The sequence below is a fragment of the Sphingomonas radiodurans genome, from assembly GCF_020866845.1.
Classification (GTDB): domain Bacteria; phylum Pseudomonadota; class Alphaproteobacteria; order Sphingomonadales; family Sphingomonadaceae; genus Sphingomonas; species Sphingomonas radiodurans.
The window spans coordinates 1699719-1813021 of the sequence record NZ_CP086594.1; the positions used below are offsets into that span (position 1 = coordinate 1699719).

112 protein-coding genes (2 of these 112 cut by a window edge) are annotated in these 113303 nt (G+C 66.9%); 60 read left to right on the plus strand and 52 right to left on the minus strand.

All coding sequences use genetic code 11. The features are described 5' to 3' along the window. The 4 genes in view from LLW23_RS08185 to LLW23_RS08200 are tightly spaced (at most 44 nt apart) and all read right to left on the minus strand, a layout consistent with a single transcriptional unit that may run on beyond the window. Positions 1 to 42, minus strand: the 5' portion of a protein-coding gene (locus LLW23_RS08185) for a tetratricopeptide repeat protein (protein ID WP_228948297.1). The gene continues 675 nt to the left of window position 1, outside the view; 42 of the gene's 717 nt are visible here — the first part of the coding sequence; its start codon is at positions 40 to 42; its stop codon lies off the left edge, out of view. After that, entirely contained in the window at positions 39 to 752 is a 714-nt protein-coding gene (locus LLW23_RS08190; RefSeq protein WP_228948298.1) for an alpha/beta fold hydrolase, read from the minus strand. Before LLW23_RS08190 ends, LLW23_RS08185 begins: the two co-directional genes overlap by 4 nt. A gap of 44 nt (positions 753 to 796) precedes the next feature. After that, positions 797 to 1051 carry a DUF6356 family protein gene (locus LLW23_RS08195; RefSeq protein WP_228948299.1) on the minus strand — a complete coding sequence of 85 codons (255 nt, stop codon included), beginning with the start codon at positions 1049 to 1051 and terminating at the stop codon, positions 797 to 799. Positions 1052 to 1064: 13 nt separating this feature from the next. Then, on the minus strand, positions 1065 to 2480 hold the full coding sequence (locus LLW23_RS08200) for a glutamate ligase domain-containing protein (protein WP_228948300.1): 1416 nt from the start codon (positions 2478 to 2480) through the stop codon (positions 1065 to 1067). 54 nt (positions 2481 to 2534) lie between these two features. Between LLW23_RS08200 and LLW23_RS08205 the strand changes: the two genes are divergently transcribed. Further along, positions 2535 to 3356 (plus strand): LD-carboxypeptidase, encoded by an 822-nt coding sequence (locus LLW23_RS08205; RefSeq protein WP_228948301.1) that lies wholly within the window; start codon positions 2535 to 2537, stop codon positions 3354 to 3356. 14 nt (positions 3357 to 3370) lie between these two features. Here the strand turns inward: LLW23_RS08205 and ygfZ are convergent, their stop codons facing one another. Then, positions 3371 to 4069 (minus strand): CAF17-like 4Fe-4S cluster assembly/insertion protein YgfZ, encoded by a 699-nt coding sequence (gene ygfZ, locus LLW23_RS08210; RefSeq protein ID WP_228948302.1) that lies wholly within the window; start codon positions 4067 to 4069, stop codon positions 3371 to 3373. Positions 4070 to 4116: 47 nt separating this feature from the next. Between ygfZ and pyrC the strand changes: the two genes are divergently transcribed. The 4 genes from pyrC to LLW23_RS08230 all read left to right on the plus strand — a co-directional run bounded on the left by pyrC (position 4117) and on the right by LLW23_RS08230 (position 9654). Then, positions 4117 to 5154, plus strand: a complete 1038-nt coding sequence (pyrC, locus tag LLW23_RS08215; RefSeq protein ID WP_228948303.1) for a dihydroorotase — start codon at positions 4117 to 4119, stop codon at positions 5152 to 5154. Between the two features lie 325 nt (positions 5155 to 5479). After that, complete coding sequence (locus LLW23_RS08220; protein ID WP_228948304.1) at positions 5480 to 7588, plus strand: TonB-dependent siderophore receptor; 2109 nt, start codon at positions 5480 to 5482, stop codon at positions 7586 to 7588. Positions 7589 to 7609: 21 nt separating this feature from the next. Continuing rightward, positions 7610 to 8149, plus strand: a complete 540-nt coding sequence (locus LLW23_RS08225; RefSeq protein ID WP_228948305.1) for a hypothetical protein — start codon at positions 7610 to 7612, stop codon at positions 8147 to 8149. Next, positions 8146 to 9654, plus strand: coding sequence for a PepSY-associated TM helix domain-containing protein (locus tag LLW23_RS08230; RefSeq protein ID WP_228948306.1), 1509 nt, complete (start codon positions 8146 to 8148; stop codon positions 9652 to 9654). Before LLW23_RS08225 ends, LLW23_RS08230 begins: the two co-directional genes overlap by 4 nt. On the opposite strand, the gene LLW23_RS08235 is transcribed toward LLW23_RS08230, so the two are convergent. Then, on the minus strand, positions 9624 to 9923 hold the full coding sequence (locus tag LLW23_RS08235) for a putative quinol monooxygenase (protein ID WP_228948307.1): 300 nt from the start codon (positions 9921 to 9923) through the stop codon (positions 9624 to 9626). The genes LLW23_RS08230 and LLW23_RS08235 overlap by 31 nt on opposite strands. A 114-nt stretch (positions 9924 to 10037) precedes the next feature. Here LLW23_RS08235 and LLW23_RS08240 point away from each other — a divergent pair, with 114 nt between their 5' ends. Beyond that, positions 10038 to 10499 carry a hypothetical protein gene (locus LLW23_RS08240; RefSeq protein WP_228948308.1) on the plus strand — a complete coding sequence of 154 codons (462 nt, stop codon included), beginning with the start codon at positions 10038 to 10040 and terminating at the stop codon, positions 10497 to 10499. 3 nt (positions 10500 to 10502) lie between these two features. Here LLW23_RS08240 and LLW23_RS08245 read toward each other — a convergent pair whose 3' ends face one another. From LLW23_RS08245 to LLW23_RS08265, 5 genes are all read right to left on the minus strand, one after another. Beyond that, positions 10503 to 10862, minus strand: a complete 360-nt coding sequence (locus LLW23_RS08245) for an OmpA family protein (RefSeq protein ID WP_228948309.1) — start codon at positions 10860 to 10862, stop codon at positions 10503 to 10505. An 86-nt stretch (positions 10863 to 10948) separates the two neighbouring features. Further along, positions 10949 to 11581, minus strand: coding sequence for a hypothetical protein (locus LLW23_RS08250; protein ID WP_228948310.1), 633 nt, complete (start codon positions 11579 to 11581; stop codon positions 10949 to 10951). A 104-nt stretch (positions 11582 to 11685) separates the two neighbouring features. Then, positions 11686 to 13131 (minus strand): M48 family metalloprotease, encoded by a 1446-nt coding sequence (locus tag LLW23_RS08255; RefSeq protein WP_228948311.1) that lies wholly within the window; start codon positions 13129 to 13131, stop codon positions 11686 to 11688. Between the two features lie 187 nt (positions 13132 to 13318). Further along, positions 13319 to 15961 (minus strand): ATP-binding protein, encoded by a 2643-nt coding sequence (locus LLW23_RS08260; RefSeq protein WP_228948312.1) that lies wholly within the window; start codon positions 15959 to 15961, stop codon positions 13319 to 13321. A gap of 84 nt (positions 15962 to 16045) precedes the next feature. Then, entirely contained in the window at positions 16046 to 18181 is a 2136-nt protein-coding gene (locus LLW23_RS08265; protein ID WP_228948313.1) for a putative bifunctional diguanylate cyclase/phosphodiesterase, read from the minus strand. Between the two features lie 490 nt (positions 18182 to 18671). Between LLW23_RS08265 and LLW23_RS08270 the strand changes: the two genes are divergently transcribed. Together LLW23_RS08270 and LLW23_RS08275 are read left to right on the plus strand one after the other, a co-directional pair. Next, positions 18672 to 19757, plus strand: a complete 1086-nt coding sequence (locus LLW23_RS08270; protein WP_228948314.1) for a fatty acid desaturase — start codon at positions 18672 to 18674, stop codon at positions 19755 to 19757. A 70-nt stretch (positions 19758 to 19827) separates the two neighbouring features. Then, on the plus strand, positions 19828 to 20943 hold the full coding sequence (locus LLW23_RS08275) for a glycosyltransferase family 4 protein (RefSeq protein WP_228948315.1): 1116 nt from the start codon (positions 19828 to 19830) through the stop codon (positions 20941 to 20943). Here LLW23_RS08275 and LLW23_RS08280 read toward each other — a convergent pair. Together LLW23_RS08280 and LLW23_RS08285 are read right to left on the minus strand one after the other, a co-directional pair. Beyond that, the gene (locus LLW23_RS08280) at positions 20918 to 22153 is read right to left on the minus strand and encodes a glycosyltransferase family 4 protein (protein ID WP_228948316.1); all 1236 of its coding nucleotides are present in this window, start codon (positions 22151 to 22153) and stop codon (positions 20918 to 20920) included. The two genes, LLW23_RS08275 and LLW23_RS08280, sit on opposite strands and share 26 nt — an antisense overlap. Next, positions 22146 to 23267 (minus strand): glycosyltransferase, encoded by a 1122-nt coding sequence (locus LLW23_RS08285; RefSeq protein ID WP_228948317.1) that lies wholly within the window; start codon positions 23265 to 23267, stop codon positions 22146 to 22148. The genes LLW23_RS08280 and LLW23_RS08285 overlap by 8 nt, the downstream gene beginning before the upstream one ends. 102 nt (positions 23268 to 23369) lie before the next feature. Between LLW23_RS08285 and LLW23_RS08290 the strand changes: the two genes are divergently transcribed. Both LLW23_RS08290 and LLW23_RS08295 read left to right on the plus strand, forming a co-directional pair. After that, positions 23370 to 24608, plus strand: a complete 1239-nt coding sequence (locus tag LLW23_RS08290; RefSeq protein WP_228948318.1) for an acyltransferase family protein — start codon at positions 23370 to 23372, stop codon at positions 24606 to 24608. After that, entirely contained in the window at positions 24520 to 25218 is a 699-nt protein-coding gene (locus LLW23_RS08295) for a hypothetical protein (protein WP_228948319.1), read from the plus strand. The genes LLW23_RS08290 and LLW23_RS08295 overlap by 89 nt, the downstream gene beginning before the upstream one ends. On the opposite strand, the gene LLW23_RS08300 is transcribed toward LLW23_RS08295, so the two are convergent. After that, complete coding sequence (locus tag LLW23_RS08300; RefSeq protein ID WP_228948320.1) at positions 25205 to 26638, minus strand: oligosaccharide flippase family protein; 1434 nt, start codon at positions 26636 to 26638, stop codon at positions 25205 to 25207. The two genes, LLW23_RS08295 and LLW23_RS08300, sit on opposite strands and share 14 nt — an antisense overlap. Before the next feature lie 104 nt (positions 26639 to 26742). Here LLW23_RS08300 and LLW23_RS08305 point away from each other — a divergent pair, with 104 nt between their 5' ends. From LLW23_RS08305 to LLW23_RS08320, 4 genes are read left to right on the plus strand one after another with little or no spacing between them, the layout of a single operon-like run. Next, a complete protein-coding gene (locus tag LLW23_RS08305; protein WP_228948321.1) occupies positions 26743 to 28215 on the plus strand; it encodes a DUF6418 domain-containing protein in 1473 nt (490 codons plus the stop codon). Further along, on the plus strand, positions 28212 to 29210 hold the full coding sequence (locus LLW23_RS08310; RefSeq protein WP_228948322.1) for an endo-1,3-alpha-glucanase family glycosylhydrolase: 999 nt from the start codon (positions 28212 to 28214) through the stop codon (positions 29208 to 29210). Before LLW23_RS08305 ends, LLW23_RS08310 begins: the two co-directional genes overlap by 4 nt. 4 nt (positions 29211 to 29214) lie before the next feature. After that, positions 29215 to 30414 carry a glycosyltransferase family 4 protein gene (locus LLW23_RS08315; protein ID WP_228948323.1) on the plus strand — a complete coding sequence of 400 codons (1200 nt, stop codon included), beginning with the start codon at positions 29215 to 29217 and terminating at the stop codon, positions 30412 to 30414. Then, the gene (locus LLW23_RS08320; RefSeq protein ID WP_228948324.1) at positions 30411 to 31616 is read left to right on the plus strand and encodes a glycosyltransferase family 4 protein; all 1206 of its coding nucleotides are present in this window, start codon (positions 30411 to 30413) and stop codon (positions 31614 to 31616) included. Before LLW23_RS08315 ends, LLW23_RS08320 begins: the two co-directional genes overlap by 4 nt. Here LLW23_RS08320 and LLW23_RS08325 read toward each other — a convergent pair. Next, the gene (locus tag LLW23_RS08325) at positions 31610 to 32257 is read right to left on the minus strand and encodes a sugar transferase (RefSeq protein WP_228948325.1); all 648 of its coding nucleotides are present in this window, start codon (positions 32255 to 32257) and stop codon (positions 31610 to 31612) included. The two genes, LLW23_RS08320 and LLW23_RS08325, sit on opposite strands and share 7 nt — an antisense overlap. Positions 32258 to 32569: 312 nt before the next feature. Here LLW23_RS08325 and LLW23_RS08330 point away from each other — a divergent pair, with 312 nt between their 5' ends. From LLW23_RS08330 to LLW23_RS08345, 4 genes are read left to right on the plus strand one after another with little or no spacing between them, the layout of a single operon-like run. Continuing rightward, complete coding sequence (locus LLW23_RS08330) at positions 32570 to 33187, plus strand: polysaccharide biosynthesis/export family protein (protein ID WP_228948326.1); 618 nt, start codon at positions 32570 to 32572, stop codon at positions 33185 to 33187. Next, on the plus strand, positions 33184 to 34509 hold the full coding sequence (locus tag LLW23_RS08335; RefSeq protein ID WP_228948327.1) for an outer membrane beta-barrel protein: 1326 nt from the start codon (positions 33184 to 33186) through the stop codon (positions 34507 to 34509). The genes LLW23_RS08330 and LLW23_RS08335 overlap by 4 nt, the downstream gene beginning before the upstream one ends. A 14-nt stretch (positions 34510 to 34523) precedes the next feature. Next, positions 34524 to 36737, plus strand: coding sequence for a GumC family protein (locus LLW23_RS08340; protein ID WP_228948328.1), 2214 nt, complete (start codon positions 34524 to 34526; stop codon positions 36735 to 36737). Positions 36738 to 36781: 44 nt separating this feature from the next. Continuing rightward, positions 36782 to 37507, plus strand: a complete 726-nt coding sequence (locus LLW23_RS08345) for a Crp/Fnr family transcriptional regulator (protein ID WP_228948329.1) — start codon at positions 36782 to 36784, stop codon at positions 37505 to 37507. A gap of 4 nt (positions 37508 to 37511) precedes the next feature. On the opposite strand, the gene LLW23_RS08350 is transcribed toward LLW23_RS08345, so the two are convergent. After that, positions 37512 to 38483, minus strand: a complete 972-nt coding sequence (locus LLW23_RS08350; RefSeq protein ID WP_228948330.1) for a ferritin-like domain-containing protein — start codon at positions 38481 to 38483, stop codon at positions 37512 to 37514. A gap of 94 nt (positions 38484 to 38577) precedes the next feature. On the opposite strand from LLW23_RS08350, the gene LLW23_RS08355 reads away from it, so the two are divergent. Then, positions 38578 to 39705, plus strand: a complete 1128-nt coding sequence (locus LLW23_RS08355) for a hypothetical protein (RefSeq protein WP_228948331.1) — start codon at positions 38578 to 38580, stop codon at positions 39703 to 39705. 10 nt (positions 39706 to 39715) lie between these two features. Here the strand turns inward: LLW23_RS08355 and LLW23_RS08360 are convergent, their stop codons facing one another. The 6 genes from LLW23_RS08360 to LLW23_RS08385 all read right to left on the minus strand — a co-directional run bounded on the left by LLW23_RS08360 (position 39716) and on the right by LLW23_RS08385 (position 43626). Then, the gene (locus tag LLW23_RS08360; protein WP_228948332.1) at positions 39716 to 39916 is read right to left on the minus strand and encodes a hypothetical protein; all 201 of its coding nucleotides are present in this window, start codon (positions 39914 to 39916) and stop codon (positions 39716 to 39718) included. Positions 39917 to 40011: 95 nt separating this feature from the next. Beyond that, entirely contained in the window at positions 40012 to 40446 is a 435-nt protein-coding gene (locus tag LLW23_RS08365; protein WP_228948333.1) for a hypothetical protein, read from the minus strand. A gap of 63 nt (positions 40447 to 40509) precedes the next feature. Next, positions 40510 to 41442: a ribonuclease gene (locus LLW23_RS08370; RefSeq protein ID WP_228948334.1), complete on the minus strand. Its 933-nt coding sequence runs from the start codon at positions 41440 to 41442 to the stop codon at positions 40510 to 40512. After that, entirely contained in the window at positions 41435 to 42007 is a 573-nt protein-coding gene (locus LLW23_RS08375; RefSeq protein WP_228948335.1) for a Maf family protein, read from the minus strand. Before LLW23_RS08375 ends, LLW23_RS08370 begins: the two co-directional genes overlap by 8 nt. A 14-nt stretch (positions 42008 to 42021) precedes the next feature. Continuing rightward, positions 42022 to 42267: a translation initiation factor IF-1 gene (gene infA / locus LLW23_RS08380; protein ID WP_026325702.1), complete on the minus strand. Its 246-nt coding sequence runs from the start codon at positions 42265 to 42267 to the stop codon at positions 42022 to 42024. 144 nt (positions 42268 to 42411) lie between these two features. Then, the gene (locus LLW23_RS08385) at positions 42412 to 43626 is read right to left on the minus strand and encodes an FAD-dependent monooxygenase (RefSeq protein ID WP_228948513.1); all 1215 of its coding nucleotides are present in this window, start codon (positions 43624 to 43626) and stop codon (positions 42412 to 42414) included. A 165-nt stretch (positions 43627 to 43791) separates the two neighbouring features. Between LLW23_RS08385 and LLW23_RS08390 the strand changes: the two genes are divergently transcribed. Next, positions 43792 to 46110 carry an FtsK/SpoIIIE family DNA translocase gene (locus LLW23_RS08390; protein ID WP_228948336.1) on the plus strand — a complete coding sequence of 773 codons (2319 nt, stop codon included), beginning with the start codon at positions 43792 to 43794 and terminating at the stop codon, positions 46108 to 46110. A gap of 110 nt (positions 46111 to 46220) precedes the next feature. Here LLW23_RS08390 and LLW23_RS08395 read toward each other — a convergent pair whose 3' ends face one another. Continuing rightward, positions 46221 to 47174, minus strand: a complete 954-nt coding sequence (locus LLW23_RS08395) for a helix-turn-helix transcriptional regulator (RefSeq protein ID WP_228948337.1) — start codon at positions 47172 to 47174, stop codon at positions 46221 to 46223. 74 nt (positions 47175 to 47248) lie between these two features. Here LLW23_RS08395 and cysD point away from each other — a divergent pair, with 74 nt between their 5' ends. Genes cysD through LLW23_RS08410 form a run of 3 tightly spaced genes read left to right on the plus strand, consistent with a single transcriptional unit; the run spans position 47249 to position 50918 of the window. Then, positions 47249 to 48166, plus strand: a complete 918-nt coding sequence (gene cysD / locus LLW23_RS08400) for a sulfate adenylyltransferase subunit CysD (RefSeq protein WP_408642030.1) — start codon at positions 47249 to 47251, stop codon at positions 48164 to 48166. Beyond that, positions 48166 to 50172, plus strand: a complete 2007-nt coding sequence (cysN, locus tag LLW23_RS08405) for a sulfate adenylyltransferase subunit CysN (RefSeq protein WP_228948338.1) — start codon at positions 48166 to 48168, stop codon at positions 50170 to 50172. The genes cysD and cysN overlap by 1 nt, the downstream gene beginning before the upstream one ends. Then, the gene (locus LLW23_RS08410; protein WP_228948339.1) at positions 50169 to 50918 is read left to right on the plus strand and encodes a 3'(2'),5'-bisphosphate nucleotidase CysQ; all 750 of its coding nucleotides are present in this window, start codon (positions 50169 to 50171) and stop codon (positions 50916 to 50918) included. Before cysN ends, LLW23_RS08410 begins: the two co-directional genes overlap by 4 nt. Positions 50919 to 51027: 109 nt before the next feature. On the opposite strand, the gene LLW23_RS08415 is transcribed toward LLW23_RS08410, so the two are convergent. After that, on the minus strand, positions 51028 to 51729 hold the full coding sequence (locus tag LLW23_RS08415; protein WP_228948340.1) for a dienelactone hydrolase family protein: 702 nt from the start codon (positions 51727 to 51729) through the stop codon (positions 51028 to 51030). A 118-nt stretch (positions 51730 to 51847) separates the two neighbouring features. Here LLW23_RS08415 and LLW23_RS08420 point away from each other — a divergent pair, with 118 nt between their 5' ends. Genes LLW23_RS08420 through LLW23_RS08445 form a run of 6 tightly spaced genes read left to right on the plus strand, consistent with a single transcriptional unit; the run spans position 51848 to position 57371 of the window. After that, positions 51848 to 52081: a DUF6489 family protein gene (locus tag LLW23_RS08420; protein WP_228948341.1), complete on the plus strand. Its 234-nt coding sequence runs from the start codon at positions 51848 to 51850 to the stop codon at positions 52079 to 52081. Next, positions 52081 to 53358, plus strand: coding sequence for a tRNA uridine-5-carboxymethylaminomethyl(34) synthesis GTPase MnmE (mnmE, locus tag LLW23_RS08425; RefSeq protein ID WP_228948342.1), 1278 nt, complete (start codon positions 52081 to 52083; stop codon positions 53356 to 53358). Before LLW23_RS08420 ends, mnmE begins: the two co-directional genes overlap by 1 nt. Continuing rightward, positions 53358 to 55079 (plus strand): tRNA uridine-5-carboxymethylaminomethyl(34) synthesis enzyme MnmG, encoded by a 1722-nt coding sequence (gene mnmG / locus LLW23_RS08430; protein ID WP_228948343.1) that lies wholly within the window; start codon positions 53358 to 53360, stop codon positions 55077 to 55079. The genes mnmE and mnmG overlap by 1 nt, the downstream gene beginning before the upstream one ends. Beyond that, entirely contained in the window at positions 55076 to 55696 is a 621-nt protein-coding gene (locus LLW23_RS08435) for a 16S rRNA (guanine(527)-N(7))-methyltransferase RsmG (protein ID WP_228948344.1), read from the plus strand. Before mnmG ends, LLW23_RS08435 begins: the two co-directional genes overlap by 4 nt. Next, on the plus strand, positions 55693 to 56475 hold the full coding sequence (locus LLW23_RS08440; RefSeq protein WP_228948345.1) for a ParA family protein: 783 nt from the start codon (positions 55693 to 55695) through the stop codon (positions 56473 to 56475). Before LLW23_RS08435 ends, LLW23_RS08440 begins: the two co-directional genes overlap by 4 nt. After that, complete coding sequence (locus LLW23_RS08445; protein WP_228948346.1) at positions 56472 to 57371, plus strand: ParB/RepB/Spo0J family partition protein; 900 nt, start codon at positions 56472 to 56474, stop codon at positions 57369 to 57371. Before LLW23_RS08440 ends, LLW23_RS08445 begins: the two co-directional genes overlap by 4 nt. Before the next feature lie 26 nt (positions 57372 to 57397). Here the strand turns inward: LLW23_RS08445 and holA are convergent, their stop codons facing one another. From holA to LLW23_RS08465, 4 genes are read right to left on the minus strand one after another with little or no spacing between them, the layout of a single operon-like run. Then, positions 57398 to 58417, minus strand: coding sequence for a DNA polymerase III subunit delta (gene holA, locus LLW23_RS08450; RefSeq protein ID WP_228948347.1), 1020 nt, complete (start codon positions 58415 to 58417; stop codon positions 57398 to 57400). Between the two features lie 10 nt (positions 58418 to 58427). After that, positions 58428 to 58937 (minus strand): LPS assembly lipoprotein LptE, encoded by a 510-nt coding sequence (gene lptE, locus LLW23_RS08455; protein ID WP_228948348.1) that lies wholly within the window; start codon positions 58935 to 58937, stop codon positions 58428 to 58430. After that, complete coding sequence (leuS, locus tag LLW23_RS08460) at positions 58934 to 61528, minus strand: leucine--tRNA ligase (protein ID WP_228948349.1); 2595 nt, start codon at positions 61526 to 61528, stop codon at positions 58934 to 58936. Before leuS ends, lptE begins: the two co-directional genes overlap by 4 nt. A gap of 7 nt (positions 61529 to 61535) precedes the next feature. Next, entirely contained in the window at positions 61536 to 61973 is a 438-nt protein-coding gene (locus LLW23_RS08465; protein WP_228948350.1) for a DUF3576 domain-containing protein, read from the minus strand. A gap of 219 nt (positions 61974 to 62192) precedes the next feature. Between LLW23_RS08465 and LLW23_RS08470 the strand changes: the two genes are divergently transcribed. Next, entirely contained in the window at positions 62193 to 62900 is a 708-nt protein-coding gene (locus LLW23_RS08470; protein ID WP_228948351.1) for a porin, read from the plus strand. A 15-nt stretch (positions 62901 to 62915) separates the two neighbouring features. Here the strand turns inward: LLW23_RS08470 and LLW23_RS08475 are convergent, their stop codons facing one another. Next, a complete protein-coding gene (locus tag LLW23_RS08475) occupies positions 62916 to 63389 on the minus strand; it encodes a thiamine phosphate synthase (RefSeq protein ID WP_228948352.1) in 474 nt (157 codons plus the stop codon). 58 nt (positions 63390 to 63447) lie between these two features. On the opposite strand from LLW23_RS08475, the gene LLW23_RS08480 reads away from it, so the two are divergent. Both LLW23_RS08480 and LLW23_RS08485 read left to right on the plus strand, forming a co-directional pair. Further along, on the plus strand, positions 63448 to 64107 hold the full coding sequence (locus LLW23_RS08480) for a YggS family pyridoxal phosphate-dependent enzyme (protein WP_228948353.1): 660 nt from the start codon (positions 63448 to 63450) through the stop codon (positions 64105 to 64107). Beyond that, complete coding sequence (locus LLW23_RS08485) at positions 64104 to 64769, plus strand: HAD family hydrolase (RefSeq protein ID WP_228948354.1); 666 nt, start codon at positions 64104 to 64106, stop codon at positions 64767 to 64769. The genes LLW23_RS08480 and LLW23_RS08485 overlap by 4 nt, the downstream gene beginning before the upstream one ends. Before the next feature lie 106 nt (positions 64770 to 64875). Here the strand turns inward: LLW23_RS08485 and ribA are convergent, their stop codons facing one another. The 7 genes from ribA to hemE all read right to left on the minus strand — a co-directional run bounded on the left by ribA (position 64876) and on the right by hemE (position 71777). Next, entirely contained in the window at positions 64876 to 65925 is a 1050-nt protein-coding gene (ribA, locus tag LLW23_RS08490) for a GTP cyclohydrolase II (RefSeq protein ID WP_228948355.1), read from the minus strand. Next, on the minus strand, positions 65922 to 66704 hold the full coding sequence (locus LLW23_RS08495) for an exodeoxyribonuclease III (RefSeq protein ID WP_228948356.1): 783 nt from the start codon (positions 66702 to 66704) through the stop codon (positions 65922 to 65924). Before LLW23_RS08495 ends, ribA begins: the two co-directional genes overlap by 4 nt. Positions 66705 to 67082: 378 nt before the next feature. Continuing rightward, positions 67083 to 67682, minus strand: a complete 600-nt coding sequence (locus tag LLW23_RS08500; protein WP_228948357.1) for a LolA family protein — start codon at positions 67680 to 67682, stop codon at positions 67083 to 67085. An 87-nt stretch (positions 67683 to 67769) separates the two neighbouring features. Beyond that, positions 67770 to 68486, minus strand: coding sequence for a TerC family protein (locus LLW23_RS08505; RefSeq protein ID WP_228948515.1), 717 nt, complete (start codon positions 68484 to 68486; stop codon positions 67770 to 67772). A gap of 262 nt (positions 68487 to 68748) precedes the next feature. Further along, the gene (gene rho / locus LLW23_RS08510; protein ID WP_228948358.1) at positions 68749 to 70005 is read right to left on the minus strand and encodes a transcription termination factor Rho; all 1257 of its coding nucleotides are present in this window, start codon (positions 70003 to 70005) and stop codon (positions 68749 to 68751) included. A gap of 273 nt (positions 70006 to 70278) precedes the next feature. Beyond that, positions 70279 to 70734 (minus strand): CopD family protein, encoded by a 456-nt coding sequence (locus LLW23_RS08515; RefSeq protein ID WP_228948359.1) that lies wholly within the window; start codon positions 70732 to 70734, stop codon positions 70279 to 70281. Next, complete coding sequence (gene hemE / locus LLW23_RS08520; RefSeq protein WP_228948360.1) at positions 70734 to 71777, minus strand: uroporphyrinogen decarboxylase; 1044 nt, start codon at positions 71775 to 71777, stop codon at positions 70734 to 70736. Before hemE ends, LLW23_RS08515 begins: the two co-directional genes overlap by 1 nt. A gap of 293 nt (positions 71778 to 72070) precedes the next feature. On the opposite strand from hemE, the gene LLW23_RS08525 reads away from it, so the two are divergent. The 11 genes from LLW23_RS08525 to LLW23_RS08575 all read left to right on the plus strand — a co-directional run bounded on the left by LLW23_RS08525 (position 72071) and on the right by LLW23_RS08575 (position 78938). Further along, entirely contained in the window at positions 72071 to 72898 is an 828-nt protein-coding gene (locus LLW23_RS08525; RefSeq protein ID WP_228948361.1) for a pyruvate, water dikinase regulatory protein, read from the plus strand. Between the two features lie 10 nt (positions 72899 to 72908). Next, the gene (locus LLW23_RS08530; RefSeq protein ID WP_228948362.1) at positions 72909 to 73499 is read left to right on the plus strand and encodes a Maf family protein; all 591 of its coding nucleotides are present in this window, start codon (positions 72909 to 72911) and stop codon (positions 73497 to 73499) included. 113 nt (positions 73500 to 73612) lie between these two features. Beyond that, entirely contained in the window at positions 73613 to 74368 is a 756-nt protein-coding gene (locus LLW23_RS08535; protein WP_228948516.1) for a shikimate dehydrogenase family protein, read from the plus strand. A gap of 55 nt (positions 74369 to 74423) precedes the next feature. Then, the gene (coaE, locus tag LLW23_RS08540; RefSeq protein ID WP_228948363.1) at positions 74424 to 75017 is read left to right on the plus strand and encodes a dephospho-CoA kinase; all 594 of its coding nucleotides are present in this window, start codon (positions 74424 to 74426) and stop codon (positions 75015 to 75017) included. Positions 75018 to 75025: 8 nt separating this feature from the next. Next, the gene (gene dnaQ / locus LLW23_RS08545) at positions 75026 to 75712 is read left to right on the plus strand and encodes a DNA polymerase III subunit epsilon (RefSeq protein WP_228948364.1); all 687 of its coding nucleotides are present in this window, start codon (positions 75026 to 75028) and stop codon (positions 75710 to 75712) included. A 53-nt stretch (positions 75713 to 75765) separates the two neighbouring features. Beyond that, positions 75766 to 76356, plus strand: coding sequence for a ribosome hibernation-promoting factor, HPF/YfiA family (gene hpf, locus LLW23_RS08550; RefSeq protein WP_228948365.1), 591 nt, complete (start codon positions 75766 to 75768; stop codon positions 76354 to 76356). A gap of 12 nt (positions 76357 to 76368) precedes the next feature. Then, a complete protein-coding gene (locus LLW23_RS08555) occupies positions 76369 to 76851 on the plus strand; it encodes a PTS sugar transporter subunit IIA (RefSeq protein ID WP_228948366.1) in 483 nt (160 codons plus the stop codon). Then, positions 76838 to 77293: a PaaI family thioesterase gene (locus tag LLW23_RS08560; protein ID WP_228948367.1), complete on the plus strand. Its 456-nt coding sequence runs from the start codon at positions 76838 to 76840 to the stop codon at positions 77291 to 77293. Before LLW23_RS08555 ends, LLW23_RS08560 begins: the two co-directional genes overlap by 14 nt. Next, positions 77290 to 77619 (plus strand): DUF1491 family protein, encoded by a 330-nt coding sequence (locus LLW23_RS08565; protein ID WP_228948368.1) that lies wholly within the window; start codon positions 77290 to 77292, stop codon positions 77617 to 77619. The genes LLW23_RS08560 and LLW23_RS08565 overlap by 4 nt, the downstream gene beginning before the upstream one ends. A gap of 198 nt (positions 77620 to 77817) precedes the next feature. After that, positions 77818 to 78408 carry a cell wall hydrolase gene (locus tag LLW23_RS08570; RefSeq protein WP_228948369.1) on the plus strand — a complete coding sequence of 197 codons (591 nt, stop codon included), beginning with the start codon at positions 77818 to 77820 and terminating at the stop codon, positions 78406 to 78408. A 38-nt stretch (positions 78409 to 78446) separates the two neighbouring features. After that, entirely contained in the window at positions 78447 to 78938 is a 492-nt protein-coding gene (locus tag LLW23_RS08575) for an MmcB family DNA repair protein (RefSeq protein WP_228948370.1), read from the plus strand. Between the two features lie 10 nt (positions 78939 to 78948). Here the strand turns inward: LLW23_RS08575 and LLW23_RS08580 are convergent, their stop codons facing one another. After that, a complete protein-coding gene (locus tag LLW23_RS08580) occupies positions 78949 to 79665 on the minus strand; it encodes a Crp/Fnr family transcriptional regulator (RefSeq protein ID WP_228948371.1) in 717 nt (238 codons plus the stop codon). A gap of 31 nt (positions 79666 to 79696) precedes the next feature. After that, the gene (locus LLW23_RS08585) at positions 79697 to 80467 is read right to left on the minus strand and encodes a sensor histidine kinase (protein WP_228948372.1); all 771 of its coding nucleotides are present in this window, start codon (positions 80465 to 80467) and stop codon (positions 79697 to 79699) included. Positions 80468 to 80733: 266 nt separating this feature from the next. On the opposite strand from LLW23_RS08585, the gene LLW23_RS08590 reads away from it, so the two are divergent. Then, complete coding sequence (locus tag LLW23_RS08590) at positions 80734 to 81108, plus strand: response regulator (RefSeq protein WP_228948373.1); 375 nt, start codon at positions 80734 to 80736, stop codon at positions 81106 to 81108. Positions 81109 to 81125: 17 nt separating this feature from the next. Here the strand turns inward: LLW23_RS08590 and LLW23_RS08595 are convergent, their stop codons facing one another. Beyond that, on the minus strand, positions 81126 to 81500 hold the full coding sequence (locus LLW23_RS08595; protein WP_228948374.1) for a hypothetical protein: 375 nt from the start codon (positions 81498 to 81500) through the stop codon (positions 81126 to 81128). Positions 81501 to 81827: 327 nt separating this feature from the next. Here LLW23_RS08595 and LLW23_RS08600 point away from each other — a divergent pair, with 327 nt between their 5' ends. The 5 genes from LLW23_RS08600 to LLW23_RS08620 all read left to right on the plus strand — a co-directional run bounded on the left by LLW23_RS08600 (position 81828) and on the right by LLW23_RS08620 (position 85541). Next, entirely contained in the window at positions 81828 to 82682 is an 855-nt protein-coding gene (locus LLW23_RS08600) for a manganese catalase family protein (RefSeq protein ID WP_228948375.1), read from the plus strand. 64 nt (positions 82683 to 82746) lie between these two features. Next, the gene (locus tag LLW23_RS08605; protein ID WP_228948376.1) at positions 82747 to 83601 is read left to right on the plus strand and encodes an MBL fold metallo-hydrolase; all 855 of its coding nucleotides are present in this window, start codon (positions 82747 to 82749) and stop codon (positions 83599 to 83601) included. Between the two features lie 54 nt (positions 83602 to 83655). Then, positions 83656 to 84180 (plus strand): ferritin-like domain-containing protein, encoded by a 525-nt coding sequence (locus tag LLW23_RS08610; protein WP_228948377.1) that lies wholly within the window; start codon positions 83656 to 83658, stop codon positions 84178 to 84180. Next, the gene (locus LLW23_RS08615) at positions 84180 to 84491 is read left to right on the plus strand and encodes a hypothetical protein (RefSeq protein WP_228948378.1); all 312 of its coding nucleotides are present in this window, start codon (positions 84180 to 84182) and stop codon (positions 84489 to 84491) included. Before LLW23_RS08610 ends, LLW23_RS08615 begins: the two co-directional genes overlap by 1 nt. A gap of 3 nt (positions 84492 to 84494) precedes the next feature. Further along, on the plus strand, positions 84495 to 85541 hold the full coding sequence (locus LLW23_RS08620) for a patatin-like phospholipase family protein (RefSeq protein WP_228948379.1): 1047 nt from the start codon (positions 84495 to 84497) through the stop codon (positions 85539 to 85541). On the opposite strand, the gene LLW23_RS08625 is transcribed toward LLW23_RS08620, so the two are convergent. Beyond that, complete coding sequence (locus tag LLW23_RS08625; RefSeq protein WP_228948380.1) at positions 85526 to 85939, minus strand: hypothetical protein; 414 nt, start codon at positions 85937 to 85939, stop codon at positions 85526 to 85528. The genes LLW23_RS08620 and LLW23_RS08625 overlap by 16 nt on opposite strands. 76 nt (positions 85940 to 86015) lie before the next feature. After that, on the minus strand, positions 86016 to 88250 hold the full coding sequence (gene glf / locus LLW23_RS08630; protein WP_228948381.1) for a UDP-galactopyranose mutase: 2235 nt from the start codon (positions 88248 to 88250) through the stop codon (positions 86016 to 86018). Positions 88251 to 88534: 284 nt separating this feature from the next. On the opposite strand from glf, the gene LLW23_RS08635 reads away from it, so the two are divergent. Both LLW23_RS08635 and LLW23_RS08640 read left to right on the plus strand, forming a co-directional pair. Beyond that, positions 88535 to 90736: a sugar nucleotide-binding protein gene (locus LLW23_RS08635; RefSeq protein ID WP_228948382.1), complete on the plus strand. Its 2202-nt coding sequence runs from the start codon at positions 88535 to 88537 to the stop codon at positions 90734 to 90736. A gap of 51 nt (positions 90737 to 90787) precedes the next feature. Then, a complete protein-coding gene (locus tag LLW23_RS08640; protein ID WP_228948383.1) occupies positions 90788 to 91756 on the plus strand; it encodes a methyltransferase in 969 nt (322 codons plus the stop codon). 2 nt (positions 91757 to 91758) lie between these two features. Here LLW23_RS08640 and LLW23_RS08645 read toward each other — a convergent pair whose 3' ends face one another. Genes LLW23_RS08645 through LLW23_RS08655 form a run of 3 tightly spaced genes read right to left on the minus strand, consistent with a single transcriptional unit; the run spans position 91759 to position 94189 of the window. Continuing rightward, entirely contained in the window at positions 91759 to 92769 is a 1011-nt protein-coding gene (locus LLW23_RS08645; RefSeq protein ID WP_228948384.1) for a glycosyl hydrolase, read from the minus strand. After that, complete coding sequence (locus LLW23_RS08650) at positions 92766 to 93554, minus strand: TIGR04290 family methyltransferase (protein ID WP_228948385.1); 789 nt, start codon at positions 93552 to 93554, stop codon at positions 92766 to 92768. The genes LLW23_RS08645 and LLW23_RS08650 overlap by 4 nt, the downstream gene beginning before the upstream one ends. Then, positions 93551 to 94189, minus strand: a complete 639-nt coding sequence (locus tag LLW23_RS08655; protein ID WP_228948386.1) for a histidine phosphatase family protein — start codon at positions 94187 to 94189, stop codon at positions 93551 to 93553. The genes LLW23_RS08650 and LLW23_RS08655 overlap by 4 nt, the downstream gene beginning before the upstream one ends. A gap of 178 nt (positions 94190 to 94367) precedes the next feature. Between LLW23_RS08655 and LLW23_RS08660 the strand changes: the two genes are divergently transcribed. From LLW23_RS08660 to LLW23_RS08700, 9 genes are read left to right on the plus strand one after another with little or no spacing between them, the layout of a single operon-like run. Then, positions 94368 to 95480 (plus strand): SDR family NAD(P)-dependent oxidoreductase, encoded by a 1113-nt coding sequence (locus LLW23_RS08660; protein WP_228948387.1) that lies wholly within the window; start codon positions 94368 to 94370, stop codon positions 95478 to 95480. Further along, positions 95477 to 96541 (plus strand): SDR family NAD(P)-dependent oxidoreductase, encoded by a 1065-nt coding sequence (locus LLW23_RS08665; RefSeq protein WP_228948388.1) that lies wholly within the window; start codon positions 95477 to 95479, stop codon positions 96539 to 96541. Before LLW23_RS08660 ends, LLW23_RS08665 begins: the two co-directional genes overlap by 4 nt. Next, positions 96538 to 97632, plus strand: coding sequence for a glycosyltransferase family 4 protein (locus LLW23_RS08670; RefSeq protein WP_228948389.1), 1095 nt, complete (start codon positions 96538 to 96540; stop codon positions 97630 to 97632). Before LLW23_RS08665 ends, LLW23_RS08670 begins: the two co-directional genes overlap by 4 nt. After that, positions 97629 to 98741: a CgeB family protein gene (locus tag LLW23_RS08675; protein ID WP_228948390.1), complete on the plus strand. Its 1113-nt coding sequence runs from the start codon at positions 97629 to 97631 to the stop codon at positions 98739 to 98741. Before LLW23_RS08670 ends, LLW23_RS08675 begins: the two co-directional genes overlap by 4 nt. Further along, positions 98738 to 99826 (plus strand): CgeB family protein, encoded by a 1089-nt coding sequence (locus LLW23_RS08680; RefSeq protein ID WP_228948391.1) that lies wholly within the window; start codon positions 98738 to 98740, stop codon positions 99824 to 99826. Before LLW23_RS08675 ends, LLW23_RS08680 begins: the two co-directional genes overlap by 4 nt. After that, the gene (locus tag LLW23_RS08685) at positions 99823 to 100896 is read left to right on the plus strand and encodes a CgeB family protein (protein WP_228948392.1); all 1074 of its coding nucleotides are present in this window, start codon (positions 99823 to 99825) and stop codon (positions 100894 to 100896) included. Before LLW23_RS08680 ends, LLW23_RS08685 begins: the two co-directional genes overlap by 4 nt. Before the next feature lie 29 nt (positions 100897 to 100925). After that, positions 100926 to 101933 (plus strand): UDP-glucuronic acid decarboxylase family protein, encoded by a 1008-nt coding sequence (locus tag LLW23_RS08690; RefSeq protein ID WP_228948393.1) that lies wholly within the window; start codon positions 100926 to 100928, stop codon positions 101931 to 101933. A gap of 1 nt (position 101934) precedes the next feature. Then, a complete protein-coding gene (locus LLW23_RS08695; RefSeq protein WP_228948394.1) occupies positions 101935 to 102909 on the plus strand; it encodes an MDR/zinc-dependent alcohol dehydrogenase-like family protein in 975 nt (324 codons plus the stop codon). Beyond that, entirely contained in the window at positions 102902 to 103903 is a 1002-nt protein-coding gene (locus tag LLW23_RS08700; protein WP_228948395.1) for a Gfo/Idh/MocA family protein, read from the plus strand. Before LLW23_RS08695 ends, LLW23_RS08700 begins: the two co-directional genes overlap by 8 nt. A gap of 11 nt (positions 103904 to 103914) precedes the next feature. Here LLW23_RS08700 and LLW23_RS08705 read toward each other — a convergent pair whose 3' ends face one another. The 8 genes from LLW23_RS08705 to LLW23_RS08740 form a co-directional block, all read right to left on the minus strand. Next, a complete protein-coding gene (locus tag LLW23_RS08705; protein WP_408642031.1) occupies positions 103915 to 105729 on the minus strand; it encodes a DUF885 domain-containing protein in 1815 nt (604 codons plus the stop codon). A gap of 72 nt (positions 105730 to 105801) precedes the next feature. Beyond that, the gene (locus LLW23_RS08710) at positions 105802 to 107118 is read right to left on the minus strand and encodes a cation:proton antiporter (protein WP_228948396.1); all 1317 of its coding nucleotides are present in this window, start codon (positions 107116 to 107118) and stop codon (positions 105802 to 105804) included. Between the two features lie 27 nt (positions 107119 to 107145). After that, positions 107146 to 108360, minus strand: a complete 1215-nt coding sequence (locus tag LLW23_RS08715) for a YihY/virulence factor BrkB family protein (protein WP_228948397.1) — start codon at positions 108358 to 108360, stop codon at positions 107146 to 107148. 216 nt (positions 108361 to 108576) lie between these two features. After that, the gene (locus tag LLW23_RS08720) at positions 108577 to 109473 is read right to left on the minus strand and encodes an RDD family protein (protein WP_228948398.1); all 897 of its coding nucleotides are present in this window, start codon (positions 109471 to 109473) and stop codon (positions 108577 to 108579) included. Then, on the minus strand, positions 109451 to 110488 hold the full coding sequence (locus tag LLW23_RS08725; RefSeq protein WP_228948399.1) for a stage II sporulation protein M: 1038 nt from the start codon (positions 110486 to 110488) through the stop codon (positions 109451 to 109453). The genes LLW23_RS08720 and LLW23_RS08725 overlap by 23 nt, the downstream gene beginning before the upstream one ends. After that, positions 110485 to 111798: a DUF58 domain-containing protein gene (locus LLW23_RS08730; RefSeq protein ID WP_228948400.1), complete on the minus strand. Its 1314-nt coding sequence runs from the start codon at positions 111796 to 111798 to the stop codon at positions 110485 to 110487. The genes LLW23_RS08725 and LLW23_RS08730 overlap by 4 nt, the downstream gene beginning before the upstream one ends. Before the next feature lie 8 nt (positions 111799 to 111806). Beyond that, the gene (locus LLW23_RS08735; protein WP_228948401.1) at positions 111807 to 112763 is read right to left on the minus strand and encodes an AAA family ATPase; all 957 of its coding nucleotides are present in this window, start codon (positions 112761 to 112763) and stop codon (positions 111807 to 111809) included. 2 nt (positions 112764 to 112765) lie between these two features. Next, positions 112766 to 113303 carry the 3' end of a DUF4350 domain-containing protein gene (locus LLW23_RS08740; protein WP_228948402.1) on the minus strand. It continues 719 nt past the right edge of the window, so only the last 538 of its 1257 coding nucleotides appear in the window; the start codon falls outside the window, past its right edge; the stop codon is at positions 112766 to 112768.

Sequence of the window (113303 nt, forward strand, 5' to 3'; positions counted from 1 at the left end):
CAGCGCGGCGCCCTGCAACATAGCCAACAGCAACAGGATCATGGCAACACACTTTCGACGACTCTCGTGAGCAACGCGATGTCGGTTTCGCGCGACAGGCGATGGTCACCGTCCTTCACCAGCGTGACCTGCACATCGTCTGAACGCAGAAGCTCGGCGAGCCGCACCGACTGCGCCCAAGGGACGTCGGGATCGCGCTGGCCGTGCATCAACCGCACCGAGCAATCGAGCGCGATTGGGCCGTGCATCAACCGGTTTGCTTCCCCGCCCTGCCAGAACCGGCGGGTATAGATGGTCGGTTGCGGGCCATAGGGATTGGGCCGTTGCAGCCGGCCATACTGAAGGATGTAGAGCTTCTCTTCCTGGCTGAAGCCCCAGTCGGTGAAGTCGGGCGCGGCAGCGATACCGACAATCGCGGCAACGCGATCGGGCCTCGCGAGTGCCGCAAGCAGCATGATCCACCCGCCCATCGAAGAGCCGATCAGCACGACCGGCCCCTCTACCGCCGCGTCGATCATCGCGAGCGCATCGTCGCGCCAGTCGGCGAGCGATTGCTCCTCGAACGCCCCCTCGCTTGCGCCGCACCCGCCATAATCGAACCGCAGGAACGCGCGGCCCTGCGCCTTCGCCCAGCTTTCAAGCGAGAGTGCCTTGGTGCCGCTCATGTCCGAGGCGTAGCCTGGAAGGAAGACGATCGTCGGGCCGGTGCCTTCGGTGAGATGATAGGCGAGGCGGGGGCGTGGTGAGGTCATGCGCGCGATGTAGGCGCCCGCCGATGCCTAAGGAAGGATCAGGCTCAGATCACATACTCGACCGTCTTCACCTGCGTTTCCACGTCGCGCTTCGCGGTGCGCTTGGCGACCATCTCGGCGTGGAGCGTCACGATCGTGTGGCTGCCGGTGGTCTTGAAGGCGAACGGCAGCAGCCCGTGGATCATCGCACCGATCCCGCCCACCACCATACGCACGCCAAAGCGCGAGGCGACGCCGAAATGCTCGGCATAGCTCTCACCGACCGAAGCAGGATGATCGAGGAACAGGCGGCGGATCATCGGCGTGGCTCCTTTACGCTTCGGCATCCTTATCACGCGCGCCGAGCTGCGCCACCATCTCGGCCGCAAGCAACGGCAGCGTATCGTCTCGCGCGCCCATCAGCACGATCCGATCGCCCGCGCGCGCGATCACGACGAGATGCGCGGCGGCGGCGGCGCGCTCGGGGATGTGGCGGGCGTTGCCGCCGGTGATCGCGATGTCGTTTGCGATATCGGCGCTCGTCACCTCGCGCGTGACCGTGCCGCCCTGATAGACCGCGTCGGGCAGAACGAGCAGATCGTCGCTCGCCAGCCGCTGCGCGAACGTGTCGACCAGTTCGCGCCGCATCGTCTTGAGCGGTCCATAGCCGTGCGGCTGAAACAGGATGAGCAGTCGGCCGGGAAAGGCGTGGAGCGTGTCGAGCGTGGCGGCGATTTTGTCGGGGTTATGCCCGAAATCATCGATCACCGCGACGCCCGCAGCTTCGCCGACGAGATCGAAGCGGCGCTTGAGCCCGGTGTAACGGCCGATCGCCGCCACTGCCGCCTCGAACGGCACCCCCGCCGCCAGCGCCGCACCGATCGCGGCGAGCGCGTTCGAGACGTTGTGGCGGCCCGGCACTTTCAGCGCGACGCGGCTGTCGCGCAGCGTGAACGTCACTGCGAACGGCGCCTCGACGATGTCGGTCGCGACCAGGTCCGCCGTGCCCCCGAGCGAGAAGGTCGTCACGCGGTCGCGCGGCAATTGGAGCGCGAGCGCCGCCGCATCGGGATTGTCGGCGTTGACGATCGCCATCCCGGCTTTGCCGATGAAATCGGCGAACAAGGCGTTGAGCTCGTCGAGCGTCTTGTGATCGAGGCTGACGTTGTTGAGCACCGCCACGCGCGGCGCATAGAGCGCGATCGATCCGTCGCTTTCATCGACCTCGCTGACATAGGGGTTGCCCTGCCCCACCAGTGCGCTGGCGAACGGACGGTCGGGGGCGGCGAAGTCCTTCATCACTGCGCCATTCATCACCGTCGGATCCATGCCGACATCATGCAGAATGCGCGCGATCATGCCGGTGACGGTCGACTTGCCGCTGGTGCCGGCGACGCCGATCGGCAGGCGGCTGGCGTTGAATAGCGCCGCGTTTAGTTCGGCTCGGCTCATCCGCGGGCAGCCGAGCCGGTCGGCGGCCACAATATCGGCGACGCTCGCCTCGACCGCGGCGGAGGCGACCACCGTCTGATCGGCCGACACGATTCCGCTGCCGTCCTGCGGGAACAACGCGACGCCCTTGGCTTCGAGGTCGGCGAACTTTGCGGGCACGCGGCCTTGGTCAAGCCCGCGGTCGGAGCCGGCAACGATCGCGCCGCGCGCGGCGAGGATCATTGCCAGCGGCATCATTCCCGATCCGCCGACGCCCACGAAGAAGAAGCGCTGCCCTGCGATGTTGCCGTCTTGCATCGCCGCGCGCTATCGCCGCGGGCGGGTTCGGGCAAGGCGAAGGCGGCGGGTGGCATGAAGATCGGGATCGTTTCGCCCGCCAATACGGCGAACCCCGACGTGGTCGCGCCGCTGACGGCGTTCGCCGCGCTTGCCTATCCCGAGGTGGAGATCGTCTTTCATCCGCAGTGCTTCGAGAGCGACGGCCACTTCGCCGGGCCCGACGCGCGCCGCGCCGCGGCTTTCCTCGAGTTCGCCAACGATCCGGGGTTCGGGGCGATCTGGTTCGCGCGCGGCGGCTATGGCTCGAACCGCATCCTCGACATCGCGATGCCGCAGCTCAACGCCTCGGCCAAGAACAAGAAATATGTCGGTTATTCGGACATGGGGTTCCTGCTGGGTGCGCTCTACGCGCGGCGGATCGGACGGGTGGCGCACGGGCCGATGCCGATCGACCTCATGCGGCGTTCGGGTGGGGGCGATGCGACGGTAGCGCGCTCGCTCGGCTGGATCGCGCGGGATGAGCGGCAGGGGTTGGAACCAGGCCTCGGAAAGCGGCCGGCTGCGGCGTTCAACCTCGCCATCTTGGGATCGTTGATCGGCACGCCGTGGCTGCCGGACCTGACCGATCACGAACTGTTGATCGAGGAGGTTTCCGAGCCGCTCTACAACGTCGATCGCCTGCTGTTCACGATGGCGAACGCTACGCAGCTTCGGGGGATAGCCGGCGTGCGATTGGGGGCGGTGAGCGACATCAAGGAGAACACCCCGCGCTGGGGCGAGACGCTCGACACGATGATCCGCCGTTGGTGCAAGGACATGGGCGTGCCGTTTCTCGGGCCGGCGGAAATCGGGCATACGCAAACGAACCGGGTGGTGCCGTTCGGGGTCGCGTAACACCGCGCCAACACTCACTCGACCAGCCAATCGGGGACCAATGCATCGCCGAGTGCTTCGACGCGGCGGTGTTCGACGATCAGGCCGAGTTCCGGATACGTCGCTCGGGTTCGATCGCCCGGCTCGGCGAGCGGCGCCACAACCAGCCGCCGGCTAACCTTCGAGCGGTGATGCATCCGGGCGGTATTCTCCTGACCGACGTAGCACCCCTTGGTGAAGCTCACCCCGTTCAGCTCGCGCGCATTGCATTCGAGCCATAGCGTCTCGCCGTTGCCGAGTTCACCCAGCCCCTCGGTGACGCCGAGCGACAGGCGGTGCGCAAGCCATCCTTCTGCTGCTGAACCGGGTGACGCGATCCAGCGGCGGCCGAGCGCCGGCAGCCGCGGATCGGGGACACCTGCGTCGCCGTCGCGCGACCAATGCACCGCCAGCGACTCGTCGCGAGCGATCGTGATCGGGCGGCGCAGGCGGTAGATCGTCACGCGCTTTGCCAGTGCATCGGCTTGCGCGGCTTCGGCATCGAGCAGGAGATCGTCGCCGTCTGCCCAGACAATGAAGTCGAACAGCGCCTTGCCCTGCGGCGTCAACAGCGCGGTCCAGACCGGAAGCGGGCCAGTGACGTCGTTGGTCACGAGGCCCTGGAGGAACCCGCGCACATCCTCGCCGGACAGGCGGATGATGGCGCGGTCAGTGAGCATGGTGGCGTCAGTCATGCCGACAAGCTAGGGGATCGCGGCCCCATTCCAAGCTCGGGATCCGCATGACCGACCGCATCACGATCCGCCGCCCCGACGATTGGCACGTTCACCTTCGTGACGGGGCAATGCTGGAGGCGGTGGCGCGGCATACCGCGCGGCAGTTTGCGCGCGCGATCATCATGCCCAATCTGACTCCGCCGGTGACCGACGCTGCTGCCGCCGTTGCCTATCGCGACCGCATTCTCGCCGCGCTGCCGGCGGACACCGGCTTCACGCCGCTGATGACCTGCTATCTCACCGACGCTGCCGATCCGCAGGCGATCGCAGACGGGCATGCGGCGGGCGTGTTCACCGCATGCAAGCTGTACCCGGCGCACGCCACGACCAATTCCGCGCATGGCGTGACCGACATCTTCGCGCTCGCCCCGGTGCTCGAGCGGATGCAGGCGATCGGCATGCCGCTGCTGATCCACGGCGAAGTGACCGATCGCACGATCGACATCTTCGATCGCGAGGCGGTGTTCATCGATCGCATCCTGGTGAAGCTGGTGCGCGAGTTCCCCGCACTGCGCATCGTGCTCGAACATATCACGACCGCCGAGGCGGCGGACTTCGTGACCGCGGCGCCGGCCACTGTCGCAGCGACGATCACGCCGCAGCATCTGATCATCAACCGCAACGCGATCTTCGACGGCGGCCTGCGCCCTCACGCTTATTGCCTGCCGGTCGCCAAGCGCGAGCGGCACCGGCTGGCGGTGCGCGCCGCGGCGGTTTCGGGATCGGCCAAGTTCTTCCTGGGCACCGACAGTGCGCCGCATGTCGTGGGCGCAAAGGAATCGGGGTGCGGTTGCGCGGGTATCTTCAATGCGCCGTTCGCGCTCGAAAGCTATCTCACGGTGTTCGAAGAGGAAGATGCGCTCGACCGATTCGAGGGCTTCGCGAGCGAGAATGGCGCACATTTCTATGGCCTGCCGCTCAACGACGGCAAGGTAACGCTCGAACGCCGGCCGGTGATCGTGCCGGAGCGAATTGGGGACGGCGACACGGCGGTGGTGCCGTTCCATGCCGGTGAAACGCTGGGCTGGCGGCTGGTCGATTGAGCTTCTTCCGCAGCTGACGATTGCAGGTTTTGCAATCGAATGTTGAGGAAGTTGAGGCTGTAGCGCGTTTTTCTCCAACATCATCGCACTGGCTTCGTCATGCCGGGCTCGTCCCGGCATCCACCGGACCGCGCGCGTCGTCGGCTGAACGATTGCATTCGGCTCCCTCCGCTAAGGCTATCGGGGTACCTGTTGCCAACGGTGTAGGACAGCGCGGCTCGATCCGCGCCCCCAACCCGGGCTGTCGCTTGAGCAAGCATGCAAACGATAATGACTTGCAATAACCCGCGCGGTGAATAATGGGGCTCCCATAAGGGAGAAACCGATGTCCTTGTTGATTGCGCTGCTGGCCTCGGCCGCCGCCCCATTGCCAGCGCCGGCCGATGCCGACCCGCGCACCGACGATATCGTCGTCACCGGGCAACGCACCGAAGGTGGCGACGAATATGGCGTCGCGACGCAGCGCACGGCGACCAGGCTGTCGCTGAGCCAGCGCGAGACGCCGCAATCGGTGAGCGTCGTCACGCGCGCACAGATCGACGATTTCCGGCTCAACGACGTCAATTCGCTGCTGACCACTGTGCCCGGCATCAGCGTGTTTCAGTCGGACACCGACCGCGTGTATTTCTCGGCGCGCGGGTTCGACATCCAGACCTTCCAGCTCGACGGCATCGGCCTGCCGTTCGCGTTCGGCATCCAGACTGGATCGATCGACACCGCAATCTTCGATCGCGTCGAAGTGGTGCGCGGCGCGCCGGGGCTGCTTTCATCGACCGGCAACCCGGCGGCGGTGGTCAACTTCGTGCGCAAGCGGCCGTATCGCGAGCTGAAGGCATCGGCGAGCGCGCAATACGGCTCGTTCGACAACCTGCGGCTGGACGCGGACGTGAGCGTGCCACTGACCAAGGACGGATCGGTCCGCGCGCGCGCCGTCGGGGTCTATAACGATACCGGGAGCTATCTCGATCGCTACGGCCTGAAGCGTTGGACCGGCTATGGCATCGTCGAGGCCGATCTGGGGCCGAACACCGTCATCGCGGCGGGCTATGGCCATCAGGATCACAAGAGCCAGGGCGCAATGTGGGGCGCGATCCCGATCTATTATACCGACGGGACGCGGCTCGATCTCGACAGCAGCGCCAATTATGCGCCGGAATGGTCGAGCTGGGGCGTGATCGAGCGCCAGATCTTCGGCGACTTGACGCATGACTTCGGCAACGGCTGGACCGGCAAGCTTTCGGTGTTGCGGCGCGCGATCAGCGAGGACGACACGCTGTTCTACGTCTACGGCAATCCCGATCGCACGACGGGGCTCGGGATCCTCAGCTATCCCGGCGCCTTCAAGGGGCAGACGCGCAACCTGACGATCGACGGTTATCTCAGCGGCAAGGTGGCGGTCGGCGGGCGCGAGCATGACGTGATGGTCGGGCTGCAGCGCGGCGCGGAACGCTATCGGCAATTTTCGAGCTACGATAACAGCCAGATCGGTATCGCGCTGCCGCTCGACACCTTCTTCGACGGCAACTTCCCCAAGCCCAATTTTCCGACTCCGTACGATCTGAGCCTGAACACGCACACCGTGCGCGAGAGCGCTTATGGCCTCGTCCGGCTGAACCTCGCCGATCCGGTGAAGCTGATGCTCGGCGGCAATTACACGCGCGCGACCAGCGAGGGCGTGTCATACGGCACCGCGCAAAATTATCGCCGCGCGCGCTTCTCGCCGTTCGTCGGCGCGACGTTCGACCTGACGCCGACGATCAGCGCCTATGCGAGCTTCGCGACGATCTTCCGCCCGCAGATCGAACTCAACGCTGCGAACGAAATCCTGCCGGCGGTGGAAGGCGACAATCTCGAGGCCGGGCTGAAGGGAGCGTGGAACGACGGGCGGCTCTATGCGAGCGCGGCTGTCTTCCGGGCGCAGCAGAAGAATACCGCGTTCGGCCGGTTCGACGCCACGCTCGGGCGCACCGTCTTCACGCCGGTCGATGCCACGTCGCAGGGAGTCGAGCTGGAATTCGGCGGCGAGCTGGCGCCGGGGCTGCAAGCGACCGGCGGCTTCACCGCGATGCGCATCCGTGACGAGGACGACCAGCCCGAGCGCACCTTCGTGCCGCGCAACATCGGCCGGCTGAACCTCACCTATTCGCCGCCGTCGTTCACCGCGCTGAAGGTCGGCACGTCGATCCAGTATCAGAGCAGCTTCTATTTCGAGCCGGGCAGCGTTTCGACGACCACGGGTGAGCCGATCCGGCTGACGCAGGGCGGCTATGCGCTGGTCGATCTGCTCGCGCGCTACGATCTGACCGAGCGGCTGACGCTGAGCGCCAATTTGCGCAACGTGACGAACGCCAAGTACATCAATTCGCTGACGTTCGATCAGGGCTTCTACGGTGCGCCGCGATCGATCCTCGGCACGATCACCGTGCGGTACTGACGCACGATGGGAGGTGCCGACATGCTTGCTGGCCTGCTGATGATGGTGGCGGCGATGGTGCTCGTCCGCGTCGGCTGGGGCGGGCAGCGCGTGTACGGTGCGATCGGATGGGGACTGGCCGTGGCGGCGCTGGTTCTGCTGGCGGCACGTGACGGGGCGTGGGGGATTGCAATCGGTGTCGTTGCGGGAACCGCGACCGCACTGGCGATCGTGCTGCACGCCGGCATGCTCTCCCCGGCCCGCGCGCTCCGCCCGGCGCGCGAGGCGCCGGCAATCTCGCTGCCGCGGCGTCGGGGCGACCTGCTGCGGCGGCTCGGCGTGTTCGCGCTGGTCGTCCCCGCGGCGTTCGCGGCGGCGCAATGGCTGGCCTTCGGCGCGCATGCGGCGGCGCGGGGTGCCGGTGCGCCCGAGGCCGACGCGACCGCGATCATGCTGTTCCTGCAGCCGATCGCATGGATGGCGATCATGGCTTGGCAGATGACACGCGACGGCCCGTCGCGCATGATCCTTCCGCCCGCAGCCGCCGCGCTGCTCGGCACGATATTATGGGGTGTGGCATGACGAACATGACGCCGATGCCGCAGAGCTTAGTCAAGCGCGCGCTCGGCGGGCATGCCGCGATCGGGCTGCTGGTGAGCGCGATGCTGTATCTGATCGCACTTTCGGGCACGATCGTCGTGATCCACGATCGCTGGCAGCGCTGGGAACAGCCGGCGATCGCCGAAAGTGGTGCGGTGCTGTCGCCGGCCGCGGCGCAGGCGGCGATGACGGCGGCGGTGGCGCTCGACAAGGGCAAGCCACCCACGACTCACCTCTACATCCGCATGCCGACCGACGATCTGCCGCGCGCCGTCGTCACCACCGATCACGCCGCCTGGTATGTCGATGGCGCGGGGCGCGTGGTGGGGCGCGAGGGCCATGCGTGGACCGAGTTCCTGATCGAGCTGCACGAATATCTGCATCTGCCGATGACCTGGGGGATGATCGTCGTCGGCGCGCTGGGCGTGGCGCTCGCGGCGCTGGTCGTGACCGGTGTGCTCGCGCATCCGCGGATCGTGCGTGATGCCTTCTCGCTGCGCGCACGCCACGATCCGCAAGTCGCGCGCGCCGACTGGCACAATCGGCTGGGCGTGTGGACCCTGCCGTTCGCGCTTGCGGTCGCGCTGACCGGGGCGTTCATCGGGCTGGGCAGCGTCGGCTTTAGCATGCTGGCGCGCGCCTATACCGGCGGGGACATGGAGGCGGTGTATGCGCCTATCTTCGGCACTGAGCCGACGCCCAATGCCGCGCCCGCGCCGCTGCCGAACGTCGCCGCCGCGCTCACCGCCGTCGCGACGCGCGTACCCGAGGCGAGCCCGATCTACGTGATCGTCCATGATCCGCGGACGGCGGGGCAGCACGTGCAGATCCTCGCCGAGCATCCGCGGCGGCTGGTGTATGGCGAGTCCTATCAGTTCGGCGAGGACGGCACGTGGCACGGGCCGGTCGGGATCGCGGGCGGGACGCTGGGGCAGCAGTCGGCGGGATCGGCGTACAATCTGCACTTCGGCAATTACGGCGGGCTGGTGGTGGAGCTGGCGTATATGCTGCTCGGGCTGGCGCTGTGCGCGATCACCGCAACGGGCACGACGCTGTGGCTGACCAAGCGCCAGCGCCGCGGGCTGCCGAGCGCGCGGATGAGCGCATGCTGGACGATCGTGGTGTGGGGCACGCCGCTGGCGATCATCGGCGCGGCGTGGCTGCGCGGGCTGGCGGGGCCGGATGCGCCGCTGGTCGCAGCGTTCTGGGGCGTGCTGGCGGTGGCGCTAATCGTGGCGGCTGCGCGGCCGGCGTGGGTGGTTGCGGCACGGCTCCGCGATGCGACCTTCGTGGCGACGATCGTGACCGGGCTGGGACATGCGATCGTGCTGCGTCCGGACGTGGGCGCGGTGCTAGCGCTCGATGCGGGGCTGGTGGCGTTCGGGCTGTTCGCGCTGATGGCGCCGCGCTGGTTTGTGCGGCCGGTTACCGAGGCACGCACCGGTCGGGTGGACGATCAGGTCTTGCGCGGTTCGCCGACGTCATAGACGCGCAAATCGCGCTCCCCGATGCCGAGCGCCGGCCACGCAGCGCGCCATTGCGCGATGTGCGCGGAGGCGAAGTGGCGATCGAGCGAGGGTTGATCGACCCAAAGCTCCTTCACGTGGATGAGGCCGGGATCGAAGACGTCCGCGGCGTAGCCATATTCGACGCAGCCGGGTTCGCTTCGGCTGGCGGCAATCATCTGCTGCATGATCGGCCGGGCGGATCCGATATTGTCGATGGGAATGCGGAAGGTTCCGACGATCAGCAGCATCGCGTGAGCCTATGGTTGATGCACTTGGATGGAAAGGCCGAGCCTTACGTATGCTCATGGCGTCATCACGCGTTCAGCTTCTGGGCCGCAGCCTAAGCCTCTGAGGAAAATGGGATGACGCATCGAACGATGATCGCCGCTGCCATTTTGTCGGGCTGCGTAGCAGTACCCGCAACGGCGCAGCGCAGCTTCTGGAGCAGCTCGTTCGGGCAAGGCAACATGGAATATCTGACCGGCGAGTGGGATGCTGCGACCGGTGGCGCATTGCTGCTCAACTGCTCGACACCGAACAACAGCGCATCCTTGTCCACGCAGATCGCCGGCCAATCGCCGCCGCCGGGCAGCGACCTTACGCTTGCGGTCCAGCGCGGCCGAGCGTCCCAGACGCTGCGCTTCCGCGCTGGCCCGCAAGGGTCGGTCGCGTTCGGGCGGAGCGCCTCGTCTGCACCACTGCGACAGCTATGGGAGGCGTTACGCGCCGGTGACACGGTTACGATCCGCTATGCCGATGGGCGGTCGAGCGTCCAGTCACTGGCCGGGGCCGCACGAACATTGCCGGCGCGACCTTGCGGCTGAACGCTACTTGCCAAGCACTACCTCGACGCGTCGATTGCGCTGTCGACCCGCTTCGTCATCCGCGCCGTCGGGCTTCATATTGGGCGCGACCGGCTTCAATTCACCTAGCCCCTTGGTGGCGAGCTTGGTGCCGTCCACCGTTTGCACCGAGATGAGATAATCGCGCACCGCGGTGGCGCGCTGTTCCGACAGCCGCTGGTTATAGGCATCGTCGCCCTTGCTGTCGGAGTGGCCCTCGATCGCGGTGCTGGGCGGGTTCTGCGCCTTGATGAGCTGGGCAACCTTGTCGAGCGTCGGCCGCGCGTCGGGGCGGATCGTCGCCTTGTTGAAGTCGAACAGCACGTCGCCCGGCAGCAATACCAATGTGCCGCGATCGGTCTCGGTCGCGTTGAGTTCGCTCTTCAGCGTATCGACCTCAGTCAGCTGGGACGTGCCGACGTCGCCGGCCGTCAGGCTGCTGGCAGTGCCGCCTGCGGCGCGTAGCCTCGATCGCGCGACGTCACCGGCGAAACGCGTGCTGCTAAGTTTTTTTTTGAGCCGTCGTCACTCCAAGCCGCCTCGGTCGCTTCCAGCGGCAGCGAGAAACCTGGCGTGCTGCTGTATTGCGAATCGCTCATGCCATCGTTGACGACCAGCGTGACAGTGGCGCCCTTGGGGATCGCGCCGAGGAAGACGAGCTCGCCCTCCATCTTGGCGCCCTGCGTGACCTTCAGGTCCTTGTTCTCTACCGGCGGCGACAACCAGAACTTCTGCCCGTTGGCGACCAGGAACGTCTTGTGATTGGACCAGTCGAGATCGACGTCCTTGTCGGCGCCATTCACGATCCGCACGCCGAGAACGGATTCGTCGGCCTTCGCCTGGAACGAGGTGAGGTTTACCACCATGCCGTTCTCCAGCACCTTCTGTTGCGCGAGTGCGATGGGCTTGCCGCCGCCGAACAGCCGCGCGGTAAGGCTCGGGCCTTCAGGGGTCGTGTCGGTGGTATTAGCCTCGGCGGTATCCGCAGGAGCGGTGTTTTCAGGCTGTTCGCTGCACGCCGCGAGCGCCAGCGTGGCGGCGCTCAGCATGATCCAATGACGCATCGATCAACATCCCCTCAATCCCAGTTCCGTCAGTAACGGTCGGAGAACGATCGGGTTTCTTCGTGCAGGCGCGATTGTATCCGGCATTAACGCGAGCGCGTGTGTCAGCGCCCGTTGGCGTAGCTCACGATCTTCACGATCTCGCCCAGGCGAAAGCCGCGGTCGTCACGGCGGCCGTTGAGCAGGTCGAACAGCGCGCGGGGGGCAGGGTCGTCGACGCGGCGGGCGAGCGTGTCGGGCGTCTCGCCCGCGCTCACGCGCACGGCGCGAATGAAGCGCGGGCGCAGCGTCGCGGCTTCGGCCGACGAGAGGCGCCGGAACGACTGGAACAGCGCCGCCACCGCCGCCGCGCTCGCATCCGCTGGAGGAGACGCGATGATGAAATGGTACACCTGGCCGTCGCCACCGTCATAGACGGCAATGGCGAGCGGCACCGTGCCCTCTCCGCCGGACACGTTGCGCGCCGCGACCTGCACTTGCATGATGACCGCGGGCAAGCCGTTGATCACGGTCGCGACACCGTTCGTCACCTCGGACGGCGCATCGCCGACGATATGCGCGACAAGGGCCTGCGCATAGCTTTCCACATCGCCGCCGCGCATCGGGCCGCCACCGAACTCGCCGGAGATACCGCCGGGGCCCGCCAGCCGGATCGCCCGCGGGCTGTTGGTGAGCGAGAAGCCGGCCGGCGCCTCGAAGGAAATGCGCATGATCGGATGCGCGAAGCGCCGGCCGATCACGAAGCCCTGTTCCGGATCGTCGCCGTAGAGCAGTCCATCGATCTCGGCGAGGTAGCGTTCGGCTTCCTCGGGAAGTGCATCGTCGGCGAGCCCGGTCTTTTGCGCGGTCGTGCGGGCGCGCGCGATGCGGCTTTCTGTGAGCGGGTGGCTCATCGCCCATTCGGGCACGCCGCGCGCGCTATCGCGGCTGCGCGTGACGGTCATGAACGCCTCCTGACGCTGCAGCGCGCCGAGCATGTCGGCGGCGGCATAGACGTCGTAGCCGGCGCTGCGCAGATAGCCGACGCCGAGATCGTCGGCCTCATATTCCTGTGTCCGCGAATAGCGCAGCCCGAAATATTGCGCTGCCTGGCTCACGAGCCGGGTGAGCCGGTCCGATCCTGTGACGCTGACCGCGATGACACCCAGCGTGTGCCAGATCGACCGCCGCTCCTGCCGCTGCGCGTGGCGGCCGACGATATGGCCGACCTCATGGCCGAGCACCGAGGCCAGCTCTGCCTCGCTCGTCACGATCGCCACGAGGCCGCGTGTGACGTAGATGTAGCAACCGGGCACGGCGAAGGCATTCACGACATCGCTGTTGACCAGCGTGAAGGTACATTGGCCATCGAGCCCGGCGGCCGTGGCGACCCGCCCGCCGACAGCGCGGACATAATCCGCCTCCTCGCCCGCATAGGCGCCGCCGAAGCTGCCGAGCAGTTGCGGGTGCGCTTCCGCGCCATAAGTGCGATCCTCCGGCGTGACCGCCGTGCCGTCGTTCGCGGGTCCGCCGCACGTGGCGAGCAGCAAAGCGAGCGGCAGGGCAGCCAATCTGGCAGCGCCGCGCATCACAACCAACCGAGCAGGTAAAGCAGCAGCACCGTCACAGCGACAGATATGAGAACCGATCCGACGCAGCCCAAGCGGCGCGAGAAAAGAAAAAACATGGCATCTCCGCGAAATCCCCTGCGACCCAACGGCCGATGGACGCAGGAGTTCGACGGCGCACATGCAGCGATCAGCTCTCGATCATCTCGGTGATCTTGTTGGCCAGTTCGGTCATCACGAACGGCTTGGTCATCACTTCCATGCCGGGATCGAGCAACCCGTTGCCGACCGCCGCATTCTCGGCATAGCCAGTGACGAACAGCACCTTGAGATCGGGGCGAAACTGCCGCGCGGCATCGGCGACCTGGCGGCCGTTCATGCCGCCGGGCAGGCCGACATCGGTGATCAGCAGATCGAGCTTGGTATCGGATTGCAGGATCCTGAGCCCGCTCGGCCCGTCGTCGGCCTCGATCGCGGTATAGCCCGCCTCCTGCAATACCTCGACGATCAGCATCCGCACCGTCGCCTCGTCATCGATGACCAGGACGGTCTCGCCCGCGCCGGCTTCGGCGATGTCCTCGCCGGTCGGCTCGCCGTCATCGACCAGATCGCCACTGTAACGCGGCAGATAGATGCACATCGTCGTGCCGTGGTCCTGCTCGGTGTAGACGCGCACCTGTCCCCCGGATTGGCGCACGAAGCCGTGGATCATCGACAGGCCAAGGCCAGTGCCCTGGCCGATCGGCTTGGTGGTGAAGAACGGATCGAAGATGCGATCGATGATCGTGTCGGGGATGCCGCTGCCGGTGTCGGTGACGCAGATCGACAGATATTGCCCGGCCGGCAGATCGCGCTCGCGCGAGGCGCGGTCGTCGAGCCACTTGTTGGCGGTCTCGATCGTCAGCCGGCCGCCTTCCGGCATCGCGTCACGCGCGTTGATCGCAAGGTTGAGCAGCGCACTTTCCAGCTGTGCCGCGTCCACCTTCGCCGGCCACAGCCCGCCCGCGCCGACGACTTCGACCTTGATCGCCGGCCCGACAGTACGGCTGATCAGATCCTCCATGCCGAACACCAGCCGGTTTACGTCGGTCGGCTTGGGATCGAGCGTCTGGCGGCGCGAGAAGGCGAGCAGCCGCTGCGTCAGCGCCGCCGCGCGCTGCGCCGAGGTCTGCGCGCCGTTGATGAAGCGATCGAGTCCGTCGGTGCGGCCCTGCGACAAGCGGCGCTCGATGATCTCGAGGCTGCCGCTGATGCCGGCGAGCAGATTGTTGAAATCGTGCGCGATGCCGCCCGTCAGCTGCCCTACCGCCTCCATCTTCTGCGCCTGGCGCAGCGCCTCGTGTGCGTCGGCCAGTTCCGCGGTCCGCTCGACGACGCGCTGCTCGAGCGTTTCGTTGACGGTCTGCACTTCCTGAAAGAGCCGCGCATTGTCGATCGCGACCGCCGCTTGCGCCGCTAGCGCCAGGATCAGCCGCTCGTGCTCGTCGGTAAAGCGATCGGGCTCGGGGTGGCCGAACAACAGCCCGCCCAGCACGAGGCCGGTGCGCGAGACGACCGAGACGGCTAGGTAGCTGCGCACCGGCAGATGGCCAACGGGCATTCCGTGATGCGGCCCGAGATGGCCGTAGCGCGGATCGACCAAGATATCGCGCGACCGGATCACCCCTTCGTTGCGGAACGTCGGGCCGAACACGCCCGTCGCGCGCGGGCGGCCCAATTTGGTGAAGTCCTCGCGCGTCGCGCCCGACAGGGTGAACAGGTGCAGCCGCTCGCCCGTCTCGTCCATCACGTTGTGGAAATAAGATCCGTACTTTGCACCGGTCAGCTCCACCCCGGAATCGGTGACCATCTGGATCAAGCGTTCCAGATCCAGCTCGCCGGTCAGTGCCGCGCCGACGGTGTAGAGCGTCTCCAACGCATTGCTCTGTTCGCGTAGCGACTGCTCCGCGAGATGCGTTGCGGTGACGTCAAACCCTTCGCAGAAGATGCCGGTCACGCGCCCCGTCTCGTCGGTCACGGGTTCGTAGATGAAGTCGAGGTAGCGTTCACCGATCGGCGCGCCGGGATAGTCGAGTACGATCGGCACGCGCTCCGCCACGAACCGCTCGCCTGTCTGATAGACCTCGTCGAGCCATTCGTAGAAGCCCTGCCCCGCGAGTTCGGGGAATACCTCGCGGATGGTCTTGCCGACGAAGTCGCGCCGACCCGCCAGTTTGCAATAGGTTTCGTTGACGAATTCGAAGACGTGGGTAGGCCCGTTGAGGATCGTGATGAACCCGGGCGCCTGCTCGAACAGCCGGCGCTGCCGCGCCGCCGCCGCCTCGCGATCGCGCTCGAACAGAATGCGCTCGGTGGTCTCGTGCCCCTGGTTGAGCACGCCCTCGACCTTCCCGCTTTCGCCGTAGATCGGGGTGAAGCTGTAGTTCCAATAAGTCTCGCGCACCGCACCGCCGCGCATCATCGGTAGCAGCTGGTCAAAGGTCGCGAAGCCCTGCCCATCGCGCATCACGGCGGCAAATTGCGGCCCGACCACGCTCCAGATGTCGGACCATACCTCGTTCGCGGGCTGGCCGAGCGCCCCGGGATGACGCTCGGCCGGAATCGGCGCCCATGCGTCGTTGTACAGGAGCCGCAACTCCGGCCCCCAGTAAATCGCGGTCGGAAAGCTGGAATGGAGGCAGATGCTCAGCGCCGAGCGAAGCGATTGCGGCCAAGCCGTCGGCGCGCCAAGCGGCGTCCGCGCCCAATCATGCGCACGGATGAGCGCTCCCATCGTGCCACCTCCGGCGATGAAGGCGAGGTCGGGCGAGCCGTCGGATAGGGGTTCGGGCATTCCGGCTGGCATAGCGTCGCCCAGTCGGAAATGGGAAGCAAAGCTTGACTTATGTGATACGAATCATGGCGTTTCGCCCGCCTTTTACATCAAGGGCGCGAGCAGACCGGGCACGGTATCGGCCGGCGCCGGACGGCCGAACAGATAGCCCTGCGCGTATCCGCAGCCCTGCGCAGTGAGGTACCGCGCCTGTTCCTCGCCTTCGATGCCCTCCGCGACGACATCGATCTTCAGGCGCCGCGCCAGATCGATCATCGAATCGACGATCGCGGCATCCTCGGTCCCGTCGCACAGGTTGGTGACGAAGCTCTTGTCGATCTTGAGCACGTCCACCGGGAACGTCTTGAGATGAGTGAGCGACGCGAAGCCAGTGCCGAAATCATCGAGCGCGATCGTCACGCCCTTGTCCCGGAAACGCGCGAGCATGGCGCCGACGCGATCGGTGTCGCGATCGAGCAGGACGGTTTCGGTGATCTCGAGTTCGATCCGTTCATACGGCACGCCCCACCGCGCGAATGGCTCCAGGACACGTTCGACAAGCTGATCGTGCCGGAATTCGGCCGGCGACATATTGACCGCGATTCGGCCCGGATCGATCCCATCGTCGAGCCACCGGCGCAGATCGCGTGCGACGCACTCCAGCATGCGATCGCTCAGCCCCAGCGCGAGGCCGAAATCGTCGAAGGCGGGGGCGATCGTGTCGGGCCCTTGGATACCCAATTTGGCATGACGCCAACGCAGCAGCGCCTCGAACCCGACCACGCGCCGCGTCTCGAGCGACAGCTTGGGCTGATAGAAGGGCACCACCAGTTCGTCGCGGATCGCGATCCGCGCCATGTTGAGCATCGAGGCGCGCCGCTGGATCCCCGCGCGCATCACCGGCTCGAACATCGACAGTTCGCCACGCCGGCCGTTCTTGCCGACGTACAGCGCAATATCCGCCGATTTGAGCAGATCGGCCGCCGTCGTCCCATCGTTCGGATAGACCGACGCGCCCGCCGTTGCCTGCGTGTCGCACGCATAGCCTTCATGCTCGAACGGCTGGCGAAGCGTCTCCAGCGCCCGCTCGACCAGCATCGCAACCTCGTCGCGCGCGACGCCTTCGAGCAGCACCGCGAACTCGTCGCCGCCCAGCCGCCCGACGACCGCCTTATACCCGAACGCGCGCTTCAGGCGGTGCGCGAAGACGCGCAGCAGCACATCGCCGGCATCGTGGCCGATCGTATCGTTCACTTCCTTGAGGTGATCGACGTCGAGCAGCACGAGGCTGATCTGACTGCCGTCCTTCGCCCGCGTGATCGCCGCTTCGAGCTGTTCGGTGAAGAACGGGCGGTTGGCGATGCGCGTCAGTGCGTCGTGGCTCGCGGTCCAGCGAATCCGCTCCTCGGCGGTGCGCTCGTCGGTCACGTCGCGGATCGTGACCAGCACGCGCTCCAATTGGCCGGACGGCGCATGGATGCGCCAGCCGTCGGTACGCATCCAGCGCCGCGCGCCATCGTCGGCCCGATCGACCCGCAGGACGACCTCGAAGCGCGCGCTCGTGTCGCCAGCCTGCGCGGAGTCGACCAAAGCCTGGAGCAGCGGCCGATCCTCGGGCACCACCAGCGCCAGCGCGGTCGCGACGCTCGGCGTGACATCCGCGCGCAGGCCAAGCATCGACTTGAACTCGGGCGACCATTCGCGGCGATTGCGCACCGCGTCATAATCCCAGATGCCGAGCCCTGCGGCTTGTGCGGCGAGACGAAAGCGTTCCTCGCTGTTACGCAGCGCGGTTTCCGCTTCGCGACGGGCCGTGATGTCCGACACGATCGTGATGGTCGAGAGCGGACAGCCATCAGGATCGAGCACGAACGACACATGGACATTGCACCAGACGAACGAACCGTCCGGGCGAATATAGCGCTTCTCGATCTCGAACGGCTCCGCCAGTGCCAGTTGATCGCTATACTTCTTAAGTGATCGTTCGAGATCGTCGGGATGCGTGAAATGCTCAAACGGCACCCCCTCCAGATCCGCAGGCGAGCGCCCAACGATCGCGCAGAACGCATTGTTGACCAGCAACACGTGACGATCGAAATCGCGGTGCAGGATACCGACGCGCGCGCGACTGAGCACCGCCTCCAGCCCATCGGTACGTGCCCGGTCGGTGATCAGGCGCCGACCGGTCTGGCTGTTGCCAATCTGGTTGTCATGCCGCAGCGCATGCGCAATCACCTTCATGTCCCTTGCCGTAAGGCTCCCCACACCAGCCGGTGCGGCGCTGGTAAACAACTCTCTGGAAGGGAGGTGCCGCAACTCTTCTAATCCTCATCCAGCGCGGCGATTCGCGACACATCTGGCCTATTGCTGGCGCGCTTAAATATATATGAAACAACCAACTCGGTGCGAATTGTTGAAAAGGGGCAGCATCATTCCGGCTGTTCGATTGTGCAATCGCGGTCGTGGTCTGGCCGTTCGATGCCGCAATGGAACGCCGCCGAACCAGTCGCATAGGATACCTTGCCGTCCACGACCGCGCTTAATCTGCCAGTGACGCGATTCCGGCGGAACAACGCTTCGCCCGCGACGCTGTTATGCCATGCATGAGATCCCCTTACTTCACGTCGCCGGCATCTGCAGCCAGCCCGGGGGCACCGGGGCGTCGCGGCAATCGCCTGGCCGCGTTGAACACGGTCTCGCCTGAGAGATTTTTGACGCTATGGTTCAATCTATGTTGAAACACTTCGATCCCCTGGTTTCCACTGGCCCGGTCCCTTCCAGCCACTCCCACGTCAGCCTTGCCCCGTCGCTGGCGGTGCCCGATCTCAACCTCAAGGAAATCGCGCGGCACGTCGCGTCGTTTCGCGAACCGAGCAACGTGCGCGGTGCGGCCGAACTCGCCGTAAGTGCTGCGCCGCTCGCGGCGATGTGGCTGCTGATGTGGCTGACGCTGGACGTGCATTATGCGCTGACGCTGCTGCTGGCGGTGCCTGCGGCAGGGTTCTTGCTGCGGCTGTTCCTGATCCAGCACGATTGCGGGCACGGTTCCTTTTTCAAGGGGCGGCGGGCGAACGACTGGGTCGGGCGCATCATCGGCGTGCTGACTCTGAGCCCGTATGAATTCTGGCGTAGCACCCATGCGATGCATCACGCCGGCACGGGCAACCTCGATCGCCGCGGGATCGGCGATGTCGATACGCTAACCGTGCGCGAATTCGCCGATCTCGGTTGGTGGGGGCGGGCAAAGTATCGGCTGTATCGCCACCCGGTCGTGCTGTTCGGAGTCGGGCCGGCCTATCTGTTCTTCCTGCGCTATCGCTTGCCGCTGGGCCTGATGCGCGACGGCTGGCGGCCATGGGCCAGCACGATGGGCACGAATCTGTCGATCGCGGCGTTTGCGGCCGGGCTGATCCTGCTCGTTGGTATTAAGCCCTTCCTGCTCATCCAGCTCCCGATCACGCTGATCGCGGCAACGATCGGGACGTGGCTGTTCTACGTGCAGCATCAGTTCGAAGAGACGTACTGGCGCGAGAGCAAGGGCTGGGGCTTCCACGAGGCGGCGCTGTACGGCAGTTCGCATTACGCAATGCCCGCCGTGCTGCGCTGGTTCACCGCGAACATCGGCATCCACCACATCCATCACCTGTGCAGCGGGATTCCCTTTTACCGCCTGCCCAAGGTGCTTCGCGCACGGCCCGAACTGGCCACGATCAATCGGCTGACGATCCGGCAGAGCTTGCGTTCGGTGAAGCTGGTGCTGTGGGATGAACAGGCGAACCGGCTGGTATCGTTCCGGGAAGCGCGCCGCACGGCCTGAGCGCGCGCCGCCTTGGTTCGGCTGCGTCTATTGTTAATCGTACCGGCGGGGGTGGGGCGTAGCGCAAGCCATGCCGAACCCCGCGGTCAGCCCGCCTCACCTTTTTATCAACGGCAAATTCTATTCGGGCGCGACCAACGGCGTCCACCGCGTTGCAGATCGCTTGTTGCGCGAGCTCGACCGGCTGGCGGTTGAAGGCGCCGCCCCGGCGGGGTGGGACATGCGGCTGCTGCTGCCCAAGTGGGATAACTGGGCGCCGAGTTTCACGCACATCGTGCCGGTGCCGCAGCGTGCCGGCCATACGCAAGCCTGGGAACAGCTGATCCTGCCGCGCGTCGCACGTGACGGCGTGCTGGCGAGCTTCGCCAATCTCGCGCCCGCGCTCCATCGCAACAAGCTGACGATGGTGCACGACGCGCAATTCCGCCTGTCACCCGAAAGCTATTCGACCAAGCTGCGCTGGGGCTATCGCGCGCTGGTGCCGCGCGGCGCACGGACCAGCCGGATCGTGCTGACCGTCTCCGATTATGCCCGTGACAGCCTGGCGACGTTCGGTATCGCCGAGCCGGAAGCAACGCGCGTGATTCACAATGGCGCGGATCATATCCTCGAGACAGCGGCGGATCATGCGGTTCTGACGCGGCACGGGCTTGCCGCGCGGGGCTATGCGGTGATCTTCGGGTCGGCGGCGCGCTACAAGAACGTGGCGATCGTGTTCGAGGCGTTCGCGCGGAACGGTCTAGCGCATCTGCCGCTCGTCGTACTCGGCCCGTCGCGCGCAGCGCTGGCGGCACGAGGGCTGATCGCGCCGGCAGGAGCGATCTTCGCGAGCGGGGTCAGCGATGGCGAGTTGCGGGCGCTGTACGAGGGCGCGCATTGCCTGCTGTATCCGTCGCGCACCGAGGGCTTTGGCCTGCCGCCGGTGGAGGCGATGCTGTGCGGCTGTCCGGTCGTCGCCGCACCGGCCGGCGCGATCCCGGAAGTTTGCCGCGACGCGGTGATTTATGCCGGCATGGACGATGCGGCGGAATGGGAGGCTGCCGTCCTGGCGCTGGACGTGCCAGGGGTGCGCGCTGCCAAGGTCGCCGCCGGGCATGCGCGGGCGGCGACATTCACCTGGGCCGCCGCAGGGCGCAAGCTGGTTGCTGAGCTGACCGAGATCATGCCGCGTCGCGGCGCTGCGTAGCGCTGCACAGCTCGATGCCGAAACAGCGCTGCGCGAGATCCAGGATGCGTGCGGCGTGTCGCTCGGGCGACAGGAAGACGCGCATCGCCGCCCGCTCGCGTGTCGGCGCCGGATCACGCGCCAGCAATCCGGCGAGCTTCGCGGCAAGATCGCCCTTGATCCCCGGATCGAACGTCGCCCCACCCCCGAAGCAGGCGACGAGCTCGGCAGAACCGGCGCGCGTCGACACGAGCACGGGCACGCCCGCCGCCATCGCCTCGGGGACGATCAGACCCCAGGTCTCGTTCCACAGCGAGGGCAACACCACCACGCGACACGAGCGCATCGCATCCGCCATGGTCGCGCGCGCCTGCCAAGCGCGACGGACGATCCGCGCACCCTTCGGCGGATGCGCGGTCATCGATCCTTCGCCAACCAGCAGCCCCGACACATCGAGCCGCGCGATCGCCTCGAACAACTGGCCGACGCCTTTTTCGGGCTCGATCCGCCCGAAATAGCCGACATCATAGCGTGCGGGCGGCGCGGCCGGCGGGGCGGCTTCAGGCAGTACCAGCGGGTTGTGGACGATCACATGGCGCTCGTGTGGTAGCAGCGGCGCGGCGGTGTGCAGCGCGCCTTGCGACAAATGAAGGAACAGCCGCCGCTCGGGCGACCCGCGCGTCACGGCCTCGCGCGCGGCTTGGCGAAGCACGCGGCCGGCCTTGTGCCCGCGTCCTTGTCGATCGCAATCGGCCGCCAGGCAGCGCGCGCCCATCGGCTGGCGATCGCAGGGCCGCGCCTGCTGGAAATCGTAATAGGCGCCGTTCGGGCAGGGCCAGAAATAGTCGTGCATGTAGATCATCGTCGGGAAGCGGCTGAGCGCGCCCAGGGCGGCGGGGGACAGATAGCGCGTCCACTGGTGCAGGATGACCAGCGTCGTGGCGGGATCCTCATGGGCGAGTTCGCGCGCCATCCGATCGCCTGCGTCGCGATTGTAGATGGTGCGCAGCGCGCCGCGCGCGCCTTGCGTCCGCAAATCTCCGCCGCCCAGGCTGGCGAAGCGCGATCTCTCGATATCGGGCGCCGAGCCGAATCCGGCGACCACCCGCACGTCCGCGCCCGCCGCCCGAAGCGCGCGAAAGCTGTCGAGCGCGGCATGCCCCGCCCCGCCCGTCGCCGCGCTGTCTCCGCCGAGATAGTCGGACACGATGATCGCGCGGCCGTCAGGCATAAGCGGCGGGCGCAGGCTCTTCGCGGCGTTCAGCCGGCGCCGAATCGAGTTCGGCGTAGAGCGCGGCCAGTTCGATGTTCATGCGCTGCGCCGTGAACAACGTCTCGTAGCGAAGGCGGCCCGCTGCCCCCATCGCGCGCCATGTCGGCCGATCGTGCGCCGCCAGCGCCTTCATCAATCGTTCGGGTTGATTGGGCGGGATCAGATGCCCCGTCTCGCCTTCGACGACGATCTCCCGCAACCCGCCAACCGCCGATGCGACCACCGCGCAATTGCCGCGCATCGCCTCCAGCGCAACGAGCCCAAATCCTTCCCAGCGCGACGGCACTGCGACGACGTCCGCCGCGGCAATCTCGGTCGAGACCTCGGCAAGCGAGCGCCAGCCGAGATATTCGACCTGGTTCTGGCGCCGCCGCGGCTGCGCCGCCGGCCCTGCCACCGCGCGGCCGATCACGCGCACCGCGACCCGATCGTTGATCGGCTCGATCGCGTCGAGCAGCGTATCGAGCCCCTTCTGCTCGTCCAGCCGGCCGACGAACAGCACACGCACACGATCATCCTCCCATTTGGCGGGGCGGGCGGGCGGGCAATCGGCGATGCCGTTCAGCACCAGCGTCAGCCTTTCCGGCGCGATGCCGATGCGCAGCGCCTCCTGTCGCTCGTGCTCGGAAATCAGCACGATCCGATCGGCCAGCGGCGCGAGGCTCCGCTCGATGCGCTCGAGCACACGCTTCTTGATCGTCGGAGAGCGCCGATCGAACGCCCAGCCGTGCGGGCAATAGACGATGCCGAACGGCGCGCGCTTCCAGCCATAGAGGAGCCGGACGACCGCGCCGGCGAAGCTGGAATGCGCATGGACAATCGTCGGGCGGAACCGCTCGACCTCGGCGCGAATCGCGGCGGCGAAGCCCAGGACGCCGGTCATTGAACGATCCGCTCGGCGCCACGTGACAAGCTGGCGGCGATCGATCCCCGTAATGTGCGTGGCGTGCTGCACCGGCACCAGCGCGCGGACGTGATCGCTGCCGAAGCGTTCGGCCTGCCACGGCAGGATTTCGGCGAGATAGGTGCCGACGCCGCCCTTCGCGGATTCGGCGATGTGAAGGATATTCATACACTACCCATTGCTTCGCCTGCTCGACGTCTACGGGCCCGCCCGGCCGGCACCCGTGTCATTTGACGCATCGACTGGCGTGGCGATGTGGTCGGTCGGGGCATGGACGAGGGCAGTTACGCGAGGCCGGACGTGCGGCCGTTAGGCGCGGTGCCGCCGGCCGCGGCCCAGACGCTGTGGAGCGTTCAGGTGATGCGCGGGCTGGCCGCGCTGATGGTGGTGATCGGGCATAGCCAAAGCGCCGTCGGCGGGGTCGTTGCGGCGTCGGGCGGCACGTTCGCGCGGTCGACGATCGTGCCGTGGGGCGCGGGCGTGGACCTGTTCTTCGTGATCTCCGGTTTCATCATGGTCCATGCCTCGCGCACGCTATTCGCCCGTCCCGGTGCGCGGGCGGAGTTCCTGCGGCGGCGCCTCGTGCGCGTGGTGCCGCTCTATTGGCTGGTGACGACGCTGTTCCTGCTGCTGCTGTCGGCCGCTGCGCTGAAAGGCGGCGACGCGTTGCCCGGCGTGGGGGTGACCCTTGCCTCCTACGCCTTCCTGCCCATGGACACGCTTGGCGATGGGCAGCTGTTCCCGATCTACGATCTGGGCTGGACGCTCAATTACGAGATGTTCTTCTATGCGCTGCTGGCGCTGGTGGTCGCATGGCCGCGCGGCCGAGCTCTTTCGTATCTCGCCGTGATGTTGGTCGCGCTTGTGGTGGTTGGCAGCTGGGTGCCGACGGGGTCGGCACTGTGGTTCTGGACGCGGCCGATCCTGATGGATTTCGGGCTTGGGCTGGCAATCGGCGCGTTGCTCGCACGCGGCGTCGTTCTGCCGGGCGCGGCTCGCCTCGCACTGGTCGGCGCCGGGCTGATCGCGCTGCTGCTCGATCCTTTGCACGTCTTCGACGGGCGCGCCGGCGAGACCGTTGCCAACGCCTGGCCGCGCGTCTTCGCGGCTGGCGTGCCGGTCACCGCGGTGCTGGCCGGGGCGGTACTTGGCCGCGAGCCGGCGATGCCGCGGCTTGCGCGTCCCTTCGGGCGACTCGGCGACGCCTCCTATTCGCTCTATCTTTTCCACCCCTTCGCGCTGATCGTGATGGAGAAGCTGGCGCAGAAGCTGGCGCCGGTGCGTGACGCGCCGGGCTGGCTGCTCGTCATCGCGACGATCGCGGCTGCCGTTGCGCTCGGGTTCGTCGCGTACCGCTGGATCGAGCGCCCAATCACTGTCGCCGCCGCGCGCCGCACCTTATCCGACCGGAGATCCTCGCATGTCCCTGCTTCGTCGCCGCCTGAGCCGTCTCGCCGGGCGGCCCAGCCCCTTCAGCGCCGAGCCAGGGCTGGAAGCGATCTATCGTGACCTGTTTCGCCGCGAGCTAACGCAGCTCGGCGAGGAAGATCGCTTCTTTCCGATCGGCGGGGCCGCGAATTACAGCCTGCTGTATCTGATCCTGCGCATCGGCAAGGAATTCCGCCCTACCTCGGTGCTCGATATCGGCGCCGGACAAAGCACGCTGATGTGGTCGCTCCTCAAGAAGCACGGGCTGGTCGGCGATGTACTGACGCTGGAGGACAATGCCGACTGGGGCGCCCGGATCGGCGCGCAGGTCGACCACGAAATGCTCGTCACGCCGTTGCGCGCGGCGCGGATCGGCGGGCACACGGCGATGACGTACGATTGGGCCGCTGCGCGCGCCGGTCGGGGCTTCGACGTGATCTCGTGCGACGGCCCGCGCGGCACGCCGCGACATTCGCGATCCGGCATCCTGACCATGCTCGACGGCGATCTGCCGCCCGATTTCGCGCTGATCCTCGACGATGCCGAGCGCGATGGGGAGCAGGACACGATCGAAGCGGTGCATCACACGTTGCAGAAGGCGAAGGTCGATTATTCGGTCGGCGTGGTGCGCGCCGCCAAGACGCAGGCGGTGTTCGCGGCTGGTCGCTACGTGCCGGCTACGTATTTGTAGCAGGCTCCGACGTCCGGCCGAGCAGCACCGCTAGCGTGCGGCGGACGTGCAGGTGCTGCGCAGCATATGCGACGAGCACCGCCACGGCATAAGCGGCGGTTGCGCCGGCCCAGCCGAGCCAACTCGCCGAGCGCGCCTCTCCGACACCGACCACCGCAAGCACACCAAGCCCAGACGCGAGAAGCGCCGGCGCGATGGCCCCGGCCAGGCGTCGCAGCCCCAGCCCGGTCAGCGCCACCATCATCGCGATGAAGGCCAAACTGAGCAGGCTGACGACGACCGTATAGGCCTTCACCAGCGCCATCAGCCCGAACGGCAGCGCGAGCACAAACGTCGCGACGAGCAGCACCACGTTCACCACCGTCAGCACGAACTGCGCCCGCGCGCGCCCCGCCACCATCAGCAAGGCGCCATTGTACGACGCGATCGCCTGGAGCGCGCCAGCCGGGGCCAGCCAGGAGACGATCGCTGGCACCTGCGCCCAGCGATCGGAAAGCAAGGCGCGCATCGGGAACGCCAGCCCGAACATGAGGTATAGCATCGTCGGGATCACCAGCAGCGCGGTCGCCGACAGCACGCTCTCGACCATCGCCTGCGCCGCCGGCCCGTGCGGATCGCGATCGCGCAGCGTGGCGAGCAGGATGCCGCTCGTCGGCCAAGTAATCGCCATCAGCGGCGCGAGCATGAACTGATAGGACAGGCCGTACACGCCGACCGCGGCCGCCCCCAGCCAAGCGCCGATCAGCAGATTGTCGCTGTTGCGTGCGAAAAAGTTGAGCAGGTTGCTGCCCAGCACCCAGCCGCCGAACGACAGCAAGGTGCCGAGCCTGCCGAACTGCAGGTTGGGGCGCAATGTCGCGCGCACGTGCCAGCCGTAGGCGGCGAGGCGGATCACTTGGGTCAGCAGATTGTACAGCACCAGCGACCAGATGCCGGCGCCCGAGAAGGCCGCAACGACGCCGGCCACCGCCGCCACCGCGATCGCCGCCGCCTCGATTCCGGCGATCCGGGCGTAGCGCAGCTCGCGTTCGAGCAGCGCGCGCGGGGTGGCGGACGTGATCGACAGCAGCACGACACCGGCCATCGATGCCATCACCGGCGCGAGCCCCGCCATGCCGATCGCGCGCTCGATCGGCCACGCAGCGCCGATCAGCAACACGGCGCACACCAGCCCGCCCGTCATCATCGCGCCCAGCGCGGCGCCGGCCTCGTCGTTCGACAGGCTCGGCGCGCGCGTGATTGCGCTGGTCATGCCGAGGTCAGTCAGCATCGCTACCAGCACCAGGAACGGCGCGGTGAACACCACGAGACCGTAATCCCCCGGCGAAACGAACGCCGCGATGGCGATGTTCATCCCGAACTGGATGATGTTGCGATAGAGGCTGAGCCCCGACATCGAGAGGATGTTCTTGCCGAGCACGGCCTGCCCCCTGCGCCGGGGCGGCCGTGCCCCCTGCCTCATTTGACACATTCGATGGCGGGGCGTGCCCGTACGAGGACCGCCGTACGGCAAGGAGCGACCGGTTGACCGCAGACCCGCATGCGGCGCCCCGAACGCCGATCCCGTTCGGCGGCCTGGTCGCCCTGACGACCGCGCTCGCGCTCAACTGGTTCGCGGCGGCGGCAGTGGCGAGCCCGTGGTTTTCGTGGACGTCGCTGTTGCTGTTCGGATGCCTGCTGGTGCTGATCGGCAGGATCAGCGCCGCGGGGCTGATCCTGTTGCTGCCACTCGTGATCACGCGCGGCGCGACGATGCTGTCGCTGCTCGTGATCGAGGCTGGCGCGTACATGCCTGAAGTCAACCGACTCGGCGCGCCGGGCGACGCGAGCGCATCGTTCGTCGCTTTCACCGCCGTGTTCTTCATCGTCTTCGCGCTGGTGTTCCGCCGGTTCGAGGCGTTGTTCATCGCCTATGCGCGCTCGCCGATGCTCGATCGGCTGGTGGCGCTGCTTGGCTGGCCGGTGGTCGCGCTGTGCGCCGCGCTCGGCGCGATCGCGTTCCTGAACGGCGCGCAGACCGGCTTTCCGCTGCTCGATGGGGTCGATCGCTTCCTGTATCGGCGCGAATACAGCAGCCCGCTGGTGCTGATCCTGCTCGACAACAAATTCCTGCTCGCCGCGATGCTCGGCGCCATTGCCTTCGCGCCTGGTTATCGCCCGATGCTGAAGCCTGCGGCGACGGGCGTGTTCCTAGGCCTGACCGGGACGTATTTCCTGTTCGGCGACAAGTTCTTCACGATCCTGGCGGAAGTATCGTTCTTCGCGATGCCGCTGCTGCTGGCGCGACAGGGGCGGCTGGCGGGGACGATGCTCCGTCTCGCGCCGCCGGTCCTGGCGCTGCTGTTCGCGGCGCTCGCGGCAACGCTGCATATCTATTCGGGCTATGGCCGGCTGCCGCTTGGCCGCACGATGACGCTGGTCGGCGAGCGGATCGCCGGACAGGGCGAATTGTGGTTCGTCGCGACCCGCGATGCGCGGCGCATGACGCACTGGGACACGTATCTCGTCAATCGCAACATCGAAACGCTCGACGCGATATCGCCGCCCGCGACGGCCTTCGCCAACAGCGTCGAAACCTATTATTTCATCCAGCGATACGCCCCCGCCAAGCTTGCCGACAGCTTTCGCAAGAACGGCGGCTGGGTGCAGCTGACGATGGGCACCGAGGCGATGGCGCTCGTCACGTTCGGCTGGCTCGGCGTGGCGGCGGTGATGACGTTCCTCGGCATATTGCTGGCGCTGGCGGCGCTGTTCCTTCGGCGAGGTTTCGCCTCCGCCTTCCCGCTCACTTTGTTCTTCGCGGTATGGACGTTCCTGCAGGTCTATGTCGCCGCGCAACAGGCGTCGCTGTGGCCGATCGCGGCGCCGGGGCAAGTGAAGCGACTGCTGCTGTTCGCCACGATCGAGATCGTCCTGCTGGCGTTCAACCGCGCGCAAGTCACTGCGGAGGCCGGCCGCGAGCGCGCCGCATGGTTCCGCCGGAGCCGCACCGCATGATCACGCGACGCACCATCGTCGGCGCCGGGCTGGCGCTCGCCGCCACGCCCGCGCTGACCGCTCCCGCACGCCGCTTCCCGCGCGAAGTGCTGGCTTTCTATTATCCCTGGTACGCCAATCCGACGACGAGCGGACGCTGGTTTCACTGGCAGGGGCCAAACGGCGAGGCGCCACGGCAGAGCCCGACGGTCAATCATCCCACGCTTGGAATGTACGACAGCCACGATCCACGCGTGATCGCCACGCATGTCGCGCAGGCGAAGGCGGCGGGGCTGACCGGGCTGATCGTGAGCTGGTGGGGCGGGGATTCGTTCGAGGATCAGGCGCTGCCGGCGATCCTCGATGCGGCGCAGCGGGCGGGATTGAAGATCACCGTCTATCTCGAACAGCAGAAGGGTGGCGCGGCCGGTGCGGCGCGCGACATCACGTATCTGCGCACCAAATACGCGCGGCATCCGGCGTGGCTCGGCGTGCGCGGGCGGCCGGTGCTGTTCCTGTACCTCCAGGCGCTGCGCGATCTACCGGCGCGCGAATGGCGCCGCGCCGCGGGGAATGCGTTTCTCGTGGGCGACGTCTCGCCGCGCGAAGAGGCCGATTTCGCCGCCTGGGCGCCGAGCATGGACGGAATCCATGTCTATGTGCTTGCACCCTACGTGAAGGGCATGAAGCCGGCCGAGATGACGCGCTGGGCCGATCGCACCTATCCAGCGTGGAAGCGCCGCATCGGCGAACAGCTGTTCTGCGCGACCGTCATCCCTGGTTTCGACGATACGCTGGTGCCCGGCCGCAAATCGCCACGCCCGACCGTGGCGCGGGCCGAGGGTGGCACGTATCGCGCGTTGTGGGACGCCGCGATCCGACACGAGGCCGATTGGGTGCTCGTCACCAGCTTCAACGAATGGCACGAGGGATCGGAGATCGAGCCATCGCGCGAACATGGCGACCGCTATCTGCAGTTGACCGCGGCCGCCTCGCGCCGTTTCCTGGCGCGCTGAGACGATGCGTATCCTGCACGTCAGTTCGGTTTATCCGCCGCATGTCGTCGGTGGGGCGGAGCGCATCGTCGAGATGCTCGCCGAGGCGCAAGTTGCACGCGGGCATAGTGTCGGCGCGGCGTATCTCACGCGCCATGCCGAGCCGGCGGGCGAACGCCACGGCGTTGCGGTGCTGCCGCAAGCGAGCCGCAACCTCATCTGGATGGAGGACGTGTTCGCCAGCCCGCGCGTGCTGCGGACCGCCAACAAGGTCGCGCAAATGGCCAATTACCGCGCCGCCGCCGATATCGCGGGCGCGATCGCGACGTTCCGGCCCGATATCGTTCATACGCATTCGATGGTCGAACTGCCGCCGATGATCTGGGCGGCGGTCGCGCGAGCGGGTGCGCGATCGGTGCATACGCTGCATGATTACGATCTGCTGTGCTCGCGCGCTTCGCTGTTCCGCAATGGTAGCGTCTGCGACACGCAGCATGCCGCATGCCGCGTGGCGGCGGCGTGGAAGGCGCGATTCGCGGGGCAGATCGATGCGGTCGCCGCAGTGTCGCAGCCAGTGCTCGACGTGCATCGTCGATTCGGACTGTTCCGCGATTTGCCCGACGATCATGCGCGCGTGATCTGGAACGCGGTCGACGTGCCGGCGGGGCATATGCCGCCACGGCGCGACGGTGATTTCGTGTTCGGCTTCCTCGGCCGACTCGTGCCGGAGAAAGGCATCGAGACGTTGCTCGCCGCCTGCCGGTCGCTGCCGACAACAGGGTGGCGGCTGCGTATTGCGGGGCGCGCGCAGGAGGGCGACGATCGGTATCGGGCGCTGGCGGAAGGGCTGCCGGTCGAGTTCGTCGGCTTCACCGATCCGCGCGCATTCCTCGATACGGTCGACGTGCTCGCGGTGCCGTCGGTGTGGCTCGAGCCGTTCGGGCTGACGGTGGTCGAGGCGTTCGCGCGCGGCGTACCGGTGCTTGGCTCGCGGCTCGGCGCGATTGCCGATCTGGTCGGCACGGTCGGTGACGAATGGCTCGTCACCGCGGGCGATCCGGCGGCCTGGGCGGCGCGGATGATCGAAGTGATGCAGGCCGGCCGCGCCGCGCTGCCGCGCCCCCCGGCGTTCGATGCGGTGCTCGGTGCGGTGACGCCGACGCGAATGCTCGACGCTTATGATACGCTTTACGCCGATGTCTTGCGCCGGGCACGCGCCGCGTGAGCCGCCCGCGGCGCATCCTCCATCTATCGAGCCTTTACCCGCCGCACATCGTCGGCGGGGCGGAGCGCTCGGTCAGCATGCTCGCCGAGGCGCAAGTCGCGGCCGGCTGCGACGTGGCGGCGGCGTGCCTGACGCCGGGCGAGCCGATGCAGGAACGGCGCAACGGCGTCGAGGTATTCCGCCTGCCGCACGGCAACGATTTCTGGCTGGAGGACTGGGCGGCGCACGGCCAGCGCGCGCGCGAATGGGCAAAGTTCAAGCAGCAGTTCAACCGCGTGATCGAGCAGCGCTTCGGCGCGGTGATCGAGCAGTTCCGGCCGGACGTGATCAACACCCATTCGCTCGTCGACATATCGACTCGCGTGTGGCGTGCGGCGCACGCGCGCGGCGTGCCGATCGTCCACACGCTGCGCGATTTCGATCTGCTGTGCGCAGCGAGCTCGATGTATCGCGAGACCGGGCCATGTACGCACCGCCACCTCAAATGCCGCGTGCTCACGTTCACCAAGGGCTATGACCAGCGGCTTGTTTCCGCGGTGACCGCCGTGGGCCAGGAAGTGCTCGCGCGGCATCTCCATTACGGTTTCTTCGATCATGTACCGGCCGATCGACGCCACGTGATCTGGAATACCGCGCAGGTTGCGGGAATCGAAGACGATTATGCCAAGCCGGCGCTGAGCGGGCCGATCACCTTCGGTTACCTCGGCCGCCTGAGCTCGGAGAAGGGCGTTGATACGCTCCTGGAAGCAGCGCGACTCTTGCCGGCAGGCGGGTGGCGGTTGCTCATCGCCGGCGCGGCGCTCGGCAGTGCGGCGCGGTACGAGGATCTCGCGCGCGGCTTGCCCGTAGAATTTCTCGGCTTCGCGACGCCCAAGGCGCTGTTCGACCAGATCGACGTGCTCATCGCGCCGTCGTTATGGGCCGAGCCGCTCGGGCGGACGGTGTTGGAGGCGTATCAGGCGCATGTGCCAGTGATCGGTGCGCGCAGCGGCGGGATCGCGGAGATCATTGCCGACGATGCCTGGCTGGTGCCGTCGGGCGACGTGCCGGCACTCGCGGCGCGGATGCGGCAGGTGCTGGACGGCAATCGCCCTGCGCCACCAGCAGGACGTGCGCGGGTCGTCGCACGCACGACACCCGAAGCCGTCGCGTCGGCGTTTGCCGACGTGTACGATCGCGTGATTGACGCCGGCGCTCAGTAAGCGCCATTCCCGCGCAGCACGCTGACCGCCGTGCCGGCGAGCACGCGGCCATATAGCTTCAGCGACATCTGCCGCGCCATCATGCTGTCCATCGCGACACGGCGACGATAGCCGGTGTCGTTGCGGCCGCTGATCTGCCAGATCCCGGTGATCCCCGGCCGCACCGAGCAATAATCCGCGAAGCGACGACCATAGCGGCGCACTTCGGCCGCCACGATCGGTCGTGGCCCGACGAGGCTCATCTCGCCGCGCAGGATGTTGAACAGCTGCGGCAGCTCGTCGAGGCTGGACTTGCGCAGGAACCGTCCGATCGACGTCACGCGCGGGTCGCGGCGTAACTTGTGATCGCGCTGCCACTCGGCACGCGCCGCAGGGTCTGCGGCGAGCAGGCGAGTAAGCCTGGCATCCGCATCGACCGCCATCGAGCGGAATTTGTAGCACAGGAACGTCCGCCCACCGCGCCCATAGCGACGATGGCCGTAGATGGGTGACTGCCGGTCAATCACGCGGACCGCCAACGCGATGCCCAGCATCAGCGGTGCCAACATCAACAGCACCACTAGCGCCAGGCTGACATCGACGAACCGCGTCAGGCGCGGTCGGCGGTGCGATATGGTTTGGAGGGATGGCAGGGTACGCATGGCTACTCGCTCGTCAATTATGCTGCTGCAACGCACAACGCGAGCTTTAGGCCATTCAAAAAACGGCTTTTTTTGCCATTCGGATCAGGCCGGAGAACATGCTTAACAAATGATACGCAAATATTCGCAAGTGATCGCCGGTTTCGCGAACATACATCAGCAATAGCCCGCGCGAACAACGTCATAAGCGAATCGAGCACGGGGAGATGAGCCTGGCTTTATTTGGCGGGTCGCAAGATCTCCGCCGATTTACCCGACATGGCGGGGCACACGCCCGATCATGTCGCAGCAATTCCATTCGTGGGGAGAATCATGGCGGTCCATCCGAAGGGGAAACCCGTGCGCGCGCGCCGGTCATTATTGGCACGCGCGCTGATCCTGGCATCGACGCTGTCGATCGCTGGTTGTGCCGGCATGCCGATGGCCGGCGGCGCGGCGCCGGCGGTGGTCGCCGGACAAGATCTGCCGACCTACGCCTATGCGCTGTCCGGCGGCGATCGCGTCCGCGTCGTCGTGTTCGGTGACGCCACGCTGGGCGGGGAGTTCCTGATCGACGGGTCGGGTTTCGTCGCGCTGCCGCTGATCGGCCAGGTCGACGTCCGCGGGCTGACCGCGGAGCAATTGCAGACCCGCATCGTCACGCGACTGGCCGATGGATACGTCAAGGATCCGCGTGTCGCGGTCGAGGTGCTGACCACCCGCCCGTTCTACATCTTGGGTGAGGTCAACAAGCCCGGCCAATATCCGTTTGCCAACGGGCTGACGGTGCTCGGCGCGGTCGCCCAGGCGGGCGGCTTCACCTATCGCGCGAAGACTCGCGAAGTGCTGATCAAGCGTTCCGGCCAGGAGCTCGAGCGCGCCTACCAGGTCACGGCCTCCACGATGGTCGCCCCCGGTGACACGATCCGGATCAAGGAGCGCTGGTTTTGATCGCATCCGTGTCCCCGGCGCGGCTGCTCGTCACCGCGTCCGCACTCCTGCTCGCGGCTCCGGCTGCGGCGCAGCTCCTGCAGGACGTGCCCACCGTCGTCGTCCCGCCCGAGCCGCCGATCACCACGCAGCGCTCGGTCTTCGCGCGTGACGCGCAGGTCGCGGTAGCCGATCGCATGCTCCCCGCCTTCTCGGCCGAGGGCGTCACGGTCGGCGCGTTCGATGTCTATCCCGGGATATCGATTGGCGGGCTTTATACGTCGAACGTGCTGGCCAATAACGCGCGCCGGCGATCGGATACTGCTTTGGTCGTTCGGCCGGAAGTAACCGTGCGGACCAGCGCCGGGCCATACCAAGTGACGGCCTTCGCGCGCGGCGACTTCCGGCAATATGTCTATCACTCGAGCGAGAGCACCGAGGAAGGCCTCGCGGGCGTGCAGGGCAGCGTGGCTGTGGGCACGCTGAGCAGAGTCACCGCGGGGGTGAGTTACGGATCGCTGATCAACCCGCGCTTTTCGGCCGATTCGCCGGTGGATGCCGCCAAGCCGCTGGAATATACTGTGCTGAACGCCTTCGCCGGCGGCACGATCGAACAGGCCAGCACGCGCGTGATCGTGCGCGCCGACCTTTCAACGGTTCGTTTTCGCGATGCGCCGCGGGTCGGCGGCGGCACGCTGTTCACGCGTGATCGCGATCGCACGCGTCTGGGCGGGCTCCTCCGGCTCGAACGCTCGATCAGCCCCGCGCTGTCGGTCTACGGCGCCGCGACGGCCAATCGGGTCGATTTTCGCCTGCCGACGCTCGGCACCATCTCGCGCGATTCGACCGGCTATGGCGTGTACGTCGGGACCAGCTTCGAGGCGACGAGGCTGGTGCGCGGCGACATACGCGTCGGCTATATCCGCCAGACTTTCAACAATGGCGCCTTCCGGCCGATCCAAGGCCTGGGCGCGCTCGGCACGGTCACGGTCTTCCCCAATCCCCTGTGGACGCTCACCGCGCGCGTCGAAAGCACGATCGAGGACAGCGGCGTGCCCGGCACGGGTGGCGTATTGCGTCGTGGCGCATCGCTTCGCGCCGATCACGAATTGCGCCGCTACCTCATCGCAACCCTCGAAGGTGGCTATAACCGCGACAATTATCGCGGCCTGACGCGCCGCGATGATCTGCCGTTCGCGGGCGCGAGAGTAACCTATCTGTCGCGCGGCCATTGGAACGCGCAGCTCGGCTATCGCTACCTGTCACGCAGTTGCAACTGCGCGCCGAACGTCGCCAACTTCGACGATCATCGCCTCATGGCGACGCTGACCCTCCAGAAATGACCGGAACTCATCTTATGGCCAGCGTACCTGCGCGCTACGACCCCGTCCGCCAGCTCGCGCTGGCCGGCGACCGCCCGGCACCCCCGCCGCCGCCATCGTCGGGATTGTTCGATCTTATCGCGACGTACCGCCGGCATTTGCTGCTCTTCTCGCTGGTCGCGGGCAGCATCATGCTGGCGACGCTCGCGTACACGCTGCTGCAGACGCCACGCTACACCGCCACGGCGACGCTGGTGATCGCACCGCGCGCCGCGACGATCGGCAACGATCGCACCAGCGCGCTGAGCGATCCTGCCGCGGATTCGAGCGTCGACACGCAAGTCGAGCTGCTGAAGAGCCCGATGCTGGCCGAACTCGTCGTCGATCGGCTGGCGCTGACCGATCCCGCGCGTTTCGAGAACTTCATTCGCGCGCCAGCGATCCAGGACCGGTTCTTCACGCGCGAAGCGGCGCCGGCACTGTCAGTCACCGCGCGACGCGCAGCTGCAGTCGACCGGCTCGTGCAGGGGCTCGCGGTCAATCGCACCGCGCAGACCTTCGCGCTCACCGTGGCGTTCGAGCATCATGATCGCGCGCTCGCCGCCGACATCGTCAACACTTACGCGCGCAGCTTCGTCGCCCAATCGCAGTCGGTGAAGCGCGAGGGGAGCGACGCTGCCGAAGCATTGCTGCGTGGCCAGCTCGCGAGCGCACGCAACGAAGTCGGCGCCGCCGACACTGCGCTTGGGCAGTACAAGGTCAACAACAACCTCATGAGCGTCCAGGGCGGGACGATCGCCGAGCAGCAATTGTCGTCGCTCGACGGTCAGGTGGCACTTGCCCGCGCCGGCGAGGCAGAAGCCGCCGCCCGGCTGCAGACCGCCCGCCGGCAGCTCGCGCGGGGCTCGCGCGGCGACGATCTGGGGGAAGCGCTCGGCTCGCCGGTGATCCAGCAGCTGCGCAGCCAGCGTGCGATCGCCAGCGCACAGGTCGCCGACCTCAGCGGCAAGTTCGGCGAAAAATACCCGGCGCTTGCTGCCGCGCGGCGCCAGGTCGCGGACATCGACGAACAGATCCAGGGCGAGATCACCCGCACCGTCGCCAATCTCGAAGCGCAGCAGGAAGTGGCGTCGCGCCGCGTCGGCTCGCTGGCCGGCAGTGCCGGTGGCGCACGCGATCAGGTAGTGCGCAACAACGTCGCGTCGATCGCGCTCGGCGGGCTTCAGCTGCGGTCGGACACCGCGCATCAGAATTACGCGCAACTGCTCAACCGCGTGAACGAGATCAGCGCCCAGGCAGCCACGACTCAGTCGGACGCGCGCGTCGCGGGCTTTGCCGCGCTGCCGATGCAGCCGTCTTCGCCGAACACGCCGATCAACCTGCTTGTCGGCGCCTTGCTCGCGGTTGCGGCAGGGCTCGGCGCGGTCTTCCTGCGGCAGGGGACCGATCACGGCATCCGCACGCTGGAGGATGTCGAGGGCCGTTTGCAGCTGCCGTATCTCGCGGGCTTGCCGACACTCGGATCCGCGGTGCGCCACGTCGGCGGCAGCGATCCGATCAGCGCGCTCGTCGACCATAGCGAATCGGCCTATACCGAGGGCTATCGCAACCTCGCCGCCTCGATCCTCGAGGCCGCCGGATCGGGCAAGGTCCGCACCATCGCGTTGACCTCGGCGCTGCCCAACGAAGGCAAGACCACGGCCTCGATCGGGCTGGCGCGGATCGTGGCGATGAGTGGCGTCAGCGTCGTGCTGGTCGATGCCGACATGCGCCGCCCGAGCATCGCCAACGCACTCGGGCTGCGGCCCGCGGTCGGCCTGCAGCAGGTGCTTGATGGTGAGGCGACGCTCGACGAGGCGCTGGTACAGGACGTCGATACGTCGCTTATGATCCTGCCGATGCTGCGCGCCGGCGTCGCGGGGACGCACGCGCTGGGCAACGGCAGTTTCGATCGACTGATCGGCGATCTCAAGGCACGCTACGACATCGTCATCTTCGATGCCTCCCCCGTGCTGCCGGTGGTCGACGGCCGGTTGGTCGCGAAGAAGATGGATTCGACGGTGCTGCTGGTCCGTTGGCGGAAGACCCCCGATGCGGCGGTCGAGATGGCCGTCCACCTGCTCCAGTCGCTGGGCGTGAAGATGACGGGGGTGGCGCTCAGCCGGGTCGATCTGAACGCGCTGGCACGGTCGGGCTACGGCGATCCAGCGCAGTTCATGGGCTCTTACGCGGGCTATTATTCGAATTGACCGCTTCGGTCGCCTTGACGAGCGAATCCCGGGGAAGCGGACGGATGCTCAGTACCGAACTGCTCCTCTATCGCTTGCGCCACCTCGCCGATCTGTCGTCGACGGAGATCTCGCTGATCCTGTCGATGGGCGAACAGCCCAAGCCGCACGCGCCGGGCACCACGATCTGTCCGCACGACGACGGCAGCCCGCATGCGCGGTTGATCGTCTCGGGCTGGGCCTGCCGCCCCCGCATCCTGCCCGACGGGCGGCGGCAAGTGCTCGGGCTGCTGATCCCCGGCGACCTGATGGGCGATCGCGGCGAACGGCGCCCGCTGGCGCTCAACCCGGTCGTCGCGCTGACGCCGGTGCGCACGATCTCGGTCGCGCGACTGATGATGGCGGTGCGCGACAAGCCGGAACATTATCCCGGCATTCTCCGCGCGCTGGCGACGATCGATCGCGCCGAGGAAAGCTGGCTGCTCGACCATGTCGTGCGCCTCGGCGTGCAGAGCGCGCGCCAACGGATGAGCCACCTGCTGCTCGAATTGCACCAGCGGCTCGCTGCGATCGGCTTCGTCCACAACGGCTCGTTTCCGCTGCCATTGACGCAGGACATGCTCGGCGAGCTGCTCGGGCTCAGCCTGGTCCACGTCAACCGCACCGCTGCGCAGCTCCGCCGCGAGGGGCTCGCCACGATTCGCGGCGGGATCGTCGAGGTGCATGATTTCGCGATGCTCGCGATGCTCGCGGACCGCGCCGATCCGACGTGCACCGGCGCCGCCGCCTAAGCGCTTACACGCCGTTCGCGCCGGCGGGCAGGAAACCACCACCCGCGCTGCCCGCCAGATACAGCATATCGAGAACCTGCGGCGCCTCGCGCGTGAAGGGGATCACACGTCCTTCGGAATCGAGGATGTTCGCCTGCGCATCGGCCGTGCTGCCGTCGGGCATCGCGAAGCTGGTCGCCTTGCCGAGTGTGGCGGCGAGTGCGGTGTCGCTGCGCGCGCGATCCTCCAGCAACGTGCGGACGAGGCCACCATGGTAGATCGCGTCGGCGAGGCTTTCCGTCACCAAGGCAGAGGCGTCCTCCCCGCCGGCCATCAGCAAGCCGCGATAGGTGGCTGCCACCATATCTTCGATCAGGAAGGCGCCCAGCAGGAACTGATTGTCATTGGCATAGGGATCGAAGGACGACCCCGCCGGCACGATCCCCGCCCGCTGCGCCGCGACCGAAAATGCGCCGCCGGGCTGCGCCGACAGGTCCATCGCAGGCTGTGCCGCGGCTTGCGCGCCGATCTGGTTGCGCAGCGCCGCGACTTGCGCGCTTTTGTCGGTCGCCAGTTCCGCCGCGACCTCGGCGATCGCCGGATCGCTCAGCAGCGCGGAGCGCGCACCGGTCGCGATGCCGGCCTGCCCAATCCCTGCAGTCAGATCCGCCGTCAGCCCGGCGCCCTGCGCGGCGTGGCCATAAAAGGCCGCGCCGAGATAAGCGAGGTTCAGTGCGAGGTTCAGCGGATGCGCCGCGACGGGCGCCGGCGTAGCGACGACCGGCGGTGGCGCCTCCGCAACGGCGCCGGGCACGACCGTGATGCCGCCCTCCGCAGCGGCGGAACCACCACCCCCGCCACCGCCGCAACCCGACAGTAATGCGCCAGACACTAGGCTTGCGCTAAGGCCGAGGAATCGGCGGCGAGCATATAGGTTGTTGATCTGCATTGGGCCGTTGAACGGCATCACGCTTACAGGTTCGTTAAGCCGCGTCACGAAGCAGCACCATCTATGTCATTTGACATATTCCGGTGCGGTTCCAGCGGGTTGGTCGCGGAACATTAACCGTCGGGGCGCTCAAAGCGATCCCATGACCGCACCGATGCACTCCACCGACATGACCGCAAATCTGCAGCAGCTGCTCGACAGCGCCGCTGCCAAGCGCGTACCCGTAGCCATTCCAGCAGGAGGGCATCGCCTGCTCGCGACTGGCCTCGGCTATGCCAGCAACGCCCGGATCACCATGGTGGGCGATCTCTACAACGATCACGGCCCGCTCGTCGGCACGCACTACTGCCTGACGAATCGTACCGGAAAGCGCCTCTCCAATGTCACCGTGATCGGTGGCGGCGGTTCGTTCACCGGCGCCACGAGCGATCCGGCCGGCGCCACCCGCAAGGGGCTGGGTATCGTCGGCACCGATGGCTTCACCGTGTTGCGCGCCCGGACCGACGGGCCGTTGACCGGCTTCGGAATGGAAGTGAAGAATTCGAGCGGCGGTTATCTCAACGGCCTTCGGCTCTATTCCGGCGTGAACCGCCCGGGCGCGGACGGGCTCCACTTCTTCGGTGCCTGCGCCCGCATCAGCGGATCGGACATCCAAGTATCGAGCGGCGACGACGCGCTGTCGTTCACCGCGGAAAACCACGAATCGATCAACTCGATGATGCGCCGCATCACGCTGACGAACATGACGCTCGACAGCGCGGCCTTTTCATCGATCAAATTCTTCACCAGCACGACCACCGGCAAGGCCGAGATTCGCGACATCAGGCTAAGTGGCATCAAAGGCCGGATCACCAAGGGCCCGACCGGCTGCCCGCTCGCGATGCAGAACAATGGCGTGAACCAGGGGTGCGTGATCGACAATATCACGATCACTGACGCAGACCTGGATTTCGGCGCCGCAACGCAAAGCGGCCCGACCGCATTCCTTACCGATTGCACCAACATCACGCTGCGCAACGTCACACTGCGCGGCCGGCGCAACGGCCAGTTCATCCGCGCGATCCGCTGCCGCGGGTTGAAGGTGACCGGCGAGGTGTGGGATACGCTGCCGGGCAATTCGATGAACGATCTGCTTCAGCTGGAACAGTGCGGCAAATACGACATCCGGCTTGTGGTGCGCTCGGCGACGGGCGCGCGGATCGGATCGGTACACGCGGTCAACAACGGTACCGACACGATCATTCGTCGTTTCGGCATCACCGGCACCTGAGGCGCAGCGATCATCCGCCGGCAGACGGCGGCAATCGATCCATCACTGCAGCGATCAGGAGCCGCGCATCCTCGCTCTCCGGATCGAGCCCCACCAGCGAACGCAGCAACGTATCCGTATCGACCGCGCCAATCAGCGCATCAAACCTGGCCCGTTCTTCCGGCGTAAGCGCGAGCCGGGTATCGCCAAGAGGATTGTCCGCATGTCCCATGCGCCGACCGGTCGCATGTTAACCGCGCAGCCCGGCGATCAAATGAGGGCCGCGCACTGCCTTCCGGCACGTGGAGCACACAGCCCGCCGCATCGTCAGGACACGCGATCGCCGCCGCTGCCTTCGGTATTGCCGCCTTCCGCTTCGGGCATCGGCACCGTGGCAAGCCCGCTGACATTGGGCGATCCGCTGAGCCCCCCGGCGATCTCGGCATCGAATGCGCCCGCCTCGACCTGCGCGCGCATCGCCGCCAGATAGGCCGCGAACCGATCTGCCGGTACGAAAACGGTCGTCTGACCGTCGATCGTCAGCGGCGCGCCACCCGCCAGCGTCGGAGTGAAAGCAACAAGATCATTGTCGCGGCTGAACCAATCGCCCGTCGACTGGGACTGGCCATCACCCCAGGCGCTTTCCGCGCGCTTGAGCTGCGCCAGCACCGGCGCGCGCAAGGTCGCAGGATCGGCGGTCTCGCCCGATACGGCACGCCGGACATTGGCGCCGACTGACGATACGATATCTTCAAATGACATGACATTCACTCCTGCATGCCATTTAGACGCGCGAGGGCAGCGTGAGTTCAATGTCGCTGTCGCTTACCCTGCCGCGTCGAAATGCGGCGTCCGCCCCGTGCGGCGCGCCAGCTCCGCCAGCCACGCCGGGTTCGCGATGATCCGCTCGCGCACCGCCGCCGGCAGCCGGAACCGGTTCGGCGCCCCCGGCGGCGTCCGCTCGATCATCCGCAGCGACGCACGCGCCGCCGCGCCGACCGGATCGGCACGTAACAGCTCGGGCAGCGAAGCGCGCGGTCGAGGCCTAACGATCTGCAGGAAGCCGAAGCCATTCACCGCCGTGCGCTCGAACGGCTGCGCGAGATGCGCGTCGATCGCCGCGGCGACCGCCTGACGCGGTTCGCGCCCGGTGAGCGTCGGAAAGTCGATCCCGATCGACCCGCCGATGTCATGCCGCTCGATCGCCTCGGCCACCGCGATCGCCGCGCGCACCGCCAGCGCATCGAGCGGCGGATCGCCATCGACGTCGAACAAGGTCATCGCCGGCGTCGGCGACAGCCGCAGCATCCCGCCGTCAAACGCGATATCGCCAAGCACGGCTTCCTCGAGCAGCTCGGACCAGCCGGCCGCCTCCAGCGCATCCGCCTCATGCGCCCGCACCTGTCGCACCGGCGCATCCTCAAGCGTTTCCAGCAACGTCGGCGCCGGTTGTGCGCTAGCGTCGGTTACTCGCCCGCGCGGCAGCTTGGCGCGCCCGGCCTCCGGGATCGCCGCGCGCGTGATCTCCACCCGGATCGCGGCGCCCAGCGTCACCCCTGCCGGCGCGCGATCGAGCGTCACTTCGTTGCCGCTGTCGAGCCGTGCGAGCAGTCGCTCGATCAGCCGCGCCGGCGCGACCAGCCCCGGCTGCGGCCCCGCTCCGTCGATCGCAACACGCGCTCGCACGATCCGTCCGCGATCATCGACAAGCGCCGCACGGCATTCGCCGATGCCGTCCTCATAAAGCCATTCAGCCACAATCCACGCCGGCGGTGGCGAGCAATGCGCGCGTCTCAAACAACGGCAGCCCGACGACACCTGAATACGATCCGTCGATGCGCCGCACGAACGCCTCGGCGCGCCCCTGGATCGCGTAGCCGCCCGCTTTGCCCCACCCTTCGCCGCTCGCGACGTAGCCCGCGATCTCAGCGGAACTCAGCGGCTTGAACGCCACCATCGTGTCCGACAATCGCGTGCGCACGACGCCATCGGCACCCGCCACTACCACCGCCGACAGGCAATGATGTCGCCGCCCCGACAACAGCCCGAGCATCCGCACAAAATCCGCCTCGTCCTCTGGCTTGCCGAGGATCCGACCGCCAACCGCGATGCTGGTATCGGCGGCAAGCACCACCTCGTCCGCCCCGCACGGCACTGCAGCGGCTTTCGCCAGCGCCACGCGCATCACATAATCACGCGGCCGCTCGCCCTTCAGCACCGACTCGTCGACATCGGGCGCGACCACGCGCGCCGGCACGACGCCGATCTGCGCCAGCAGCGACAGCCGGCGCGGCGAAGCGGAAGCAAGGATGAGGGAGGGCATCAGCCCCACCCGATTTATTGCGGGCCGGGGCCGCCGCGGCCGGGCATGAAGCGGTACGTGATCCGCCCCTTGGTCAGATCGTACGGCGTCAGCTCGACGAGCACCTCGTCACCGACCAGCACGCGGATGCGGTTCTTGCGCATCTTGCCGGCGGTATGACCGAGAATTTCGTGATCATTCTCAAGCCGCACGCGGAACATCGCATTGGGCAGAAGCTCGACCACTTGGCCGCGCATTTCGAGGAGTTCTTCTTTCGCCAAACAAATATCTTTCTGCGGATGATCGCGCGCGCCCTTAGCCGATGCGACTCGGCAAGGGAAGGCGTGCGAAAAATGGGATACGCCGCGAGTTATGGTGTGAGGGCGCCCGGGTCAAGGACGAGCGCCCGGGGTAACGCGCAGAACCTAGACCAGCGCCCCCTGCAACAGCCGCGGCAACGCCCCGCTCTCGCCGCGGGCCTCGGCCATGAAGCGCGCCTTCAGCGGCGGGATTGAGTTAACGGCCGAGATCCCGAACCGCCGCACCGCGCTCGCCGTCCGCCCCGGAATGCCGAACAGCCGTGTCAGCGTGTCGGTCGCGGTCGCCACCAGCATCGTATCGAGGCTGCGCCAGCGCTGGTAGCGCGCGAGCAATTGCGCATCCCCCGCCTCCAGCCCGAGCCGCCGCCCCTCGACCAACACCTCCACGAGCGCCGCAACGTCACGGAAGCCCAGGTTCAGCCCCTGCCCGGCGATCGGATGAATGCCGTGCGCCGCATCGCCGACCAGCGCCAGCCGCTCGGCCGTGATCGTCGCGGCATGGTGGAAGCCGAGCGGATAGCTCGCGCGCGGGCTCGCGTCGCTCAGCGCCCCCAGAAAGCCGCCCATCCGCGCCTCCGCCTCGGCCAGGAAGCCGCGATCGCCAAGCTTCAGCAGCCCCGGCGCATGCGCCGACGAGACCGTCCACACGATCGCCGAGCGATGGCCGATCGCATCGTCGACCAGCGGCAGCAGCGCAAACGGCCCCGACGGATAGAAGATCTCGTACGCGGTATCGTCGTGCGGCCGCTCATGGTGGAACGCGCCGATGATCGCGGCGTGATCGTAGCGCCAGTTTGCGGTCGCGATCCCCGCCGCCGCACGAGTTGGCGAATTGCGCCCTTCCGCGGCGACCAGCAGCGATGCGGCAACGGTCGTCCCGTCGCTCAACGTAGCGCGCACGCCGCTCGCTGACCGCTCGACCGTCGTCGCGCGGGTCAGCGGCCGGAAGTCGACGTCGCTCGCCGCCAGCGCATCGGCCAGCGCCCGGCGCAGCGCGCGATTTTCGTACATCGTACCGAGCGTGCCATCGTCGGGATCGGGGATGAAATCGAGCGCCCCCGGCTCGAGCCCGTCGCTCACCCGGATCTGCTTGATCCCGCAGCCCTGCCCGGCCAGCCGCTCGGCCACGCCGATCGCATCGAGCATCCGATGGCTCGCACTCGCCACCGCCGAGGCGCGCCCGTCGAACCCCGGCGCCAGCGTCACCGCCGGGTCGGCTGGATCGACCACGATCGTGGTGAGGCCATGCTTGTCGAGCGCGAGGGCAAGCGTCGACCCAACGAGCCCGCCCCCCAGGATGAGTACGTCTGCGTGATCCATCGTCGGCATGTAGTAAATCTTCGCCTCCGACGCGAGGAGATTGCTTCGCAAACCGTGCCCAATGCACCACACTCGGCGCGGAACAGACCGCGACCATCTTGACGCCGGACTCGCTCAGGCAGAATACCCACAGCACAGATCCAAGACATTGCTGGGGGCGGCACGATGGCGAGCAGGGCGGCGAGCAGGACGCAACCGTCCCTGTGGCGCGAAACGGTGAAGGCAGGCGCGGTGCGCAGCGGCGCGCTGGTCACCGCGATAATGCTGTTCGCCGCGACGCTGCTGATGGCGCTCGCGCTCGCCAGCTATCGTCCCGGCGACGGCGCGCTGAACACCGCCGCGGCTGGCCCGACAGGCAATCTCATCGGCGTGCCCGGCGCATGGTTCGCCGATCTCGCGCTCACGCTGTTCGGCCCCGCGGTGGCGCTGCTGCTGCCGGTCGCGCCGATCGTCGCGTTGCGCCTGTGGCGCGAGCAGCCGGCGGGCGCGTGGCAGCGGATGTTGCGCAATGCCACATTCGGCGTCGCGCTGATGGCGATCGCACTCGGCTGCGTCTCGGACGGCGCGGTGCTCGCGCTGCCGTTCGGCTGGGGCGGCGCGATTGGGCTCGGCGGAGTCGCCGCGGCGCGCTCCGGCCTCGCTTATGCCAATGATCCGCAGATCACCTGGTGGAGCATCGTCGCGCTCGGCCTCGTCACCGGCATTGCCGGCGCGATCGTCTGGGGCCGCAGCCTCGATCTCGACATGCCACGCGGCTGGCTCGCCCGCCGCCGCGCCCGCGCCGCCTACGCCGAAGACGCGTTCGATGACGATGCCGTGCAGGACGAGCCGCTCGAACTCGTCCGCAAGCAAGTCCCGCCACGCGCCGTCGCGCTACCCGACACGCGTCCCGCCCCCGTCATCAACGATCGCGCCACTGCGCCAGTCACAGCGCCCAAGCAGCAGCAGCCACGCCAGACCAGCCTCGACCTGCGCGACGATTTCCGCCTTCCGACCCTCGACATGTTGACGCCCGCGCCGCCGGCGCTGCCCGGCGCGATCGACAAGACTGCGCTCGAACGCAACGCGCGCCTGCTTGAAACCGTGCTTGACGATTTCAACGTCAAAGGTTCGATCGTCGAAGTCCGCCCCGGTCCCGTCGTCACGATGTACGAACTCGAGCCCGCGCCCGGCATCAAGGCGACGCGCGTCATCAGCCTCGCCGACGACATCGCGCGCAACATGAGCGCGATTTCCGCGCGCGTCGCGACGATCCCCGGCCGCACCGTGATCGGCATCGAGCTGCCCAATCCAAAGCGCGAGATGGTGTCGCTGCACGAACTCATCGGCAGTCAGGCGTTCGAGGACCAGAACGCCTCGCTCCCCGTGATCCTCGGCAAGAACATCGCCGGCGATCCCGTCATCGCCGATCTCGCGCCGATGCCGCACCTGCTCGTCGCCGGCACTACCGGATCGGGCAAGTCGGTCGGGCTCAACGCGATGATCCTCTCCCTGCTGTATCGCCTCACCCCCGATCAGTGCCGCATGATCATGATCGATCCCAAGATGCTCGAACTGTCGATGTACGACGACATTCCGCATCTCCTCTCCCCCGTCGTCACCGATCCCGCGAAGGCCGTGCGCGCGCTCAAATGGGCGGTCGAGCAAATGGAGGATCGCTACCGGCAGATGTCGTCGCTCGGCGTGCGCAGCCTCTCGGGCTTCAACGACAAGCTCCGCGCAGCAAAGGCCAAGGGCACCCCGCTCGGCCGCAAGGTCCAGTCGGGCTGGGACGAGAATGGCCGCCCGGTCTACGAGGAAGAACAGCTCGATTATCAGGTGCTGCCGCAGATCGTCGTGATCGTCGACGAGCTGGCGGACTTGATGATGACCGCCGGCAAGGAAGTCGAATTCCTCATCCAGCGGCTCGCGCAAAAGGCGCGCGCCGCCGGCATCCACCTTATCATGGCAACACAACGCCCGTCGGTCGATGTCATCACCGGCGTCATCAAGGCGAACCTGCCGACGCGGATCAGCTTCCACGTCACGTCGAAGATCGATTCGCGCACCATCCTGGGCGAACAGGGCGCCGAGCAGCTGCTGGGCAAGGGCGACATGCTCTACATGCCCGGCGGCAAGGGCATCGTGCGCGTCCACGGCCCGTTCGTCAGCGACGAGGAAGTCCAGCGCGTCACCGATCACTGGCGTGCGCAGGGCCAGCCCGATTACATCTCGTCGGTCACCGAGGAGCCTGCCGAAAGCTTCGAAATGGAAGGCGCGCCGACCGGCGACGATTCCGCCGAGGACCAGCAATATCGCGCCGCGATCCAGTTAGTGTGCGGCAGCCAGAAGGCCTCGACCTCGTGGCTCCAGCGCCAGCTCCGCATCGGCTATAACTCAGCCGCCCGCCTGATCGAGCGGATGGAAAAGGACGGCATCGTCGGTCGTCCCGATCACGTCGGCCGCCGCGAAGTCCTCCGCGATACGGACGGTCAGCCAATCTAAGGAGCGCAGCTCCCTCTCCCCTCGGGGGAGAGGGCCGGGGTGAGGGCCTGTCCACGGGCGTGGGGCGCCGTTCATCAAGGCTCCCCTCCCGCTTGCGGGACGGGATCGTATCAAACCAACGCCGCAACACTATCCTCGACCAGCCGCACCAGCTCCACCTGCCCCTCCACCCGCAGCTTCGCATACACCCGCTTCGAATAATTCCGCGCCGTCTCGATCGTCAGCCCCAGCCGCGCCGCCGCCCCGACAATCGACTCCCCCGACCCGATCGCCGCCGCAAACCGCGCCTCGCTCGGCGCCAGCCCATGAAGCGCGGACAAGACCGCCGCCCGCGCCGCGAGATCGCCCCCGCCCGGCATCATCAACAGCCCCACCGCGGCGACCGCGGGCACCACGTCCGTAGCAACAGCCACTGGCGGCGGCACAAGTAACAACCCCACCGGCTCGGCGTCCCCAATCACCACCGCCGTCGCCCACGACGGCGCCAGACAAAACGCCGCGATCGTCGCCCCCGCTTCGCTCCGCCCCGCCGCAAGCCGCTCGTCAACACCTCGCCCCAGCAGTCCCGCCGCACCATCGGACAGCGCCAGAACGCGCGCATCGCGCCCCAGCGCCACCCATTCCACCGCCGCCTGCGACAGCGCGACATTCTCGACGCTCGCCCGCACGCGCTGCCGTTCCAGCGCGACCCGCGTCCGCAACGCCACCGCCAAATGCGGCGCAAGCGCCCCAAGCAACGCGCCATCCGCCGCCGAGAAGTCGGATGACCGCCGCCGAATGACGAGCCACAAGCTCACTCCGTCCGCGTCCGCACGCACCACGCGTCCAAACCCCGCCCCCGGGTCGATCCCCTCCTCCACCGGATAGACTCGCCCGCCGCGCAACCCCGCGAGCCAGTCGTCGGCCACAGGATTTGCGGTCGTGCTTGCGATCAGCGTGACCTCATCCGAGCGCACCCGGCGCGTCAGCCGCTTGCGGAACAACGCCCACGGCTGCGGTTCGCCGTGCACGCCGTCATATAGCGGGATGAGCAGGTCGGTCTCGTCGATACGCGCGATCGGCATCAGCTATCCTCCCATATGGGAGGTTCCCTGTCACGCAGCGCTTGCCATGTTCCACGTGGATCATCGGAGCGATCATGACCGCACGCACCCTCACTCATCTCGAACGGCTCGAGGCCGAATCGATTCACATCATGCGAGAGGTGGTCGCCGAGAGCGAACGCCCGGTGATGCTATATTCGGTCGGCAAGGATTCGGCCGTGATGCTGCATCTAGCGCGCAAGGCCTTCCATCCTGCCCCGCCGCCCTTCCCGCTGCTCCATGTCGACACGACGTGGAAGTTCGCCGCGATGTACGAGATGCGCGATCGCATGGCGCGCGAGAGCGGGATGGAATTGCTCGTCTACAAGAACCCCGAGGCGCAGGCACGCGGCATCAATCCGTTCGATCACGGCCCGCTCCACACTGACATGTGGAAGACCGAGGGCCTCAAACAGGCGCTCGACAAATACGGCTTCGACGTCGCCTTCGGCGGCGCGCGGCGTGACGAGGAGAAGAGCCGCGCCAAGGAGCGCGTCTTCTCGTTCCGCTCGGCGAACCACCGCTGGGATCCAAAGAACCAGCGCCCCGAGCTCTGGAACCTCTACAACGCGCGCAAATCGAAGGGCGAATCGATCCGCGTCTTCCCGATCTCGAACTGGACCGAGCTCGATATCTGGCAGTATATCCAGCTCAACGACATCCCCATCGTCCCACTCTATTTCAGCGCCGTCCGCCCGACCTATGAGCATGACGGCCAGCTTTTCATGGCCGACGACCTCGACCGGCTCGAACAGGTGATGGGCCGCAAGCCCGAGATCACCGAACGCTCGATCCGCTTCCGCACGCTCGGCTGCTTCCCGCTGACCGGCGCGGTGGAAAGCGACGCCGCGACGCTTTCCGACGTGATCCGGGAAATGCTGCTGACCACCACCAGCGAACGTCAGGGACGCGTGATCGACAAGGACGCCGGCGCGGCGAGCATGGAAAAGAAGAAGCAGGAAGGGTATTTCTGATGGCCGACGCAACTTCTCCCCTCCCGCTTGCGGGAGGGGCCGGGGGAGGGCCTGTCGCCTCCGCGACACCGCTTGAGGACACCCCCTCCCCCAACCCCTCCCGCGAGCGGGAGGGGAGCTACCAGGTCGATGCCCTCATCGCGCAGGACATCGACGCCTATCTCACCAGCCACCAGCACAAGTCGCTGCTGCGTTTCATCACCTGCGGCTCGGTCGATGACGGCAAGTCCACGCTGATTGGCCGGCTCCTCTACGATTCGAAGATGATCTTCGAAGATCAGCTCGCCGCGCTCGAAAGCGACTCAAAGAAGGTCGGCACGCAAGGCCAGGAGATCGACTTCGCGCTCCTCGTCGACGGCCTTGCCGCGGAACGCGAACAGGGCATCACGATCGACGTCGCCTATCGCTTCTTCTCGACCGAAAAGCGCAAGTTCATCGTCGCCGACACCCCAGGCCACGAACAATATACGCGCAACATGGTCACCGGCGCCTCGACCGCCGATCTCGCGGTGATCTTGATCGACGCGCGCAAGGGGGTGCTCACCCAGACGCGCCGCCACAGCTACCTCGCGCACCTCATCGGCATCCGCAATCTGGTGCTCGCGGTGAACAAGATGGATCTCGTCGGCTACGACCAGGCAACCTACGACGCGATCGTCGCGGATTATGCCGCCTTCGCCGCCTCGATCGGCATCACCGAGTTCACCGCGATCCCGATCTCAGGGTTCAAGGGCGACAACATCACCACCGCGTCGTCCAACACGCCATGGTACGCCGGCCCGACGCTGATCGCGCATCTGGAAGCGGTCGAGATCAACGCCGAGGCCGATCAGGCCAAGCCCTTCCGTCTCCCCGTCCAGTGGGTCAACCGCCCCAACCTCGACTTCCGTGGTTTTGCTGGCCTCATTGCCACCGGCACGATCAAGCCCGGCGATCCCGTCCGCATCCTCCCCTCGGGCAAGACGACCACCGTTTCCCGCATCGTCACGCTCGACGGCGATCTCGACGAAGCCGTCGCTGGCCAGTCCGTCACGCTCACCCTCGCCGACGAGGTCGATTGCTCACGCGGTGACGTGATCGCGCTCGCCAGCGCACCACCCGAAGTCGCCGACCAATTCGAAGCGACGATCGTCTGGATGGCCGAGGACGAGATGCTCCCCGGCCGCTCCTATTGGCTGAAACTCGCCACGCAGACCGCGACTGCCACGGTCGGCGCGCCGAAATACCAGATCAACGTCAACACGATGGAGCAGCTCGCCGCCAAGACGCTTGATCTCAACGCAATCGGCGTCGCGAACCTCTCCACCGACAAGCCGCTCGTGTTCGAATCCTACGCCGACAATCGCACGCTCGGTGGCTTCATCCTCGTCGACAAGCTCACCAATGCGACGGTTGCCGCGGGCATGCTGCACTTCTCGCTCCGCCGCGCGCAGAACATCCATTGGCAGGCGATGGAGATCAGCCGCGAGACGCACGCGACGCTCAAGAATCAGAAGCCCGTCGTGCTGTGGTTCACCGGGCTGTCGGGCGCAGGCAAGTCGACGATCGCCAACATCGTCGAGCGGAAGCTGGTGCGGATGAATCGCCACACCTTCCTGCTCGATGGCGATAACGTGCGCCACGGCCTCAACCGTGATCTCGGCTTCACCGATGCCGATCGCGTCGAGAACATCCGCCGCGTCGGCGAGGTGGCGCGCCTGATGACCGATGCCGGGCTCATCGTCGTCACCGCGTTCATCTCGCCCTTCCGCGCCGAGCGCGACATGGTGCGCCAGATGATGCAGCCCGGCGAGTTCATCGAGGTCCATATCGATACGACGCTCGCCGAGGCCGAGCGCCGCGACGTGAAGGGCCTCTACGCCAAGGCCCGCGCTGGCCAACTCGCGAACTTCACCGGCATCGACAGCCCGTACGAGGCCCCCGAGGATCCCGAGATCCACATCGACACCACGACGATGACGCCCGATGAAGCGGCCGACCTGATCATCCAGAGGATCATTCCATGACCAATCAGATGACGGACGCTGAACTTGCCGCGCACCTGGCCGAAGCCGCCGGCCGCATCCTGATCGAAGTGCGCGATTCGGGCGTCTTTTCCGAAAAAGCGCTCGGCAAGGCGGGCGATCAGACCGCCAACCAGTTCCTCGTCCACGCGATCCGCGAGGCCCGCCCTGACGACGGCCTGCTCTCCGAAGAGATGAAGTGCGACGGTGACCGGCTGACCAAGTCGCGCGTCTGGATCGTCGATCCCGTCGATGGCACGCGCGAATATGGCGAAAAGCGTGATGACTGGGCGGTCCATGTCGGGCTGGCAGTCGATGGCGTTGCGACAATCGGCGCGGTGGCGCTTCCCGGCACCGGCCTTGTCCTTCGCTCCGACCAACCGCAGCCCGTCCCGCCACCCGCCAATCCGCTGCGCATGCTAGTCAGCCGCAGCCGGCCCGCGAAAGAGGCGCTCGCCGTCGCCGAGCGACTCGGCGCGACGCTCGTTCCGATGGGTTCGGCTGGTGCCAAGGCGATGGCGGTCGTCCGCGGTGAGGCGGATATCTACCTACACTCCGGCGGCCAGTACGAATGGGACTCCGCCGCCCCGATCGCGGTCGCGGCTGCGTATGGCCTGCACTGCTCACGCATCGACGGCAGCCCGCTCGTCTACAATCAGGAGGACGTCTACCTCCCCGATCTGCTGATCTGCCCACAGGAATTGGCCGAACAGATCCTCGCGCTGATCAAGGAAACAACGCCCGCCTAATCTAATCCCCCTCCCGCTTGCGGGAGGGGTTAGGGGAGGGCCTGTCCCAAAGGACACCGCCCAAAATATCCCCTCCCCCGACCCCTCCCGCAAGCGGGAGGGGAGAAGATTACCCCAGATGCTCAGCGAAGAACGCGGCAGTCCGCTCGTCCGCCAGGTTCGCCGCCGCTTCGGACCGGCGATCCCCCATCTCGGTCGCGAAGCCGTGGTCCTCGCCGGCATAATCGTACAGCGTCACCTTGGGATGATCGTCGAGCCCCTCGTGCATCCGCTGCTGCGATGCCTTGTCGACGAACCCATCCTCGGTCGGGATGTGCAGTAGCACCGGGTGCGCAATCGCATGCTTCTCGCCGAGCAGCCCGTCGATCCCGACGCCATAATAGCCGACGCTGGCATCGATATCGGTGCGGCACGCGGTCATGAACGCCAGCCGCCCGCCGAGGCAATAACCCACCGCGCCGACCTTGCCCGAACCACCGAGCAGTTCGCGCGCTGCATGGATCGAGGCCTCGATATCGCGGATCCCCGCATCCTGATCGAACTGCCCGAACAGCGAGAGCCCCCGCTGCATCTCCTCGGGCACATCCGGATTCAGCGCGACGCCCGGTTCGATGCGCCAGAACAAATCCGGTGCGATCGCCAGATAGCCCTGCGCCGCCAGTCGATCGCACTTCTGGCGGATGCCCGGGTTCACCCCGAACACTTCTTGGATCACGATGATCGCCGCGGTCGGCGCACTTGCCGGATCGGCCCGATAGGCCTTGAATGTTCCCTCGCCGTTCAGCGCGGCGACGTCGATCATTTCACCCATAAGGCTCTCCTCATCCATTCCGAAGTATCTGCAATGGTTGCGGCATGGCCGCTATCACGCGCATAAGAAACGCGGGTGACGCTACCGTCGCCGGCGGTACGGCTCAAGGGAACACTGGATGAAGGTCACGATCGAAGTCGATTGCTCGCCCGAAGAAGCGCGCCGCGTGATGGGCCTGCCCGATCTCACGCCTCTCCATGATCAATATGTCGCGATGATGCAGGAAACGATGCAGAATGGCGTCCGCCCCGAACTGTTGGAAAGCATGGTGAAGAACTGGACACCAATGGGCGAGGCTGGCGCGGCCTTCTGGCGACGGCTGTTCGATGCGGGAACCAAGCCCGGCGGGTGATGCACGACACGATCTTTGCGGTCTCGAGCGGCCGCCCGCCCGCGGCAATCGCCGTCCTCCGCATCAGCGGCGCAGGCGCGGTCGCCGCGGGAGAGCAGCTCGCCGGGTCGCTTCCACCACCACGCCGCGCCGGCGTGCGGACCCTGCACGCACCCGATCGCGCAATCCTCGATCGCGCGCTGGTGCTGCACTTCCCCGCCCCCGCCACCGCGACCGGCGAGGATCTCGTCGAGCTTCACCTCCACGGCGGACGCGCCGTCGTCGCTGCGGTCGAGGCAGCGCTTGCCGCCCTCCCCGGCCTGCGCCCCGCCCTCCCCGGCGAATTCACCCGCCGCGCCCTGTCGAACGGCCGCATCGATCTCCTCCAGGCACAGGGCCTCGCCGATTTGCTTGCGGCCGAGACCGAGCAGCAGCGCAAGCAAGCGATCGACAGCGCCGAGGGGCTGGTCAGCCGAATGGTCGCCGGATGGATGGCGGACTGCGCCGGCGTTGCCGCGCTCATCGAAGCCGCGATCGACTTCGAAGACGAGGAGGACGTCGCGGCCGCAGACGACGCGCTGCTCGACCGAACCACGGAGGCGCTGGTCGCGGCGCTGGACAGCGTGCTCGCCCGCCCATCGGTCGAACGGTATGGCGAAGGCATCCGCGTCGTACTCGTCGGCCCGACCAACGCTGGTAAGTCGTCACTGTTTAATGCCTTGCTCGGCCGCGATGCCGCGATCGTGTCTGCGATCGCGGGCACGACGCGCGATCGCGTCGAAGCCAGCGTCATGCGGCGCGGGCGCATCTATACATTGGTCGATACTGCCGGACTGCGCGATGAGACGCACGATCCGATCGAGCGGATCGGCATTGATCGCGCCATTGCCGCGCGCGCTGGAGCCGACGTCATCCTCGACCTCGTCGGGCTGCCCTCCAGCGACGCCCGCTCCCTGGCGGTCTACGCGCGTGCTGACGTCCGACCACCGTCCAGCACCAGCGACATGCTCGAAACGTCCACCACGGATCTTGCCAGCATCGATCGCCTCTGGTCGGCGATCGAACAACGCGGCGATGCCGTCCTGCAGTCAGCCGACGGCCCTACCTTCCACGAGGCCCAACGCCACCTGCTCGGCAGCGCGCGGGCCGCACTATCCGCCTCGATCGGATCATCCGACTTGCTGTTGCGCGCGGAAGAGGTACGAACCGCATCGCGCTCGCTCGGCACTCTACTTGGCGTCGATGCCACCGAAGCGATGCTCGACGCGTTGTTTGCGCGTTTTTGCGTAGGGAAGTGATGTTTCACGTGGAACAATCGTTCGACGTCATCGTGATCGGTGGCGGTCACGCCGGCACCGAAGCGGCCGCTGCCGCGGCCCGGCGCGGTGCGCGTGTCGCGCTCATCAGCCACGATCCAAAGCGCATTGGCGCCATGTCATGCAACCCCTCGATCGGGGGTCTCGGCAAGGGTCACCTTGTTCGCGAGGTCGATGCCTATGACGGGTTGATGGCTCAGGCAGCCGACGCCGCCGCGCTACACCACCGTATGCTCAACCGCAGCAAGGGCCTCGCCGTCCAAGGCCCCCGCATTCAGGCAGACCGCCGCCTCTACGCTTCCGCGATCCAAAAGGCACTCGCGAGCGAAAGCCGCATCACTATCATAACGGGAGAGGCCGCCGCGCTCAGACTCGCATCCGGCAACATCGCCGGCGTCGATCTCTCTGACGGGCAGGCCATCCTGGGCCGCTCGGTCGTGCTCGCCACCGGCACGTTCCTCGGCGGCCGCATCTTCCGTGGCGAGGAGCAGCACCCCGGCGGCCGTGTCGACGAAGCCGCCGCCCTCCCCCTCGCGCGCCAACTTCGTGAGCTCGACCTCCCGATGGGCCGTCTCAAGACCGGCACACCGCCCCGCCTCGATGGCCGCACGATCGACTGGGCACGCCTAGCACCGCAGCCGTCGGACGAAGACCCGTGGACCATGTCCCCGATGACCAGAGGTCGCGCGCTCCCCCAGCTCGCCTGCGCAATTACCCGTACAACCACCGCAGCCCACGCAATCATCGCCGACAACCTCCATCGCTCCCCGCTGCAGAGCGGCGCAATCGAAGGGCAAGGCCCACGCTACTGCCCCTCGATCGAAGACAAGATCCGCCGCTTCGGTGACCGCGATGGCCACCAGATCTTCCTCGAACCCGAAGGGCTCGACGATCCAACCGTCTACCCCAACGGCATCTCGACCTCGCTCCCCGCCGATGTGCAGGATGCCTTCATCCGCACCATCGCCGGCCTCGAGCGCGCCCGCATCACCATGCACGGCTATGCCGTCGAGTACGACCACATCGATCCGCGCGCGCTCGACGCAACGCTCGCGCTCCCCACGATCCCCGGCCTGCACCTCGCCGGCCAGATCAACGGCACGACGGGTTACGAAGAGGCAGCCGCCCAGGGTCTAGTCGCTGGCGCCAACGCCGCAGCAGCCGCATGCGACCTCGCGCCGCTGCTCCCCGATCGCAGCGCCAGCTACATCGGCGTAATGATTGACGATCTCGTGCTGCAAGGCATCAGCGAGCCCTACCGCATGCTCACCGCCCGCGCCGAATACCGCCTTGCCCTGCGCGCCGACAATGCGGAGACCCGCCTCTCGGATCACGCCGAATCGCTCGGGCTGCTGAGTGAGACCCGTCGCCGCCACGTCGCCGCCCGAATGGAACAGCGCGCGCGACTACGCGGCAATCAGGACGGCGACGTTGATTCCGATATCCGCCGCGAACATGAAGAGGATGTCCGCTACGCCCCCTATCTCGCCCGTCAGGCCGCCGAAGTCACCCGTATGAAGCACGATGACCGCGTCCGGGTGGCCTCGGGCGACGCACTCGAAACGATCGCCGGCCTTTCCAACGAAATGCGCGAACGCCTCCGCGTCGCCAGCCCCCGCACGCTCGGCGAAGCCTCTCGCGTCCGCGGCGTCACACCGGCCGCACTCACCGCCTTGTGGCTTCACGCCAAGGCTCGTCGATGACCGAGGATGAAGCGCGCGAGGCAACACGCGCCATCGTCGGAGACGCAGCGCTCGCCAAGTTCGATCATTTCGCGGACCGCGTGCGCGTCGAAAGCGACCGGCAGAACCTCGTCAGCCGCCCCAGCCTCGACGCGCTGTGGCACCGCCACATGCTCGATTCGGCCCAGCTCATCCCCCTCGCCCCACCCGGAGACGGGCTCTGGATCGACGTCGGAACCGGCGCTGGCTTCCCTGGTATCGTGGTGGCGCTGGCCGCAGAGCGCCCCTTCGCGCTAGTCGAGCCCCGCCGTATGCGGGCCGACTTCCTCCGCGAAATCGTCGCAGAGCATGGCATCTCGCACCGAGTCACCATCCACCAGTCGAAGGTTGAGCGCCTCCCCCCTGCCCCGGCCGCGGTAATCTCCGCCCGCGCCGTCGCCTCGATCTCGGACCTGCTCGACGCGACGGCTCATCTCGCTAACGGCGCCACAGTCTACTTGCTCCCGAAGGGACAATCCGCCACCACTGAGCAGGACGACGCCCGCCGGCGTTTCGAAGGAATGTTCCACGTGGAACAAAGCATCACTGACCCAAACTCGGGCATCATCGTCGCCTCGAACGTGAGGAGACGCCGATGATCCGCATCGCTGTCGCCAACCAGAAGGGCGGCGTGGGCAAGACCACGTCGGCAATCAACCTCGCCACTGCGCTCGCCGCCACTGGCATGCGCGTGCTGCTGATCGATCTCGATCCGCAAGGCAACGCCTCGACCGGCCTCGGCATCACCCACGCCCAGCGTGTTTCATCGAGCTATCACGTCCTCGTCGATCAAGCACCGGTCGAGCGCGGCGTGGTTCCCAGCGGCATCCCACGACTCGATATCCTGCCAGGCACCGCCGACCTCTCCGGCGCCGAGATCGAACTGGTCGAGATGGACCAACGCACCCACAGATTGCACCGCGCACTCGATGCGGCGCCCCCGCGCTGGGACGTTGCGCTAATCGATTGCCCGCCTTCGCTCGGCCTGCTGACGATCAATGCCATGGTCGCGGCCGATTCGCTGCTCGTCCCGCTGCAATGCGAGTTTTTCGCGCTCGAAGGACTCAGCCAGCTCCTCACCACGGTCGAGCGGATTCGTGCGCGCTTCAATCCGTCGCTCGCGATCATCGGCGTTGCATTGACGATGTATGATCGCCGCAACCGCCTGACCGAGCAGGTCTCCGCCGACGTGCGCGCGGTGCTCGGCAAGGTCGTCTTCGACACCGTCATCCCGCGCAACGTCCGCCTCTCCGAAGCCCCGAGCCACGGCCTGCCGGCGCTCATCTACGATCATCGCTGCAGCGGTTCGCAAGCCTATATCGCGCTCGCGCGTGAGTTGATCGGGCGTTTGCCGCAACTCGACGAGGCCGCCGCGTGACGGACATCAAGCGCGCCCGCGGTGGTCTGGGCCGCGGCCTCAACGCTCTGCTCGGCGATATCGCGCGCGACGATGCTCCGACCGACTCCGGGACCAACACGATCACCGGCGTACGGATGATCCCGATCAGCGCCATCGCGCCGCACCCCGAACAGCCGCGCCGCCACTTCGACGAAACCGCGCTCAACGAACTCGCCGCGTCGATCGCCGAACGCGGCATCATCCAGCCGATCGTCGTCCGCCCGCACGGCCATGATTATCAGATCGTCGCCGGCGAGCGCCGCTGGCGCGCTGCGCAGCGCGCCCGCCTCCACGAAGTTCCGGTCGTCGTCCGCGACTATAGCGACGCCGAGACTCTCCAGATCGCGCTCGTCGAAAATATCCAGCGTCAGGATCTCAACGCAATCGAGGAAGCCGAGGCGTACAGCCGCCTGCTCGACGAGTTCGGCCATACGCAGGAAGTGCTCGCCAAGACGGTCCATAAGTCGCGCAGCCATGTCGCCAACTTGTTGCGATTGCTCGATCTTCCCAAGACGGTGCAGGGCCGCGTGATCGATGGAACGCTCAGCATGGGCCATGCCCGCGCGATCATCGGCGCCACCGATCCCGAGGCGCTCGCCGAGCAAGTCGTCGGCAAGGGCCTCTCCGTCCGCCAGACCGAAAAGCTGGCCCAGGCGGCCAAGCCGTCCTCCACGCGACGCGCCCCGCGGGCACCTAGTCCGACCAGCAGCGAAGGTGACGCCGACGTGGCCGCGCTTGAGCGCCAGCTTGGCGATCTGCTCGGGCTGAAGATCCGTATTAGCTACGGGGACGCTGGCGGCACACTGACGGTGGAATATTCCACGCTCGATCAGCTCGACATGATCTGCCAGCGACTGAGCGGCGAGCCGATCTGACGCGGAAGTTCTAGCAAGCCTACCGCCTACGCCGCGCCCCGCAGCCTGGTAATCAACCCCAGCATCGCCTGGCTCGCCAGCACGTCACCGGCCGTCGCCCCAGCCATCAAAGCACGCTCCGCCCGCCGCACCTCGTCAAGCGCGCGCACCAGCGCCTCAGGAGACCACCGTCGCAGAGCAGCGCCAGTCCCCGCCTCTTCCTTGAAGAACACACGATGCCGCTTCATCACGCTGCCGACATCGCCCCCCGCCGCAACCTCGCTCTTCATCTCCGCTAGCGAGGCCAGCCGCCGCGCCAGCGCGCGCAGCCATGGGATCGGCGACACCCCCGCCTCGTCCATCCGCCGCAGCGCCTCGCCTAGCGCCGCCGGCTTTGCCGCTACGACCGCCTCGATCACGTCGCCCATCTCGGTCTCGCCTAGGTCAGCCCCGACCGCGTCGAGCGCTTCCTCCTCGCACGTTGCCGGCCGCTCCGGTGCCGCATCGAGATACAGAGCCAGCTTCTCGATCTCGCGAGTCATGATTGCACGATCGCCGCCCCCGGCCTGGGCGAGCCGCCGCGCAACCCGCGCGCCGAGCCGCAACCCCAGATCGCGCGCGATCTGCGTCGCGAGCCCCTCCAGCTGCTCCACACCCGGCACGTAGCACGCCAGCGCCAGCGCGGCCGGCGAATCGAGTGCAAGCTTCGCCACCTTCGCGGTCGCCTTCAGCGATGGTGCGATCATCACCACCGGATTGCCCGCGCGCTCGCCCTCGAGCAGCGCCGAGACCGCCGCGAGGCTTTCCTCCCCCACCCCGGTCACGCGCACGTACCGGGCCGTTCCGAACAGCGAGAGCGAGGTCGCCTCATCCGCCAGCCGCGCGGGGTCACTCCGCAGCGTCGCGCCGTCCAGGTCGATCCGCTCGGCGTCAGCGCCCATCGCCCGCCCCAGCCGATCGGCAAGCGCCATCGCGCCCGCTTCGTCCGGGCCAAATAACAAATACAATCGGATATCCGCCGGCGGCCGGTCGAGCGCCGCTTTAAGCCGCGCCTCGGTCGCCTTCACGGCCGGCAGCTCATGGCGCTGGGGGCGTGCGCCCCACGGTGACCGCCACGCGCGTAACGATCTGGTCCGCCACGATGTCGGACAGCCGCTCCAAAGCGGTGCTTTCCGCCGCGATCGTGGCATATTCCGAACCGACCACGTCAATCCCGGCGTCCGATCCCGCCGTCGCGTCGAGCACGACGCCGCCCTGCCCCAGTTCGACCAGCTGATAGCGTGCGCGCAGAATCCGCCGCTCGCGCGCGACCGAATCGTCACGTCGGATCGCAAGCCCGGTGATTTCGTCGTCGAGCTTCACCTGCAAGCGATAGCGCGCCGCGCCGGACGGTGCCGCGCCGAGCCGATCGCGCAGCGCATTCGCGACCAGCCACCCCGCCTTGCCCTCGATCGGCGCAACCTCGACCTGGCCAAGCCCCGTAGCGACCGCCCCCGATCCACCACCGGCGTACAGCGGCTTCAATCCGCACCCGCCCACCAGCGCGAACGCTGGTGCCAGCACAACGAGGGTCAGCGCGCGCTTCATGCGACGATGTTCACCAGTCGGTCGGGCACCACGATCACCTTCTTCGGCACCTTGCCCTCGAGCGCGCGGACGATCTTCTCCAGCCCCAACGCCTGCGCTTCGGTGGCGTCCTTCGCCATCCCCTTGGGCAGCACGATCGTGTCCTTGAGCTTGCCGTTCACCTGCACCGCGATCGTCACTTCATCATCGACCAGCATCGCCGGATCGACCACCGGCCAAATAGCCTCGGCGATCAGCCCGGCCTGCCCCTGCGCCGCCCAGGCCTCCTCCGCGAGGTGCGGCACCATCGGCGAAACGATCCGCAGCAACGTCGCCAGCGCCTCCGTGCGATCCGCAGACGGCGCCGCCTTATCGATCGCATTGGCCAGCGTGTAGATCAGCGCGACGGCTTTGTTGAACTGCAGCCCCTCGATCGCCTCGGCGACGCCCTTGACGGTGCGGTGCGCCACCTTGCGCAACGCAATGTCCTCGCCCGCACCAGCCGCCTCGTCGCCGAGCAACCGCCACAGCCGCTGGATGAAGCGCCACGCGCCCTCGATGCCGTTCTCGCTCCACTCCAGATCGCGCTCGGGGGGCGAGTCCGACAGCATGAACCACCGCACCGCGTCCGCACCGTATTGATCGACGATCGGCTCGGGATCGATCGTGTTCTTCTTGGACTTGGACATCTTTTGGATACGACCGACTTCAATCGGCAGACCAGACTGCGTGTCGAACACGCTACCATCGACGCGAGTTATTTGATCAGGTGAACGCCACTCAACGACTTCGTAGTCGTCGGTAGACTCCCACCCAAGACTTTCGCGTTCGTTGTCAGTTGGCGGACGACGAAGGGTGTACGTCTCGTGCGTCACCATCCCCTGTGTGAACAGCCCTGCGAACGGCTCGCCCACGTCGATCAGGTCGAGATGCTGCAGCGCCCGCGTCCAGAACCGTGCGTACAGCAGGTGCAGGATCGCATGCTCCACCCCGCCGATATACTGGTTCACCGGCAGCCACTGCTCCGCCACCGCGCGATCGAACGGCCTGTCCGCCGGCTGGCTGGCGAAGCGTATGTAATACCACGATGAATCCGCGAACGTATCGAGCGTATCGGTCTCGCGCACAGCGTCCGCTCCGCACGATGGACACGCCACGAACTTCCACGTCGGATGCCGATCGAGCGGATTGCCCGGGATGGCAAAGCTCACGTCCTCGGGCAGCACCACCGGCAATTGATCGCCCGGCACCGGCACCGCGCCGCACGCGTCGCAATGGATGATCGGGATCGGCGTGCCCCAATAACGCTGCCGGCTGACGCCCCAGTCGCGCAGCCGGAACACCGTGGTTCCCTCGCCCCAGCCGCCCGCCTCGGCGCGCTGGATCACCGTGCGCTTGGCATCCTCGATGTCCATTCCGTCGAGGAAGTGCGAATTCACCAGCGTGCCTGGGCCGCTATAGGCCTCCGCTTCACCGAACGCCGCCTCGTCCTTCGCGCCATCGGACACGACACGGCGGATCGGCAGCTGGTACTTGGTGGCGAATTCGAAATCGCGCTGGTCATGCGCCGGCACGCCGAACACCGCACCCGTGCCATAGTCCATCAGCACGAAATTCGCGATGTAGACGGGCAATTCCCAGGCCGGATCAAAGGGATGCACCGCCTTCAGCCCGGTGTCGAAGCCCTTCTTCTCCTGCGTGTCGAGCTCCGCCGCAGTCGTGCCGCCGCGCTTGCACTCTTCGATGAACGCCGCCGCCGCAGGGTCGCTCGCCGCTACACCCTGCGCCAGCGGATGATCCGCCGCCACCGCGACGAAGCTCGCGCCGAAGATCGTGTCGGGCCGCGTCGTATAGACTTCGACCACGCCCTCGCCGGTGCCGGCCGCATCCGTCAGCGCAAAGCGGAACGTGAGCCCCTGGCTCTTGCCGATCCAGTTTTCCTGCATCAGCCGAACCTTGTCCGGCCAATCCTTCAGGTCGCCCAGCCCCGTCAGCAGATCGTCGGCGAATTGCGTGATCTTCAGGAACCACTGGTTCAGCTTGCGCTTCTCGACCAGCGCGCCCGACCGCCAGCCGCGCCCGTCGATCACCTGCTCGTTGGCGAGCACGGTCATGTCGACCGGATCCCAGTTCACCGCGCTCTCGCGGCGATAGACGAGCCCCGCCTCGTAGAACTTCAGGAACAGCGCCTGTTCGTGCCCGTAATATTCCGGGTCGCAGGTCGCGAATTCGCGGCTCCAGTCGAGCGCGAAGCCCAGCCGCTTCAGCTGCGCCTTCATCGTCGCGATATTCTCGCGCGTCCATCCGCCGGGATGAACGCCCTTCTCCATCGCGGCATTCTCGGCCGGCATCCCGAACGCGTCCCAGCCCATCGGGTGGAGCACTTCCATGCCGTTCATCCGGCGGTAGCGCGCCAGCACGTCGCCCATCGTGTAATTGCGCACATGCCCCATGTGGATGCGCCCCGACGGATAGGGGAACATCTCGAGCACATAGCTTTTGGGCTTGGGCGAATGATCGTCGGCGGCGAAGGTGCCGCGCTCTTCCCATGTCCGCTGCCAGCGGGCATCGGCGGCGAGCGCGTTGAAGCGTTGACCGGTACCGGAGCTCATCGGCGGCTCAGTTGACGGACATCGACGCACGCCGCAGGTCGCGCGCGCGCGTCAGGATGATATCCTCCAGCTTCTGCGTTGTCGCGGCGGTCACTGGCGACGCCACCCACTGCCCGCCACGATTCACCTCGCGCAGCGCCGCCACGCGCACCGCATCGGCGCGCAGATCCTGGTCGAGGATCGACACCGTCACCTTCATCCGCTCGCTCGGCGTCTGCGGATTGGCATACCAGTCGGTCACGATCACCCCGCCGTTCGAATCCGTCTGGACGAGCGGCATGAAGCTCAGCGTATCCAGCGTCGCGCGCCACAGATAGCTGTTCACGCCGATGGTGGTGATGCGGGAGGCGGCCAGATCGGCCTGCGGCCGGTTCTTGCCACCGCCGCAACTGGCGAGGGCAAGGGCGGCACTTACGACCAGCGCGGAACGCAACGGGCGGAACATCGGCATCGTCCTGATGAGAAAACAGTCGCGGCCAGCTCTACAGAGGCGGCCGTGTGACGGCAAGTTCGCGTGATTTTCCCATCGCCGCGCCTTGCGCTGGCCCGCTCGGCAAATCTAACGTGTGGAAACCATGCAACACTCCCGGCAAATCGCGCTGGGACGCATGGCGACGTGCGAACGAATCGTGTTACGAACGTTGCTAAGGGGCTGGAGGGATTCGTGTTCTTTGATCGTGCGCTTGTTGGTGGGTTGATCGTGGCGGTTTCCGCCGCGTCGCTCGCCGTTGCGCCCGCATTCGGAGCCTCCGAAGTCGATCGCCAGATAAAGCGCGCCGCGCCGATCCGCAGCAACGGGGGCTTTACGCCATCCGCCGCCGATCCGCGACTCGCCGCCGCCTTTGCACGCAGTGGGCTTGCCAGCAGCGATTTCCGCTTCACCCCGTCCGAAACGCGGCAGGGCAACCGCGCCGTCACCGTCGCGGTCCGCGCGCGGACGAACCGCACCGCCGAGGATGCCGGTCGCCTCGCCTCGGTCGCTGGGCCAATGGTCGGGCTGATGCCGGTCGCCTATAATCTCGGCGTATCGGTCGGCTGGAAGCGTTTCGCCGTCACGGGCGATGTCGCGCGCGTCGATCTTGCCGGCCAGCCCGGCAGCCGCGAAGTCGCCGATGTCGGCGTCAGCTATTCGCTTCCGCGCTTCACCGGCCGCGTGAACGCCGCCGCCGATCGCGCGCTGCCTGGCGCTCCCAAGGTGGCTGAGGATGCACCGAGCTACTCGCTCGACGTCGGCGGCTCCTATTCGCTCACCCGCAACGTCGATCTCACCGCCGGCGTGCGCTACAAGTCCGAACGTGAGCGTCTGGCCCGCTTGAGCGATGACCGCCGCGACAGCCAAGCGGTCTACGTCGGCACCGCCTTCCGCTTCTGACGCTTTCGCTGGCCGCTAGAGCCAAGCATCGATCGCCGCCCACCCGTCAAACCCCGGCAGCCGCGCAAACCGCCGCGCATCCATCCCCCCCAGCGCAATCCGCACCATCGGCAAGCCCCGCGCCAGCACCGCCACGCCCCGCACGCCGAGCACCGCCCCGCCAGGATGCGTCCGAGTCGCGAAGACCGGCGAAACAAACGCCGCATCCGCCCCCGCCCGCCGCGCCGCCCTGGCTTCGCGCGCATCATGCACCGGCCACGTCACCAGCCCCCGCCCGCGCACGCCATGCGTCCCCATCTCGCCGCGCATCGGCACCGCACCCGCGCGCACCAGTACCAGCCCGCGTCGCCGCGCGATCGCCAACAGCCGCGCAAACAGCCGCCGCCGCTCCACCGCGGGCGTCGCGTGATGCCGAAACACGATCCCCGCCCCTCGCGGCAGCCGCCGCACCGCGCGCCACAACGCGTCGCCCACCCGCTCGTCGGTCATCAGCCATAGTACAGGCACAGGGTAGCGGCGGCGCATCGCCCCCCGTATAGCCCGCGCGATGCAAGCCGACGACCGTCTCGCCGCGATCCGCGGCCGCATTGCGCACGCCGCCAAGCTCGCCCGCCGCGAGGCCGCCGACGTGACGCTGATCGCCGTATCCAAGACTCACCCGGCCGAGACGATCGAGCCGCTCCTCGCCGCCGGCCATCGCGTGTTCGGCGAGAATCGCGTCGCCGAAACGCAGGAAAAGTGGCCAGCGCTGCGCGAAGCCTATCCCGACGCGCAGATCCACCTGATCGGCCAGCTCCAGTCCAACAAAGCCGCCGAGGCCGTCGCGCTGGCCGACGCGATCCACGCCGTGGACCGCCTCTCGCTCGTCACCGCGCTCGCCAAGGCGATGGACGCGCAAGCCAGGCGCCCTGCCTGCTTCGTCCAGGTCAATATCGGCGCCGAGCCGCAAAAGGGTGGCTGCGCGATCGACGATCTCCCGTCCCTCCTCGCCGAGGCACGCGCCGCAAACCTGCCGATCGCCGGTCTGATGTGCCTGCCCCCCGCCGGGATCGAGGCAGCGCCATATTTTGCACTGCTGGGCAAGCTCGCCCGCGACCACGGCCTTACTGGCCTCAGCATGGGCATGTCCGACGATTTCGAAACCGCCGTGATGATCGGCGCCACCCACGTGCGGATCGGCTCCGCCTTGTTCGGATCACGCGCATGAAGTTCGATGCTTTGCTGTTCGACTTCGATGGCGTGCTGATCGAGAGCGAATATCTCGGCAACCAGCACATCGCCGATTTCCTCACCCGCGCTGGTCATCCGACGACCACCGAAGAATCGATGGCCAATTTCATGGGCTATTCGGGCCGTGACTTTATCACCCGCCTCGAGTCGTGGATCGGCCGACCGCTGCCTGACGAGTGGAACACCGAACGGCTGGCCGAGAACGATCGCCTCCTCGCCGAAGGCATCGCGGAAGTCGCCGGCGCGGTCGCCTTCGTCCGCTCGCTGCCCGCGGATCTGCCCAAGGCGGTCGTCTCGTCCAGCTCGACCCACTGGATCAGTACGCACCTCGACCACCTCGACCTCGCCGACGTGTTCGGCACGCACATCTATTCCGGCGCCGAACACGTCACCCGCGGCAAGCCAGCGCCCGATCTGTACCTCTACGGCGCCGCCCAGCTCGGCATCCCGATCGACCGCTGCGCAATCCTCGAGGATTCCCCCGTCGGCGCAACCGGCGCAGTGGCAAGCGGCGGACACGTCATCGGCCTGTGCGCCGGCCAACATTGCGCCCCCGGCCACGACGCGAGGCTGCGCGCCATCGGCGTGAAGGAGATCGCCCACGATTTCGATGACGTACGCCGGATGCTCGGACTTTAGCCTCACGTCATGCCGGGCTTGTCCCGGCATCCACCCGTCAGTGAGCTCTACGGCGTTGAATACGCGGCCGGTGGATGCCGTGACCAACCCGGCGTGATGAATTGCCCTACAACTGATGCCCGGTGCGATCCCGCTTCGTCGCCAGATACCGCTCGTTATGCGGATTGGTCGGCAGGAAATGCGGCACGCGCTCGACCACCGAAATCCCGCGATCCTCCAACCCGGCCACCTTGCCCGGATTGTTCGTCAGCAACCGCACCGCGCGCTGCCCCAGCAGCTCTAGCATCCGCGCCGCCACGCCGAAATCGCGCGCATCGATCGCAAAGCCCAGTCGCGTATTCGCATCGACCGTGTCGAACCCCTGGTCCTGCAGCGCATAAGCGCGCAGCTTGTTGACCAGCCCGATCCCGCGCCCCTCCTGCCGCAGATACAGCAGGATGCCCCAGCCCGACGCCGCAATCGCAGCCAGCGCCGCATCCAGCTGCGGCCCGCAATCGCACTTAAGGCTCCCAAGCGCGTCGCCCGTCAAACACTCGCTGTGCAGCCGCACGAGCGGCGGCTGCCCGTTCGGGGCGCCGATCAGCAGCGCGACATGCTCCCCCGGCCCCTCGGGCGTGCGGAACGCCACGATTTCGGCATCCTCGGCATGCGCCACCGGCAGCCGCGCGCGCGCCGCGATCGTCAGCCGGATCGCATCCTCATGCGCGTCGATATCCGCCGCGCTAAGCGTCACCTCGCCCGCGCCGCCCTCGAGCACGAAGAACGCCGGCAACAACCCCGCGACCCGCGCGAGCCGCAACGCCGCGGCAGCATCCACCGGCGCCGGCACCGCCAGCGCGCGGAACGGCCCCTTCATCGGGGTCGCAAGGTCGAGCTGAGGATCCGCCAGTGCGGTCGCCGCCGCGAAATCGATCCACGGCGCGCGATCCACGAGCACCGGTGCATCCGGGATCGCCGCATCCTTCTGGTTCGCAAGCTTCAGCGTCTCCGCCCGCCCCGCCGACAACAGCACCGGTGCCACCGCAGCGGAATCGAACGCCGCCAGCCGCACGGGATCGGCGGTCTCGATCGGCAGCAGCGCCAGGTCGCCGATCCGGATCGGCCACCCCCGGCGTAGCGCATCGATCGCGCGCGCGGCCTGGTTCGCCCCGCTCAAAACGCGAACTCGGTCATGATCGGCACATGATCGGATGGCGACATCCAGCTCCGGCACGCCTCGAACACCGTATGCGACTGCGCCGTCTTCGCCACCTCGCCCGTCGCCCACATATGATCGAGCCGCCGCCCGCGATCGTTCGCGGTCCAGTCGGGCGAGCGATAGCTCCACCACGTGTGCAGCCGCGCCGGCGCTGGATGGAAATGCCGCCCCAGATCGACCCAGTCGTTCGACGCCTTCAGCCGGTCGTGCGCCTCCACCTCGATCGGCGTATGGCTAACCACCTTCAGCAGCGCCTTGTGGCTCCACACGTCCTCGGGCAGCGGCGCGATGTTGAAATCGCCGGTCAGGATCGTCGGGCAATCGAGCGACTCCGACCACTCGGTCATGCGCTGGACGAAATCGAGTTTCTGCCCGAACTTCGCATTCACCTCGCGATCCGGCACGTCGCCGCCCGCGGGCACATAGACATTCTCCAGCCGCACCCCGTTGGGCAGCCGCACCCCGATATGCCGCGCCTCGCGGTTCGCCTGCCAATCGAGCCGATCGTCCGCGGTGATCGGCACACGGCTGATCACCGCCACGCCATGATGCATCTTCTGCCCGTGGATCAGGACATGCTCGTAGCCGAGCGCGCGAAACGCATCGATCGGGAAGTCCGCATCGATCACCTTCGTCTCCTGCAGGCACAGGATATCGGGCTCGGCCTCGCGCAGGAACTGCTCGACGATCGCGATGCGGAAGCGAACCGAATTGATGTTCCAGCTGACGATCTTCACGGGCGTGCCCTTAGCGCTGTGGCAGCGACGACGGCAACCTCCCAGCGCCATCCGTCACGCCGGCACTAATCCGTCCATGAGGGCAGCAGCAGCGGGAAGGGGGGCAAGCAACGCCACGGCAAAGCCGCGTCGTCGACCGTCGCTGACGCGACGCCGGCCGTGCTCGGGCGTCTTGCGGCTCTGCCGCATGCGCCCCACGCAGAAAGGCCCCCGCTCCGGGGGCATGGAGCGAGGGCCGACCTGGCGTTCGTCACGCAGGGGGATATGAAGCACTTGTCCGGGCAACAGGGGGAAAATCCCGAACGGCTCCACATCCGCAAGGACGTCTCTAGCCCCGTTTACCTGTCGCCCGGATGAACGAATGGGATGAAAGCGACATCAACCTGTTCGGCTTGTCCGCCGTGGGTCGTTCCAGCGGAACGTCCCGTCGCCGATCGGCGTGTTGAAGCGCTGCCCGGCAAGCCGGATCGTCGTCCGATTGCCTTGGCTGTCGAGCGTCACCCAGCCCTGCAGCATCAACCCGCCCGGCGCCGCGCCGTCGCGCGCAAACACCATCGTGATCCGGCCATATTCGGGATGCTTGGGATCATAGCCTTCGACTGACACGACGCGCGGATCACCTGTCGGCACCACCTTGGCGAAGCGGCTGATGTCCTTGTCGGGGTTGATCAGCACGCCCAGCGGCGAATTGCCGATCGGCCAGCGCTGCACTTGCCGAACCGAATAATCGATGAACGTCAGTGCCTTGCCGTCCCCTACGATCAGGATCGGGACGCCCTTTTCATACTGGAAGCGGATCCGCCCAGGCTTCTTGAGCGACAGCGTGCCGGTCAGCATCTTGCCGGCGCGATCGGTCTGCGTGAAGCCCGCCGTCATCGTGTTCACGGCGCGCAGATGGTTCTGCACGAGCGCCAGATCACCCGTAGGCGCTTGCGCCGCCGCCGGTGCGGCAAGTGCCACGATAGCAGCGATGGGCACGAAACGTCTCAAACTGGCTCTCCTGGTCGATGGCTCACGGCTATCGCTGCCGTGCCTTGAACCCGCCATGAACTGGCGGGCCGCCGATCAGAACAGCGTGCCGAGCCCGACCGTCTCGCCAGTGCCGATCCAGCCCTCGTAGATCATCTTGCCCGCCACGAACACGATCACCGCCAGCCCGATATAGGCCACCCAGCGATAGCGCCCGATGAACCGCGCGATCACGTTCGCCGCCAGCCCCATCAGCGCGACCGACAGGATCAGCCCGACTACCAGGATGCCCGGATGCTCGCGCGCCGCGCCGGCCACCGCCAGCACGTTGTCGAGGCTCATCGACACGTCGGCGACGGCCACCGCCCATGCGGCACCGGCAAAGCTGCGCGCGGGCTTGACGCCCGAATGTTCGTCACCGTCGACTTCCGCCGAGCCGGTGTTCGCATGGCTGTCCATCCGCAGCTCGCGCCAGAATTTCCAGCTCACCCACAACAGCAGCAAGCCGCCCGCGAAGATCAGCCCGACGATCCCCATCAGCCAGGTGACGATCAGCGCGAAGAAGATCCGCAGCACCAGCGCGGCGATGATCCCGATCAGGATCACCTTCTTGCGCTGATCCGTCGGCAGCCCAGCCGCCAGCGCGCCAACGACGATCGCATTGTCGCCCGCCAGCACCAGATCGATCATCAGCACCTGCCCAAAGGTGGACAGCGCGACCGGATCGGACAGGTTAGAGAAATCCGCCACGATATGGCCCCAGATGTCGCCGAGCGAACCTGGGCCCTGGGCGACGGCCTGCGCGAGCAGCATGAGGATCAACGGGGGCGCTCCTGCGTGGTCATGAACGTCGAACGGTGCGACGCCGAATGGGTTGCGTACGGTAACGGGAAGAAGGGCGCGGTGCCAGCCTTCCGAACTCCCTCTCCCCTTCAGGGGAGAGGGCAGGGGAGAGGGGCAGTGCCACTCCACCTATAAACCCGCCGCGGCAAAGCCGCGACGTCGGACGGGTGCAGCGCACCCGCCGGCCGAGCCGGCCTGAGTCCTGCGCCAGTATGGCGCAGACTAGGCTCGGCTACTGATTCATGCTCGCGAAGAATTCCTCGTTGGTCTTGGAATCCTTGATCTTGCCCAGCAGGAATTCCATCGCGTCGACGGTGCCCATCTGCATCAGGATGCGGCGCAGCACCCACATCTTGCTGAGCTTGTCCTTGTCGATCAGCAGCTCTTCCTTGCGCGTGCCGCTCTTGCCCACGTCGATCGCGGGGAAGATGCGCTTGTCGGCCACCTTGCGGTCGAGCACGATCTCGGCGTTGCCGGTGCCCTTGAATTCCTCGAAGATCACTTCGTCCATGCGGCTGCCGGTATCGATCAGCGAGGTCGAGATGATCGTCAGCGAACCGCCTTCCTCGATGTTGCGTGCCGCACCGAAGAAGCGCTTGGGCCGCTGCAGCGCGTTCGCATCGACACCGCCCGTCAGCACCTTGCCCGAGCTCGGCACAACGGTGTTGTAGGCGCGGCCGAGGCGGGTGATGTTGTCGAGCAGGATCACCACGTCCTTCTTGTGCTCGACCAGCCGCTTGGCCTTCTCGATCACCATCTCGGCCACCGCCACGTGGCGCGTCGCCGGCTCGTCGAACGTCGACGAGACGACCTCGCCGATCACCGTGCGCTGCATGTCGGTCACTTCCTCGGGCCGCTCGTCGATCAGCAGCACGATCAGGAACACTTCGGGATGGTTGGCCGAAATCGCGCGCGCGATATTCTGCATCATCACCGTCTTGCCGACGCGCGGCGGCGCGACAATCAGGCAGCGCTGCCCCTTGCCGATCGGCGAGACCAGATCGAGCACGCGGCCCGTCTTGTCCTTGATCGTCGGATCCTCGATCTCGAGCTTCAGCCGCTCGTCGGGATACAGCGGGGTCAGATTATCGAAGTTGACGCGATGCCGCACCGCATCGGGATCGTCGAAATTGACGCTGGTGAGCTTGGTCAGCGCGAAATAGCGCTCGCCATCCTTCGGCCCGCGGATCTCGCCCTCGACCGTATCACCCGTGCGCAGGCCATGCTTGCGCACCTGGTTGGGCGAGACATAGATGTCGTCGGGCCCGGCAAGGTAATTCGCCTGTGCATTGCGCAGGAAGCCGAAGCCGTCGGGCAGCACTTCGATCGTGCCCTCGCCCATGATCTCGTCGCCATTCTCGGCCTGAACCTTGAGGATGGCGAACAGCAGATCCTGTTTGCGCAGCGTCGAGGAGCCCTCAACGCCGAGTTCTTCACCCAGCTGGACCAGCTCGGCCGGGGCTTTCTTCTTGAGTTCTTTAAGGTGCATCTAGCGTGTCCGATGAAGATCGGTGGGGGAGAAACCCGGTCGGCGGAAAGGAATTCGCGCGGCAACGAGGCAGGAGGAGGAAGCGGGCCGCAAGGCCACACCGAGCAGCAGACCTAGGTTTGGGGTTGCGGCAAGTCAAGCGGTTCAACTTTTCCGTTCGTGTCGAGTAGGGGTCGAGCGAAGTCGAGAACCCGTATCGAGACACCTATCCCTCGATACGCCATCTCGGCGGCGCTCGATGGCTACTCGGGACGAACGGATAGGGTCACAGGTTCAAAACGGCTTCACCACCGCCAGGATCACGATCACCGTCACCGCCAGCGCCGGCACTTCGTTCATCATCCGCAACTGCCGGTTCGTCAGCGTCGCCTGCCCCTTCGCCAGCCGCTTGGAATAGCCCACCGCCCAGCCGTGATAGCCCGACAGCAGGAACACCACGAACAGCTTCGCGTGCAGCCACGCCAGCCCCTGGATCCCGTCGAGCAGCCCGAGGTTCACCGCCAGCGCCAGCCCGATCGCCCACACCACCGCCATCGCCGGCGTCAGGATGATCCGCCGCAGCTTGCCCTCGCGCAGCGTCCAGCGCGCTTCCTCAGCCGCGTCGCCCAACCCCTCCTGGTGATGCACCAGATACCGCGGCAGGATGAACAGCCCCGCCATCCAGAAGATGACGAAGATGACATGCGCCGCCTTCACCCACAGATAGGCGGCACCCAGATAGCCGGCCATTACCCGCGAACTCTCGAAATCACCCGCTCGACATGCGCGATCGGCGTATGCTGGTCGATCCCGTGGCCCAGGTTGAACACGTGCGGCCGCTCGGCGAACGCCGCAAGGATGCGGTCGACCGCCTCGTCCAGTGCCGTGCCGCCCGCGATCAGTGCCAGCGGATCAAGATTGCCCTGCACCGGCATCCCCGTCGGCAGCTCCTTGTCCGCCCACACCGGATCGACCGTCTCGTCGAGCCCAACCGCATCCACCCCGGTCTCGCGCGCATAGGCCGCAAGCTTCGCGCCGGCGCCCTTGGGAAAGCCGATGATCGGCGCATCGGGATGCCGCGCCTTGAGCCCCGCGACAATTGCCGCATTGGGCGCGATCACCCACCGTTCGAACTGCGCCGGCGAAAGGCTGCCCGCCCAGCTGTCGAACAATTGCACCGCCTCGATCCCCGCCTCGATCTGCCGCGCCAGATACTCGATCGTCATCTCGGTAATCGCATCGATGATCGAACCGAACGCCGCCGGATCGCGATAGGCCAGCGAGCGTGTCGCGGCCTGGTCCTTCGATCCCGCGCCGGCGACCATGTACGTCGCGACCGTCCACGGCGATCCCGCAAAGCCCAGGAACGTCGTCTCTGCCGGCAGTGCGCCCGCCACCAGCCGCACTGTCTCGTACACCGGGTCGAGCCGCTCGGGCACCGCCACGAGGCTCGCCAGCGGATGATCGACCAGCGGCGGCTCCAGCCGCGGCCCTTCGCCCACGCCGAAGCTCAAATCCTGCCCCAGCGCCCAGGGCACCATCAGGATATCGGAGAACAGGATCGCGCCGTCGAAGCCGAACCGTCGGATCGGCTGCAGCGTCACTTCCGCCGCTGACTCGGGATCGGTGGCCAACGCCAGGAAGCCGCCCTTCTCCGCCCGCAACGCGCGATACTCAGGCAGATAGCGCCCCGCCTGTCGCATCAGCCACATCGGAGGCCTCGGCTGATGCTCGCCTTTGAGCACGTTCAGCAGTGTCTTGGTGGACGGCTCGATCGAGGTCTGGGCGTGCATTCTTCTACCTAATAAGAAGATTCAAAGAGGTTGTATGTTGTAGTTGGCGCGTTGGTGTCGGGGCTTATGCCTTCGTCCCGGAATTGCCAACAGCTTGACGGTGCAGGGACGACGCAACGCGGCTGATTCGAGTCCGTCACTCCCATTTTCCACAGCCTGTGGATAAATCCGTGCCCGGTGGACGGGATTGTGGATGAAGTGCCGGTTTTCCACCGCGTCGGCGGCGCTTGGCCGGTGGCGCAGGTTGCGCTAGCGGTCGTCCCCATGTTGTCCACAGGTCCATACCGTTGACCATGAAGCTCCACCTTCATCTCCTGTCGGACTCAACCGGAGAGACGCTGGAGAACATCGCCAAGGCCGCGCTTGCGCAATATGACGATGTCGAAACCGTGCGACACTTCTGGCCGATGGTCCGCACCGAGGCGCATCTCGATCGCATTCTGCAGGAAATCGCGCAGAATCCCGGCCTCGTCATCTATACGCTCGTGAATCCCGCAACGCGCCGCGCGCTCGAACAGCGCTGTTCGGCGCTCGGGCTCCCGATGGTCGCGCCGCTCGATCCGGTGAACGATGCGCTGTCGGGGCTGCTCGGGCAGCAGGCGAAAGCACGCCCTGGCCGCCAGCATGTGCTCGACGCGGCTTATTTCGCACGCGTCGATGCGATTCAGTTCACCATCGCGCATGACGATGGGATCGCGTGGGAGGAATGGGAGGAATCGGACATCGTCCTCGCCGGCGTGTCGCGCTCGTCCAAAACGCCGACTTCGATCTATCTCGCCAACCGCGGGTTCAAGGTCGCCAACATCCCGATCGTCGTCGAAAGCCCGCCGCCGCGCGATCTGTTCCATCTCAAGAAGCCGCTCGTCGTTGGCCTCACCACCAGCGCCGATCGCCTGATCGCGGTGCGCCGCAATCGCTTGCTGTCGCTCAACCAGGCCCCCGAAACGCCCTATGTCGATCAGGAGGCGGTGACGCGCGAGCTGCAATATGCCCGCCGCATGTTCGCCGACAATGGCTGGCCGGTGATTGATGTCACGCGCCGCTCGATCGAGGAAACCGCCGCGGCGATCATCGCGCTCGTCAACGAACGCCGCGGTGACGCGGTCGTCACCGATAATTGAGTCGCCTGCCATGCGGTTGATCCTCGCCTCGCAATCCGCGTCGCGCCGCGCGATGCTCGAAGCCGCCGGTGTGCCGTTCGAGGCGCAGGCTGCGATGGTCGACGAGGATGCCGCCAAGGCGTCGCTCGGTCACTTGCCGCCGCGCGATCTCGCCGATGCGCTCGCCGAGCTGAAGGCGCTGAAGGTGTCGCAGCGCGATCCGCAGGCGCTGGTGCTCGGGTCGGACAGCCTCGCCGTGCTCGACGACGGCACGATCCTGTCCAAACCGAATGACCGTGCGCAGGCCGCCGAGCATCTCGCGATGATGTCGGGCCGTCGCCACGATCTCGTCAGCGCCGCGGTGATCGCCGAGGGCGGGCGCGCCGTGTGGCGGCACGTCGACAAGGCGGTGATGCATGTCCGCCCGCTGTCCTACAGCTTCATCGAGACGTATCTTGATGCCGAATGGCCGGCGATCGCGGGATGCGTCGGCTGTTATCGGATCGAGGGGCCGGGGGTGCAATTGTTCAGTCGCGTCGATGGCAGCCAGTTCACCGTGCTCGGCATGCCGCTGCTGCCGCTGCTCGGCTATCTGCGCGAGCGCCAGCTGCTCGGCGCCTGATGGAGAAAAACGCGCCAGTGCCTCAACTTCCTCAACATTCGATTGCAGATCCTGCAATCGTCCGCCCGTACGCCGAGGTGATCGGCGATCCGATCGCCCACTCCAAGTCCCCGATGATCCACGGTTTCTGGCTTGAGAAGCTCGGCATCGACGCAGAATACCGCGCGACGCACGTAACACCCGAGGATTTGCCGAAATTCATCGATGATCGCCGCGCGGATCCGGCGTGGCGTGGCTGCAACGTCACCATCCCGCACAAGGTCGCGATGCTCGATCTGGTCGACGATCCCGGCGGCGTGCGCGACAGCATCGGCGCGATGAACACCGTCGTGCGGGATGAAAAGGGCAGGGTGTTCGGCACCAACACCGACGCTGCCGGCTTCTACGCCCCCATCGCCGACCTCGATCTCGCCGGTGCGCCGGTAGCGATCGTCGGCGCCGGTGGCGCGGCACGTGCGATCCTGTTTGCGCTGGCCACGATGGACGTCGGCAAGGTCACGATCCTCAACCGCTCACCACTGAAGGCCGCGGCGCTGCTCGGCCGCTTCGGCCTGAAGGGCGAAGCCCTACCGCTCACTGCTCGCCTCCCGGCCGCGAAACTCCTCGTCAACACCAGCGCGCTCGGGATGGAAGGCCAACCCCCGCTCGATCTCGATCTGCTCCCGCTTCCCCCCGAAGCGATCGTTTACGACATCGTCTATGCCCCGCTCCACACCCCGCTGCTCGATGCCGCGGAGGCGAGGGGCCTCGACACGATCGATGGCCTGGAAATGCTCGTCGGCCAGGCCGCCGCCGCCTTCGAACTCTTCTTCGGCCAACCCGCGCCACGCGAACACGACGGCGAACTGCGCGAGAAGCTCCTCGTTTGATGTACCCCGGCGAAGGCCGGGGCCAGCATCGGGCCGCTCGTAACAAGGAGGAAGAATGCTCAAACTAGGCCTCACCGGCTCGATCGGCATGGGCAAATCCACCGTCGCGAAGATGTTCGCCGACGAAGGCGTGCCGGTCTTCGACGCCGATGCCGAAGTCCACAAGCTGCAAGGCCCCGCCGGCCGAGTCGTCGCCGCGATCGAAGCCCGCTTCCCCGGCACGACCAACGAAAACGGCGTCGACCGCGCCACGCTCGGGCAAGCCGTGCTCGGCGACGATGCGGCGATGAAGGCGCTTGAAGCGATCGTCCACCCCGCCGTCGGCGAAGAACGCGCCAAGTTCCTGGCGCAGCACGCCGCCGCCCCGCTCGTCGTGTTCGATATCCCCCTGCTCTATGAAACCGGCGGCCAGCGCGCCGTCGACATGGTCGCCGTCGTCTCCGCCGCGCCCGAGATCCAGCGCGCCCGCACGTTGCAGCGCCCCGGCATGAGCGACGCCAAGTTCGACGCGATCCTCGCCCGCCAGGTGCCCGATGCCGACAAGCGCGCGCGCGCCGATTTCGTCATCCCCACCGATGTGCCGCTCGACGAAACCCGCGCTCACGTCCGCCGCGTGATCGCTTGCCTCAAGGCAGGGGAAGGCCGATAACGTCTCGAATGCGCGAGATCGTATTCGATACCGAAACGACGGGTTTCACCTTCGGCGATGACCGGATGGTCGAGATTGGCTGCGTCGAGCTGGTCAATCGCTGCGAGACCGGGCGCACCTTCCACGCCTATTTCCATCCCGAGCGCACGATGCCGCCGGGTGCCTTCGCGATCCACGGCCTGTCGGACGTGTTCCTGTCCGACAAGCCGCGCTTCCACGCCGTCGCCGACGAGTTGATCGCCTTCATCGGTGATGCCCCGCTGATCGCGCACAATGCCTCGTTCGACTTCGGCTTTTTGAACGGCGAGCTCGGCCGCTGCGGCCGCGACGCCGTTTGCACGACGCGGATGATCGATACGCTGGCCATCGCCAAGCAGCGTCATCCCGGCGCGAAACTGTCGCTCGATGCCTTGTGCTCGCGCTACGGCATCGATCGCTCGCACCGCGTGGTGCACGGTGCACTGCTCGACGCGCAATTGCTCGCGCAAGTCTATGTCGAGCTGCGCGGCGGGCGGCAGATCGGGCTCTCTCTGGTCAGCGATCTGATCGCCGACACCGTCATGGCAAACACCACGACGCCGCGAACCGTTCGTCCGCCGCGGCAATTCGCGGCGAGCGATGCGGAACTTGCGGCGCATGCGGCGTTCATGACGAAGGTCAAGAATCCGATCTGGGGGGCCGCGGCGTCCGGTTGACGCCCAACGCCCCGGCGCATCACGCCGGGCCAGCTTGAATGGAGTAAAAGTCGATGGATATCCGGATTTCTGGCCACCAGGTCGATACGGGCGAGGCGCTGAAGGATCATGTCGACACCCGCTTGCAGGGCATCGCCGACAAGTATTTCAGCCGCGCAATCTCGGCGCAGGTCACGTTCGGCACCGGGCCGCACGACAATGGCTTCAGCTGCGATATCATCGCGCATGTGATGCAGGGTCTGGTGCTGAAGGGCAGCAACGATGCGTTCGACGCGCATCTCGCGTTCGATGGCGCTGCCGACAAGATTGAGAAGCAGCTGCGCCGCTACATGCGCCGCCTGAAGGATCGTCACGCCGGCCAGGCCGCGGCCGTCGCCGAGAACGGTGGCTACGACAATTCGAACGCTGGCTATACGCTGTTCGCCGAACACACGAGCGAAGACGATGTCGGCGAAGCCCCGCTGATCGTCGCCGAAACCCGGGTCGACGTGCCAGACGCGACCGTGTCCGATGCGGTGATGATGCTCGATCTGCGCAACACTGCCGCGCTGCTCTTCAAGAACAGCGGCACGGGATCATACAACATGGTCTATCGCCGCGGTGACGGCACGATCGGCTGGGTCGAACCGCAGCGCGCGGGCTGACGGTCAAGCAAAATGGCGAGTGACCTGAGCGACCTCCTGCTCCCCGACCTTGTCGTGGTGGGGGTCGCGGCAACCAGCAAGAAAAGCCTGTTCCAGCATCTGGGCGCGCTCGTCGCCCCGGTGCTGGCGCTCGACGCCGCGACCGTGACGGCGGCGCTGGCCGATCGGGAACGCCTCGGCTCCACCGGCTTCGGCGGCGGCGTCGCGATCCCGCACGCCCGCATCGAAGGGCTGCCACGGATCGTAATCGTCGTCGCCCGGCTGTTGCAGCCGATCGAATTCAACGCGGTCGATGATGTGCCGATCGATATTGCCGTGGCGATGCTCTCGCCGCCCGATGCCGGCGCCGATCATCTCAAGGCGCTGGCACGCGTCTCGCGGCGCTTCCGTGACCGCAATTTCGTCGCCAAGCTGCGCGGCGCCGGATCGCGCGACGCGCTCTACGCCTTGCTCACCGCGGACGAGTCGGGGAGCGGCAAGCGTGACGCGGCCTGAAGGCGCGAAGGCGCATTATCGCGCGCTCGAATCGCTCTACGCGGCGGCGCCGATCAACAGGATGTTCGCCTCGACGCTGGCGATCGCCGAGCCTGGCGTCGCGCGGATCAGCTTCGAGATCTCACGTGAGCATTTCCACGCCGCCGGCGCGGCGCACGGCACCGCCTATTTCAAGATGCTCGATGATGCGGCGTTCTATGCCTGCAACAGCCTGATCACCGATCGCTTCCTGCTCACAACTCAGTTCAACCTGGTGCTCACCCGCCCCCTGTCGGCTGGCCCCGTGATTGCTGAGGGCCGCTGGGTGAGTGGCCAGCGCCGCGTGTTCGTCGGTGATGCACGGCTGATCGCGGCGGATGGCGAGGAAGTGGCGCGCGGCACCGGCACGTTCATGCGCAGTCGCATCGCACTCGCCACGCTGCCGGGATATCGCATCGGATGAACGGTCGCCTGCCGACGCATCTGCTCGTCGGTGCCTTGCTCCGCCGCGTCAACGATGCCGGCGGAATCGCCGTGATCCGCGCCCGCGGCGATGCCGATACCGGCGCGATCCTGGTGCTGCTGGAGCAGGAAAACCGCCTGCTCGAACGCGCGATCGACATCGACGGGAACGACGTGTTGATCCCCAGCGGCCCCGCCGCCACTAGCACCGACTCGCCCGATGATTACTGGATGAAGCGGCGCGCGCGCGATCCGGATCTATGGGTGGTTGCTCTGGACGTCCCGCACGGCGAACGGTTCGCCGCTGAAACGATCCTCGGTAATTGACTGGTAACCGCCCAGCGGCGAGCGGACTGACATTGATGTAAGCGTTGTGCTGCGGCGGGTGCGATCCGTTCGGTGACGCAGTCGGGGGGATCCCGGCCGATCAACGTTCCGCCTCGGAACATGCGATCGCTGCCGAGTACCCACCGCCTTTGACTGTTGATGATGCCGTTTTTCTCTCGGGCTGCGATCGCCGTGGCCATGACGATCTCTTTTCTGGGCCTTAGCGCGCACAGCACGCCAGGCCTGGCTGCCGAAGTCGAGCATCCGCTCCCGCGGCCCACCACGATGGTGGCACCCGTCGAAAGTCCGGCGACCATCGCGCTTCCTGCGCCCGCCGACCTTGCAGATGATGAACTCGCAGCCGGCGGTTCGGTTGCCTATCCCACGCTCGCCGCAGCGGTGGCCGCACAGTCGCACCATGATGGTGACGACGAAGCGATCCAGTGCCTCGCCGGCGCGATCTTCTACGAAGCCAAGGGCGAGCCGCTTTCGGGCCAGCTCGCGGTCGCCGACGTGATCCTCAATCGGTCGAAATCGGGTCGCTTCCCGTCCGACGTGTGCCAGGTCGTCACGCAGCGCGGTCAGTTCAGCTTCGTGCGTGGTGGTCGCATCCCCTCGATCGACGAAAGCAGCCGCTACTATCGCACCGCGGTCGCGGTCGCGAAGGTAGCGCTCGCTGAGGCCTGGAAGAGCGATGCCGAACGCGCGCTTTACTTCAACCGCGGCCGTGCGCCGGCGGCGGGGCTGCGCAAGGTCGCCTCGATCGGCAACCACATCTTCTGGCGCTGAGCCTTTCAATCGTTCCTCTATTGTTCTAACGATCGGGCGTGCTGACCACGCCTGATTCCTGCATCGACGATCCGCTGTCGCCATTGTGCGCGGCGGATGTCGTGCGCGGCGTCACCCGCCTGTTGCTGCGGCACGAACTGGTGGCGATGAAGGAAGTCCCGCTCGATGGCGGGCGCCGCGTCGACCTGATGGCGATCGATCCGCGCGGGCAGATCACGATCGTCGAGATCAAGGTATCGCGCGCGGATTTGCTGGGTGACGGCAAGTGGCAGGATTATCTGCCGCACTGCGATCGCTTCTTTTGGGCCGTCCCGGCGGGGTTCGATCATGCTCCGATCGCCAGCGCCGCCTTCCTGCCCGAACGCACCGGGCTGATCGTCGCCGATCGCTACGACGCCGCAGTGGTGCGCGAGGCGAAGACCGAACCGATGAACTCGCACGCGCGCAAGAAATGCACATTGGCCTTTGCGCGGCGTGCAGCACGCCGGCTGGTTGCTTTGTCGGATCCCGAAGCCGTCCAAGGCTGGTAAGCAGCGTCGCTTAGACTACGGCGATGTTCGGCAGCCGATGTTCCACGACATGCATCAGATGCTCGACATCCTTCAGCCGCGCCACGCCGCCGCGCAGATCGAGCAAATTCTCCCGCCGCAGCCGCTGCAACGTTCGGTTCACGTGAACACTGGTCAGCCCGAGCAGGTCGCCGAACGTCTCCTGCGTCAGCGGCAACGGGAAATTGTCGTCAGTGCCCATCCCGACCAGCGCCAGTCGATCCCTGATCTCCAGGATGAAATCGATGATCCGCTCATAGGCATTGAGCCGACCCAGCCGCGCGACTTGCCGATACAGGTAGAATTCGTCGAGCGCCCCGCTGCGGGTATAGGCGTCGATAAGCCCATGCTGGTGCGGTAGCGGCCGTGGCACGGCGCACAGGACCACCTCGGTCAGCGCCGAGATCGCGGTCGGCGCCATCGCGTTGCGCTGTTCGCACACGCCGATCAGATCGCCCGGCAGCAGCAGGCTCAGGATCTGCCGCCGGCCATCCCGGAAGATCCGCGATCGGCACGCCCACCCCGAAAGCACCATGCTCGGCTCGGCCGCGCGCTTGCCCTCTGCCATGATCTCGCGATGCGCTGCAGTCTTGCGCCGTGTCGCACCAGCCGACGACAAGGCGTCGAGCTCATCCGCGTCCAGCGAGGCGAGCCGGCTCAGCCGGCCCATGGCGGCGGCATCGGGGAACGATTGGAGGTGTCGGTTCATCTCACGCTAACGTCTCGAATCACGGGATAGTTCAGAACCAATTGCGTATGCTCGGATTCGGCTCTGGCCGCGCCTGCAGCGGAATGGCGATCCGGCATGAAATGCCGCCCGGCAGCAGATCGAAACGCGTGCTCGCCGCAACCTGATAGGGCAGGGCATGCTCGATGAACTCGCGTCCGAATCCCCGGCGCACCGGGACGGACGCGAGCACCGCTACGCCGCTCTCCAGCCACTCGACGACGAGGTCGCCGTCGGCTGTATGCCATCGCACGTTGAGGCGGGTGCGCTTGTCTGGGGTCGAAAGCGCACCGAACTTCACCGCATTGGTCGCCAGCTCATGGATCGCGAGGCCGAGCGCTTGCGCCACGTCGTTCGGGATCGCCACGTCCTCGCCTTCGATCTCGATCCGTTCGTCGAATTCGAAGCTTTGAAATTCATCGCGCACGATATCTTCGAGATAGCTCGGCCCAAGCGGGTTCACGCCGCGCGCCACCTGGAAGCGGGCAAGCGCATCCAGCCGCCCGCGGAAGTGATCGGCGACATCCGCCGACGAGTGGCCCGATTCGATCGTCCGCGAAAAGATCGAGCGGATCACCGCGAGCATGTTGCGGACGCGATGCTGAAGCTCCGCCCGGAGCAGTTTCTCGCGCTCCACCGCTTCGGCGCGCTCGCGCTCATATTTCGTCAGCTGACGCCGCACCGATGCGAGCTCGATGCGCAGCCGCTCGATCTCGTCCGGCGAAGAGCTTGCCGCGCCTGCGCCTGTATCGAGCCGATGCGGCTCAGGGACATTCTCTATCACGTACCTACATCGCCAAATAAGGGGTGATGCGCGCTTGAACGCGCCACCGTTGCCCGAGTGTCCCGTAATATCTTGATATTCGGCTCTAGCAACGACGGTTGAACCAATTGACGGGGCTCGAAGTGCCGTGGCTTGATCTAATTAGGCACGAATGCACGCGCCCGGCGTTACCTTTTCGAAACCGACAGGCATGTTCGATCTCCGTAACGTTCAGCATCTGCGTTAGATGACCGTGTGGCAGATCATTGACGAGGGGAAAATGAGAGATGGATGAGCACAGGCTGGAGGGGCGCCGGGTTCTCGTCGTCGAGGACGAATATCTTTTGGCGGCAGACCTTTCGCAGGCACTGCGTGCGGCAGGAGCCGAGGTGATCGGCCCCGTTGCGAGCGTACGGCATGCCGCCGAGATGGTGGCTGCGGACACCGGCATCGACGCGGCGATCCTCGACATCAATCTGCGCGGCGACATGATCTTTCCGGTGGCCGACATGCTGGCCGAGAGGAATATCCCGTTCGCCTTCGTCACCGGTTACGATCAATGGGCATTGCCCGATCGGTTCAGCAACGTCGCCTGGGTGGAAAAGCCGTTCAAGGCGCCCAACGTCGCTGCCGTGCTCGCGCCGTTGCTGCGCGTGCACTGAGCGCAGCGGTGCGGCGCTCAATCTAACGTGCGCTGCGCCGCGTAGATGCCCTCGAGTGTCCGCACGATCATGTCATAGCCCGTCGGTGTCAGTGCGATCATGCCCGCGCGTTCTTCGATCAGGTCTTCGTGCAGCAGCACGGTAATCCACCGCGTAATGATCGCCTCCGATGGGCCTTCGGATAGGTCGAGCTCGGCTCGGCTGATATAACGCGCCGAGTCCTCGGCAACCAGCAAGGACAGCAGGATCTCGCGCGGGATTGCGTTGGTCAGCAACGGCGACACGCCGGCGATCACCCGGTCGGATGCGAGCATCCGTTGGGCAAGCTTGGTCGTGGTGGTCGCACTGAGCAGGCGGAAGCTGCCGGCTGGCAGACCGAGCGTCTTCGTCATCCCTCGCTCCACCCGCTGTGGTTTCTCGCTCTCCCGTGATCGCAGGGCCCATAAAATGCAACCCGCCGAGCATCGCCTCGCCTCAGGGTCCGTGCGCTTGTCTGAATCATGCCCCCGTCGCGCAGGCAACATGCGTGTCCTGATGCAGATCAAATCTTAAACCGATGTCGAACAAGCGTGACATAGATTATAAACTGCAAAGTACAATTTAAGTTACTGTGAAAAAAGGCGTTCTCCCAAAAGAGAACGCGACTTACCCGTTGCTCGTCCGTTCAGTCGCCAGGCCGTCAAGCCTAGCCACAGACTCGACCAGGACGGAGATCATTCATGTACTACCATGACAAGCGGCTCCAATACCCCGTGACCGTTACGAAACCCAACCCGCAATTCGCGCGGATGCTTCAGCAGGCAATCGGCGGCGTCGAGGGCGAGATCCGCGTCTGCATGCAATATTTCTTCCAGGCGTGGGGCAATCGCGCGCCGACCACCAAGTATCGCGACATGCTGCTGCATACCGCGACCGAAGAGATCGGCCATATCGAGATGCTCGCGACCGCTGTCGCGATGAACCTCGAGACCGCCCCGGCATCGGTGCAGGAAGAGGGTGTGACGGACAGCATCGTCGGCGCCGTGATGGGTGGTGGCAACGGCCGCCATGCGATCGAAGGCATGATCCACAAAAACCTGCTGTCGGCTGGTCTCGCGGCGATGCCGATCGATTCCGATGGCGTGCCCTTCAACATGAGCCACGTCTATGCCAGCGGGAACGTCGCCGCCGACATGTACTGCAACGTCGCTGCGGAAAGCACCGGACGCGTGCTTGCGGTGCGTCTCTTCAATGCCGCCGAGGACGAAGGCATGAAGAAGATGCTGCATTACATGATCGCGCGCGACACGATGCATCAGCAGCAATGGCTCGCGGTGCTGGAGGAGCTCGGCGGGCCCGCCGCCAATTTGCCGATCCCCAATTCCTTCCCGCAGGGAATGGAAGACGAGGCGAACAACTATAATTTCTACGCCACCTCGGTCGATGGCTCGGTGCCCGAAGGCCGCTGGACGAGCGGTCCGACGATCGACGGCAAGGGCGAATTCACCGTTTTCCAGAACCAGCCGCTCGGGCCCGAACCGATCCTTGGGCCAGCTCGCCCCGACAGCGGCGCGCAGGACAAGCAGATCGCCTGACATCGTCCGCGGGCGGGCAGGCGCTTCGGTGCTTTGCCCGCCCGCCGATTACGGAGACGCTGGCTTGCGCATCCATCATCTGAACTGCGGCACCGATTGCCCGTTGGGCGGCGCGTTGTTCGACGGCCGCAGCGCCGCGCCCTTGGCCACCTTGGTCGGCCATTGCCTGCTGATCGAAACCGACGCGCACGGGCTCGTGCTCGTGGACACTGGCTTCGGCCTGCGCGACGTGGCCAATCCGCATGCACGGCATGACCCGCGCGTCCCGCGGCCGTGGCGGCTGATGCTCAACATTCAGCTGCGCGAGTCCGAAACCGCGATCCGGCAGATCGAGGCGCTCGGCCACCGCCCGGCAGACGTGCGGCACATCATCGTCACGCATCTCGATTTCGATCACGCCGGCGGGCTCGAGGATTTCCCCGGCGCGATGGTTCACGTCATGCAGCGCGAATATGACGATGCCACCGGGCCGCAGGCGGGGTTCGTCGCGCGCAATCGCTGGCGCGGGCCGCAGCTGGACAACGTCCAGCACTGGCGACGGTATGGCGCGCGCGGTGAGCCGTGGTTCGGATTCGATACGGTGCGTGATCTGGAGGGCTTGCCGCCCGAGATCCTGTTCGTGCCGCTGCCCGGCCACACCTGGGGGCACGCCGGTGTCGCGGTCCGGCGCGACGACGGCCACTGGCTCCTGCACGCCGGCGACGCCTATTTCTACCGCGGCGAGATGCGCCGGGCACGCCGTCACTGCACGCCGGGGCTGCGCGCTTACCAGCGGCTGATGCAAGTCGATGCGACGAGCCGCCTGCGCAATCAGGAACGGCTGCGCGCACTTTCGATCGAGCAGCGTGGCGACGTGACGATCACCTGCTCGCACGATCCGGTGGAATTCGAACACTGCCACGCGGGCCACCCGCTCTGACGATTCATCACCCCATCGGCGATCACCCGATCGCCGCTCAAGGAAGGAACGACCATGACGATCCCACAAGAAACCATGCAGGAACTCTTCATCACAGGCCTCACCAACGCGCATGCGGTGGAAAAGCAGGCGCTGTCGATCATCACGCCGCAGGTCGAGCGGATCGAGAATTATCCCGAGGTCGCCGATCGGTTGCGCCTCCACATCGACGAAACGAACCAGCAGATCCAGCGCCTCGACGAGATTCTGGCGACGTTCGGCACGAGCAGTTCGGGGCTCAAGGATACCGTGCTCAGCATGTCGGGCGGCATGGCGGCAGTGGCGCATTCGGTCGCCGGTGACGAGATCATCAAGAATAGCTTCGCCAATTACGCCTTCGAGCATTTCGAGATCGCTGCCTACAAATCGCTGCTGGTGATGGCGGAGGACGGCGGCTTTGCCCAGTTCACCCCGCTGCTGAAGCAGTCGCTCGGCGAGGAAGAGGCCATGGCACAGTGGCTCGAGGACGCGCTGCCGATGGTCACGCGCCGCTATGCGACGCTGTACGCCGAGGGCGGTTCGAGCGCCGCAAAGGTCTGATGATGACGGCCCGGCATGACCATCCTGCCGTCGACCCCGATCGGCGCGCCGCCAAGAATGCGTTCGATCATGCAGGCGGCGTGTCGGGTCAGACCTATTCGCGCGAACGCGAGGAAGCGCTGCGGCTGGCCGACCCCAGCGGCGCGGTGGACGCCGATCCTTCGCACGCGGGTGAGGGGGCCGGTGCGCGAGCATCGGTCGATCCCGCGAGCGGCGAAGTACATGGCAGCGGCGGCGACGTCGCTGAAGATCCCGTGACGAAGCCCGGCGCATCGCGGCCAGGCGCGGGCAAGAACCAGGCGAGCCGATAAGCCGTGGCGACGAAGCAAGACTATCGCATCGTTCTCGTCCTCGCCGGTGGCAATGCACTCGGCGCCTATCAGGCGGGCGTCTACCAGGCGCTGCAGGAACACGGCATCGAGCCCGACTGGGTGGTCGGTGCCTCGGTCGGCGCCAACAACGGCGCCGTCATCGCGGGCAACGCGCCCGAGCAGCGCCTGCCGAACCTCGTCGACCTGTGGCGGCCCGAGACCCCCGCCATGGGCTGGCCCGGCTGGTGGGATAGCATGCCCGACAGCTGGCGACGCACGTCCGAGGCAATCGGCACGTTGCTCGTCGGCCGCCCGGGCCTGTTCGCGCCGCTCGGCAGTTCGCTGATCGGCGTCAGCAGCAGCATCCCGGCGCTGTTCGATACCAGCCCGATGTCCGGCACGCTGGAACAATTGGTCGATTTCGACCGGCTCAACACCGGTCCGGTCCGCTTCACCGCCACCGCGGTCGATCTCGACACTGGCGAGGACGTCGCGTTCGACACGCGCGACCGCACCGTCGGTGCCGAGCACATCCGCGCCAGCGCGGCGTTGGCGCCCTCCTTCCCGGCGGTCGAGATCGACGGGCAGATGTTCGTCGATGCCGGCCTGTCGGCCAATCTGCCGCTCGATCCGGTGCTGTCCGAGCCGCCGACGGCGCCGACATTGTGCATCGCGATCGACCTGTTGCCGCTGGCGGGCGCACGGCCCGACACGCTCGGCGAAGTGATCGGCCGCGCGCAGGATCTGGTCTTCGCCTGTCAGTCCCGCCGCACGATCGCGCGCTGGCAGGAGCTATACGCCATCAGCGAGGCCCATCGTGCGCACCCCGTCACGCTGGTGCGGCTTGCCTATGGCAATCAGCAGCGCGAGGTCGCGGGCAAGGCGATGGACTTCTCGCCCACGTCGGTGCGCTATCGCTGGGACAGCGGCTATCGCGACGGCGTCGATCTGGCCAGGCGGCTGGACGACGGATCGATCACCGTCAGCGGCTCAGGCCTCACCGTCCTGCAGCCAAGCCACGAAGCCCAGGCGTTTCACACAAGCACCTGATCGAGCTCGCGCCGGAAGCTTCCGACCGTCACCGGCTGCGCGACGACCCGTTCGCCCCGCGCGCGCCGGCGCCCTGCCATATAGCCCAGCGTCAGCGACACGACGATCCACGGCCAGGCCGACGGTGTCGGCGCGGGTGTGGGAAGCGGTTCGAGCGATGGGGCAGGGGCCGCCGCAGGGGCTGTCCCACCATGCGGCGCGATTCGGGTTTCTTCGGCGAACGCTACGCCGGAAACCTGCTCCACTTCGATCGGCGGCTGGTCCGCGGGTGAGATCGTGCGGTGGTACGTTGGTCCCTCGACATCGGCGGCGCCTTCGCCCCGCATGCCGTTTTCCGCCGCATCTTGGCGGTTGGAGGAATCGGCCATGCCGTAGAGGCGGGGGGTGGAATCATTCATCGGTATCGTTCCTCTTGGCAGCGGCGCAGCGGTTAGTGCCGGAAGCCGAACGCGGCCTCCAGCACAACGCTCCGTCCTATTCGGCTGCCTCGGCGGTCAGCTCCGGCACCTCGAGGCGAGCGCGCAACCGCGGGATCAACCGCCGCGCGGTCGCAAGTGCCTGCCCGACCACCTGGTCCATATTGTAATAGCGATATGTCGCCAGCCGCCCAACGAACGTCACGTCCTCCTCCGCCAGCGCGAGCGCCTCGTAGCGCTTGAACAGCACCTGATTCTCCTCGCGCGGGATCGGATAATAGGGATCACCCTCCTCGCTCGGATATTCGTACGTCAGGCTCGTCACCGTGGACGTGTCGCCGGTCAGATGCTTGTATTCGGTGATGCGCGTGTGCGGCACCGCCTCGTCGGGATAATTGACCACTGCCACAGGCTGCAGCCATTCGCGATCGATCGTCTCGTGGCGGAAGGTCAGCGAGCGATACGGCAGCTTGCCGTGGCGATGACCGAAGAACTCGTCGATCGGGCCGGTGAACACCAGATGATCGTGCGGATAAGCATCGCGCACTTGCTTGTAATCGACCCCCAGCAGCAGCTCGATCTCGGGATGATCGAGCAGTGCCTCGAACATCCGCGTATAGCCGTCCGCCGGCATCGCCTGATGTGTATCGGTGAAGTAGCGATCGTCGGTGTTGGCGCGCGTCGGCACCCGCGACGTGACCGACTTGTCGAGCTCGCTCGGATCGAGGCCCCATTGCTTGCGCGTATAGCCGCGGAAGAAGGTGCGGTAGAGTTCCTGCCCGACGCGCGAGATCACCACATCGGCAGAGGTGCGGATCGGATCGACCGGCTCGGCGCGCGCTGCGAGAAAGGCTTCGACCTCGTCTTCCGTCTCGAGCTTCGCATCGTAGAGCATGTTGAGCGTCGTGCGGTTGATCGGCATCGGCACCAATTGCTCGCCGACGCTCGCCAGCACGCGATGCTCGTACGGCCGCCACGCCGTGAAGCGCGACAGGTAAGCGAACACATCGTCCGAATTGGTGTGGAAGATGTGCGGGCCATATTGGTGGATCAGCAGCCCCGCATCGTCGCGCCGATCGAAGGCATTGCCCGCGACATGCGGTCGCCGATCGACCACCAGCACCTTGAACCCGGCTTCCGCCAGCTGCCGCGCCATCACTGCGCCGGCGAACCCGGCCCCGACCACCATCACGTCGTGATCCGTGGTCGCCGGTGCCGGCCAGCGCGTCGGCGAAACGATCCGTTCGACCGAATGGGCGGTTGCACGTTCGATCGCGATCAGCGCACCCATCTCGAGCACGGTCCCGGCCCAAGACCCGCGCGCGAGCTGCTCGTCCGCTTCGGCGCGCCACGACAAATCGTCGCGCGACGCGACCGCCGTCTCGCAGGCGGAAATGAACTTCTCCGCCGTGCCCGCGATCTGCACCGCCGCCAGATGGCCATAGTGGCGCACCACATCGGTGATCGGGGTCGAGACCACCGGGCAGCCGGCGGCGAGATATTCGGGGGTCTTGGTCGGGCTGATGAAGCGCGTCGCTTCGTTGAGCGCGAACGGCATCAGCGCGACGTCCCATCCGCTCATGTACGCCGGCAGCTCGGCATAGTCGCGCCCGCCCAGGAAGTGCAGGTTGCGGCGCTTGGGCAGCGACGCCGGATCGATCTTCACCACCGGGCCGATCACCACGATCGACCAGTCGTCATGCGCATCGGCGAGCGCCGCAAGCAGGTCGATGTCCATCCGCTCGTCGACCACGCCGGCAAAGCCGAGCTTCGGGCCCAGGATCCGCGCCTGATCCTCCGGCTCGGCGACAGCGCCGCGCGCCGCGCCAAAATGCGCCGCTTCGATGCTGGAGGGAAAAGCGTGGACGTTGTCGTGACGGTCCTTCTTCGCCTCGTACAGGCTCGACCCACCGGTGAACACCACGTCCGCCGCCGCAAGCAGATCACGCTCGCGATCGAGAAGGCCGGCGGGTGGATTCTTGAACGCGGAAAGCTCGTCCATGCAGTCGTAGACCGTGCAGTCGGCCACGACATGCGTCGAGAACGGCAGCATCATCGGCGTATAATACCAGCGCACCGCAACCGGCGGCAGCGATGCGAGTTCGGCGTCCAGCAGCGACTTGAGAATCGCCTGCTCCTCATCGGCCGGAAGCCCCCATGGCAATACGGGCGTCATCACCGTCACGCCCGACTTCGCGTCCCGCTCGCGGCACACGCGCGGCGTCGCATCAGGTGCGGCATAGGTCGGCTCTTCCCAGAAGATCACTGCATGATCAACCGCAAGTCGAGTCATCAGATGCTGTGGACGTTGAAATACAAAATTCCAACGTAAGTGGCTAAAGCAGATCAGGCTGGCACTGTCGGGCTCTGTATTCTTAACCTGCGTCAGACCGAACTTGGCTTCCTGGACCCGCATATCCATAATTTGCATCCCTGCTGTTTACGCAATCCAAGGTTCGACAAGCCCTTCGGTTCCCACAACTATTCTACGGTTAACCTGCATTTAGACGATTTGGTGGGTGACGGCGCAACGGCGCCATGCGTGCGCCGTTATGACTTCCGGAACGGAGACCGTGCTTGGACGACCTCGAACGTTGGTGCGGCATCGAATGCACCGTCAGCCGTGTCGGCGACACGTACACCGATCAGCTTCGGCGAACCGGTCACCATGATCGTCTCGACGATCTCGATCGGCTGGCGGCGCTCGGCTTCACCGCGATCCGCTACCCGCTGCTGTGGGAACGCGTGTCGCCGGACTCGCCCGATGTCGCCGACTGGGACTGGTGCGACACGCGGATGGCGCGGCTGCGCGATCTTGGGCTGCGTGTGATCGGCGGGCTGGTCCACCACGGCAGCGGGCCGCGCTACACCAACCTGCTCGACGACGGCTTCGCAACCGGCCTCGCGCGTCACGCTGCGGCTGCCGCCGAACGATATCCGTGGATCGAGGATTGGACCCCGGTCAACGAACCCGTCACGACCGCGCGCTTCTCCGCGCTCTACGGCCATTGGTATCCGCATGCGCGCGATGAGACCGCCTTCTGGCGCGCGTTGCTGAATCAGATCGACGCCACGCGGCTGTCGATGCGCGCGATCCGCGCCGTCACGCCGACCGCGCGGCTGATCCAGACCGACGATCTCGGCCGCGCCTGGGCAACCGAGCCGCTGGCGCAGCGCGCGGCCTTCGACAATCAGCGCCGCTGGATCGGGTGGGATCTGCTGTGCGGCCGCGTGACCAGCGGGCACCCCCTGTGGCGCCGGCTCTGCGCGATCGGATTCGGTGACCGGCTGCGGACCATCGCCGACGATCCGTGCCCGCCGGACATCATCGGGATCAACCATTATCCCACCAGCGATCGCTTCCTCGATCACCGCATCCAACGCTACGCCGGCGAGCCGTGCGCGCTGGATGCCGAACAGCCCTTCAGCGACGTGCCGGCCGTCCGTGCGCTCGATCCGGCTCCCGAGCCCTTCGCTGGTGCGCTGCGCGAAGCGTGGGAGCGTTATGGCTTGCCCGTGGCGCTCACCGAAGTTCATCTCGGCTGCACGCGCGAAGAACAGATGCGCTGGACGCGCCAGGCCTGGAGCGCCGCAACGCAGGCGCGCGCTGCCGGGGTGGACGTGCGCGCCGTTACCGCCTGGTCGGTCTTTGGCTGCCAGGACTGGAACACACTGATCACGCGCCCCGGCGTGTACGAGTCGGGCCTCTTCGACGTCACTGGCGGCATCGTCCGCCCCACTGCGCTCGCTCGACAATGGCAGTCGATTGCTGAGGATGGCGCCGAAGCGGTGGTCGATCAGCCCGGTTGGTGGCAGCGACCCGAGCGGCTGATCTTCGCCCGCGCGCCGCGCGTCGCGGACGCGAGCGGCCACCGCGACCATCGCGTCGACCCGGCCAAGCCGCTGATGATCTGCGGCGCCAGCGGCACGCTGGGGCAGGCGCTGGCGCGTGCCTGCGCCGCGCGTGGCATCGCCTATCGCCTCACGACGCGCGCCGAGTGCGACCTCGGCGATCGCGCGTCGGTCGCCGCCGCGCTCGACCGGATCAAGCCCTGGGCAGTGATCAACGCCACCGGTTGGGTGCGCGTCGACGACGCCGAAGGCGAAGCCGATGCCTGCCGCGCCAGCAATGTCACCGCCGCGCTTCGCCTCGTCACCGAATGCGCGTCGCGCCGCATCCCGGTGGTCGCCCTCTCCAGCGACCTGGTGTTCGACGGCACGCTGGGCCGCGCGTATCTCGAGGATGATCTGCCGCACGCGCTGTGTGTCTACGGCCGTAGCAAGGTCGAGCTTGAAGCCGGCAGCCTCGCCTATGGCTATTGCCCGCTGGTGATTCGCACCGCATCGTTCTTCTCGCCGCACGATCCGCACAATTTCGCCCATGCCGTCGCGCAGGCCTTGAGCGCCGGCGAGACCTTCACCGCCGCCGACGATCAGGTGATGTCGCCAAGCTATGTGCCCGCGCTTGCCGCCGCGGTGCTCGATCTGTTGATCGACGGCGAACAGGGCATCCGCCATCTCGCCAACGATACCAGCCTGTCATGGGCGGACTTCGCCCGGCTGATCGCGCGCGCGCTCGGCCATGACCCGGGTCGTATCATCGGCGTGCCGGGCGTGCAGCTCGGTTGGACGGCGCCGCGCCCGCGCTCGTGCGGGCTGCAGAGCCGCCACGTCGCCTCGCTCGGCCCGCTGACCGCCGCCATCGCCGACTTCGCCGCACACTGGCGCGCGATTCAAACCACGGCCGCCCAGCCCATCCGCGAACAGCAAGCCGCATGACTACCGCGCCTATCCCTCATCATTGCCTCTCCCTCGATCGATCGTGAACCTATGACCGAACTTCAGATCACCCCCGTCACCGACGCCGGCAACGAGGCGCAGCACGCCGCATTGCTCCGCCTCCTGACGCTGCTGCGAACCCGGGAATACGATTTCCTCGCCCCGACGCCGGCTTCGCACGCGCGTATCCTCGCGCGGCCCGATCGCCAGGCCGGCACCACCGTCGCCGATCTGCTCGGCTGGAGCATCCCCTGCGCGCCCGCCGAGATCCCGGCCGACATCATCGTCACACTCGACGCCGCCGGCCTGCTCGATCGGCGGCCCGACGGGATGGTCAAGGCTGGCGTGCGCGTATCCGCACTGTTCGGCTGCCTCTTCGCCCATTCGCCGTATCCGACGAGCGCGCAGGATTCGGTGTTCCTCGGCCCCGACAGCTACCGTTTCGCCGATTACATCTCGCGCACCATTGCCGGGCTGCCACAACCCGCGCGCATACTCGATTACGGCGCAGGGGCCGGGGTCGGCGGGATCGTCGCCGCCTCGCTCCACGGCAATGCGACACTGACCATCGCGGACATCAACCCCAAGGCACTCGCGCTCGCCGCCGTGAACGCGACCGCCGCTGGGATCGACCACCACACCGTCCAGGCCAGTTCGATCGCGGAGGTAGATGGCAGCTTCGACCTCATCGTCACCCACCCGCCGTTCATGATCGACCCCGGCCGCCGCGCCTATCGCGACGGCGGCGATCTGTACGGCGGCCGCCTCTCGCTCGATTGGACGCTCGCGGCGATCCAGAAGCTCGCGCCGGGCGGGCGCTTCGTGATGCACACCGGCGTCTCGATCGTTGGGGGGCGTGACGTGCTGCGCGACGCGCTGCGCGAAGCGATGCCCGCAATCGGCTTCAGCCACGATTATCGCCTGCTCGATCCCGACATCTACGGCGACGAACTCGATACCCCCGCCTATTCCCAGGTCGATTGCCTCGCCGCGATCGGTCTGTGCGTGGTGCGTGAATAGACTCAGGCGGCGCTGCGTTCGCCGGCCAGCCGCTCGTCGCGATCGAAGTGCAGCGTCGCGAACGGCGAGGCGTCGACGCGCGTATCCACCGTCACCGGGATCGACGCCGCCACCTTCTGCGGCTGCGCCGGCGCATAGCGATCGATCATCCAGGCGCAGAAATCGGCGAACCCCTGCGGGTCAGCGGCGGGGCTCGTGTGGTGCGGCGCCAGCCCGAGGTGCGCGGGCGTGAAGCAGAACGTCACCGTCACCTCGAAATCGCTCAGCGCCTCCATCTGCCGATCGAACCAGTCGATCGCGTTCGGCCGGAAGCTGTCCGCCCACGACAGGCCGGTGCGGATATGCCGGGTGCCCAGCCGCTTCATCCACGCCACTGCCTCGTCGAGCCGTGGATCCTCATAGTGGAACCATTGCATCAGCCCGACATCCGCTGCGTGCTTGGCATAGGCCTCGAGCGACGGCTTAGGCGTGCCATCTTCGCGGATCAGCCCGAGGTAGAAATGCCGGTAATACGATGATCCCTCCGCCTCGCGATGCCGCGTCTCGGCGCCCCAGCTCACCGGCAGGTCGAACAGCGAATACCAGAAGATCCGCGGCACGCGGTGCTTCAGCAGCGCCGCCGTCTCGTTGAGCCCGAACACCTGCACTTGTTCGGCCCCGAACGAGCTGACGCCCACTTCGGTCACCCACACCGGCTTGTCGGTCACCGCTTCGATCTCGGCGATCTTGTCGGGCCAGGCGGCGAGCGGCCACAGGTTCCAGTCGAGCGGAAAGCCATGCACCGCTACGGCGTCCACCACGTCGAGCGCGCCATAGCCTTCGAGCCGCCGCAGCCAGTGCGGATCGATCGGAGACATCCCGCCGAGCACGCGAGTCACCGCCGGGTTGACCGCGTGGATCGCACGTCCCGCGCGGATCACATGCTCGGCAAAGCGCGACCAATCGGGGTCGAGCGCCGGGTCCCAATGCGATTTGTTGTTGGGCTCGTTCCAGATCATCGCGGCTTCGATCATGCGTCGCTCCCCTTTGCTGCGCGCGCCGGATAAACCGCCGGCGCCCCCCAATCGCCGTACGGCACCGGCGCTACGCGGCAGAGATACACTTCGTCCTCCGGCCGCGCCTCGATCGTGAAGCCTGCCGCGCGCAGCATCGCTTCGGATCCCGCCCGGTTCGGCGCCCACCAATTGGTCCAGTCGTCGGCATAGCGCCGCTCGATGAAATGCATCTTGGGATATGCCGGCTCGTCGAAGATCGGCGACGGCTCGAACGTGCCCGCCATGTGGAACGGGTGGTTCTCGGGCACGTCGATCGTGTCGTTCGATCCGCGCTGCATCGTCTGGAACAGCAGCATGTCGCGCGTCACATGCTCGCGGATCAGGTCGAGCGCGAGCAACGGGTGCCGCAGATGATAGAAAACCCCCATAAAGATCACGAGGTCGAACCGCTCGCCCAGCGCGGCGACATCGTACACCGAGAGGTTGCGGAACTCGATTTCGCCATACCCCAGCGCGTCGGCCACCAGCCGCGCTTGCGCCAGATAGCGATCGTCGCTGTCGATCCCGACCACCCGCGTAGCGCCCCGCCGCGCCATCTCGACCGAATAGAAACCGGCGTTGCAGCCGATATCGAGCACGCTCTTGCCGCTGAGATCGGTCGGCAGCGCGGCGGCGAACCGCTCGAACTTGAACCGCGGATAATCGCCCAGGAAGTGATCGGGCGCGGTGACCACGCCGTCCCCCAGATCGATATTGTGGAACCACGGCGCGAGCGCCTCCACCCGGGCACGCAACCCGCTCATCGCGGCCGCTCGTTGAGCGACACGACGCGCGCGCCACCCGAATAGACCGCCAGTTCGGTCAGCGACGCCGGATCGACGTCGAACGCCAGCAACCGGTCCGCGTCCAGTCCGAGGTAATGCGCCACGACGCCGCGGATGATGTCGCAATGGCTCACGCACAGCACCGGCGCCGCCCCTGCGACCGCCTCGATGTGCCGCACCGCACGCTTGGTGGCGGCATGCATCGTCTCGCCACCCGGCGTCGCGGCACTTGCGCGCGCCATGTTCCAACGCGCCCAGTCGGGATCGCCATCCAGATCGTCAAACGATCGCCCCTGCCATTCGCCGAAGTCGATCTCGTCGAGCCCGTCCGCCGTCTCGACCGTCACGCCACGCGGTTCGGCAACGATCGCCGCCGTATCCTGCGCGCGCCGACGCGGACTGCTGTAGATCGCGGCCAGCGGCACGTCGACCAGCCGACGCGCCAGTCGCATCGCCTCGGCGCGGCCGGCGGGGTTGATCGGGATCGCCGATCGACCGCTCAGCACCTTGCCCACTTCATCATGGCTGGCGTGCCGCGCGAGGAGGATTGTCGCGCCGCTCAACGCACACACATCGGAAGGATCAACATAGAAGCTTGAACTGGCCAAGAGCATCCATGTTCCAAACAAGTAAGTACAACCCAAGTTGTAGATCCAGATCAATCAAATCGATCAGTGCGATCTGCTGGAACTTAGAAGATGAAGAAGATGTTCTTGGTGGAAGAAGCTTGGTCTGGGTGAATTTTCCGTTCGCTGTCAAGTGAACCGGTCGCTCGACCGTGCGGGAGGGACAATGGAACGGATATTGATCACCGGCGGCGCCGGCTTCATCGGGCGTTTTGTCGCTGACGAGTTGCTGGCGCGCGGCAACGAGGTCCGCGTGCTCGATGCCATGATCGAACAGGTCCATGGCGAGACGGACGGCGCGCAGCTGCTGAACCCCGAAGCCGAGCTGATCCGCGCCGACGTGCGCGACAAGGCGGCCGTGTCGCGCGCGCTCGACGGCGTCGACAGCGTCATTCATCTCGCCGCCGAAGTCGGCGTCGGCCAGTCGATGTACGAGGTCGAACGCTACACCTCCACGAACGACGTCGGCACCGCGGTGCTGTTCGAGGCGCTGATCGACAAGCCCGTGCGCCGCGTCGTCACCGCCTCGTCGATGAGCATCTACGGCGAAGGCCTGTACCGCGACGCCGACGGCGCAACGGTCGAGGATGCCGCGCGCAAGGGCCTGCGTGACGGGCTCGCCAATTGGGAACCGGTCGATGCGCAAGGCCGCCCGTTGACGCCAATGGCGACCCCCGAATGGAAGCGCCCCAGCCTCAGCTCGATCTACGCACTCAACAAGTACGTGCAGGAACGCACCACGCACATCATGGCCGCGCCTTACGGGATGGAGGGCGTGTGCCTCCGCCTGTTCAACGTCTACGGCCCGGGTCAGGCGCTCTCCAACCCCTACACCGGCGTGCTCGCGATCTTCGCTTCGCGGCTGCTCAACGGCCAGCAGCCGATGATTTTCGAGGATGGCGAGCAGCGCCGCGATTTCGTCCACGTCACCGATGTCGCGCGCGCCTTCGCCGATGCGCTCGTGCTGCCGCAGGCGGCCGGCGGCACGTTCAACATCGGCTCGGGCAAGGATCGCTCGGTTACCGAGGTCGCGACCGAGCTCGCCCGCGCGATGGGCAAGAACGACATCGCGCCGCAGATCGTCGGCAAGGCGCGCGTGGGCGATATCCGCCACTGTTTCTGCGACACGTCGTTCGCTGCCGAGAAGCTCGGCTTCACCGCGCGGCAGGATTTCCAGTCGGGCCTCGCCGAGCTTGCCGAATGGGTCGCGCAGCAGACCGCGCAGGATCGCGTCGAACAGATGCGCGCCGAACTCGAAACGCGCGGTCTCGTCGCATGAGCGAGGCGTCGGACACGCGCCCTGTTCTCATCACCGGCGGCGCCGGGTTCATCGGCTCGAACCTCGCCGATCGGCTCGCGTCCGACGGCCATCACGTCATCGTCTACGACGCACTGTCGCGCGCCGGCGTGCAGACCAACCTCGATTGGCTGGTCCAGCGCCACGGCGATCGCATCACGCCGATCGTTGCCGACATCCGCGATGAACCGCGGCTCGCCGACGTCGCGGTGCAGGCGAAGGTGGTGTTCCACCTCGCCGCGCAAGTCGCCGTCACCACCAGCCTCGTCGATCCGCGCGAGGATTTTGCGATCAACATCGCCAGCACGCTCGGCCTGCTCGAAGCGCTGCGCACCCGAGCGCCAACGACTCCGCTGATCTTCGCCTCGACCAACAAGGTCTATGGCGACCTGTCAGATCTCGATTTCGCGCTCGAGGACGACGCCTACCGCCCGGTCGACGCCGCGATCCGCGCGCACGGCATCGGCGAGGCGCGCCCGCTCGATTTCCACACGCCTTATGGCTGCTCGAAGGGCGCCGCGGATCAATATGTGCTCGATTACGCGCGCAGCTTCGGCCTGCGCGCGGCGGTGCTGCGGATGAGCTGCATCTACGGTCAGCGCCAGATGGGTACCGAGGATCAGGGCTGGGTCGCCCATTTCCTGATCCGCGCGCTCGAAGGCAGACCGATCACGCTCTACGGCGATGGACATCAGGTGCGCGACATCCTCGACGTGTCCGATGCCGTCGGCGCGTACGTTGCCGCCTGGCGCAACATCGATGCGGTTGCCGGGCGTGCGTTCAATCTCGGCGGCGGCCCCGCCAATGCCGTTAGTCTACGCGCGTTGCTCGCCTATATCGGAACGCTGATCGGGCGCGATGTAGACATAAGCTACGCCGATTGGCGCGCGGGAGATCAGCGCTATTTCGTCGCCGACACGCGCGCGGCCGAACACGCGCTCGGGCTCGGCGAGAAGGTCGATTGGCACAGCGGCGTTGCGGCGCTCGCGCGCTGGCTGGCGGCAGCGCGCGGCATCAACGCGCCGATCGCGGTCGCGGCATGATGCGACGGTTGTTCCTCACCGCGGACAGCGTCGGCGGCGTCTGGCAATATGCCGTCGAGCTCGCCCGTGCGCTTCACCCGCGCGGCTACCACGTCACGATCGCAACGCTCGGCCCGCCGCCGTCCGATGCACAGCGCCGCACGCTCGGTCCCGACATCACGTTGATCGATACGGGCCTGCCGCTCGACTGGACCGCGCCCGACGCCGCGACGCTCCTCGCCGCCGGCACCGAGATCGCGCGCCTTGCCGAGCAGCATCGCGCCGACATCGTCCAACTCAACCAGCCCGCGCTCGCCGCCGAAGCGGTCTTCGCGATGCCCGTCGTCGCCGCCGGCCATAGCTGCGTCGGCACGTGGTGGCGGGCGATGCGCGGCGACGCGCCCGAGCCTTCCGACATCGCCTGGCAGGCCGATCTGATGCAGCGCGGGCTCGACCGCGCCGACGCGATCGTCGCGCCGAGCCGCGCCTTCGCCGCCGCGCTCCAGTCGCGCTACGCGCTGCCGCGCCTGCCGCACGCCGTCTACAACGGCCGCGCGCCATCCGCCTCCGCCAGCCGCACACCCGAACATGTCGCCTTCACCGCCGGGCGCTTGTGGGACGAGGGCAAGAACCTCGCCACGCTCGATCGCGTCGCCGCGCGGCTGAACGTGCCCTTCCACGCCGCCGGCGCAACCGCCAACGCCAAGGGTGAGTCGGTCGTGCTGCAGCAGCTCGAACTGCTCGGCCAGCTCGACGATGCCGCGATCGCCGATCAGCTGGCAGCCCGTCCGATCTTCGTATCCGCCGCTTGCTACGAACCCTTCGGCCTCGCCGTGCTGGAGGCAGCACTCGCCGGTTGCCCTTTGATCCTCGCCGACATCCCCACGTTTCGCGAATTGTGGGAAGGCGCCGCCGTGTTCGTTGATCCACGCGACGACGCCGGCTTCGCCGCTGCGATCGAGCAACTGATCGCCGACCCGCCAGTGCGGCTCGCCCGCGGCGATCTCGCCCGCCGCCGCGCCGCGCACTTCACCCCCGATCGCTTGGCAACCGCGATGGACGCGCTGTTCGGTGACCTCCTGATGGCCACCAGGCGCCAGGTCGCGGCATGAAGATCGCCTATTTCACGCATTCGCTGGCGTCGTGCTGGAACCACGGCAACGCCCATTTCCTGCGCGGCGTGCTGCGCGATCTGATCGCCCGCGGCCATGACGTGCGCGCGCTCGAACCCACCGGCAACTGGAGCCTCGCCAATCTGCTCGCCGATGCGGGCGAGGCGGGCCTCGACGCCTATCGCGCCGCCTATCCCGAGCTGACTTCCACCAGCTTCGATCCCGCCGCCGATCCGGCCGAACTGATCGACGACGCTGATCTGGTGATCGTCCACGAATGGAACGAGCCAGCGCTCGTCGCCGCGATCGGCGCACTGCGCGCCGCCGGCGGGCGCTTCACCTTGCTGTTCCACGATACGCACCACCGCGCCGTCAGCGATCCCGAAGCGATCCGCGCCTTCGACCTCTCGGGCTACGACGGCGTGCTCGCGTTCGGCGAAACACTGTCCGACGTGTATCGCCGTTGGGGCTGGGGCGACCGCGTGTGGACCTGGCACGAGGCCGCCGACACCCGCCTGTTCCATCCCCCGGCGCACGAAGGCGAGCGCAAGGGGCTCGTCTGGGTCGGCAATTGGGGCGATGGCGAACGAACGCAGGAGATCGAGGATTTCCTCCTCCGCCCCGCGCGCGATGCTGGCCTGTCGCTCGACATCTACGGCGTGCGCTACCCGGACGAAGCCAAGGCGCTGCTCGCCCGCTACGCCGCCAATTATCGCGGCTGGGCGCCCAACGCCCGCGCCCCCGAAATCTTCGCGCGTCACCTCGCGACCGTCCACGTGCCGCGCCGCTACTATTCCACGATCCTCCCCGGCATCCCCACGATCCGCGTCTTCGAAGCGCTGGCGTGCGGCATTCCGCTTGTCTCCGCCCCGTGGGACGACGCCGAGCATCTCTTCCGCCCGGGCGCGGACTATCTCGTCGCCACGAACGGCACGGAGATGACGCGCCACCTGCGCGCGCTGTGCAACGATCCCGACCTCCGTGCCGCGCTCGTCGCCGATGGCCTCGCCACGATCCACGCTCGGCACACCTGTGTCCACCGCGTCGACGAGCTGCTCGCGATCGTCGCGACGCTCGCGCTGCCCACGCCCGCAAGGACAGTCGCATGAAGATCGCATTCTACGGCTCCAGCCTGCTTTCCTCCTACTGGAACGGCGCCGCCACCTACTACCGCGGCATCCTGCGCGATCTCGCGGCGCGCGGCTACGACATCACCTTCTACGAGCCCGACGCGTTCGATCGGCAACAGCATCGCGACATCGATCCGCCTGAATGGGCACGCTCGGTCGTCTATCCCGCCACCGAAGCCGCGATGCGCGGCGTGCTGGCGGAGGCACGCGCGGCCGATATCGTCGTCAAGGCCAATGGCGTCGGCGTGTTCGATCGCGAACTGCTCGAAGGCGTGGTCGCGCACGCCCGTCCCGGCGCGCTGCGCATCTTCTGGGATGTCGACGCCGCCGCCACGCTGGACGAGATGCGCGCCGATCCCGCGCATCCGGTGCGCGCCGCGCTGCCCGATATCGATATGGTGCTCACCTACGGCGGCGGCCCGCCGGTGGTGAACGCTTATCGCGAGTTCGGCGCCGCAGTGTGCGTGCCGATCTACAATGCGCTCGATCCCACGACGCACTTCCCGGTCGATCCCGATCCGCGCTTCGCCTGCGATCTCGCCTTCCTTGGCAATCGCCTGCCCGATCGCGAAGCCCGCGTGGAGGAATTCTTCCTTCGGCCTGCGGCATCGCTCCCCGAACGCCAGTTCCTGATCGGCGGCAATGGCTGGGAAACCAAGTCGATGCCCGACAACGTGCGCCACCGCGGCCACGTCTACACCGCCGAGCACAACGCCTTCAATTGCACCCCCAAGGCCGTCCTCAACGTAGCGCGCGACAGCATGGCGCACGTCGGCTTCTCGCCCGCCACACGCGTCTTCGAGGCCGCTGGCGCCGCCGCCTGCCTGATCACGGACGCCTGGGAAGGGATCGAGCAGTTCCTCGAACCCGATGTCGAGGTGCTCGTGGCGCGCGACGGGCAGGATGTCGCCGATCACATGGCTGCGCTCACGCCCGAGCGGGCGACATCGATCGGCCGCGCCGCGCTCGCTCGTGTGCTCGCCGATCACACCTACACGCTGCGCGGCGCGCAGGTCGATCGCCTGTTCAAGGATCATGCGCAGCGCCAGCGGGAGGCCGCATGAAGCTCGTCGTCCTCGGGCTCAGCCTGTCGTCCGCCTGGGGCAACGGTCATGCGACCACGTTCCGCGCGTTGCTGAAGGCGTTTGCCGCGCGCGGGCACGACATCCTATTCCTCGAACGCGACGTTCCCTGGTACGCGACGCAGCGCGACCTCGCCGATCCGGCCTATTGCGAGCTCGCCTTCTACACCGATCTCACCGATCTCGCGCGCTGGACCGCCACGATCGCGCAGGCGGATGCCGTGATCGTCGGCTCCTACGTGCCCGAAGGCGTCGCGGTCGGCCGTTTCGTGCAGAAGACCGCGCGCGGCGTCACCGCCTTCTACGATATCGACACGCCAGTCACGCTCGCGAAGCTCGCGCGCGGCGACTTCGAATATCTCTCGCCGCAGGGCATCCCCGGATACGACATCTATCTGTCGTTCACCGGCGGCCCGACGCTCGACCTGCTGGAGCAGCGCTACGGAGCGCCAGCCGCGCGCGCGCTCTACTGCTCGGTCGATTCGGCGCTCTACGCACCGACGGGTGAGCCCAAGCGCTGGGATCTGTCCTACCTCGGCACCTACAGCCCCGATCGCCAGCCGACGCTCGATCGCTTGCTGCTGGAGCCTGCCCGCGCATTGCCGCAGTACCGCTTCGTCGTCGCCGGGCCGCAATATCCCGCCGACATCGCCTGGCCCACCAATGTCGAGCGGATCGAGCATCTGCCGCCCGCCGAGCACGCCGCTTTCTACTCCGCCTCGCGCTTCACGCTGAACGTGACTCGCGCGGACATGATCGCCGCCGGCTGGTCGCCGTCGGTGCGGCTGTTCGAGGCCGGCGCGTGCGGCACGCCGATCGTGTCGGACGCGTGGGAAGGCCTCGATCAGCTGTTCGCGCCCGATCGCGAAATCCTGATCGCGCACGATACTGCCACCGTCATCGCTGCGCTCACCGGCGCGGACGCGACCGCGATGGGGGAGGGCGCGCGCGCCCGCGTGCTCGGCGCGCATACCGCGGCGCACCGCGCGGCCGAACTCGACGCGCATCTCGCCGAAGCCGCTGCGGCGCGCCGGCTGGCGGGTGCGGCATGACCGACGATCCGCCTTTCAAGGAACAGCGAATGAGTGATGTGACGCGTAATGTCGCGCTGGTCGCCGGAGGCGCCGGCTTCATCGGCTCGCATCTGTGCCGGGCGCTGCTGGAGCGCGGCCACGAGGTGATCTGCCTCGACAATCTGCAGACCGCGCGGCCGTCCAACCTGCGCGGGCTCGAACAACTGCCCGGCTTCCACTTCGTCGAGGCGGACGTGGTGAATCCGCTGCCCGCCGGGGTCACGGCGCGCGCCGCGCGGATCTCGCGCGTCTACAACCTCGCCTGCGCCGCCTCGCCGCCGCATTATCAGGCCGATCCCGAACACACGATGCTCACCAACGTGATCGGCACGCACCATCTGCTGCGGCTCGCCGAACAGACCGGCGCGCGCTTCCTGCTCACCTCCACCAGCGAGGTCTATGGCGATCCTGAAATGCACCCGCAGCAGGAGGAATATCGCGGCTCGGTCAACTGCACCGGCCCGCGCGCCTGCTACGACGAAGGCAAGCGCGCCGCCGAGGCGCTGACGTTCGATTACGCTCGTCTCGGGCGCGCGGAAGTACGCGTCGCGCGCATCTTCAACACCTATGGCCCCAACATGGACCCGGAGGATGGCCGCGTCGTCAGCAACCTCATCTGCCAGGCGCTGGCCGGCGGCGACATCACGATCCACGGCGATGGCACGCAGACGCGCAGCTTCTGCTACGTCAGCGACATGGTCGATGGGCTGATCCGCCTCATGGAAAGTGACATCGACGGGCTGGAGCCGGTCAACCTCGGCAACCCGATCGAGCTTACCGTCAACGAGCTGCTCGAACGCATCCGGAGCATCGTCGCCACGCACGGCCATGTCGTCCACTTGCCACTGCCGCAGGACGATCCGCGCCGCCGCCGGCCAGACATCAGCCGCGCCGCCGCGATGCTTGGCTGGGCGCCGACGGTGCAAGTCGATTTCGGGCTCGCGCGCACCGCCGAATGGTTCGCCGGCGAAATCGGCGTCGATTCGCCGCTGCGCCTGTCGGAAGCGGCGGAATAAGGTGACGGCCGAGACCATGATGCGCGCCGCGCAACTCGCCGCGCCCGGCGACATGCGGATCGTCGCCGCCGCGCTGCCGCAGCCCTGCGACGGCGAAGTCCGGATCAGGCTCGAAGGCTGCGGCGTCTGCGCCTCGAACCTCGAGCCATGGGCTGGCCTCGAATGGTTAACCTACCCCGGCGACGTCGGCGGCCTTGGCCATGAGGGCTGGGGCATCATCGACGCGCTCGGCGCCGCCGTCACGGATCTCGCGATCGGAGACCGCGTCGCGACGCTCTCGGGCCGCAGCTTCGCCGAGTACGATCTCGCGCGCGCCGACGCGGTGGTGAAGCTCCCGCCCGCGCTCGCCGGCAAGCCGTTCCCCGGCGAACCCCTCGGCTGCGCCTTCAACATCTTCCGCCGCAGCGATATCGCTCCCGGCCAGCGAGTAGCGATCATCGGCATCGGTTTCATCGGCGCAGTGCTGACGAAGCTCGCCAGCGACGCCGGCGCACACGTCATCGCCATCTCGCGCCGCCGCTCCTCGCTCGATCTCGCGACCGCGTTCGGCGCCGCCGAGACAATCGTGATGGACGATCACTGGGCGATCATCGAGCGCGTCAAGCAACTCACCGACGGCGCGCTGTGCGATCGCGTGATCGAAGCCGTCGGCAAGCAATGGCCGCTCGATCTCGCCGGCGAGCTGGTGCGCGAAGGCGGCCGGCTGGTGATCGCCGGCTACCATCAGGATGGCCCCCGCCAAGTGAACATGCAGGCGTGGAACTGGAAGGGGATCGACGTCATCAACGCACACGAACGCGATCCCGCCATTTGCCTGCGCGGCCTGCGCGAAGCGGTCGACGCGGTGGCATCCGGCCGGATCGACCCGACGCCGCTGTACACGCACGTCTATCCGCTCGACCGCGTCGGCGAGGCGCTCGATGCGACGCGCGACAAGCCCGGCGGCTTCGTGAAGGCGCTGGTGACCTATGATTGAGGCGGCCCGCCCGCCGCGCGTCGGCTTCCTCGGCGTCGGCTGGATCGGCCGCCACCGCATGGCCGCAATTGCCGACACCGGTTTGATAGAGGTCGCCGCGATCAGCGATCCCTCGCCGGAGATGCAGCGTGAAGCCGCCGCGCTCGCCCCCGCCGCCATCATCTGCGAGTCGCTCGACGATCTGCTCGCGCACGATCTCGACGGCCTCGTCATCGCCACGCCCAGCGCGCTGCATGCCGAGCAATCGATCCGCGCGCTGCACGCCGGCGTCGCCGTCTTCTGCCAGAAGCCGCTCGGCCGCACCGCACGCGAAGTGCGCGCGGTGGTAGACGCCGGGCGCACCGCCGATCGGCTCCTCGCGGTCGACCTGTCCTATCGATTCACCGCCGGCATGGCGCGGATCGCCGATCTGGTGCGCAGCGGCGCGCTGGGCCGCGTCCATGCGATCGACCTGACGTTCCACAACGCCTACGGCCCCGACAAGCCGTGGTTCTACGATCGCGCGCTCTCGGGCGGCGGATGCGTGATGGACCTCGGCGTCCACCTCGTCGATCTCGCCTTGTGGGCGATGGATTTCCCCGCGCTCCGCGGCCCCGTCACTGCGTCGCTCACCGCCGACGGCGCGCCGATCGCAGACGGGACAGCGGTGGAGGACTTCGCCGTCGCCAGCTTCGCGCTCGAAGACGGCCCCGTCGTTCGCCTCGCGTGCTCCTGGCGGCTGCACGCCGGCCGCGAGGCCGACATTGCCGCGATCTTCTACGGCACAGACGGCGGCGCCGCGCTCCGCAACGTCGACGGCTCGTTCTACGATTTCACCGCCGAGCTTTACCGCGGCACCAGCACCGAAACGCTGACCAGCCCGCCCGACGACTGGGGCGGTCGCGCCGCCGCCGATTGGGCGACGCGGCTCGCCGCCGGCGCGCGCTTCGATCCGGCCGCCGAGCGCCTCGTCGACGTGGCGCACGTGCTCGACCGGATCTACGCCGCCGCTTAAGCGGTCACCCGTCAGCCGGCGCGCCGCGTCGCGATGTAGCGGTTAACCTGCTCCTCCAGCACGTCGAGCGGCAGCGCGCCTTGGCTCAGCACCGCCTCGTGGAAATCGCGAATGTCGAACCGCTGCCCGAGCTCACGCTCCGCGCGCTTGCGCAGCTCCGCGATCCGCAGCTGGCCAACCATGTAGCTCGTCGCCTGCCCCGGCCAGTTGAAGTAGCGGTCCACCTCGCGCGCGATGTCGGTATCCGACACCGAGCTGTTGCCCTTGAAATAGGTGATCGCCTGCTCGCGCGTCCACCGCTTGGAATGGATCCCCGTGTCGAGCACTAGCCGGATCGCACGCCACACCTGCAACGACAGCATACCGAACCGCGCATAGGGATCCTTGTACACCCCCATTTCGTTCGCCAGCCGCTCCGAATACAGGCCCCAGCCCTCCATGAACGCGCCATAGCCGCCGAACCGGCGGAACTTGGGAATGCCGACCAGTTCCTGCTGGCGCGCAATCTGGAAGTGATGCCCGGGCGCGCCCTCGTGCGCCGCGATCCCCGCCACTTGCACCTTCTGCGTCTGGTTCATGTCGACCAGATTGACGTAATAGATGCCGGGCCGCGTCCCGTCTGCCGAGGGCGGATTGTAAAAGGCGGTCGATGCCGTGCCCTCGCGCCACTTTTCCACCGCGCGCACTTCCAGCGGCGCCTTTGGCAGCACGCGGAAGTATTGCGGCGCCGCCGCCATCACCGATGCGACCACTGCCCGCGCATCGCGCAGATACGCCTCGCGGCCGGCCGCATCGTTCGGATATTTGAACTTGGGATCGGTGCGGATCGAATCGAAGAACTGCTCGAGCGTCCCCTTGAAGCCCACCTCGCGCTTGATCGCCTCCATCTCCTGCCGGATCGCGGCCACTTGTTGCAGGCCCAGCGTATGGATCTGGTCGGCGGTCAGGTTCGTGGTGGTCGAGCTCTTCAAGCGATCGGCGTAATAAGCTGCGCCATCGGGCAGGTTCCACGCGCCGAAATTGCCCTTCGACTTCGGCTCGATCTCGTCGAGCGCCACGAACAGCAGATCATAGCCGCGCTTGAACGGCCCGGTCAGCGCAGCGGTCGCGTCGGCCAGCAACTTGGTCTTCGTCGCCGCCGGCGAATCGAGCGCGGTCACTTTCTTGCGGAAGTCCGCCAGCAGCGTCGAATCCGGCCCGCCATCGAACGGTGCGCCGGTGACCACCTTGCGTGCATCGGCGCGCGCTGGGGCGAAGTTGACCTTGTTGGGCACGACGCCCGCGGCGGCCTGCTCGCGCATCGTCGCGGTCACTTCGCGCATCACGCGTTCGGCCTCGCGCAGCCGCGCGATATAGGCCTCGGCGTCGGCAACGGTGTCGACCTTGTGGTTGTTGATCAGCAGCACCGGAATGTCGCCCGCCGGGCTGCCGTTGGTCGAAACCGGGAAGCGCAGCTTGCGGAACTGGAAGGTCTCGCGCCCGCGCTCCACCTCATATTCGAACAGCCGATAGCTGACCCGGGCATTCTCGCTCAGCTGCTCGGGGCGGAACCGCGCGCGCATGTCCGTCAGCTGCCGCTCCGCGAGCGCCTTGGATCGCACCGCCGCTGCATCGGAATAATCGTCGAGGCGGTTGTTGTCGGTCTTGAAGCCGAGCTGGGTCTGCGATTCCGGGCTTAGTGCGACTTGCTCGTCGAACGCTGCGTCGAGAAATGTCAGCAGCGCGGCGTCCTGCACGCCGGCCGGGGCCGCTTGAACCGGGGCGGGGGCGCTCGCCTGAATGAGCGGCATGATCGGCAGCAGCAGTAGCGGTACGACGAAACGCATGGAAATCTCCGATAGGATGCGCGCTTCTCGCCTGCAGCTCCGATCAGTGCAACCACCGGATACGGCAGTACTTCATCGTGGATCGAGCACCGATCCTTCCTGCTCGCCGGTCGGTTCGGCCGGAGCGTCGGGATCGCGCCCGGATTCACGATCAAGCCACCGCATAACCGGCGTCACTGTCAGTCCGTGCAGCAGGATCGAGAACAGCACGATCAGCCCGACAAGCCCCCAGAGTCGCTCGGGCACCGGTATGTCCATGTGGTTGATGCCATAGGAAAGATAATAGAGCGAGCCGACGCCGCGGATGCCAAAGAAGGCTAATGTCATCTTCTCGCCGCCTCCTGCGGGATACCCGATCAGGCCAATCCAGCCGGCTAGCGGGCGGATGACGAGCAGGACGACCGCCGCCACCACCGCGTCGACCCATGTCACCGACGCCAGCAGGCCAGTCACCAGCGCGCCGCCGAACAGGAGCAGCAGCGCCATCATCACCAGCCGCTCGATTTGATCGGTCAGCGCATGCATCTCGCGCTGGAACTCGTGATCGCGATGCGTGTGGCGAATGGTCAGTGCGGTGACGAACACGGCGAGAAAGCCGTACACATGGACCATCTCTGAGAGACCATACGAAATGAACGTCGCCGAAAGTGCGATCAATCCGTCGCCGGTCTTCGCCAGCTTCGTCTCGGCGGGCACGTGAAAGGTCAACCAGCCGAAGGCACGTCCGATCAACCACCCTCCCAAGATCCCGCCCGCAATCTCCCACGCCACATTGTACGTCAGCCATTCGCCCAGCCACGGTTCACCCGTTGCGGCGCTCGCCCCCAGCAGGATCGCGAGATGGACGAACGGGAATGCCGCGCCGTCGTTGAGCCCGGCCTCGGATGTCAGGCCGAAGCGCACCTCGTCTTCCTCACCGGTCTTTGGCGGGCCGACCTGAACGTCGGCCGCGAGAACGGGGTCGGTCGGTGCCAGGCTCGCCCCGAGCAACAGCGCGATCGCGAGCGGCAACCCGAGCGCCCAGCTTGCAAGGCCAGTGATCGCCAGGATCGACAGTGGCATCGTGATCGCGATCAGTCGCCACGTCACGGACCAGCGGCGCCAGCCGAACACGCGATCGATCTTCAGCCCCGCGCCCATCAGCGAGATGATCACGATCAGCTCGGTGAATCGTTCGGTGATCTCGGGGTAATCGACCGGCAGCGGGTCGAGCGGAACTTGCGGCAGCAGGAACACGCCAGCGCCGATGCCGATGCACACGATCGGCAGTGACAGCGGCAGCCGCTTGAGCGCGAGCGGCAGCCAAGCGACGAGCGCGATGAGCAGGCCTGCACCGGTCAGGATCAGGATATACGGATCGGGCGCCCACTCTGACAGCAGTTCGGTCATTTGCGCCGTACTCCGCACATTGGCGCGCTAACGCTGCGCATGGGTGTTGCCGAGCAAGCTGATTCCGCCGGCGGCCAGCAACAGCACGCTGCCGATCGCCCTGCGATCGCGCCGGCGGATCAGCGCCAGCCCCAGCGTCGCCAGGATCGATACCGGCGCGCCGATCTTGCCGGCGCCGGCGCGGGCGGCGACGCGCGCCGTCGTGCGGCTTGCCGCGTAATTCTCGATCAAGCCATTCGAGTCGCGCGTCGCACGGGGCGGGGCTGCGACGGGAGCGTCGCTGCCAGCGACCGTATCGGCAGCAAAGGCACCGCGCTCGCCGAGCGGGCGCTCGACGCCCGTCGTCGTGTCGCGTGCGGTCTGCCGCTCGAGCTCGCAATTGAATTCCGCGCCCAGCAGCAAAACGTAGGCAGAAAGGTACAGCCAGGTCAGCAGGACGATCGCGGCGCCGAGCGACCCGTACGTCGCGTCGTAGCTGCCGAAGTTGGCCACGTAGAGCCCGAACCCGAGCGTCATGATCATCCACCCGACCGACGCGAGCAGCGATCCTGGGCTCAGCCATGTCCACGTCGCTTGGTCGCGGTTCGGCGCATAGCGATACAGCGTCGCCGCCGCCGCCGCGCCGATCGCAGTCATGATGACGTATGAGAGGATCTTGCTCAGCACGAGCAGGAAACCGGGCGCGCCCGGGAACAGCGCTTCCAGTCCGGCCATCGCCGCGATCGTGATCATCGCGAGCAGCGCCAGCACCACCGCGCCGGCGGTGATGCCCAGCGCGACCAGGTTGAGCTTCACGAAGCCGCGCGTCTCTTCTTCGTCATAGGCGATGTTGAGCGAGGTGATGATCGCCGTCGCGCCCTTCATCGCGCCGTAGAAGGCGATGGCGAGCGCGATCAGCAGCCCGAACCCCTTCTTGCCGTCGGCGGTCGAGACGACGTTGGCGAGTTGTTCGCCGATCAGCTTCGCGACGTCCGTCGGCATCATCGCCGCGAGCGATTGCACGTTCGCCAGCACCGTCTCCGGCGTGGCGACCAGGCCGTAGCTCAGCACGATCGCGCCCAGCATCGGCACGATCGCGAGCACCGCGCAAAACGCCACGCCCGATGCGATCAGGCTGATATTGTCCTGCCCCGCCTCGCGCCAGCTGCGCAGCGCGATCTGCTTCCAGCCCGCGGCCGGAATCGCCATGGGGCTGGCAGCGTCGCGCCCGTGGGTGGCGGCGTCGGGGGCAGGTGGCGACATGTCGTTGGAACTCCTGCCAAGCGAACAAGCATCGGGAACGGACGTTCCCTTCGATATGCTCGCCAAATGGGCGTTCGTGGGGGCACGGAATTGTCGCTGTCGCAAAGATGATCGGTGATTGCGCCGTTGGGCCCCGCCAATGGCGGAATCCGAGTGTCGCTCGGCTATGGTTTGCCGCCGCGAATCCCCGTTTTCCCCCGGTTCGGGGCAAGGAAACTAGCGTGCCGCCACGCCGCTGAACTTGTCGTCGCGGCGGCGGCCGACCATCATCCCGCGTTCGAGCCGAGCGCACAGCGCGGCGTAATAATCGGTAAGGAAATCAAGGTCGTCGTCGTCGTCGGCAAGTCCTGCCTTGGCGCGGATCGTCGCCGCGACGGTCGCGATCGCATCAGGGCGGCCCATGCGCAGCACATCCTCCAGCGTCTGCAGCTCGTAAATCCCATAAAGCGCCAGCGCCGACTCTGAGAACGTCCGCCGCGGCCCGTCATTTTTTGCCGCCAAATCAACGCTTAGCGACGCGCGCGCGTCATTCACCACCCAGGTGCCGGCAACAAGATCGCCGACGCGCAACCGATCGCGGTTGAACAGCGGGAACAGGAAGAAGATGCCGCTCCACAGCAGCGCGAACAGGATCAGGAATCCGTCCGCCGCGCCGCTCGCCGCCTGCGTTCCGAGGAACGACAGCGGCAGGAAAATCTCGATCTCGCGCAAGGCGTTACGCGCGATCACCGCAGCGCCGGTCAGCCGGGCGCCGTCCCGCGCGATCACGCGCAGCCGCATCGCGCGCTTGCCGGGCGTGGCGCCGCGACGGCCCATCTCGAACAGGATGAACCATCCGTTGCGCAATACGAACAGCCCCAGCATCCACACGATTCCAAGCAGTTGCGACTGCTGGCCCTGCGCGATGCCGCCGCCGCGACTGAGAGAGAAGATGATGATGGTCGCGGTGATCATCACCGTGCCGATCAGCAGCCAGTCGAGCAGGAACGCGCTGGCGCGGGCGGTCGCACTGCCGAGTTCGAGCCGCAGATCGACACCTTCGGGCGTGACGAAACTGCGGCGCAGCGACAGCGGTGCCGCCACCGCGGCCTTAGCGCGAAACGGCCAGCGCATCGCCTGCCTCCGCTCGCCGCGGCAGGTAGAAATACGCAAGCCAGCCGATAAGTGCGGCGATCCCAATGCCGTAGCGCAGCGCGTCGCCTTGCACTGTCTGCCGACCGATCCCTTCCAGCACGCCGGCAATAAATAACATAGCGACCACACCCGCCATCGCCACCGCTGCGCTCCGCCCCGCAACCACCGCAGCGTCGGCGCGCGCACGGCGGCCCGGGAAGGCCACCGCCGTGCCGATCCGCACCCCCGCCGCCGCGGCGAGCGTGACCGCGAACAATTCGGTCGTTCCATGGATCGTTAGCCAGCCGGCAAAGCCCGTGCCCAGCCCCTTGTCGACGAACACCGCCACCATCGCGCCGAGGCTGAGGCCGTTGTAAGCGACGAGTAGTAATGTCGGAATTGCGAAGGCGAAGCCGAGCGCAAAAGCGAAGATCGCAACCTGGCTGTTGTGGGTGAACAGGAAGGTCGCGAACGCCGCCAGCATCCCTTCGCGCTGCTCGCCATAGATCGTCGCGCGCAGCATCTCGGCGCTGGCGGTGGGATCGCGCCCGCTCGACATGGCGCCCGGCACGATCGCGTAGAACCACGCGGGATCACTACGCACGAGGAAGAAGCCGGCCAGTCCGGCCGCGGCGAGCAACGCAAAGCAGAACAATGTCTCTTTCCACATCGCTTGTACCGCACGCGGCCAGCCAGTGACGAAGAAGCGTGCGAGCTGCTGCCACAGCGAGGTCTGGACGCCGTAAAGCTGGAAATAGGCGCGCGTACATAGCCGTTCGAGATAGGTCGCGAGACTGCGGTCGAGCGACGTTTCGCGCACCACCGACAGCGAGGACAGCGCGGTGCGGTAGAGCGAGGGCAGCGCGAGGAGATCGTCATCGTCGAGTGCGCGGACCGAGCGCTTTTCCATTTGCGTGACGATTCGTTCGAGCCGCGCCCAGTCGGCGGCGTGCGCGGCGCGGAAGCGGCTGGCGTTGACGAGTGGCGCGGTCGGGATGATTTCTGAAGCGCTCACAGCAGGTTGCGCCGCTTGAGATCGACATAGCCGTCGACCAGCCGTGTCGCGACTTCGTCGTGCGGGCTTTCGATCACGTGCGCGCCGAGATGCCGCAGCCGGGTGAGCACCATCAGCCGATCGCGCAGCAGCGCGGCGGCGGTGACGGCTCTGGTCACATCCTCGGTGGTCGCGGGGGCGCGGTCCAGGATCGCTTCGAGCTCCTCGTCGCGCAGGACGACGACGAGCAGCAGATGCGTCTCCAGCAGCCGCCCGGTCGCGCGGACCATGAATTCGGCGGCGGTGAGATCGGTGAATTCGGTGAACAGCACGATCATCGAGCGCCGCGTGAGCTTCGCCGCCATGCTGGTGAGCGCATAGGTGTAGTTGGTCTCCTCGCCGCTATAGTCGATCCTGGCGGCGAGCCGCTGCAGCGCCCCGAACGCCGTGGCCCCGGCGACGAAACCGCTCGCAAGGCGCGGCCGCGAATCGAACGCGTGGAGCGAAACGCGATCGCCAAGCTTCAGCGCGATCCAGGCAGTCAGCAGCATCGCCGAGACAACACGATCAAGCCGGCTACCCCCCCCCACCGGCTCCGACATCTGCCGCCCCGAATCGATCGCGAAGACGATCTGGTTGTTGCGCTCGGTACGGAATTCCTTGGCGTGCAACTTGATGTGGCGAGCCGACTGCCGCCAGTCGATCGCACGGCGATCCATGCCGCCGCGGAACTCGACCAACGCATCGAAATCGGCGCCGTCGCCGCGCTCGATCTGCGCCATCAGGCCATTGAGCGCGTGACGCTGGAAGATCCGCGCGCCGCGTTCGTGGACGAGGCTGATATCGGGGATGATGGCGCACTCGGCTTCGATCGGCACGATCTGCTGCTTCCAGGCGAGCCCGAGGGTGCCGGGCCAGCGCAGCCACAGGCGGTCGAGCCGTGCTGTGCCGCGGCGTGCGGCGCGAAAGGCGATGGCGCGATGCCCGCTGCCAGCAGCGAGTGCGAGCCATTCGATCTTGGGATCGACGCGCGCGAGCAGGCCGTTGCCGCCGATCGCGAACGCCACGCGGCGCGGTGCGGCGCCGGTGATGCGGATGTGCAGCGTAGCGGAAAACTCACTTCCGACACCGGCCGCGCGTGGCAGCATGAGCCGCGCGCTCGCCTGACCCGGCCGCGCGCCGCGCAAGCCGTCGATGAAAGTCGCGACCAGCACCGCCGCGGGCCAGGCGAGCGCGACATACCAGCGCGCCGGGAACGCGAGCGCCAGCAACAGAACCGCGGGCAGCCCGGCCAGCAGCGTGAGGATCGCGGTGCGCGTGGGATAGATCATGCGGGCGATCAGCGCGGCGCCTCGATCGTATCGATGATCGCGGCGACGACATCGTCGATCGCGCGGCCGTCGATCTCGGCCGCGGGCGAGAGGATCAAGCGGTGTCGCAGCAGCGCCGGCGCAAGCGCCTTCACGTCATCCGGAATGACGAAATCGCGCCCGTCGAGTGCTGCGCGTGCGCGCGCCGCCCCGGCCAGCATCACCCCGGCGCGTGGCGACGCGCCGCTTTCGATATCGGCGACGCCGCGCGTCGCGCGGATCAGCGCCAGGATGTAATCGACCACTTCATCGACCAGGCGGACGTTCGCCACCGTCTCGATCGCGGCGCCAAGCCGGGCGGCATCCGCCACTGCCGTCACGCCCCACTCGTCCGGCGTCACCGCCGCGGTGCGCGCGCCGTGACGGGCGATGATCTTGCGCTCCTCTTCGGCCGAGGGATAATCGACTGTCTGCTTGAACAGGAAGCGATCGAGCTGCGCTTCGGGCAGGGGATAGACGCCCTGCTGCTCGATCGGGTTTTGCGTCGCCACCACGGTGAAGCGGTCGCTGAGCGGCAGGCTGGTGCCATCGATCGTCACCTTGCGCTCCTGCATCGCTTCGAGCAGCGCGGCCTGCGTCTTGGGCGGGGTGCGGTTGATCTCGTCGGCGAGCAGCAATTCGGTGAATACCGGGCCGCGCGTGAGCGAGAATTCGCTCGTCTGGAAGTTGAACAGATTGGTGCCGATGATGTCGCCCGGCATCAGATCGGGAGTGAACTGGATGCGGCCGAATGCGATGCCGAGCGCGCGCGCGAAGCTGCCGGCGAGCAAGGTCTTGGCAGTACCGGGCGGGCCTTCGAGCAAGATGTGCCCGCCGGAGAGCAAGGCGATCAGCATCAGCTCGACCGTCGCCTCCTGGCCGACGACGGCGCGCGCGACTTCCTGTCGGATGTCGGCGGCGAGCGCCTGGACTTCTGTCACCGTCACGATCATCTCTCCATCTTGGTGGCTTGCCAGGCGTGCAGCGCACGCGCGGCGCGCAGCAGCGCGGGTCGGTCGGTTGCCTGTTCGGCGTCGCGCATCAGCGGCGAGAAGGGCGCGGCGCCACCGAGCGAATCGAGATAGCTGACGAGCGCCGCATCGTGCAGCCGCGGCGGAGCGCCGAAGACGCGCGCGGCGCGATCGCGAACCACCGCGGCGTAACGCGCACCCATCCCGGCCTCGCGCCCGGCACGGCGGACGAGCGCCGCGCTGTTGTCGACCAGTACCGCCTTGCCATAAGCGATCGCGCGCTCGCGCGGCGCGATCGGGCCGAAGCGCGCGAGCGCGTTCAACCCCACAAGCAGCAGCGCCGCCGCGAGCGTGATCGTGACCGCGAGGAACGGTGGCTCGAAGGCGAGCTTGAGCGGGCTTTGCGCATGGCCAAAGCCGTTGAACGAGACGTCGAAGGCAATGCCCTTCGTCGGTCGTTCATCGAGGGCGTCGAGCATCGCCAATGCCGCCGCGGCCTGGGCGGCCGTCCGCAGC

Excerpts from the sequence above, each read along its gene's own strand:
- LLW23_RS08190 (WP_228948298.1), bottom strand. The coding sequence starts at position 752 with ATGACCTCACCACGCCCCCGCCTCGCCTATCATCTCACCGAAGGCACC.
- LLW23_RS08195 (WP_228948299.1), bottom strand. The coding sequence starts at position 1,051 with ATGATCCGCCGCCTGTTCCTCGATCATCCTGCTTCGGTCGGTGAGAGC.
- LLW23_RS08200 (WP_228948300.1), bottom strand. The coding sequence starts at position 2,480 with ATGCAAGACGGCAACATCGCAGGGCAGCGCTTCTTCTTCGTGGGCGTC.
- LLW23_RS08205 (WP_228948301.1), top strand. The coding sequence starts at position 2,535 with ATGAAGATCGGGATCGTTTCGCCCGCCAATACGGCGAACCCCGACGTG.
- ygfZ (WP_228948302.1), bottom strand. The coding sequence starts at position 4,069 with ATGACTGACGCCACCATGCTCACTGACCGCGCCATCATCCGCCTGTCC.
- pyrC (WP_228948303.1), top strand. The coding sequence starts at position 4,117 with ATGACCGACCGCATCACGATCCGCCGCCCCGACGATTGGCACGTTCAC.
- LLW23_RS08220 (WP_228948304.1), top strand. The coding sequence starts at position 5,480 with ATGTCCTTGTTGATTGCGCTGCTGGCCTCGGCCGCCGCCCCATTGCCA.
- LLW23_RS08225 (WP_228948305.1), top strand. The coding sequence starts at position 7,610 with ATGCTTGCTGGCCTGCTGATGATGGTGGCGGCGATGGTGCTCGTCCGC.
- LLW23_RS08230 (WP_228948306.1), top strand. The coding sequence starts at position 8,146 with ATGACGAACATGACGCCGATGCCGCAGAGCTTAGTCAAGCGCGCGCTC.
- LLW23_RS08235 (WP_228948307.1), bottom strand. The coding sequence starts at position 9,923 with ATGCTGCTGATCGTCGGAACCTTCCGCATTCCCATCGACAATATCGGA.
- LLW23_RS08240 (WP_228948308.1), top strand. The coding sequence starts at position 10,038 with ATGACGCATCGAACGATGATCGCCGCTGCCATTTTGTCGGGCTGCGTA.
- LLW23_RS08250 (WP_228948310.1), bottom strand. The coding sequence starts at position 11,581 with ATGCGTCATTGGATCATGCTGAGCGCCGCCACGCTGGCGCTCGCGGCG.
- LLW23_RS08260 (WP_228948312.1), bottom strand. The coding sequence starts at position 15,961 with ATGCCCGAACCCCTATCCGACGGCTCGCCCGACCTCGCCTTCATCGCC.
- LLW23_RS08265 (WP_228948313.1), bottom strand. The coding sequence starts at position 18,181 with ATGAAGGTGATTGCGCATGCGCTGCGGCATGACAACCAGATTGGCAAC.
- LLW23_RS08270 (WP_228948314.1), top strand. The coding sequence starts at position 18,672 with ATGTTGAAACACTTCGATCCCCTGGTTTCCACTGGCCCGGTCCCTTCC.
- LLW23_RS08275 (WP_228948315.1), top strand. The coding sequence starts at position 19,828 with ATGCCGAACCCCGCGGTCAGCCCGCCTCACCTTTTTATCAACGGCAAA.
- LLW23_RS08280 (WP_228948316.1), bottom strand. The coding sequence starts at position 22,153 with ATGCCTGACGGCCGCGCGATCATCGTGTCCGACTATCTCGGCGGAGAC.
- LLW23_RS08285 (WP_228948317.1), bottom strand. The coding sequence starts at position 23,267 with ATGAATATCCTTCACATCGCCGAATCCGCGAAGGGCGGCGTCGGCACC.
- LLW23_RS08290 (WP_228948318.1), top strand. The coding sequence starts at position 23,370 with ATGGACGAGGGCAGTTACGCGAGGCCGGACGTGCGGCCGTTAGGCGCG.
- LLW23_RS08295 (WP_228948319.1), top strand. The coding sequence starts at position 24,520 with ATGTCCCTGCTTCGTCGCCGCCTGAGCCGTCTCGCCGGGCGGCCCAGC.
- LLW23_RS08310 (WP_228948322.1), top strand. The coding sequence starts at position 28,212 with ATGATCACGCGACGCACCATCGTCGGCGCCGGGCTGGCGCTCGCCGCC.
- LLW23_RS08315 (WP_228948323.1), top strand. The coding sequence starts at position 29,215 with ATGCGTATCCTGCACGTCAGTTCGGTTTATCCGCCGCATGTCGTCGGT.
- LLW23_RS08325 (WP_228948325.1), bottom strand. The coding sequence starts at position 32,257 with ATGCGTACCCTGCCATCCCTCCAAACCATATCGCACCGCCGACCGCGC.
- LLW23_RS08330 (WP_228948326.1), top strand. The coding sequence starts at position 32,570 with ATGGCGGTCCATCCGAAGGGGAAACCCGTGCGCGCGCGCCGGTCATTA.
- LLW23_RS08340 (WP_228948328.1), top strand. The coding sequence starts at position 34,524 with ATGGCCAGCGTACCTGCGCGCTACGACCCCGTCCGCCAGCTCGCGCTG.
- LLW23_RS08345 (WP_228948329.1), top strand. The coding sequence starts at position 36,782 with ATGCTCAGTACCGAACTGCTCCTCTATCGCTTGCGCCACCTCGCCGAT.
- LLW23_RS08355 (WP_228948331.1), top strand. The coding sequence starts at position 38,578 with ATGACCGCACCGATGCACTCCACCGACATGACCGCAAATCTGCAGCAG.
- LLW23_RS08360 (WP_228948332.1), bottom strand. The coding sequence starts at position 39,916 with ATGGGACATGCGGACAATCCTCTTGGCGATACCCGGCTCGCGCTTACG.
- LLW23_RS08365 (WP_228948333.1), bottom strand. The coding sequence starts at position 40,446 with ATGTCATTTGAAGATATCGTATCGTCAGTCGGCGCCAATGTCCGGCGT.
- LLW23_RS08375 (WP_228948335.1), bottom strand. The coding sequence starts at position 42,007 with ATGCCCTCCCTCATCCTTGCTTCCGCTTCGCCGCGCCGGCTGTCGCTG.
- LLW23_RS08385 (WP_228948513.1), bottom strand. The coding sequence starts at position 43,626 with ATGGATCACGCAGACGTACTCATCCTGGGGGGCGGGCTCGTTGGGTCG.
- LLW23_RS08390 (WP_228948336.1), top strand. The coding sequence starts at position 43,792 with ATGGCGAGCAGGGCGGCGAGCAGGACGCAACCGTCCCTGTGGCGCGAA.
- LLW23_RS08395 (WP_228948337.1), bottom strand. The coding sequence starts at position 47,174 with ATGCCGATCGCGCGTATCGACGAGACCGACCTGCTCATCCCGCTATAT.
- cysD (WP_408642030.1), top strand. The coding sequence starts at position 47,249 with ATGACCGCACGCACCCTCACTCATCTCGAACGGCTCGAGGCCGAATCG.
- cysN (WP_228948338.1), top strand. The coding sequence starts at position 48,166 with ATGGCCGACGCAACTTCTCCCCTCCCGCTTGCGGGAGGGGCCGGGGGA.
- LLW23_RS08410 (WP_228948339.1), top strand. The coding sequence starts at position 50,169 with ATGACCAATCAGATGACGGACGCTGAACTTGCCGCGCACCTGGCCGAA.
- LLW23_RS08415 (WP_228948340.1), bottom strand. The coding sequence starts at position 51,729 with ATGGGTGAAATGATCGACGTCGCCGCGCTGAACGGCGAGGGAACATTC.
- LLW23_RS08420 (WP_228948341.1), top strand. The coding sequence starts at position 51,848 with ATGAAGGTCACGATCGAAGTCGATTGCTCGCCCGAAGAAGCGCGCCGC.
- mnmE (WP_228948342.1), top strand. The coding sequence starts at position 52,081 with ATGCACGACACGATCTTTGCGGTCTCGAGCGGCCGCCCGCCCGCGGCA.
- mnmG (WP_228948343.1), top strand. The coding sequence starts at position 53,358 with ATGTTTCACGTGGAACAATCGTTCGACGTCATCGTGATCGGTGGCGGT.
- LLW23_RS08435 (WP_228948344.1), top strand. The coding sequence starts at position 55,076 with ATGACCGAGGATGAAGCGCGCGAGGCAACACGCGCCATCGTCGGAGAC.
- LLW23_RS08440 (WP_228948345.1), top strand. The coding sequence starts at position 55,693 with ATGATCCGCATCGCTGTCGCCAACCAGAAGGGCGGCGTGGGCAAGACC.
- lptE (WP_228948348.1), bottom strand. The coding sequence starts at position 58,937 with ATGAAGCGCGCGCTGACCCTCGTTGTGCTGGCACCAGCGTTCGCGCTG.
- leuS (WP_228948349.1), bottom strand. The coding sequence starts at position 61,528 with ATGAGCTCCGGTACCGGTCAACGCTTCAACGCGCTCGCCGCCGATGCC.
- LLW23_RS08465 (WP_228948350.1), bottom strand. The coding sequence starts at position 61,973 with ATGTTCCGCCCGTTGCGTTCCGCGCTGGTCGTAAGTGCCGCCCTTGCC.
- LLW23_RS08475 (WP_228948352.1), bottom strand. The coding sequence starts at position 63,389 with ATGACCGACGAGCGGGTGGGCGACGCGTTGTGGCGCGCGGTGCGGCGG.
- LLW23_RS08480 (WP_228948353.1), top strand. The coding sequence starts at position 63,448 with ATGCAAGCCGACGACCGTCTCGCCGCGATCCGCGGCCGCATTGCGCAC.
- LLW23_RS08485 (WP_228948354.1), top strand. The coding sequence starts at position 64,104 with ATGAAGTTCGATGCTTTGCTGTTCGACTTCGATGGCGTGCTGATCGAG.
- LLW23_RS08505 (WP_228948515.1), bottom strand. The coding sequence starts at position 68,486 with ATGCTGCTCGCGCAGGCCGTCGCCCAGGGCCCAGGTTCGCTCGGCGAC.
- rho (WP_228948358.1), bottom strand. The coding sequence starts at position 70,005 with ATGCACCTTAAAGAACTCAAGAAGAAAGCCCCGGCCGAGCTGGTCCAG.
- LLW23_RS08515 (WP_228948359.1), bottom strand. The coding sequence starts at position 70,734 with ATGGCCGGCTATCTGGGTGCCGCCTATCTGTGGGTGAAGGCGGCGCAT.
- hemE (WP_228948360.1), bottom strand. The coding sequence starts at position 71,777 with ATGCACGCCCAGACCTCGATCGAGCCGTCCACCAAGACACTGCTGAAC.
- LLW23_RS08525 (WP_228948361.1), top strand. The coding sequence starts at position 72,071 with ATGAAGCTCCACCTTCATCTCCTGTCGGACTCAACCGGAGAGACGCTG.
- LLW23_RS08530 (WP_228948362.1), top strand. The coding sequence starts at position 72,909 with ATGCGGTTGATCCTCGCCTCGCAATCCGCGTCGCGCCGCGCGATGCTC.
- LLW23_RS08535 (WP_228948516.1), top strand. The coding sequence starts at position 73,613 with ATGATCCACGGTTTCTGGCTTGAGAAGCTCGGCATCGACGCAGAATAC.
- coaE (WP_228948363.1), top strand. The coding sequence starts at position 74,424 with ATGCTCAAACTAGGCCTCACCGGCTCGATCGGCATGGGCAAATCCACC.
- dnaQ (WP_228948364.1), top strand. The coding sequence starts at position 75,026 with ATGCGCGAGATCGTATTCGATACCGAAACGACGGGTTTCACCTTCGGC.
- hpf (WP_228948365.1), top strand. The coding sequence starts at position 75,766 with ATGGATATCCGGATTTCTGGCCACCAGGTCGATACGGGCGAGGCGCTG.
- LLW23_RS08555 (WP_228948366.1), top strand. The coding sequence starts at position 76,369 with ATGGCGAGTGACCTGAGCGACCTCCTGCTCCCCGACCTTGTCGTGGTG.
- LLW23_RS08565 (WP_228948368.1), top strand. The coding sequence starts at position 77,290 with ATGAACGGTCGCCTGCCGACGCATCTGCTCGTCGGTGCCTTGCTCCGC.
- LLW23_RS08570 (WP_228948369.1), top strand. The coding sequence starts at position 77,818 with ATGACGATCTCTTTTCTGGGCCTTAGCGCGCACAGCACGCCAGGCCTG.
- LLW23_RS08580 (WP_228948371.1), bottom strand. The coding sequence starts at position 79,665 with ATGAACCGACACCTCCAATCGTTCCCCGATGCCGCCGCCATGGGCCGG.
- LLW23_RS08590 (WP_228948373.1), top strand. The coding sequence starts at position 80,734 with ATGGATGAGCACAGGCTGGAGGGGCGCCGGGTTCTCGTCGTCGAGGAC.
- LLW23_RS08595 (WP_228948374.1), bottom strand. The coding sequence starts at position 81,500 with ATGACGAAGACGCTCGGTCTGCCAGCCGGCAGCTTCCGCCTGCTCAGT.
- LLW23_RS08600 (WP_228948375.1), top strand. The coding sequence starts at position 81,828 with ATGTACTACCATGACAAGCGGCTCCAATACCCCGTGACCGTTACGAAA.
- LLW23_RS08610 (WP_228948377.1), top strand. The coding sequence starts at position 83,656 with ATGACGATCCCACAAGAAACCATGCAGGAACTCTTCATCACAGGCCTC.
- LLW23_RS08615 (WP_228948378.1), top strand. The coding sequence starts at position 84,180 with ATGATGACGGCCCGGCATGACCATCCTGCCGTCGACCCCGATCGGCGC.
- LLW23_RS08625 (WP_228948380.1), bottom strand. The coding sequence starts at position 85,939 with ATGAATGATTCCACCCCCCGCCTCTACGGCATGGCCGATTCCTCCAAC.
- glf (WP_228948381.1), bottom strand. The coding sequence starts at position 88,250 with ATGACTCGACTTGCGGTTGATCATGCAGTGATCTTCTGGGAAGAGCCG.
- LLW23_RS08640 (WP_228948383.1), top strand. The coding sequence starts at position 90,788 with ATGACCGAACTTCAGATCACCCCCGTCACCGACGCCGGCAACGAGGCG.
- LLW23_RS08645 (WP_228948384.1), bottom strand. The coding sequence starts at position 92,769 with ATGATCGAAGCCGCGATGATCTGGAACGAGCCCAACAACAAATCGCAT.
- LLW23_RS08650 (WP_228948385.1), bottom strand. The coding sequence starts at position 93,554 with ATGAGCGGGTTGCGTGCCCGGGTGGAGGCGCTCGCGCCGTGGTTCCAC.
- LLW23_RS08655 (WP_228948386.1), bottom strand. The coding sequence starts at position 94,189 with ATGCTCTTGGCCAGTTCAAGCTTCTATGTTGATCCTTCCGATGTGTGT.
- LLW23_RS08660 (WP_228948387.1), top strand. The coding sequence starts at position 94,368 with ATGGAACGGATATTGATCACCGGCGGCGCCGGCTTCATCGGGCGTTTT.
- LLW23_RS08665 (WP_228948388.1), top strand. The coding sequence starts at position 95,477 with ATGAGCGAGGCGTCGGACACGCGCCCTGTTCTCATCACCGGCGGCGCC.
- LLW23_RS08670 (WP_228948389.1), top strand. The coding sequence starts at position 96,538 with ATGATGCGACGGTTGTTCCTCACCGCGGACAGCGTCGGCGGCGTCTGG.
- LLW23_RS08675 (WP_228948390.1), top strand. The coding sequence starts at position 97,629 with ATGAAGATCGCCTATTTCACGCATTCGCTGGCGTCGTGCTGGAACCAC.
- LLW23_RS08680 (WP_228948391.1), top strand. The coding sequence starts at position 98,738 with ATGAAGATCGCATTCTACGGCTCCAGCCTGCTTTCCTCCTACTGGAAC.
- LLW23_RS08685 (WP_228948392.1), top strand. The coding sequence starts at position 99,823 with ATGAAGCTCGTCGTCCTCGGGCTCAGCCTGTCGTCCGCCTGGGGCAAC.
- LLW23_RS08690 (WP_228948393.1), top strand. The coding sequence starts at position 100,926 with ATGAGTGATGTGACGCGTAATGTCGCGCTGGTCGCCGGAGGCGCCGGC.
- LLW23_RS08700 (WP_228948395.1), top strand. The coding sequence starts at position 102,902 with ATGATTGAGGCGGCCCGCCCGCCGCGCGTCGGCTTCCTCGGCGTCGGC.
- LLW23_RS08705 (WP_408642031.1), bottom strand. The coding sequence starts at position 105,729 with ATGCGTTTCGTCGTACCGCTACTGCTGCTGCCGATCATGCCGCTCATT.
- LLW23_RS08710 (WP_228948396.1), bottom strand. The coding sequence starts at position 107,118 with ATGACCGAACTGCTGTCAGAGTGGGCGCCCGATCCGTATATCCTGATC.
- LLW23_RS08715 (WP_228948397.1), bottom strand. The coding sequence starts at position 108,360 with ATGTCGCCACCTGCCCCCGACGCCGCCACCCACGGGCGCGACGCTGCC.
- LLW23_RS08720 (WP_228948398.1), bottom strand. The coding sequence starts at position 109,473 with ATGCGCTGGCCGTTTCGCGCTAAGGCCGCGGTGGCGGCACCGCTGTCG.
- LLW23_RS08730 (WP_228948400.1), bottom strand. The coding sequence starts at position 111,798 with ATGATCTATCCCACGCGCACCGCGATCCTCACGCTGCTGGCCGGGCTG.